The following is a 115,343-nucleotide window of genomic DNA, read 5'->3' as shown; positions in this document are numbered from 1 at the left end:
TAGTTCATCTCAACTTGCCAGTCATTCTTCCGTACCGCGACGGAAAGTTGATGCAAGAGCTCATGCAGATGGTACTTAACCTCAATTCTGCGATGCCAGACGACACGCGACTATTTTTAGTTTTACGCTCAACTGGTCAGATGGAGTATGAAGAGCAGCGGCATCAGTATTCAACGTTAGCAATGCAAGCAGGTATTCCAACATTTTTGGATTTATCCTCTGCCGCCCGCGCCTTGGGTGCATTAAAGAGATACGGTACATATCTGAGTAACAGGTCTATTTGAACCATGTGATAGATCTGATAAAGCAACTGCTATAAAAAGATATTTCTTTAAATCAAGTTTAATCGCCTTTGCATGATGAAAAAAACACTCAAGAAAGTATTGATTGCCAGCCGAGGAGAGATCGCCGTACGGATTATTCGCGCTTGTCGCGATGCTGGTATTGCCACCGTTCAGGCGTATTCCGAAGCCGATCGTGAAACCGCAGCGGTTTATATGGCGGACGAATCGGTTTGTATCGGCGGACCGAAACCATCAGAAAGTTACCTGAATGGACCCGCACTGATCAATGCTGCAAAACAAACGGGTGCCGACGCAGTTCATCCGGGCTATGGGTTCCTTTCAGAGAATGCTGAGTTCGCGCAGGCAGTCGAAGATGCAGGTCTGATTTACATTGGTCCTTCACCCGATACCATTCGCACGATGGGCGATAAAGTTCGAGCACGGCAGTGTGCCCAACAAGCTGGTGTTCCAGTCGGCTCCGGCTCATACAATACCGTTGATTCTAATCAACAGGCTATCGATATTGCAAATGAAGTAGGCTATCCCGTCTTGATAAAAGCCGTTGCAGGTGGTGGCGGTCGAGGCATGCGCGTCGTACGTAGCGAAAAAGAGCTTGAGGAAAGCATCAGTCGCGCGAGAAATGAGGCCGAGGTCGCGTTTGGTTCAGGCGAGGTATATATAGAAAAATACCTTGAGAAAATACGCCATATAGAAGTACAAATTTTTGGTGATGGTCAAAACGTTTTACATCTCGGCGACCGAGATTGTTCCATCCAACGTCGACATCAAAAACTACTCGAAGAAGGACCTGCATCGGTTCTTGATCAGGAATTACAAAACCGTATTCGTAGCGCTGCAAGACAGTTGGGACAGTCTATTGGTTATCGTAGTGCGGGGACTGTTGAGTTTATTGTCGATCCCCAATCGCGCGAGTTTTATTTCATTGAAATGAACACGCGTATTCAGGTTGAGCATCCTGTGACTGAAATATTGACGGGAGTTGACTTAGTAGGACTTCAGCTTTCCGTGGCAGCAGGTGAGCCGCTTTCTTTGTCACAAGAAGACATCCATTTGCATGGTCATGCAATAGAAGTCAGAATTAACGCAGAAGATCCAGCCAAGGCTTTTATACCCTGTGCTGGAAAGATTGTGGTCTTTCAAATGCCGGCTGGGCCAGGTGTGAGAGTCGATACGCATGTATATGCTGGTTACGATCTGCCACCGTATTACGACTCGTTATTAGCGAAAATAATTGTGTGGGGACAAAATCGTACACAAGCGATTGCTCGTCTCAAACGCGCTCTTCACGAAACGCGCATTGAAGGAATTGAGACAACATTAAGCTTTCATCAACGCTTGTTGTCTGAAGAGGCATTTGCAAACAATGACGTTTATACACAATTCGTGAAAGAGAAAATGTATGAGAAACATCCGATGCGGAAGCTTTTATAGTGTCATTCGCGGCTGAGCAAATTCATCTTTTACTAAACTATCTGCCTGAGGTTTCCGTTTCTAATCTGGAGAACAGCGTGAAAGCAACACTCAGTTTTGTTGCGGACACTTTCTTAAAGCAAGCCTTTTAATCCTGTGTAAATAGCAATAATCGTAGTGATGATCGCGCCTAAGGTTGCAGTGAATTCGTTAATTTTTTTAGCGATGATTTGTAAAGAAGCAGATGGTACCTGCTCCTCATTTTTATCTAAAAACCAGCCGCCTGCTGTGTGTGTAATGACCGTCGTTGAGGTGACTGGGCTGTTTGATTTTAAAAATGAGAGTCTGCCTAACAGCATGCCGGTTACGTAGCTAAAAGTTATGCTCATAGCAAACTCGATCAAGTCTCGCCATACATAGATTGTTTGGGGCCAGATCGGTGAGTCATCGACGTGGCTGGTGACAACGCTCATGCCTGCAACAGAAACCCACCCAAGTGTCACCACACAGATTAGCCATACAAGCGTATTACGTGATTGCTTATGGTACAAAAAATATCCAAAACACATTGGTAAAATAAGCGTGACGATACGGAGGTATACAATTTTTGTGTCGTAAATAATCGTGATGCAGACATGTGCCAATACTAATAAAAGTAACGGCAACATAAAAAACCTTGAGAAATCAAAAAAGAAATTACGATATTTTTCGAACGAGCTTGTTGTTGCTTCAAAGCTGTCTGTCTCGATCGATAGTGTGTCAGACTGCATCTGACTTAGCTGATTTTTTTCTAAAGTGTGTAGCTGATCTTCGAGCTCGTTGATTCGCAACATAAGTTTCTTGGGTAAAGCAATGTCGCGTCTGCAATGGTGACAAACAAGTGCATGACTATTTAAATCGCTCACACAGTATGGGCACATCATTATCATTTCACTTGAATGGTGATTTGCGAATTAGTCTCGCGACCCTCGACATCTTTGATTGTGAGGCGAATGGTGTGCGAGCCGGTAGGGACGATCGCCTGTTTTAATTCGATACCGTTTTGGGTGACTGCAGTTCGCAGGCGAGGCATGAGATCAATAAGTGGTGATTTGAGATAAGTGACCTTTAGGGACGAAGGATCAATTTCGACACCCTCGCGAGGCTGAAGTAATACGTTAAGCTCGAAAGGTGAGCTGACTGTGATTCCATTTTTAGGATTGACCCACTTAACCACAGGCCCGCGAATAATGCTGCGCGAGGCCGGTTTGGAGATATAGGCAGGCAGTGCAGCCTCTTGTTCGCTAATGAGAGTTTGGGCCCGAATAGGTACAAAGATGCTAGTCAATATAGTGAACAACAACAAATATATCTGGTGAGCTTTCATCTGTAGTCCTGATTTTAAGACTCGCAATGGCTATGCTTTTAACAAGTGTAATATATTCGCAAGAGCAGCAGTATGTAATGTTGGCAAGCCCTTCATTTGGCTTGATGAGATCTCTTAACCCAAGTGGAATAGACATGAGCACTCGCAGAACCTTCCTTAAAGGGATCGCCTCATTAGCCCCTGCGGTTTCATTTTCTGACTTGTTCGCTGCGCCAAGCTCTTCTGCACACCAAGCACTTGTGATTGGTAACAGTCAGTACGCTGACATGCCACTCGGCAATCCAGTCAACGATGCGACTGCTGTCTCGTCATTGCTCAAAACTGCTGGCTTTGTCACCGATACACAACTCAATACCACTCGCACCAACTTGATTGCTGCGATGGAGCGTTTTACTAGGGCGATTAAACAATCACAAACAAAGGTGGTTGTTTTTTATTACGCAGGACATGGTGCGCAACTGGATTGGCGCAACTATCTCGTTCCAGTTGATGCTGCCGTGACAAAGCGGTCGGATATGGAGTCGCGCTGTGTCGACTTGAACAATCTGCTTGGCCAGCTTAGTCAAATTAAAGATAAGACTTTTATTATTATTTTGGATGCTTGCCGAGACGATCCTTTTGGTAATCGGTACAAATTAGAAAGTAAAGGTCTGTCACAGTTTGATGCGCCGGTTGGTAGCTTACTTGCTTATTCAACTTCACCGGGCAAGGTCGCGTCTGACGGTAATGGTGCAAATGGTCTCTATACTGAAAATCTTGTGAGAGAGCTTTCGGTGCCAAACGTCAGGGTCGAAGATGCGCTTAAGAGAGTGCGTTTGAATGTTCGTATTGCGTCTAACGGAGATCAAATTCCGTGGGAGACCACCTCGCTTGAATCAGATATATATCTTTTTCCTTCCGCAAATAAAAAACAAAGCGCCGCTGATCTTGAGCGTTTGATTCAGGAAGAAATTACGGATTGGTCAAAAGTTAAAGACTCAAAAGCCCAAACGGACTGGGTGGCGTATTTACGCAAATATCCCAACGGACGCTTTTCCGAGGTCGCGCACCAGAGATTAAAAAAACTGATGTTGGAGCAAGCCTCTAAGCTAACGCTTTCAGCTGTTCCTTCAAGTGGGGTTGCTTCTGCAAAGAACAAGAAAGAACTTGCAGGAAACATGAAGCCTTTCGCACCTCCGGAGACGGGTGCTGCGGTGAGGTTAGGGCCAGGGTTGACTGTGCCCAAGCTATGGAAGCCCTCTCCGAATCCCTATTCAGTCGGACGCTACGAACTCGGGAGAATCTTTACTGTGGGAGATCAGTCGAAAAATCGGATCTCTGACATGTTGTCCGGCATCGAGACAGAGGTACGTGTTGCGACAATTACAAAAGTGGATGTTGATGCAGATTTTGTTGAAATTAATAATGGCCTGATTGTTCTGGATTTAATGGGCAACCCTATGTCCGTCCGTGGCCGTAAATTCGACACGCCTTTGGCAATGATCCCCGCCGAGCTTCAACTCGGTAAGAAATGGACGGCGTCTAATATCAGTACTGTCGAGGGCCAGAGATCATTGGTGACTTACGATATCAAAATTGCCGCAGTAGAAAAAATCCGGGTTCCCGCAGGAGAGTTTGATACATTCAGAATCGAAGCGCGTGGCTGGAATGTGACGAATGACGTTGAACTCATAGAAACGTACTGGCAAGTGCCTGGTTTGAATTTTTCGGTGAAGCGTGACACCTTGAGGCGAAAACGTAACGGACAAATCGTGCTCTCGGAAAGACTTGAGCTCATGGAACTTTACCAACAAAAAACAACGCTGAATTTGAGTGTTTAGCGAATTAAATTAGGTATGTTCCGAATTATTGGTGGTGCTGCGAGCAAGACTTATTTTGTAGCGATGAGAGTAATCGCCGATAATGACAAGATTCTGGTGCTCGATTACTCAAAGAAAACGCCATGACATTTAGTGAACACTACGATTTTGTGATTGTTGGTGCGGGCTCGGCAGGCTGTGTGCTGGCCAATAGGTTGTCTGCTAATGCCTCCAACCGGGTATTACTGCTTGAGGCGGGGCCTGAGGATACTAATCCTTGGCTCAAAATCCCTGCCGGTGTGCCAAGGGTGGTAAACAATCCGAATGTCTCCTGGTGTTATCAGACCGAGCCTGAGCCTGGCTTGAACGGTCGCAGGATCGGTTGGCCGCGCGGGAAAACGCTGGGTGGCTCGAGCAGCATCAACGGTCATGTTTATATGCGTGGCACCTCTGAGGACTACGATGCCTGGCGTGATGCCGGCAACCCGGGTTGGGGCTGGTCCGACGTGTTGCCCGCTTTTAAAAGTACAGAGTGTCACTTTGCGGGCGAGTCCACCTATCATGGTGCAAAGGGCGAGCTCAAAGTCTCTGCGCTCGAGGAACCTCATCTGGCCTCTCAGTCTTTTGTTGCTGCAGCAATCAATGCCGGTATCCGATCCAACGATGATTTCAACGGCATCACGCAGGAAGGGGTGGGCTACGTACAGCTGATGATTCACAAGGGTGTGCGCGCCTCAGCTGCACGTTCTTTTTTGCATCCCATCCGCAAGCGTGCAAACTTAACGGTCAAGGTCAACGCCTTGGTCGAGCGTATTTTGTTTGAAGGAAAAAAGGCAGTCGGTGTGCGTTGTCTCATCAACGGCCAGATGATGAACATCGGTGCGGGTGAGGTGATTTTGTCAGGCGGTGCGATTAATACACCTCAGATCTTGATGCTCTCGGGTATTGGGCCTGCCGATCATCTCCGTGAGCACGGCATTGAGGTGTTGCATCATGCGCCTGGTGTGGGGATGAACTTGCATGATCATGTCTACGTGCATAGTCTCGCGAGTGTGGCTCCTGCGTTTTCCATCAATCACAAAATATCTAGTAACGTGAGGATGATCCCGGAGGTCCTGCGTTATCTTGTGTCTAAAAAAGGTTTGCTCAACTCTGCTGCCGCGCAAGTTGGACTGTTTGCCCGCTCAGGTGTCAATAGTGATCGAGTCGATTTGCAGATGCAGATGCGTCCCTTTAGTATGTTGGGGGCAAGTGGGATGTATCGTGCAGACAAAGCGCCTGCGATCACGGCCTCGTGTGGCTTGCTGCATGTGTATTCAAAAGGAAAATTGACGCTGCAGTCTGCTGATTTCCGTCAGGCGCCACGCATGTTTGCAAACTATCTGGCGGATGAACGTGACGTTAAGCCGTTGATCGTCGGTCTCAAAATCATTCGCCAGATCTATCAGACTTCACCTTTCAAAGAGCATGTCAGTGCAGAGACTTTGCCGGGTCCAGGGTGCGTGACGGACCGTGATTTTGAACAATACATCCGTGCGCAGTCGCAGACCATGTACCACCCGGTTGGCACATGCCGGATGGGACCGGATGAGCATGGAGTGGTCGATCATCGTCTGCGTGTCAAAGGGCTTGACGGACTGAGGGTTGTGGATGCTTCTGTCATGCCTCAGGTGCCAAGCGGCAATACCAGTGCGCCTGTCATCATGATTGCGGAGCGGGCTTCACAGATGATTTTGGAAGATCGTTCCCTCGATAAACACTAAGTGCATTCACCGCGCTGTTTATTTTTTATATCTTGAATACATCCCGCAGGATCGGGGGCGCGGCGAGCAACAGGAGAAAAATGGCAATCGGAACGGTCGTGAAATATCCGACCTCTTTGAATGCCAGCGCGCCAAAAATTCCACCCATTAAAAATGCAGAAAAAATCGACAGATAGATTTTGAGTTTCTGTCTGTTCGCACGAACATTTTCATCGGGTGGGAGGTGTTTGCTTTTATTCCAATAGATGAGTCGACCGAGCTCAATGCCGATATCGGTCACGACGCCTGTCATGTGGGTCGTGCGTATCTCCGCCCGAGAGACTTTTGTCATGATGGCATTTTGCAGCCCCATGATGAAACAGAGCAGCAACACCGTGGTGGGAACAAAGACTTCGATCAGCACGTTGAGGTTTGCACCCAAGAGACCAAAGAGGAGCAATAACGCAGCCTCGAGTGCCAGAGATAACGCATATTCGCTATGTAATTTACGTCGTCGCGCCCAGTTGATAAAGATGGCTGTAGTCGCGGCGCCTGCGATAAAGCTCAATAGCGCGGCGATACCCGCCAACACGACAGTGAGGTCGCTGACGATCAGGTCATCAGCGATTCCGGAGATAATGCCGGTCATGTGAGAGGTGTATCGCTGGATCGCCAAAAATCCACCCGCATTCACCGCGCCGGCGATCAGCGCCATGATGCAGCCCAAAATCAGATTGGACCGAGGGTCCCGGTCTTTACCGGTGAGGTTTAGGATGAGATTGATTTGAGTGATTCTTAATGGGTGGGAAAGTATTAATAAGCATTTATATGATCTACATCATATAAGAATGTTTCATTCCAACGCATACTGTAAATCAGTTTTGGTTATAAGCGGTCATTCAGACTTGATCTTTCTAGATTAAGTGTGTTGAAGTTCCTTAATGGATAAGAATAAATGTTTAAGAACTTTCCGATACGAGGGAGAACGCTCGGCCTGCTTTTGGGTTTGATTCCCTTAGTGGCGTTATTCGTATTTGTTGTGTTTCGCGCCGGACCGCTTGCCTCTACGGCCGTCACGGTGGTTGGCGTCGAAAAAAAGACAATTTCTCCTGCAATATTTGGTGTTGGCACGGTCGAAGCACGCCGAACCTACAAAATCGGTCCGGTTGCAGCGGGACGACTCATGTCGCTTGATGTCGATGTTGGGGATCGCGTGCTTGCTGGGCAGGTAATTGCCGAGATGGATCCCGTCGATCTGGACGATAAGGTGCGCGCGCAGTCTGCTGTTCTAAAACAAGCTGAGGCTCAACGCCTAGAGACAAGCACACGACAACAGTATGCCAAGGCGCAGGCCAAACGCTACGAGATGTTATTGGCCGTGAAATCGACAAGCGAAGAGAATTACACAACAAAAAAACACGAGTATCAGTTGTCAGAGGCAAACTTAAGCGCCTCAGAACAAACCTATGCTCGCGCGCAGTCTGACTATGCGGCACTTGTTGCGCAACGCAATAATTTGAAGCTGCGTGCCCCAATCGATGGCATCGTTTCTCTCAGGAAAGCTGATCCTGGGACCACGATTGTGGCCGGTCAGGTGGCAGTAGAGATTATTGATCCGGCAAATCTATGGATCAATGCAAGATTCGATCAGTCCAATGCAAATGGTTTACGGATAGATCTGCCTGCTAGCGTGATGTTGCGCTCTGATCGCAGTCAGGCAATGGAGGGGCGGATTGCACGACTCGAACCCATGGCTGATCCAGTGACTGAGGAAATGAGTGTCAAGATTTCTTTTGATCGTCCGCTCAAGCAGATGCCACCCGTAGGAGAGCTAGCAGAAGTCACCGTGACATTGCCAACACTTGATTCAGTGTCCGTCTTGCCCAATGCCAGCATTAAACGCTTAAACGGAAAAGTGGGGGTTTGGCAGATAGAAAATGGAAACGTGAGCTTCGCGCCAGTCATATTAGGCGCATCCGATTTGGATGGTTTTATACATGTCTTAGATGGACTGAGTCCAAATGCGCAAGTCGTTGTTTATAGCGAACAAGCATTAACAACAAAAAGTAGGATCAATATTGTTAAAAACATTGCGGGTGCTACGAAATGATTAGCCTCGCAGGGCGAGATATTCTGCATGGTTGGGGAAAGTTTGTTTTTACAGGAATTGGTCTTGGCTTGCTGATTGGTGTGACGCTGACAATGGCGGGTGTCTATCGCGGCATGGTCGACGATGCCAAGGTATTGCTTGACAATAGCGGTGCAGATTTATGGGTTGTACAAAAAGATACTCTGGGTCCATATGCAGAATCGTCCAGTATTTATGATGACACTTGGCGATCCATTCGAGGCGTTCAGGGCGTTGCAGAGGCAACGAACGTGACCTACCTGACGATGCAGGTGAGACACGGTGATCGAGATGTCCGAGCCATGGTGACTGGCGTCGTGATGGGTGAGCCCGGCTCTTCCGGCTGGCCTCCTTATCTTGTCAGTGGCAGGCACATCACAAGAGGTCATTATGAGGCAGTCGCTGATCTTGCAACGGGGATACGAATTGGTGAGCAAATCAAAATCAGACGCAATACATATACTGTTGTGGGGCTAACCCGTCGGATGATTTCCTCAAGTGGTGATCCGATGATTTTCATTCCCATCAAAGACGCTCAGCAAGCCCAATTTTTGAAAGATAACGATGCCATTATCCAGCAGCGTCGTCGTACGGAGCAAAATCCCACAATCAATAGACCAGGATTTCCTGAATTGCTGGAAGCTGTGATCGCGTCACAGAGCGTTAATCAGTTTGTGAATGCTGTTTTAGTAAAAGTTAAGTCGGGTGATCACGCGAAGGATGTTGCGGAGTCTATCCGTCGTTGGCAGCGTTTACAAGTCTATGACCGAGCGCAAATGGAAGACATTCTGGTGAGTAAGCTGATTGCAACTTCAGCTAAGCAAATTGGGATGTTCCTGGTCATCCTTGCAGTTGTCAGTGCAGCCATCGTAGCTTTCATCATCTACACCTTGACGATGGGAAAGATTCGAGAGATTGCTGTATTGAAATTAATTGGTACACGCAACCGTACGATTGCGTCCATGATTGTTCAGCAGGCCTTAGGGTTGGGTGTGATCGGATTTGTCGTAGGGAAAATATCTGCCACATTTTGGGCACCGTTTTTTCCCAAGCATGTGTTGCTTGAGTCAGGCGATGCGCTGAGAGGTTTTCTCGCAATCGTGGTGATTTGTATTCTTGCTAGCGTTGTTGCGATATGGGCCGCACTCAAAGTCGATCCGGCTGAAGCGATTGGAGGTTGATATGGCGGTCGCAGGTATTCGTATCGAGGGTGTTCGTAAGCGTTTTGGAACCGGTGATACGGCCGTTGATGCGCTGAAAGACATCAATATGGTGATTGCTCCTGGCGAAGTTGTTGGTTTGATCGGTCCCTCGGGGTCTGGTAAGAGTACCTTGCTTAAATGTCTGGGCGCGGTGGTTGAGCCCACCGCAGGCCGTATGACGGTAGGTGAGACATTAATTTACGATAATGAGTGGAAAATTCGTGATCTCAGAGCGTTGCGCCGTGACAAAATTGGTTTCATTTTTCAAGCACCTTATTTGATCCCCTTTTTGGATGTAACGGATAACGTCGCGTTGTTACCAATGCTCGCGGGTCATTCCAACAGCGCAGCCCGAAAAATGGCACTCGAATTGCTGGAGGCCTTGGATGTCGTGCACAGGGCGCGGGCAATGCCAGCTCAGTTGTCGGGTGGAGAGCAGCAACGCGTATCAATCGCCCGTGCGCTTGTGAATCGCCCACCCGTTATTCTGGCAGATGAGCCGACTGCACCGCTTGATGGTGTGCGAGCGCTTGCGGTGATTCGGTTGCTAAATCAATTAGCGCTTCAGTACGAAACAGCCATTATTGTCGTCACGCATGATGAAAAAATTATTCCTACTTTTAAGTGTATCTATCATATCCGTGATGGTGTAACGCATGAAGAAGTCGGTGAGGGACGTCCCTTCTAATGAAAATGTATTGCACATTCTTGAGCATCCTCGTATTGACAGGATGTACCGTGGGCCCTGATTTTAAAAACTCAGCGGGATCTCTGCCGGAAACCTATACAACGAAAGAGTTTTTAGGAAAAACGGTGTCATCTGAGTTTACTTTTGGCGCAGCGCAAGTGTTTGAAAGTTCTGCCGAGGTGCCTAAAGATTGGTGGCGTGCGCTAGGTTCACCCAAGCTAGACGGATTGATCGCGCAAGCAATGCTTGCGAATCCCTCTCTGCAGTCCGCACGCTCCACACTCAAACAATCTCAAGAAATTTACAATGCGCGTGCGGGTTCAACCCTTTATCCGCAGCTCAATACGACGATTGGTGGTCAGCGTGTGCAACTGAATGGTGCGAATCAAGGGGTGACGACAAGCCCCGATGTGTTCAATTTGTATAACGCCTCTGTAGGTGTTTCGTATAACTTTGATATCTTTGGTGGTAATCGTCGTGTACTTGAGTCGCTTGCTTCACGCGCTGAATTTCAAAGGTTTCAGTTTGAGGGCGCGCAACTGACTCTTGCGGCGAATATCGCGACGACGGCGATTACTCAGGCAAAACTCCAAGGTCAGATTCGTGCCAACCAGACAAGTTTGAAGGCGCAAGACGATCAGATTATCGTGGCGCGTCATCGGCTTCGGTTAGGTCAGGCTTCCGAAGACGATGTGCTGGCCTTGACGTCAGAGGCTGAGCAAACGCGTGCGGGAATCCCTCTGTTGGAAACCCGCTACAAGCAGATGACGCATTTATTAGCGACGCTGTCCGGTCAGCCTCCGGGGCAATCCGTGATTCCGACTTTTTCAATGGATGATTTTTTTATTCCTACTAAGCTTCCGTTGACGGTACCTTCTATGCTCCTTCGCAAACGTCCAGATATTCAGGCCTCCGAGGCCCTGATGCGTGCCGCGAATGCCGAGTATGGCGCGGCGATCGCTAAAATGTATCCCCAACTTAATCTAAGTGCGAGTCTAGGGTCTCTTGCGCTGGGACCTGAAACGCTTTTTGGCGCGGGTTCACTTTTCTGGCAGGTCCTTGGTCAAATCACACAGCCTCTTTTTAATCCGGGACTTCCCGCGGAAAACCGGGCAGCATTAGCGGCCTTTGATGCCGCCGCATCAAATTATCAAACCGTGGTGCTGGACGCATTACGCAATGTGGCCGATGTGTTGCGTGCCCTTGAAAATGATGCGCGTACGTTGGATTCACAATCCAGGGCGAATGCAGCCGCGACTGCCTTGGCAAAATCTGTCGAGCGCCAATACTCACATGGGAGTGCAAGCTATCTACAATTGTTGATCGCTCAGTTACAAGCACAAAGAACCAAGTTTGAACTCGTCGCGTCGCAAGCGCAACGACTCATCGATACTGTAGCGTTGTATCAGGCGATGGGAGGAGGGCGATTAAGTAATGATCCCTCCGAGGAATAAGCGACTTTAGCCATCGATGCTCTTGTACACTGCCTTTTCCTGATTTCCAGGATCAAATATGCAGAGGTGACAAGTGATTTCAGCAAGATTACTGATCTGGGCAGGACTGGCAGGCGCACTGATTCCGGCGATGGTGATTCTCAATGCCCGACTGGGTCGGACCATAGGTGAACCACTGCACGCGCCAGTGATTTTGTTTGGAGTGGGCTTTATATTTTGTTTGGCCTGTGCGCTGCTGCTGACACAATCTATCCCTAATTTAGGTGCGCTGAAGGATGTCAAACTCATTGACTACCTGGGCGGGTTGATTGTTGGCTTTTATGTGATCAATGCTACCTTGTTGGCGCCAAGGATTGGTGTGGCCAATTTCATCATTTGCGCCGTCTCTTCGCAAATCCTGGTGTCTGTGGTGATTGATCACTATGGCTTGTTTGGCGCAGCGATTCGCCCGGTGAGTATGAAGAAACTGTTCGGGGTTGGTTTGCTAGTGCTTGGCCTGGTGATTACTCAATTGGCGGACAAGCAGCCGAATGCTTCGTGAGGTCTACTCACGAGATCATTTGTATACCGAGTGCAGTGAGTATGCCGAGCAACGCGCCGTAACATAACGCGCCTGCGACGAGAGAGAGGGCGGCAATCTTGAGTGCTTGGATTTCATTTTGCGGGTTCAGTCTGAGCAAAACGGGGCGACCGCCGATTGAGACCAGTGCGAGACTGTAGAGGATGCAGGCAACGTTTAGGATATCTGCATCCATCAGTGCAAAACCCAGCATAAACACAGCGGTACCGACAATAAAGCTCGGTAATCCCACGACATAACCAAGCGTGCGAAACAAGGTCACACCCGCGAGGTCCCACGTCTTGGAAGCCTCCTCGGGGTGGGTGTTGTGATGTGCGTTGTCGGGTTGCTTCACTGACTTAATCTACGCTCAGTACGTCCCCATGTAATCTTTCTTACCAATCTCAACGCCGTTATGACGCAGCAGGTTGTAGGCGGTTGTGACATGAAAGAAAAATTGTGGCATGCCGTATTTCAGCGCATAGTCTTCGACTGTTAGCTTTTTCTCTTTTGGCGTGCCGGGACGTAAAACGACTTCTTTGACGGTACTGCCATTGAGCTGCTCTGCGGTCATACCTTCGATGAGTGCCAGTGTTTTGGCGATGCGTTGCTGCAGTTCGGCAAAGCTTTGTTCGCTGTCTTCGTAGGCGGCCACTTCAACGCCTGCGATGCGCGCCGGAACGCTTTTGGCAAAATCACAAGCGATCTGAACTTGGCGTACGAGTGGCAGCATGTCGGGAAACAAACGCGACTGCAACAACACGGCGGGATCAAATTTACGATTTTGTGCGTGCTCTTCCCCTTTTTTGAGCACATCGCTCAGCGCCAAAAGCATTTGTTTGAACACGGGGACGGTTGTGCTGTAAAGAGAAGTAGACATGATTTTTCTATCCTGTTGGGGCTGAGTTGAGGTTGATTAAAGCATGATCTCACTCATCGGAAAGTTTCATTTAGTGTCACTAAGTGTCGAGTGATAGCCTGTCTCGTCGCTTCGTTTGGTTCTAAAAAATTCATTTGGTTGTATCCAAATGTTAGTCGTATACTGTGTTTATGTACAGTATATCTACGCTCAAATCTCCTGACCTCAAAGCGGAGCCAAACTTAACGCAAACGCCTGTTCATGCGGCGCTGGAGCCGGCTAACCACGATTTGCCACTTCTGGCGCATCGGATCAGCGCGGGCTTTCCTTCGCCCGCCGCCGATTACATCGAGGTTGGACTGGATCTTAATGATTATTTAGTCCGTAACAAGCCTGCGACTTTCCTGTTTACGGTCAAAGGGGACTCGATGTCGGGCGCTAGCATCGAGGAGGGTGACAAGGTCATTGTGGATCGGGCGATGACGCCCAAGCACCGCGACATTGTGGTGGCGGTAGTGGATGGTGATTACACACTCAAGCGTTTGTTCAAGCATCGGGGACGCGTGGAGTTGCGCGCTGAAAACCCTGCATACCAACCCATCGAGTTTAAAGACGGCAGCGAGTTGCTCGTGTGGGGTGTCGTGGTGGGAGTGGTGCGTCGTTATTCTGCGCGAGGCGGATGATGTTGGCTGTCTCTACGCTTTCGCCACAGTTCGCGCTCGTGGATGTCAATAATTTCTATGTGTCGTGTGAGCGTGTGTTTAGGCCCAAGCTTGAAGGCATCCCGATGGTGGTGTTGTCTAACAACGATGGCTGTGCGGTGGCCCGCAGTAATGAGGTCAAAGCACTAGGCGTCAAAATGGGGACGCCCTGGTTCAAGATGAAGGATCTGGCGCGCGAGCAAGGCATTTTGGCTTTTTCGTCAAACTACACGCTTTACGGAGATATGAGTAATCGTGTCGTGCAGATTTTGCGCGATTTTGCACCCGACACGGAGGTCTACAGTATTGATGAGTCGTTTTTGCGCATCGAAACGGTGGCGCATCTGCATGGAGGTGCGGTTCCCATGGGGCAACAGATGCGCGAACGCATCAAGCAATGGACGGGCTTACCTGTCTGTGTAGGTGTGGGGCCGACTAAAACACTCGCAAAATTCGCCAATCATCTTGCTAAGAAAAATCTCGAGTTTGAGGGCGTGTGCGACCTGCATGTGATCCCGCGTCCGGAGCGTGTGCGTTGGATGAGTCGCATTGAGGTGGGAGAGGTCTGGGGCGTGGGCGGGCGCATCGCGCGACGTTTGGAGGTGATGGGAATTCATACGGTGCTGGATTTGCGCAATGCCTCGCCCAAAGAAATGCGCAGGCACTTTGGTGTGGTGATGGAACGCACCTGCAATGAGTTGCGGGGGATTTCCTGTCTGGCACTCGACGATATCGCCCAGTCTAAACAACAGATTATGTCCTCGCGCAGTTTTGGCCGTCCGGTGGAAACGATTGAGGAGCTACGCGAGTCGCTTGCGAGTTATCTGTCGCGTGCCGCTGAAAAGCTGCGCAAGCAACAGTCAGTCTCAGCCGCGGTGTATGTGTTTGTGCAGACAAACCGCTTTAATAAGGATGAGCAATACAACGCAGGATTGACGGTGCCGCTGCCTGAGCCGACCGACGATACGCTTACGCTCACGGCGGCGGCACTCGCTGGGCTGGAGATGATTTATCGTTCGGGGTATCGCTATAAAAAAGCAGGCGTGATGTTGACGTTGTTGTCGGATAAACACGCGCGTCAGGCGAGTATTTTTGACAATCTGGTGGTCACCCAGCGCTCCACCAAGTTGATGACAGCACTTGATACGATCAATCGTGATTATGGACACGGCACGGTGCGGTCAGGCGTGAGCGGCTTTACCCAACACTGGGCGATGCGTAATGAAAACCGTTCGCCGAGATATACGACACGCTGGGACGAATTGCCCGTGGTGCGCTAAGGGTTTTTGGGGGACTTGTAGCGCTTTCTTGGTGGTACAGTCGCCTCATGTTGAGAGATCATTTAATTCACGCAGCACATGTCGTCTCATGAGCTTGCTTCAGACCGAAGGCCTGTCGAGACGGGTCTCACCACAACGCTGGCTATTTCGTGGCCTCAATGTGTCCGTCGCTCCTGGTGAACAGCTCGCGTTGCGTGGCGCTTCAGGCGTGGGCAAATCCAGCCTTTTGAACTTGATGGCGGGTTTGGATCAGCCAGACGAAGGACGCGTGTTGTTCAAGGACAAGAATCTTGCGCAAATGAGTCAGACCGAGCGACTGGTGCTACGGCGCACCGCGTTTGGTTTCGTTTTCCAAGCATTTCATTTAATGCCGCACCTCAACGCTCTTCAAAATGTCATGGTGCCTTGCTTGCTCGCTGGCGTGCCCTTCGCGCAGGCACGGGCGCGGGCTGAGCACTTGCTCGGAGCGCTTGGGCTCAGCGAGGTCTCGGAAGCCTTTCCTGCCGTGCTGTCTGGGGGCGAGCAACAGCGCGTGGCACTCGCACGCGCATTGGTACACCAGCCTGAGGTAGTGCTAGCCGACGAGCCAACAGGCAATCTGGATCCAGAGACCGCTCACCAAGCACTTGATCTTCTGTGTCGCACTTGTCGTGAGCAGGGGACAGCGTTGGTCATGGTGACACATTCGGTCGAAGCAGCCGCACGGCTGGATCGCACTTTTGTCTTGACCGGCTGATGTTGTTTTATTGGCTTCTGTCTTCTGCCTTTCGAGCGCAACCAGGTCGCTGGCTGATTGCGGGGGGTACGGTTGCGCTAGGCATCGCATTAGCGGTAGCAATTCACACGGTCAATCGCTCTGCGCTGGGAGAGTTTGGTCGAGCGCTTGATTTGGTCAATGGTCAGGCTTCTGCGCAGCTGGTGATGCCGGCGGGTGATTTTCCGGATAGTTTGTTTGATCAAGTTGTTGCACACCAAACAGAGTTAGGCATTCGGGCCGTGAGCCCTGTGCTTGAGCGCAGCACTCAACCCTTGCGTGTGTTGGGGCTGGATATTTTTCAGGCAGCACGTGTCACGCCTGCGTTGATACCTTCGGTATCTGAGGCACAGCGCATGCAGCTGTTCGATCAAGACGCGATTTTTCTTTCAGCGGCCGCGTTAAAAGACCTTGATGTGGCGGTAGGAGGTACGGTGACACTGACTGTTAGGGGTCAAAAAGAAACCTTCAAAGTGGCAGGCCTCGTACCCGGTGCAGCGGGGCAGAGTCTGGCGGTGATGGACCTAGGCGTGGCTCAGTGGCGCTTGGATGGCTTGGGTCGTTTGAGCCGACTGGATATCCAGTTAGTCGAGGGGCGCAGCCTAAAGGATCTAGAGGCCGCACTTGAACAGTCGAATTTGGGGCTCAAGCTAGTGACAGCCGATGACCGGGATCGTCGCATGTCCAATTTATCGCGCGCCTATCGTGTGAACTTAAGCGTGCTGGCATTGGTGGCCTTATTCACGGGTGCATTTCTAGTATTTACCACCATCAGTTTTTCCGTCTTGCGTCAGCAGTCCCAGTTGGCTTTGCTCAGCGTATTAGGGGCGAGTCGCCCATGGCTGTTTATCCTAGTGCTCACGCAGGCCCTATTAGTGGCTGCCTTCGGTGGTGCGCTTGGTATTGGCGTGGGTCTGGGTCTGGCAGCGCTTTTGTTGCGTCTAGTAGGCGGAGATCTTGGAGGCGGATATTTTTCAGCGACCATACCACCAATGGACCTTGACCCGATAGTGTTGTTGGGTTTCTGGCTCTTGTCTTTAGCCGTCGGTGTGCTGGCCGGGTATTTTCCGGCGCGTGCGGCGACCGCGGGCTCACCCGTGAGGCAATTGCGCGCGGGTGCGACGGAGCGAATGCTCAAACCTGTATTGCATTACCGCGTGGCGATTGTGCTGGGGTTGACGAGTTTGGTCTTGGCCTTTATGCCCGCATTAGGTGGTTTGCCGATTGCTGCATATTTATCCATTGCTTTTCTGTTGTTTGCCGGCTTGGCATTGACGCCCTCGTTGGTCAATCAGTGCTTTTCATTTCTTGCCCGGATGTTGCTGCGCGCAGGCAAACATATCCCCTCTCTGTCTGCGACTCCCTCCTTGACCTTGGCGACTTGGCGTCTTGCTCAGGCACCCGCCAGCGCTGCGGGGCTGATTGCAGGGGTGGTGGCCGCACTCGCACTCACGGTTGCAATGGTGGTGATGGTGGCAAGTTTTCGGGATTCCGTCACCCAATGGTTGGACCAAGTCTTGCCAGCGGATCTGTATGCGAGCTTGGGTCGATCGGATTTAAATCAGGCGCTCATGCGCGATCCGAGTCTACTTCAGGCGATTGCCGTAGTCCCCGGAGTCGCCCGCGTTGAATTCACTTTGCAACAGCAAATCTTATTTCGACCTGAGCGACCCGAGGTGGCATTGATCGCGCGCCCAGTGCCTGAGGGGCGCGCAGCGCAAGTTTTGCCATTGACGGGAAGTGTCACAACGCAAAAACCTGGCACACAGCCCGTATTGCCTGAGGTCTATGTCTCTGAAGCGATGACAGATTTGTACGACTGGAAGCCAGGTGAAATCCATCGTCTGCCTTTGACAGGCGTTGACGGCACGATAAGCGGAGGCTTGCCGGTTTGGGTGGCGGGGGTATTCCGTGATTATGGACGTCAGCACGGTTCGGTTGTGATGGATATTGCGACTTATCAGGGCTTGACTCAGGATTTGCGGCGCACGGATATTGCGCTATGGCTCGCGCCTCAAGCGCGTGCTGCAGAAGTTTTAGAGCGTTTGCGCACTCAGTTTCCTTCTTTCAAAAATCTTGAGTTTCGAAGCTCGGCTGATTTACGTGCGTTATCACTGACAATTTTTGACCGCAGCTTTGCGCTGACATATGCGCTTGAGATTGCGGCTTTGTTAGTAGCGATTTTTTCTGTTGCGGCTGGCTTCACAGGCCAGACTTTATTGCGTCAAAAGGAGTTTGCGCTGATGCAACATCTGGGTCAGTCCTCTCAACAGCTCACTCGATGGCTGACTGTTGAGTCAGGCATGCTGCTGGCGCTCGCAGCATGCTGGGGGACGGTATTGGGTTTGTTGATGAGTCAGGTGTTAATTCACCGGGTCAATCCGCAGTCATTTCATTGGACCATGCAGACGAGTATGCCAGTCGTGGCTGTCCTGGTGTTGATGTGCAGTATCGTGCTACTCGGGATTGTGGCGGCGGTTTGGGCCGCCAAGAGAAATCTAGACGCCGATCGCCTGGCTTTGTCTTTGCGGGAGGACTGGTGATGCAAAGCGCCAAGCGCCGAGCGTGGATGACACGTTTTCTATTACTGGTTACAACACCTCCTGTTTATGCCTGGGCTTCACCTGCGGCATTGAAATATCCCGAGGTTAAACCGCGACCGCTTATTTTTCCGCAGGATTTTGGGGCGCATCCTGAGTACCGTACCGAATGGTGGTACATGACCGGTTGGTTGGGGCAGGGCGCGGAGGCGATGGGTTTTCAAGTGACTTTTTTTCGCAGCCGCACGCTTCATCCTGACGATAATCCGAGTCGTTTCGCACCTCGCCAGCTGATGTTTGCGCATGCTGCGCTCGCGTTCCCTGCTGAGGGTCAGTTGCGGCATGCAGAGATCGCTGGGCGTGCCGGACCGGCTGGCGCTTCATTTGACACAGCAGATACAGCTTTGCATTTATCGGGCTGGAGTTTGCGACGGACAGCGGATGATCATTACAAGGTGTTCATCCCCGCGGACAACTTTACGCTTGAGTTAGAAGCCAGCACCGCCCAAGCTCCAGTTTTGCGCGGAGAAAACGGCTATTCCTTAAAAGGGCCATCTCCAGAGTTAGCCAGCTATTATTACAGCCGGCCACAGTTAAAAGTTTTGGCTCAGCTGGTTTTAAAAAGTCCTCAAGGAAAAACACGTCGCGCTGACCAACACCTGAGTCTTTCAGGATCAGCTTGGTTTGATCACGAGTGGTCGAGCAGTCTGTTGATGCCAGGCGCCGTAGGTTGGGATTGGATTGGAATCAATCTTTTAGACGGTTCGAGCCTGATGGCGTTTCGCATGCGCGATGCGGCCGGTCAGACATTGTTTAGCGAGTGGGATTGGCGTGATGCTCAGGGCAGGCTCTTGGAGCCTGATCAAAACGTTAGCTGGGAGCCTGTTGGTCAATGGCAGTCTTCGAAATCCATGGCGACTTATCCAGAGAGCTTTACGTTACGTGCTCCGGGACGAGCGTGGACTCTACAGCCATTGATGAAGGATCAAGAGGTCGATGCGCGCGCCAGTACCGGAGGTTTTTATTATGAGGGTGCTGTCGAGTTAAAAGAAAACGGCAAGACGATTGGCAGAGGATATTTAGAGCTCACGGGTTACGGTGCGCCCTTGGCACTGTAGAAACCGGTCTTGACTTACACTCATTCACTATGGCGACAAAACTCAGCAGTCTCACGCAGTGGTTACGCGAATACCGTGTTCTCTCCCGGTATAAAACACAATGGTGCCTGGCCGCGCTCTTTCTACTATTAGCTGCGGCAGCCACGCTCGCCGTACCCTTGGCCTTTCGAGATCTGGTGGATACGGGCCTGACCAGCGATGCGATTGACCTGAAATTCATCAACTTGCTGCTCTTGGCCATCGCCTTGGCATTGATGACAGCGAGTCGGTTTTATGTGATGTCATGGCTCGGTGAACGGGTCGTTGCCGACATTCGTCAGCGGGTCTTTGAAAACGTGCTGCGCCAGAGCCCTGCGTATTTTGAAACGCTGCAAACGGGTGAAGTGCTGTCACGAATGACAAGCGATACGACTTTAGTCCAGACCTTGGTGGGGTCAAGCATTTCGATTGCGCTGCGCAGCCTGGTGATGTTGCTTGGCGGTATGACGATGATGCTGGTCACCAGCGCTTGGTTGGCCGGTGTGATGATTGTTTTATTGTTATTAGTCGTACTGCCCTTATGGGCCTTAGGTCGACGCGTGCGCAAGATGTCACGTGCCAGCCAAGACAAGGTCGCAGACACTAGCGCGATGGCAGGCGAGGTGTTAAATGCGATGACGACTGTTCAGGCGTTTGTCCGCGAGCCGCATGAGCAAAAGCGTTTTAATTCTGCCGTGGAAATGGCTTTTTTCGAAGCTAAAAAGCGGATCACCATGCGGTCATTACTGACCGCCACTGCGATCATGATGGCTTTTGGCGTAATTGTGTTTGTGCTGTGGATTGGTGCGAGACAAGTGACCGCAGGCACGATCTCTCTGGGTGAGCTGACCCAGTTTGTGTTGTACGCGGTATTGATTGCGGGCTCAATCGGTGCGTTGTCCGAGACTTGGGGTGATTTGCAACGTGCAGCAGGTGCAACAGAAAGGCTGGTGGAGTTGATGCAGGCAGAACCTGCCTTGGCCAGTAGCGCCCGAGGCAATGATCGTACTGAAACGTCAACGACCGCAAATCTTTCTGCGCCTGAGGCGGTGGTCTTTAACGATGTCACCTTCGCCTATCCTTCTCGCCCAGATTTTCTGGCGATGAATCATCTCACGCTCTCAGTCCCTCGCGGTGCACGTGTTGCGCTGGTGGGACCTTCTGGTGCTGGTAAAAGCACGCTTTTTGCGATGTTGCTGCGCTTTTATCAACCGACGGCAGGGCAGATTGAAATTTTTGGTCGCGATATTACGCAATGGCCGGTGAGTGAACTAAGAGGCATGGTGGGTATTGTTCCCCAAGAGCCGGTTATTTTTGCATCGAGTGCCATGGAAAATATTCGCTATGGCAGACTTGATGCGACGGATGCAGAGGTCATCGCCGCGGCTAAGACTGCGCATGCGCATGGGTTTATCTCTGCTTTACCGCAGGGGTACGACAGCTTTTTAGGTGAACGCGGCGTGCGCTTGTCGGGTGGTCAAAAGCAACGCATCTCGATTGCACGCGCGATTTTGAAAAATCCGCCCCTCCTGTTGTTAGATGAGGCGACCAGTGCGCTGGATGCTGAGTCAGAACGTGAAGTTCAACTCGCCTTGGATAGTGTGCTCCCAGGGAGAACCTCGTTGACGATTGCGCATCGCTTGGCCACTGTGTTGCGCGCCGATCGCATCATCGTGATCGAAGACGGCATAGTCGTCGAGCAAGGCAAGCACGAAGCTCTGATCACTCAAGGTGGGCTGTATGCAAGGCTGGCAAAATTGCAGTTTGCTTGAAGTCAAAGGCACTCAAGCTTGACTCAATCTTTGATCGCTTCAGCAATCAGTCTAAAGTTCTTTTCCTCTCGGATGAGCGCTTGAATCAACAAGGGATCAAAGTGCTTGCCTGAGTTTGAAACGAGGGCGGCCAAAGCATCTTCGTGACGCCAGGGTTCTTTGTAGCTTCGTTTGCTGATTAACGCATCATAGACATCAGCGATTGCGATGATGCGACCCGCCAAAGGAATCGCATTGCCAGCGAGTCCGTGTGGATACCCATCCCCGTCCCACCTCTCGTGATGGCCGATGGCAATATCGATGGCGATATCTAAAAATTCTGTCAAGCTCTCGTTTTGTCGTTTGGCGTCTTCCAGAATTTCGGCACCACAGTTGGTGTGCGTTTTCATCACCAACCACTCTTCATCTGTAAGCTTTGCTTGCTTGTGCAAAATCGAATAAGGGATCTTGGTTTTACCAATATCGTGTAGTTGAGTGGCCTTAAAAATTCTGTCATTGATTTGGTGATTGAGCTCGCCAGGAAAGAGATTCATTTGCAGGGCGCGATTCGTCAAGGCTTTGACGTACTGCTGCATCCGTATGCCATGGTTGGCCGTTTCTATATCGTTTTCAGTGGCGAGTTCATAGAGCCTTTTTAACGTCTGCTCGGTGGATGCCATTGCATCATAAAAACGAACGGTTCTGCCTCCCTCGTTTTTAGCCCAGTACATCGCTTCATCCGCCCAATCAAGGATGTTTTTTTCCTTGCTTTCATCCCCATCAAACACCACAACGCCAAAGCTTGCCAGATTTTGATACTGGATGGTGGTGTGCGTGTGATGATCACGCCGCACATGCAGTTCATGGGTGGGCGTCAGTGCAGACAACAGTTTGTTTGCTATGCCTTCAGCCTCGGCGCGCGCATCTGAAAAGTTTCCGCTTAACTGATCCAATAACACGACAAACTCATCACCGCCAAAGCGAGCAACAGTATCGGTCTCACGCACAGAAAGTTTTAAGCGATTGGCGACTGCGATGAGCAATTCATCACCCACCTCATGCCCAAATTGATCATTCAGGGTTTTAAATTTATCAAGATCGAGAAAAACTGCGGCACTATGTGTATCCCAGCGCTTATTGTTGGCGATGCATTGTTGGAGACGGTCTTTGAGTAGTCGTCTGTTGGGTAAGCCGGTCAGCGGGTCGTTAAAAGCGAGTTCCTGAACCGCATTTAATGCGTAAGCAGAGGCTTTGAGGTTATCTGCGTTTTTCTCAATGACTTTATTGAGCTCGTCCAGTGCCATTTGCTTATGATGCGCATCCACATCGTTGGCTCTAATCGTTGCCTTCATGGCGACAATGGCGATATCGCTCGCTTTGATAATCTCATAGCTATTGGCTTGTAGGACCTTGAGGGCCTTGAGAGCGATATCACTTGCCTTGAGGGCTGCTTCCGCGTTTTCTGCGCGTAGCTGCATGAGCTCCAGGGGCGTCGCAATCCCGCTCAGGAACTCCTGGTCAGCCTTGATAGCGCTATTGAGTAAATGTATAGATTGGGCGATATCTTTTAGACGAATATTTGAACTCGTCTCAGTGCTTACTTGATTTGTCGGAGTGTGAGGCATGACCCAATGTACTCCCTTTGTTGTGTTGGATTATAAAAATTTAGTGAAAGAGGGTGTTTTAGGAGTACCCTGAGGCTACGGTTACCGGAGAAGTTTTATGACACAAAGCCTTGAACACGTTTATAAAAAGCTCGAGGCCATGCAAGTTGATCTAGAGGACTTGCGAAATACCTACAAGGGTGTCAGTAAGCGCTACATGGTGGCCTTGACCAGCTTAAATACTTTGACGATTCATTCTTCGGATGCGGCCAAGCGTGCCGCCAAATCAACTGAGCAATCAAGAGTCGCTGCCATGAATGCAATGATTGCTGCCCGCGAGGCATCAGGAAATCCTGCTTTATTAATGGTGGTTGAGTCGGCCGTCACGGCTTCTGTCGCAGCCGCTCTGGCTGCGGTTGAATCTGCTGCTGCGGCTGCCGCTGCCGCTGCCGCAGCCTCTGCAGCGGTCGCACACCAGGCTGAGGAGTCTTTGCTCAAAGCATCCAACGAGGCGGCTGTCGCCTCAAGAATGGCCGCAGAGGCTGCGGCGGAGGCCGTCAAACTCTCCAATCAGGCGAGAGAAATTGTTGACGGTATTCATAAAAAGTCTTGAACAACGGCGGTTTAAGTTAAACGACAACTCGCTTCCGAGCCCGAAAACGATCCATTGAGCGTCTTTTTACGTTCTACAATGCCAAAATGATAAGTTTTGACATCTTGCACGTTCAAGGACCGACGTGATTCAAGTTACCCCGGTCATTCTTTGTGGCTGTTCGGGAACGCGGCTTTGGCCACTCGCGCGCGGCGGCTTTCCAAAGCAGTTTTTATGCTTGACGGGTGATAACAGTCTGTTTCAGCAGACCGCAGAAAGACTACAGGGCTTGGATAGCACAACGATCCAAGCGATTGCCCCCTTGATCGTATGCAACGAAGAGCATCGTTTTCTTGCTCAAGAGCAACTCCGTGAAAGTGGCATCAAGGGTGCCAAGTTCCTGCTCGAACCCATCGCTCGCAACACAGCTCCCGCCCTCACGCTCGCTGCGCTTGCCGCACAAGATGGCGGCGCTGATCCCGTATTGGTGGTGACGCCGGCGGATCAGGCAGTGTCGCGTGTAGAAATATTTACTCAAGCCGTAAAAACAGCGATTACTGAGGCAGCAACCGGCAGCATTGTGATCCTGGGTATTCAACCCGACCGTCCAGAGACAGGTTATGGCTATATCAAAGCGGGTGCTTCTGCGAATACTCAGGGCACTGTGACGACTGTAGAGCGCTTTGTTGAAAAGCCCAATCTAGAAACCGCTCAGGCCTACGTGAACGAAGGCAGCTATTTCTGGAATGCCGGTATTTTTGTTTTAAAGGCTTCAGTCTGGTTGAAAGCCATGGAGACCTTCCAGCCTGAGATGCTGACCAAGATCAAGCACGCTTGGGAGTCCCGCCAGCCGGATAGCCAGTTTCTTCGTCCCGGCAAGGCCGAGTTTGAGCAGGTGCCGGGTGAGTCAATCGACTATGCCGTCATGGAACGCTGTCCAGGCAGTGCATTCGCCACCAAAATGGTGAGTCTGGATGCGGGTTGGAGTGATCTTGGTGCTTGGGATGCGGTCTGGAATATTCAAGAAAAAGACGCAGATGGTAATGCTCACAAAGGAGATGTGATTTCCAAAGACTGTCGCGACACTTTTGTGCATGCGTCCAGTCGCTTAGTGAGTTTGGTCGGTGTGCAAAATCTCGTGGTGATCGAAACAGCCGATGCGATTTTGGTGGCCGACAAGTCTCGTGGTCAGGACGTGAAACACATTGTCGAGGCGCTCAATAAGCAACGCCGTCAAGAGCAAAACTTGCACCGTAAGGTCTATCGTCCCTGGGGGTGGTATGACAGCATCGACGGTGGCGGACGCTTTAAGGTCAAACGGATTCTCGTCAATCCAAAGGCGAGTCTGAGTTTGCAGATGCATCACCATCGTGCTGAGCATTGGGTGGTTGTGTCCGGTACAGCTGAAATCACCAATGGTGACAAGGTCACAATTTTGTCTGAAAATCAGTCCACCTACATTCCTCTCGGTCAAACCCATCGCTTGTCCAATCCAGGTACGATCCCGCTTGAAATTATCGAAGTACAGTCGGGAAGCTATCTGGGTGAAGACGATATTGTGCGCTTTGAGGATCAGTACGGGCGGACGGTTTAATTCTGCGATTCTAGGCTTAATCGTTTCACTCAGGGAGCCTTTATTTAAATGAAAATCCGCCCAAAATGGGCGGATCGCTATTGTCATTCCATGAACTAGCTGTGATGCTGCGGAATGCGAGACTTTTCAGTCTATTAAGTCTCGACAATAGAGATCGCACGATGCAAATCAAAAAATCATTCCTGAAAAAAGTGCTATATCCATTTGTGTTGATCACTTTTTTTTTGACGGCATGTGACCATCCTACGCCTGTAGACACGGTGGATTCCTCTGCCAGGCCAGCCCTCATCTACGAAGTTCAGTCCCAAGGAGCAGGCGCCAAACTCCGATTTCCGGGTCGAGTCCGAGCAGTGGAGCGCGCCGAGCTTTCCTTTAGTGTCCCAGGTTATTTGGCTGATTTTGCCTTGAGAGAGGGATTTCCCGTCACGAAAGGTCAGGTTGTGGCAATGCTCGAGCAGAGAGTATTTAAAGCGCGCGTGAGCGCCGCCAAAGCAGAATTCAACCGTGCCAAGACTGATTATGAACGCTATAAAGGATTGTGGGAGACTGAAAAGGCCGTTGCACGCTCTGAGGTCGATGATCGTTTCAGTCGCTTGGAGGTTGCTAAGACAAATCTGGCGGCTGCTGAACAGGATCTGGCTGATACGGTCATTCGTGCCCCTTTCGATGGCGTCATCACACGAAGACGGGTGGAGACCTATGCAAGTGTTCAGTCAAAACAACCTGTCGCTGATTTGCAAAATTTAAAGAGTCTTGAGGTCGTGATTAATGTTCCTGAAAAAATATTCAGAACAGAACGTCCCCGTAAATACGCTCTAGCAATATTTGAGGGAAACCAAACAGCTCCAATCGATCTCACGTTGCGTTCATACACGACTGAAGCAGATCCACAGACGCAAACATATGAGGTGGTCTTGACGATTGATCACTTACCCAAAGGGATTTCCCTGTTGCCCGGTATGCCAGTGACTGTTTTGCCATTTGTTAAAGATCATGAGGAAAACAAACTCGGCGTGTGGATACTCTTGTCCGCACTCAGGTATCGCCTGATTTCAGCTTTGTCTCTCACTGGATTGCTGATCGCTGGAATTTTAGGATTCGGTTTTGTACCGCCAGGCTTCATGCCTGACTCGGCCAGACCTCAATTTGTGATAGATGTTTACCTTCCACAGGGCACAGATATCAGTCGAACATCCATCGTTCTGAAAGATATTGAAAAGCAAGTAAAAGCTCAACAGGCAGTCACTCAAATTACAAGTATTGCAGGTCAAGGTGCCCTCAGGTTTATGTTGACCTACAGTCCAGAGGATCCTAATCCTTCATATGGCCAGTTATTAGTTGATGTCGATCGTTACAAGGACATTCCCAAACTTGTAACAACACTACAAAATGAACTGACACGAAATTTTCCTGAGGCGGAGATCAAGGTCTGGAAATTCGTACTGGGACGCGGAGGCGGAAAGAAAATAGAAGCTACCTTCCGAGGGCCTGATCCAGAGGTCTTGAGAAAACTGGCAGATCAGGCCAAGTCTCTGATGAGCCAAGATCCTGAGGCCATTGCAGTGCAGGATGATTGGCGCCAGCAAGTGCCTGTTATCGTACCTCGCTACTTTGAGGACGCGGTCCAACGCGCAGGCCTCTTGCCTGCAGATATTTCCAGCGCACTTGAAAGAACCTTTAAAGGTCAAGCCATCGGAATATTCCGCGAAAATGATAAGTTGATTCCGATCATCGCCCGTGCTCCCGGTCAAGAACGTCAGGGCTTGGAGGACTTGAGAAATACTCAGGTCTACAGTCCCGCGGCTGGGCGTTACGTCCCGGTTGATCAGTTTTTACTTGGAGTCGACACGGTTTGGAAAAACTCTATTCTTCGCCGTGAAAACAGATTTCCTGTTATCAAGGCGCAATGCGATCCCCCAGCCGGGCAGCTGGCCGCTCCTCTTTTTGAAAGATTACGACCAAAAATTGAAGCGATTCCATTGCCACCGGGTTACTCACTTGAATGGCACGGGGAGTACAAAGCGTCACTTGAGGCAAATGAAGGTCTTGCCAAGTCTGCGCCATTTGGTTTCGCAGCAATGATCCTCGCCGTTATTTTGATGTTTAATTCCCTCAAACTGACAGCTGTGATCTGGTTGACGGTACCTTTGGCCATCGTGGGTGTGACTGTTGGGCTGCTTGTTTTTCAGGCACCTTTTGAATTTATGGCGATTCTCGGATTTTTAAGTTTGACGGGAATGTTGATTAAAAATGCGATTGTTTTAGTCGATCAAATCCAGCTGGAGATCAAAGCGGGGAAATTACCGCTTGTTGCGATACTTGACGCATCGGCCAGCCGCGTTAGGCCCGTTTTGCTTGGTGCGGGTACGACTGTTTTAGGCGTGGCGCCACTACTGATGGATCCGTTTTTCAAAAGTATGGCGATTACCATCATGTTTGGTTTGATATTTGCTACGGGTCTAACTCTTGTTGTCGTGCCTTTGCTTTATGCAATGATTTTTAGGATTCCAGTCTCAAAACCATTTACAACAATAGGGGAAAGTGCTTGATGAAGTGGCTCTCCTTGATTTGGATTGGCGTATTGACGTCCTGTTCGAGCCCTGATTATAAAAAGCCTGATATTGATGTGCCCAAAGCGTGGGAACAACAGGGCAGTCAAGGACCAAGTATTGCAGATCAGAAATGGATAGTTGTATTTCCCATTGATGAACTCAATACACTGATTATTGAGGCATTAAAAAACAATAGTGATTTATTGATTGCGGCACAACGCGTTGAAATCGTTCGCGCTCAATATGGAATTAGTCGTTCATCACTATTCCCGAGTCTGGATGCAAATGCTGCTTTTGTACGTCAACGTGCACCGGGCTTTAATCCTGAAGCCAATCAGGTTTCTGAGAGCGCCGGACTTGGGTTGGTCTCTGCGGCATGGGAAATTGACCTCTGGGGAAAATTACGCGATCAATCAGAAGCAGCGCGTAGAGACTATCTCGCCAATCTCGCCCTTTATCAGGGAGCTCAAGTCAGTCTGACCGCTCAAGTTGCTACCCTATATCTGGATGTACTGGATCTGGATAACCAGATTCGTATTTCTAAAAGAGCGATCGATTTTAGGAAAAAAGGGTTACGCGTCAATCAGTCGAGATTCGATGCGGGCATCGCTTCTATTCTGGATGTTCGTCAAGCCGAGTCGTTACTTGCTTCAGCCGAACAAGTATTTTATGAACAAGAGAGGCGATTGGTCCTCGCAGAGAACGCGCTTTCTATTCTTTTAGGTCGCAATCCAGGGCCAATCAAAAGAGTAGTTTCTCTCGATACCTTAAATTTACCCAAAGAAATGTATGCCGGCATTCCTTCCGAACTGATCGAGCGTCGTCCGGATATTCTTGCGGCGCAGGAGGCGCTGACCGGCGCTCAGGCAAATGTTTCCGCCGCAAAAAAGGAGTTTTTGCCGAGCATTTCACTGACCACATCTCTCGGCTTTGCCAGTCCTGCCCTTGGCGCCTTATTTCAAGGTGGTCGCTATGCATGGTCCTTGCAACCTTCGATATCGACGAGTATTTTCAATGCGGGTCGTATTCAGTTTGGAGTTGATATCGCAGAGTCAAAACAAGAAGCGTTAGTACAGGAATATAAAGCCAAGATTAGAAGCGCATTCAAAGAAGTCAACGATGCACTGAATAATATTCGTAACAATGAATTCGAGAGAGCTGCGGGTGAGCGAGTTGTTCAGGCCAATACCGCAAGAGTGAGAGCGAGTCGCGCACGTTATCTGAGCGGAATATCACCGTTTTTTGAAGTGCTGGATGCCGAAAGGCAACTCTTGGACAGTGAAATTATCTTATCGCAATTAAAACGCGCCACGTATCAATCTGGTGTCCAACTTTACACGGCGCTTGGGGGCGGTTGGAACCGGTCTGATTTTAGGGCTTCTCCATGATGACAGATCAATGCAGGGTTCTTTCAATGCCCGGTGGAGCAGACCACCAGGGGTAGCCTTTGGAGGCTTTGTCTTTAGCGTATTCAAATAGGGCTTTCATGTACTTTGTATCAAACTCTCGAGTGTGTGGAAAGTTGAATGTAGAATCAATAAAAGCAAGATTGAATTCAACGCCATCGGCTTGCGTGATAATGTACATGCGATACAAATCCCCAAGTCCTTGTGCGTAAATCAATTGCTCAATAGTACGAGAGGCGATACTCGTGGTGCGCCTTTCTATTTCCATACGTTTGAGATCAAGACGTGCGTTTCGAATGATATAAGCACGCCATTTTAATTTTGAAAATTGTGGGTCGTTATTTGTATTCCTGTGGAGTGTGGGCGGATAGAGGAATGCCTGTGTAGAGGCACCTCCGTCTACGTGCATTTCTTGATATTTCTGATGATTGATCTCAACATCAAACAGAACAGGAGGAAATGCACCCGGAATGGAAGCTGAAGCAAGCAGTATCTTCTTGAATAATTCGAGCGCTTCCGGTGTACCTTGGGAAGCGATTTTTCCCATATTCCAGGCTATGGGCATACCTGCATCAAGGTTTGTCGTTCCAACTATCAGCCAACGATGGTTGACGTTATATTCATGTGCAATTTTCCGCAAAACATCAGCTGTGATGTGCGTGGATATCAGCTTCATGAGGGGCGAGGAGTCTGCGTAACTGTCACGGAAAAGTGCTGATAATAGCCCGATAGGTTTGAAGATGTCCTTTTGTTGTACTTGGGTGTAAACCTGATTCAATACATGATCATAATCAGATCCTAAATACGCAAACGGTGCAATGAGCGCACCTGTACTCACCCCAGTGACCAGCTGAAATCGTGGTCGATCATTCCTTTCGCTCCATCCATTCAGGAGTCCCGCTGCAAACGCTCCATTATCACCACCTCCGGATATGGACAAAAGGTTCACTTCCTTGGTGTCGTTTCTGAAAGGAACTTTTCTGTGTTGCTCATCAATGTCCGCAACAATCGCATCAATGCCGCTTTGAGTGGTTAACGAGTATCGAATGTTCTCTAGTCCTTGGACGCTGGCATGATTGGAAGTGCTGAAGGGAGGTGCTGAACGTCGTTCCAAGGGAACGCAAGCAGTCAGCAGCCCCAAAGTGATGAATGCCAGTATGTATTTGATAGACGTAAAATACAGTAATTGTCGGTTCTTGGAATACGAACCAGACAATTCAGTGGGATATGATGCTGAGGTTGACGCGTTGCCCATCGTGCCAAAGATCTTTGACTTGTGCAGTGATTTTAAGGGCTTGCTCATGGGTAAAATCCATTTCTACGATCGCCCAACAGTCACTGGCGCTCTCGCTTTTGTTGGGGACAATCGATATCTTGCATTTTTAGCAAACCTGTCTGATTTCGTACATATGTATGAAAGATATTCCGCCCATTTTGGGCGAGACGCTCTCGTTTTCAGTATGTTAAAAAGTTAGTTCAATTAAAGTCAATTTAATAGATAAAAGAATTAATTGTTTTTCAGAAAACATCATTAGTCGGCTTGATCATGACAGATAAAAAATTACTGAAAAAACAAAATCTGCCGATTACTGAAATTGCCTTTGATGAGAAATATCAGAGGTCTTTCGGGTTGCTGGCATTCGTCGCGAATCGGTTCATTCTCAATCACATGAGACGTATTACTGTTGATTTGGATATGGACCTCGAAACCGTACTCATCTGGGGAACTCTGGCACATATGAACAGGTTGCCATACCTTGAAATGAATGCAAATCCGATGGACGCCTTGAATGAACTCGGGATGAAGGTCAATGACCACGTTGAACCGCTTAGATTGTCAGACCTTGTTCAGATACTGGGCTTACCAAGAGAAACGGTTAGGAGGAAACTTGAAAATTTGCAAGCATTAGGCAAAGTTCAAAGACTTGAAGATGGAAGATGGGTCCATTTGAGTCATATGGTGGGCGAGCTCGAGCGTCAATTCACGCGTGAGTCGGTTATTAATCTTTTACAGACTGCAGAGAGTTTGCGCAACATTTTGTCGCAAGTTGATTTGGTTCAGAAAAACACCAAATAACATAGATTTAAGTGCACCGTATTTCTGATTACCTAAAGGTGGTTTGTATCAGGTTTTAGTGATTGACAAGTCAGTTTGCTTGGCTGGCATCAGATTCAGGCAAGCTTTGAAAGAACGTTCTTCAGATAAGCCTGATACAAGCGCTCTGGATCTTCGGTCATTGGAAAATGTCCGAAGCCTTGCATCTCTTGAAAGACACTTCCTTTGATTTCGGCGGCGACGCGTTTGGTCTCGGTCGGACTAGCCGAATAATCATAGTCGCCAGTCAATAACCAGAGCGGCGTGACCGCAGTGTTGATACTAGCGGTATGTTCGTTTGCTCGAAACTCATCGCTGTAAAACGCAAGATCTCCGTCATACACGCTCGGCGCACCTTGTGAGTAAATCCACGTGGCAAGCTTACGTCGCCAGAGAGGACTATGAGGGCTGAGCAGCGAAGCGACCCAGGTGGCCGCCAATCGCGCTCCATGGACTTTCGGATGGTCGAGGTAGGGCGTACGTCGTCCAGGAGAATGGTAGGGTGTTTCTAGCAAAATTGCGGCACGAAACAGCTCGGGATGTTTGGCAAGCAAGGTCACACCGATCGCGGACCCCATGGAACATCCCATCAGTACAACAGGCTGACTAAATCGTTGCCGAATAAAGTCACGGACAGTCTGCCGATAATCATTTTGCGTCAGTTTCCACTGCCAATTGGCTGTCTGATCAGGGAGCGTGGAGCGACCATGCCCCGGCATATCAAACGCCAGCATGTGCCATTTTTCCAGTATCGCTGGCATACTCATCAACCCGTGCCACTGGCGGCTATCTGCGCCCGCAGTGTGTAGCATGCAAATGGAGGGATTGTTGGGATTGCCCGCGGACTCGACATAGACCCAGCCCTGCGGTGTTTTCAGATACTCGCCTTTAATCTGACTTAAATCATCGGTGTGGATCAAAGGCTCGACAACGTGATGCAGTTCATGTCTAGCCGCTTCGAGCAGCAGTTCAGCCGTCGGCAGTGACTGCATCAACTCAATGGTTTGTGCCTGAATGGAAAACTCAGGACACAGTCGATAGAGTGCACCGAGTGATTGATAACCAGGCTTGGGGTGCAGGCTGCAAGCCTCTTGCCACACGGAGAGCGGTGCATTCAAGACGACTTGGGGGGCTTGTGCCGTATTGGCAGCATGTTCAAACAATACCGCATCGTCTGCGACGATTTGAAGCCAGAGCTCCAGTCTTTCTAGTTGTGTGACAACAGAGGTCGCGCGACTGGCATCAGAAAGTGCGGCCCGGAGCTGGCTGGCATCAAACGTCATGATCGCGTCGTGACTGGATTTAAAGAGTTTGTACGCTGACGGCACCGCGATCGATTGAAACAATCGTCTCCACAAGATGCCGGGAATACTGAAGATCAGATTCTGAAAAAATCACAGACATTCCCTCAGACTTTAATTGACTAATGACATCTGCCAGGCGTTGCGCCAGCGCAGGCGCGACACCTTCAAAGGGTTCATCGAGAAGGAGTAATTTTTTACCCACCATCAGGGAGCGCCCCAGTGCCACGAGTTTTTGCTGCCCACCCGACAGCTGCAAACCACGGCGTGGTGCAAACTCTCTCAGCTCGGGAATGATGTTGTAGACATATTCGAGTCGCGCCGGACCATCAATATTTTTGTTGGCCCAGGCGGGGACCAGGATATTTTCCTCGACCGTCAGATCTGGAATTAGTCGACGGTCTTCGGGCATATAGCCTACGCCCAGTCTGTTGCGATGATTAACGGGTGTGGTCACAAAATTTTGACCATCAAACTCAATGGTGCCAGACTTTGGCTTGAGTAAGCCCATCAGACTTTTCATCAGAGTAGTTTTACCTGCACCGTTACGACCCACGAGACCGACCATCGCACTTGCGCCGACTTCGAGAGAGACATCTCTCAGAATATCGACAGCACCAATCGAGACATTGAGATTGCTAACCTTGAGCATGTCAGTGTGCCTCCTGCAGGCGCGCAGCGTGCGTTTCGCCAATAATGTATTTAATCACTTGCGGGTCCCTGAGAGCGAGTTCAGGTGATTCGTCTGCGATGATCTGACCGGCATAAAAGGCAAGCACGCGCTCGGCGTGTCGGTTGACAATGTCCATGTCGTGCTCGACAAACAACACCGTTGTATTGCCGTCTCGGACCGCCTTCATCACCATATCCATGATGTCAAACTTTTCTTCGGCTGAGACGCCGCTCGTCGGCTCATCAAGCAGCAAGATTTTTGGACGAACGGCCATCGCCATGGCGATGTCTAGCAGCTTGCGTATGCCACCAGGCAAGACGCGCGCTGTTTTGTCGCGATACTGTGTCAGTCCAAACTTTTCCAGAGACTCTTCTGCGAGTTGGCGAATGTTTTTCCCATAAGAGGGGATCTTGGCATCCATCTTGGTAAAAAGACTGCCGTGATGCGCCATCAGACTCACAATGCCATAGCTGACCTCGAGGTTTTCGAGCGCAGTCATGGAGTTATAGAGTTGGGGGATCTGAAATGAGCGACATACGCCGAGCCTTGTGATGTCACGTGGCGCGAGTTGTGTAATGTCTTGGCCGGAAAAAATGACTCTGCCAGTATCGGGTTTTAAATAGCCTGTGATCATGTTCACAAACGTCGTTTTGCCAGCACCATTTGTACCAATCAGTCCAATGACTGAGCCTTCTTGTACTTTGACGTTGATGTTGGCTGCAGCGGTGACTGCACCAAAACTTTTATTCAGACCCTCTGCATGAAGAATGACATTGCTCATGGTTTGTTCTTCCGAAATTTATCTCTCAGCGACCAGAGCCCATTGGGCAATACGAGGATCACAAGAATGAGCGTCAGGCCAATGACCATTTGCCAGGTGTTTGGTGAGTATGAAAATGCAACGGTGTGAACAATGCCAAACACCAGTGCACCCAGGAATGGAGCTACCACGCTTCCCACGCCGCCCAGGATGGTGATAAAGATGAACTCGCCCGAGGTGGTCCAAAACGACATGGCTGGATCAATGTGTCCAACCGCTACGGCTGCAATGGAGCCACCAAATCCTGCCAACGTCCCCGCGATGACGTAATAGAGGTGCACCGTGCGACGCGCCGAGGCGCCCATGTATTCGGCACGAATCTCATTGTCTCGAATGGCTGTGAGCAACAAGCCACGGGGTCCTTTCAGAATAGACTGCACAAAAGCCACTGACAGAATGATGATTAAAAATGTCATCCCCAGAACAGCGACACGAACCAAATCTTTGCCAGGTAACCAGCCAAAGATTGTGACGGCGGGAACATTAAATCCATCCGTGGAGCCTAAGGCTTCAGTTTTGACCAGCAAGCCATACAGAATCATTGAGAAGGCAAGTGACAGAAGACCAAAAAATATGCCTCGGTACTTTGCCATTAGAAAGCCAAGTAAGTACGCAATGATTCCGGATGCTGCACCACTCGCCAAAATCAAGATACTCATTTCACGAATATTGAGTGTGAGTGAAAGCAATCCTGTGGTGTAAGCACCCGCGCAGAAAAAAAGCGCCTGTCCAAAGGAAATCAGGCCGGCTCTCAGGAAAAGCATCAATCCCAACACCACCAGTCCATTTGCGCCCGTAATCGTGAGCATGAACAGCGCCCATTGCGGGATAAACGGCGACAAGGCCAGCACCAATATCAAGACCAGCAGGAAACGCTGGATGGTTTTATCGAAACTCATATTTTTCTTGCCTCAGCCAGGCTAAAAAGGCCTCGGGGCCGGAACGCCAGCACCAGTGCCATGACGCTGAAAATGACAAACAGTTCGAGCTGGGGGATGTAATGAATGCAAAAGGCCCGCACGATGCCCATGATGATGGCGGCCAGCGCGACGCCAGGCAAGCTACCCAGACCACCCGTGACCACGACGGCAAAAGACAACACGATCACTTCAACGCCCATGCCAGGTGTCACCGAAGTGGTGGGGGCGGTAAACGCACCCGCAATCCCTGCGAGCGCGCAGCCAACTCCGAAGGTCAGCACAAAGATTTTGCTGACATCGATGCCCATGGCCGCGCTTACTTCGCGGTCATGAATCACACTCACCAACAAACGACCAAAATTCGTTTTCTTCAGCACATACGTGAGGACAATGCCGACGGCAATGGCGAGTCCAAGCATCAGTAAATAATAGTTCGGGTAGCTCATGCCACCGATTTCAAAGTTGCCTAGGTAGGCGTAGGGCTCGACAATAAAATAGGGATCGACACCCCAGATCAACTTCAGGACATCTTCAAGAACCAAAAAGATGGCGTAAGTAATGAGCAGGATCACCACTTCATCTTTCTCATACTGATAGCGCAGGATCAGACGTTCGACGAGTGGTCCGACGATAAAGCCGGCTAACAATGCGGACACAAACAAAGCGACATACGAAAGTGCAGGTGGCAGATCATAGGCCACCCATGCACCCACGACGCTTGCTGCAACATAAGCACCCAGCGCATAAAAGCTGCCGTGCGCGACGTTGACAATTTTCATGACACCGTAGATGAGTGTCAGTCCAACGGCGGCGAGAAACAGCCACGCAGAATAGTTGATGCCGTCAACCAGCACCATCATAATTTGATCAATCATTTAGCTATGCGAGGCGGTTCGCAGAGGGAACCGCCTCTTCCCATTCTAGGGTTAAAAAGTCATCAACACTGACAGACTTACTTGGCTTTCATCCCGCCAGCAATCCAGTCGTTGCTTTTGACACCCTCTGGAGGCATGACTTGCTCAGCAGGGAAGCGCACAACATCCACCAGGGTCATTTTGCCATCTACTTTCTTGGCACGACCATAAGCGATTTCAGAAACAGCCTGGTGACCGTTACCAAGTTTGAACGAGTGCTTACCACCAAAGCCTTCGTATTCAATGCCGCGTGTTGCAGCAGCGACTTGATCCGAAGTTGGCTTTTTGCCACCGTTCGCAGCCATGGCTTTTTCGTAGCCCAGTTTTGCAGCCAGCAAGGAGTTAGCCATCTGGTAGGCGGTGTAGTTTGGTGCGACGTTATAACGCGCCATAAACTTTTCCTGGAACCAGCGGTTCAACGGTGTATCAGGAGCAAGTACGCCATATGGGCCGCGCGCGCCAATAATCGTGCCGTCAGGAATACGGTCGGCTAGGCGGAACATGGCCGTTTCGCCTGCGACCAGCACGACATCACTGTTTTTGTAGAGACCGCGCGGCACGGATTGCAGAATGAAGGCTTCCATGTCGCCACCCCAGAAACTGGTGTGAACCACTTCTGACTTGCTCGCCATCAAGGCTGAAATTTCAGCGCTGTACTGGCCAGCAAACAGCTTAGGCATTTGTGAAGTGGTGACTTGGATGTTGGGGTAGAGCACCTTCATGGCCGCATTGAAGTCGTTCCAGGAGTCTTGTCCCCAGGCGTAGTTTTGGTTGATACCACCAAAATTCTTGATCGATGGCTTTTGTGCTTTTAGATAGCGAGCGGCACCGACGCTGTCAGCGGTGGCGTGGTTGACTGCGCGAAAGACATAGTCTTTTTTGCCATCTTCAAAAATACGCGGTGTGCCGCAATCAAACAGAAAGGTGACGGTCTTCAGTTCTTCGGCCACAGGCGTGATCGCCAGGCAGTTACCCGAAGAAATATAACCAACGATCAAGTCAACCTTGTCGCGTTGGACAAGATTTCGAAATTCGGTCACAACTGCTGTGCTGGTACCCGCTTCGTCGATCAGCGTTGTTTTCAGGGGTGAGCCGCCGAAACCCTTTTTGTTATAGGGTGCAGGTGCGGTGCCGGCGTTAAATTCACTCAGCATCAGCTCTGCTGCATTACGGGCGGGCACACCAAAAGGTGAGGCGGCTGGTCCGGACAAAAAGGTCACGATACCGACGTTCACGCTGCTGTCAGCTTGCGCGTGCACTGCTGACATGGTCAATCCCGAAAGTAATCCTGCCGCGAGGGCTAATTTGAATTGCATAGTGTTTGTCTCCGAATTTTTCTTGGTGTGGGTAATATAAAAGATGTCTCAGCTTTGCAGGGGACGATCGATACTATCGAAAACCCTTGTACCCCTGTTACTCATCAAAAAATGCTAAGCAAACCTCCCGCCAAACCGCCTGCCATAACGACCAGCCAAGGGGGGAGTTTCCAGAACATCAAGGCGACTAGGGCGATCAATGCCAACGCAAAATCCTGCGTACTTAGGATTGCGCTAGTCCAGACCGGTTGATACAGCGCGGCAAGTAGCAGACCCACGACCGAGGCATTGATGCCGCTTAAGGCAGCTTGTGTGCGAAGATTTTGGCGCAGGCTCTCCCAAAAGGGCAGTGCACCCACGACCAATAAAAACGAAGGGACAAAGATCGCGACGAGTGCGATGAGCCCGCCTAGCCAACCGGTTGGCGGGGAGGACATGGAGGCACCTAAAAATGCAGCAAAGGTAAACAATGGTCCCGGCATCGCCTGCGTCGCGCCATACCCCGCAAGAAAGACCTCTTCGCCGACCCAGCCTGTTGGCACCACCTCGGTCTGTAGCAAGGGCAGCACGACGTGACCACCACCAAACACCAAAGATCCCGCGCGATAAAAGGCATCGACGATCGCCAATGTCTGATTTGGAAATGCTTCTGCTGCAAGCGGTAAGACGATCAATAAAATAAAGAATAGTGCGAGCCAGACCGCTCCTGAGCGTCTGGAAAGCTGAATGGGTAGCGGTTCGTGTGGTGAGAGCTGAGCAGGCTTAAACAGCATCATGCCAGCAATCCCCGCCAGGATAATGATGCCCACTTGTGACCAGACAGAGGGAATCAATAATGCACCACAGGTCGCCAGCATCATGAGAGTGATTCGTTTCGCTTCTGTGCATAAACCACGCGCCATACCCCAGACGGCTTGAGCAACAACGGCGACAGCAACAATTTTTAAGCCTTGCAGTGCGCCCTGTGACAAGCTATTGCCAAAGTTTGAGAGACCGATGGCAAAAAGAATCAGCGCGATGGCGGAAGGCAGGGTAAAGCCTGCCCAAGCCGCAAGTGCCCCTGTATAGCTTGCACGAGAAAATCCGAGTGCGATCCCGACTTGACTGCTCGCGGGACCCGGCAGAAATTGACAAAGCGCGACAAGGTCTGCGTAGCTGCGATCGCTGAGCCATTGCCGGCGAACCACGAACTCCTCGCGAAAATACCCCAAATGGGCCACGGGCCCACCAAAGGAGGTCAGTCCCAAGCGTAGGAAAATCAGAAAGACTCTCCATGGGTGGTGATCGGTGCTGTTGGTATGGGTGGATGTCATGGGGCTGAGTGCTTAAAGTGTGTGGGTGATTATGCCTCAGCCAAGGTGTTTTAGGCAGTGCTGAATGTGGACGTGTTAAGGTTTGAGCCGTTCATTGTGAGTTGTCCGGAGCACGTGCATGACCCAGCAAACCCCGAGTTTTTATCAAACGTTTGACCTTGATCCTCGTGTGGTGGCGGCTGAGTTAGAGAGAGGGTTGACCGCAGCGGATGCACATTGCTCTCCAAAATATTTTTACAATGCTCTAGGATCGACCTTGTTCGAGGCGATTACGCATTTGCCTGAGTACTATCCGACGCGCACTGAGGCCAGTATCTTTGCTCAGTATGAAGCAGAGATTCACCAACATATTCCGCAACAAGCCGTTTGGCTTGATTTAGGCGCCGGAAGTTGTCAAAAGGCGGCAAGTCTGTTTTCAGGAACTCCGCCTGGCGTTTATGTGGCTGTCGATATTTCACTCGATTATTTGACCGACACACTGATCAATCTCCAGCGTAGTCACCCAAGCGTCAAAATGGTGGGTGTGGGGATGGATTTTTCTTCCTCACTCAATTTTCCTGCAGCGCTCGCCTCTCAGCTTACGCAGCACCCCATTTTTGCTTTTTATCCTGGATCCAGTTTAGGTAATTTCACCCCTGCAGAGGCACTTGGCTTTTTGAGTCGTATTGCAAGTCTCTGTCAGCAGGGACAGACTGGTTCAGGTTTGTTGATTGGGATTGATCTCGTGAAGTCGAGCGAGGTGCTGGAGCGCGCCTATGACGATGATCTTGGGGTGACCGCTGCCTTTAATCTCAATGTGTTGAGACATATCAACACTTTGTTAGGGACGGATTTTGATGTCCGCGACTGGCAGCACAAGGCGCTTTTTAATGTGGCCGAATCTCGTATCGAGATGCACTTGTTGGCGCGTCATGACGTCACGGTGCGTTGGGGTGAGCGGTCGCGCGCATTTCAGGCGGGCGAGGCGATCCACACGGAAAACTCCTACAAATGGACGATCCCAAACTTCACAGCACTTTTGAAACAGGCTGGGTTTTCGCAGACGCAGTGCTGGACGGATTCGAAAGCACAATACGCCTTATGTTGGGCGAGTTAGGGGACCTTAGTTAAGGCACCTTAGTTAAGGCATCTCAAGTGTCAGCCTTTAGTTTTGCTGTCTTGATCAATACAAACCCTAAAGCCCGCATAGATATCGCGCCGCTCTGGGGTGAAAAAGTTGCGGTAATGCACGTCGCGTAGATACGGATGTGTCACCCATGCGGCCCCTCTTAATACTTTGCGCGTGCCAAACCATGGCGCGGAGTATTCGACATAAGGATGTGGCGTAAAGCCTTCGAACGGCTCAAAATTGTCCGCGGTCCATTCCCACACTTCGCCCCAAGCGAAATCATCCTGCGTGCGTGCGGCCATATCCCATTCGGCTTCAGTCGGGAGTCTGCAGTGTGCCCACTGGCAATAGGCCTGGGCATCCTCCCAGGAAAGGTGCGTGGCACAAGCCTCGGGATTGATCGGCTGCCAGGTCCCAAAAGTTTTAATCTCAAAGGGGAGTGTGGTGGGGGGCGATGAGGGTGGCTGAGCGATCGCTATTTCACGTACGTACAGAGGCAAGCGATGACCGGTCGCCCTGATAAAGTTGAAATACTCTGCCCAAGTGACGGGTCGAAGCGCAATCGAAAATGCCTCGAGTGCGGTTTGGCGATGCCCCACTTCGTTATCAAAACAAAAGGATTGTCCTGACAGTGTTTGCCAGTCCGTGCCCATTGACCATTGCGCCGCCTTGAGGTGTCGCAGGGTCGTGAGGGTCTGCTGACTGGCAGATCGCTGCGCTTGAGGGGCTTGAGTCCAGGTCGCCTCAAAAGGGATGTCTAGCGCTTGCGCCATATAGGCGCTTGCTTCGAGGTGCATGGCCTCGTGTTGCAGCGCAAGCCAGTAAAAATACAAGGCAGGCGAACCATTTATTTCTTTTTCAAGGTGCTCTAACGTGCTGTCCAGAGTCTTTTGTAAATAAGCCAGGCAGTCAGTCGTTTGCAGCAGAGGCAAGCTCCAGCGACTGTCATGTGCCACTTTTGCGCTGTCATACCAAGTATCGGCTGATGCAAGCATCGAGGGCAGGCGAGGATGGCTGAGATCTTGCGACACGCCCAGCTCTCGCTGCGGGTTGCGCGCCACCCAATATTCTTGAAACCAGGCCAGATGCCCCAGCTCCCACAGAGGCGGATTAAACTCATCGCCTAGCGGTACGTTGAGAGCCCCGGCGCGCTGATAGTGAGCAAAGGCCTCTAGCGTCTGAGACCTGAGGGTCTTAAGCCCTTGAGTCAATATGTTTACTTCTGCCTGTCTCATGATTCTTGGTAACCTTTTGTTATGCCTATTTTACCCACGCCCACTCGCTTAAATGTCGTCATCGTCAGCCCTGCGCTGGCCGCGGCAAACAACGGCAATTGGCAAACAGCACAGCGTTATGCAAGCATGCTCCGTTCATGTTGTCGGGTCAGAATTGTTCAGCGATGGGACGGCAGCGATCAAGATCATGTGATGATTGCCCTGCATGCGCGTCGCAGTTATGCCTCGATTGCCGACTGGCATGTCCGCCACGGTGCAAGAGGCTTGGTGGTGGTGCTCACGGGGACCGATTTGTACCGCGATATCCAAAGTGATCCTGAGGCCCAGCAGTCTCTGCGTTGGGCCCATACGCTGGTTGTTCTGCAAACCGAGGGTGTGCAAGCAGTGCCTGAGGCTTTTCAGCCCAAAACGGTGGTGGCATTTCAATCAACCACTACCCGACAGACGCTACCCAAAACGACGCGCCACCTCCGCGCGCTCATGGTAGGACACTTGCGCGCTGAAAAATCACCACAGACCTTTTTTAAGGCCGCAAAACTGTTGGCCGAACAGACGGATATTCACCTGCAACACGTCGGTGGCGAGCATGATCCTGAGCTCGCGCGTGAGGCGCACGAGACCGCCGCTGCCTGTCCCCGCTATGCTTTTTTAGGTGCGCGGCCGCATGAGGCCACGCGTCGATTGATTCAGCGTGCCCATGTACTGGTTCATCCGAGTGTGATGGAAGGGGGCGCGCATGTGGTCATGGAGTCAATTTGTAGCGGAGTGCCGGTGATCGCTTCTCGTATTTCAGGTAACGAAGGTATGTTGGGCCAGGAATACGCAGGATTTTTCCCGACTGGGGATGCCAATGCCTTGGCAGCCTTATTGTTACGGGTGCGACATGAGCCCTCTTTTTATGCGTTGCTGGCGAGTCAGTGTGCCTTGCGTGCCCCTTTATTTGCCCCTGCCCTGGAACAAGAGCGTTTGATTACAATCGTTCAACAGTCTATTTCGTCTTAACCCCCAAGGATTCTCATGAAAACAATCGAGCCACGCCTAACGTCCCTGTCCCATGGTGGCGGTTGTGGATGCAAAATCGCTCCGGCCGTCTTGCACGAGATTTTGAAGGGTACGCTTCAGATGCCGATCCCTAAAGAGCTGATGGTTGGCATCGCGACCGCCGATGATGCGGCGGTCTATCGTTTAAATGACGAGCAGGCCCTGATCGCCACGACGGATTTCTTTATGCCGATCGTGGACGATCCACACGAGTTTGGTCGTATTGCGGCAACCAACGCCATCAGTGATGTCTATGCCATGGGCGGACGTCCGATTTTGGCCTTGGCACTCGTGGGAATGCCAATCAATGTCTTGTCGACAGAAACAATTGGCAAAGTCCTCGAGGGCGGTGCCTCGGTATGCCGTGCAGCGGGTATTCCGATTGCAGGGGGGCACACGATTGATTCAGTCGAGGCCATTTACGGCTTGGTCGTGCTGGGGCTCGTCCATCCTGATCGCGTGAAACGCAACGATGGTGCCCGCAAGGGTGATGTGATGATTTTAGGCAAGCCTGTCGGTGTAGGGATCTTGTCCGCAGCACTCAAAAAAGAAGCGCTTGATGCGGCGGGTTATGCCTCCATGCTGCACAACACCACCAAGCTCAATACACCTGGACCTGAGCTCGCTGAGCTTGAGGGTGTGCATGCGTTGACGGATGTCACGGGCTTTGGCTTGGCCGGTCATGCACTGGAAATCGCACGCGGTGCGGATTTGACTGCGCAGATCAAATGGGCAGATGTGCCTTTGTTGCCAGGAGTTGTTGATTTGGTCAAGGCGGGTATGGTCACGGGCGCCTCAGGTCGCAACTGGGACGGTTATGGTCAGGACGTTAGTTTGGCAGCAGGCTTGCCCGCCGAATGTCAGACACTGATGACGGACCCACAGACCAGTGGTGGCTTGCTGGTGTGTTGTGCACCAGAAGCCGTTCAGGATGTGCTCGCCATTTTTAAGAAGCACGATTTTGGACACGCGAGCGTGATTGGTCAGGTCGTGGACAAGCAAGCCGCACGACTCGTGGTGCTCTAAGCACAATGTGGCGATCCCTGCACCTGAGGTTCATGCCAACGGTGATTGCAGCGATCTGTGTCTGTATGACACAGATCGTAAGCGCTGCACCTTTTGTGGTCGGGTCTAAACGGTTCACTGAGTCTTTTATTCTTGGTGAAATCATTGCCCAGACTGTCCGCGATGCGGGCGATACTTCCGTACAGCTCAAGTCTGGCATGGGCAATACCAGTATCTTGCTTGCCGCACTAAAAAGCGGCGAAATCGATGTGTACCCCGAATACACAGGTACGATTGCACGTGAAATCCTAAAAACCGAGCAAGCCTTGTCGCTTGAGGAAATCAATGCACGACTGGCACCGATGGGCTTGCGTGCGGGGGTGCCACTGGGTTTCAATAACTCCTATGTGTTGGCCATTCGTAGTAATCTGGCACGCTCGCTCAACATCAAAACAATTTCTGATCTCAGCCAACATCCGACCTTGATTCTAGGTTTGTCGCACGAGTTCATCGGCCGTGCGGATGGCTGGCGCGGATTGTCGAAAGCGTATGGATTAGAAGCCTTACGACCTCGGGGCCTTGATCATGGGCTTGCCTATGAAGCCATCGCTGCCAAGAAAATCGATCTGGTGGATGCGTATGGAACGGACTCAAAGCTTTCGCGCTATGCGTTGACTGCTCTCCAAGACGATCGTCATTTTTTTCCCAGCTATGAGGCGCTTTTACTGTTTCGCGCGGAGGTGCCTGAGCGTTTTCCGGTAGCGTGGCAAGCATTGCAAAAGCTCGAACATTCCCTCACACAGGACAGCATGCTTGCGCTCAACACGCGCGCTGAAATTGATCAGCAAAGTTTCTCTTCAGTAGCCAAGCAGTTTTTGCAAAACACCACGATGGGTACTTCAGCGACTACTGCGACGCGCAGTGGTTTTATGACGGTCCTTTTTGGTCCAGATTTTTGGCGCCTCACGGGCCAGCATTTGTTTCTGGTGCTGAGTGCACTTGCCTTGGCATCATTAGCGGGCATACCGCTTGGTCTGGTGTGTTTTTACGCGCCTCGGCTTGGCCAAGTGGTGTTGGCGGTGACAGGCGTGATGCAAACGATCCCTTCGCTGGCCGTTTTAGCCTTCTTAATTACTGTGCTTGGCACCATCGGCACGGTTCCAGCAATTGTGGCCTTGTTTTTGTACGCGTTGTTGCCGATCGTCCAAAATACACATGCCGGCCTCAAAGAAATCCCGTCATCCATGCGTCAGGCTGCAACAGCGCTTGGTATCACAACGGGTCAGCGGCTCTGGCTGATCGAGTTACCCTTAGCGCGTGGGATGATTTTGTCAGGGGTCAAAATCTCAGCTGTTCTATGTGTAGGCACGGCCACGATCGCAGCCTTTATTGGTGCGGGTGGTTTTGGCGAGCGCATTGTGCAAGGCCTTGCCCTGAACAATACGCAGCTTTTGCTAGCGGGTGCGATTCCAGCAGCCGGGATGGCGCTGTTGATGCAAGGCGGTTTTTTTCTTTTAGAAAAATACTTTACAACCAACGTGCCTGATCACGCTTAAGTGGACCTGCACTCACTGACCAGTGCATGTCAACGCCAGCGATATTGATGGGCCATTTCACGCGTTTGGCGGGGCCCCAGTGCGTGTGTTCAGTGGCCGCGCTCAAGTCCTCCGAGGTTTCAGGCGCGAGCATGGGTCTGCTCAACCCTGCAGGATCCAAGCTTGTCATCAACAGAGTTCCCGTGCGCGCGAGCGAGGCGCGTGCAATCGAACCCATACCCGTTTTGACACGATGTTCCAGACCTCTAAGTGCTGCGGTCGCTAACAAGTAGCCGGTTGCGTGATCAAGTGCCTGAACCGGCAAGGGCAGTGGTCGCGCACTCTGAGATAGCTGCTGCCCAGCATGGGCGATACCGATGCTCATTTGCACCAGACTATCAAAACCTCGGCGGTTAGCCCAGGGCCCGGTAAAACCATAAGCATCCAAAGACACATCGACGAGTCCTGGTCTGATGCGCTGACGGACGTGCGCGTCGAGTCCTAAGCTTGCCAAGGCGTCGCTGCGATAGCCATGAACAAGCACATCGGCTTGACTTAAAAGCTTGACCCATTGTGCACGCTGGTCAGCCTCTCGCAGATCAAGTTCGGCACAGTATTTACCGAGTGTCATCTCGGGCGCATTGGACTCATCCCACATGGGGGCGTCTATGCGCAGCACTTGTGCGCCCAGACCTGCCAGCATACGGGTGGCGGCCGGACCTGCCAAGACGCGCGTCATGTCGAGGACTTTCAAACCTTTTAGCGGCTGAGCCTCTTGAAATCCCCAAGATCCTTTTGTGCCTTGTTCGCCATCTGCCCAAGCAATCAATGGCTCCTGAAGAATTGCTTGTCCTTGAGGGTATTGGTGCCACTGCTCGGCAGAGCGCATCGTCGCAGCACAGCCTCCTGCCGCGAGAATACGTGCTTCGAGTGTCTCGCGCGCCCAAGAGGAAACAGCCTGCGCCATGGCCTCGGGTGTGGCATTGCACTGAAGCACACTGAGCGCGGCCTCCAGATGATGGGATGCATTGGTGTGCAAGCGTATCCAGCCGTCTTGAGCCAAATAGTCTGCAGCACCCACTTCGGCATGTGCTGGCAGGGACCATCCCTCGGGCCTGAGTGTTGAAGCAAACCAAAAGGAGGCGAGGCGTCGATCGACCTCCACGGAAGGTGTTGTTGTATGGCGTTGACCATCAGCAGCCTTGAGTGCCTCCACGAGGGATGCGGCAGCCAGACCGGCCGCGCCCATGGAGGCTGCAGCAAGTTCTGTCACACCAAAAAATGAGGGAAGGCTGCCTTGGCCCGAAAAGGAAACACGGGGTGTGTCATGTCTGGCACCCTTTGCTGCCACCCAAATTGTCTCCAGTAGCTGCCGTCCTGTGTCTGTTGTCAACGTTGGTAGAGGGATTTTTTGATTTGGCATGGTGCTGGAGTGGGGTGTCGAGAGTTGAAAACAATTATAGAAAAAAGCTGATATAATTTCTGTCTTTGCAGCGCCCGTAGCTCAGTTGGATAGAGTACTTGGCTACGAACCAAGGGGTCGTGGGTTCGAATCCTGCCGGGCGCACCATAAAATCAAGGGCTTACAGATTTACTTTTGTAAGCCCTTGTCCATTTTGTACGCCCAAGTCGGTATGTCCAGGTTGGTATGCCCAAGTTGGTATGTCCAAGTCGGTATGTCCAAGTTGCGCGCCAAAGTGGGCAACCACATCGAGCCTCGCCAAGCATGGCGCCGCATTGACTTAAACTAAATTCATACTCCGTTTGGCTTATTGGGTTTACCATTTTCTAAAAAATGGCGTTATTATTCAGATATGACTACTGAATCAAAATCATCTCTGACTTATCTGCGATTCTTGAATCTCGTTCACGCGATCAAGCAGATTCCTACATTCCCTTCGATGGATCCCGTCGAGGAACGTCTGCTGGCGATGTTGGGTGTCAATTGGCACAACGGGAAAAAAGTAAGCGTCCTCGAAGCCATGGGCTTGTCGACTGAGATTTCAGCGACAACCGCGCACCGCCGCCTCAAGACTCTGCGTAAAAAAGGAATGATCGATCTTGACACAGACAAGATCGATAGCCGTGTAAAGTATGTAGTGCCGACTCCACTCGCAGAACAATATTTCGTGACACTTGGACAAGCAATCGACAAGGCCCATCAATCAGGTTGAGCGAATGTTTTCCACGCCACCAGGCGCTACCCACCAGAAAGATTCTAACCATCGCCCCAGTATCGGGGCGATGGTTTTATTTGCTGTGGGAGTTGCGATAGCGTGGGTAGGACTGTTTCAGCTCAATATTTGGCTTTTTTCTGAAATACACCTCACCGGCTTCATTAGCTGGATTTTTTTGCCTGCAGCGATTCGTATGTTGGCAGTGATGATTGGTGGTTGGTCAGGTGCTTTAGGCTTGTTCGTTGGTGCGATTCTTACCAATCTTAGTTTGCTTGAGTTAGAACCCTTCAACGTGATGATCCTAGCAGCACTATCTGCCCTGGGTCCCGTTATTGCCGTGCATCTCTGTACGAGATGGTTACAGTTGCCGGGGGATCTTTCTGGTTTGCAACGGTCTCAGCTGCTTGTGTTCGCAGTGGCGGGCGCAGTCTTTAACGTATTTCCCCACAACCTCTTTTTTTACATGACCGGCTTGTCATACGATGCCTGGTCAGGGGTCTTGCCGATGTTTGTGGGAGATCTTGCGGGCACCTTGATCGTGCTGTACGTGGCGAGCGTTTCGATCCGCATGGTCACGAGATCTGTTCGAGCATAAATCAAACCCATACCATCACGTAACATCCCATTAGGATGATTACACCCAGCCACGCAACCAACACTGTTGATCTTTGAGCTCACGCCAAGCAAGCCTAAGCACGCGTCCGGTCATTGCAGCCTCAAGCTCTATCTCAATCACCGGTGCGCCCAATACTTCTGGCTCGATCACTTTAGTCACCCAAAAATGCTTTTCCTTGAGCGTGGGCCGCACTGCGGTCCACTTGCTCAGCAAAAGCTTTTTGGGGTGAACGTGATTTTGAGTAGGAGCCGGATCACTTTTCAATGGTGATATTGCCATCCGTGATCACTTTGTTCCAAACAGCACTCTCTTGAATCATTTTCTTGGCAAAATCAGCTGAGCTGCCACCGCCAGGATCAAAACCAAGCTTGGCAAGTTGGGCTAAGACTTTCGGGTCTTTCAAGGACTGGTTCAAGGCCGCATTGAGCTTATTTAAAACGGGCTCACTCATTCCAGCAGGACCAAACACGCCAAACCAAGTCAGTGACTCATATCCTGGTACAAACTTAGAAAGCGGTGGAATGTCGGGTGCAACAGACGACGCTGTCGGTGAGGTCACCGCAAGTGCGCGAATTTTGCCGTCACGGATATGGGGCAGGGAAACCGAAATAGAGTCAAACATGACATCCAGACGACCTGCCATGAGGTCAGGCATGGCCAAAGCAGTCCCCTTGTAAGGGACATGTGTCATTTTGGTGCCTGTCATCGCCAAGAAGCGCTCGGTGGACAAGTGAGGGATTCCGCCGGTTCCAGCCGAGCCAAAATTTAATTTGCCTGGGTTTTTCTTGATGTACTCAATGAGCTCAGGCATTGTCTTGACTGGCGAAGACATTGGGACCACAACCACCTGTGGTGAGGAGGCCAAAAACATGATTGGCGTAAAGTCTTTTGTGGGAGAGTAAGGAATTTTTGGGTTGAGAATTGGGCCGATCGTGTGTGTGCTGGAGGTTGCAATCAGGATGGTGTAGCCATCGGGGGCCGAGCGTGCGACGGCCTCTGAACCAATCACTCCCGCAGCGCCTGCGCGGTTTTCAACGACAACACTCTGTCCAAGCTCGATGCCGAGTTGCTGCGCGACCACGCGTGACACGAGATCTGTGGCACCACCTGCAGGAAAGGGCACCACAAGCTTAATGGTCTTGTTTGGGTAGGCTTGAGCAAAAGATGCAACGGGTGCGGTTAAACAGGCTAGTGCGGAGAGGCCGGCAATGAGCGCGATGCGTCTGGTTTTCATGAGAAGGACTCCAAGCAAATTGATGAATGTAAATATTACGGCACTCAGCTTCAAACAGTTTGAGAATACTCTCTAACAGTGAGCTTTTGAGCGAGGTCTTGGGAAACAGCAATCGGCATATCCATCATCCAAAAGGACAGGCCTTTGCCGTGCGTATCCAGGTTGAGAGCGTCGTTGACGCCACCATCGAGAATGCCTTCGAGAACAAAGTTCATCGCCTTGAGCTTTGGCAACACGTATCGCGTGACTTTGGTCGGATGACGATAGCCAAACCATTCTGCAACTTTTGCTTCGGTCGCTTGTGCCACCAGCACGTCGAAACACGCTTGATCCCAGGCAATCACGCTAATGTTGGAGGTGTTGCCCTTGTCACCGGCGCGGCCATGCGCGAGTTGATAGAGTGGGAGTTGAGTGGTGGGTGGAGTCATTGAAGTCATACGCGCTGCTCCTCGACAAAGCTGTAGCCACAAGGGACGGATTCACGGGGGATGGTGCACGACAAGGTGTCGAGCCGTGGTCTAAGAGAGGTGCGCACGCCACCGCCACCTGCTGGTCCGCAACAATAAAGTGAGGTCACTTCACGGAGGATTTTTTCTGCGATGGCTTTATCAATGTGCACGCCCGCAACACGCAGACGCACGTCACGCGCTTCAGGCAAGCCTTTGCCCATCAGTTCACCCGCATCATCACCAAAAATACTGATGGCACCGATTAAGTCCACGCGCAAGGGTAGCAAGTGACCGATGCGTTTGCGTACGGTTTCACCTGCAAGTGCAGCACGCTCTCTGGCGCGAAAGCCTGCGTAGGAGATTTCTGCTTCAGCCAAATAGCCATTGTCGTAACAGACATTGACTTTGAGCTCTGCCGGTCTGGGATGCCCCTGAATGCCCTCTACACGAATGCGATCAGGCCCCTCTTGGGTAATGCTGGCCTCGGTAATGTCAGCCGTCACATCGGGGGTGAGATAACGGGCAGGGTCATGTACTTCGTACAAAATTTGTTCACGACCGGTGCGATCATCGACGAGCCCGCCAGTGTGGTTGGCCTTGAAAACCGAGAACGTGCCGTCTGCACGAATTTCCGCAATTGGAAAGCCGATCTGATCCATGCCAGGGACTGATTTTTGTCCGGGCACGCTGTAATAACCACCTGACACTTGTGTGCCGCACTCCAGCATGTGACCGGCCATCGTGCCGCAGCCCATTTTGTGCCAGTCATCCATGGCCCAGCCGAAATGCGCGATGGCAGGGCCCAGAGTCAGAGAGGGGTCCGACACGCGTCCCGTCACCACCACATCTGCCCCTTCTTTAAGTGCTTGGGCAATCTCATAGGCGCCGATATAGGCGTTGGCGCTGACGACGCGCGCGGGATCAATATTGGAGCCGAGCTTTTTCAGTAAAAACTTCAGTTGCTCAGGCTCAGTCAGATCGTCACCGTAGACGACCGCAATGCGCGGGGTGCGCAGCTTTTGTTCGCGCGCAAGAGCGAAAATACGCTGTGCTGCTGCTTGAGGATTCGCTGCCCCAAAGTTGCTGACGATTTGAATCTTGTGATCCAGACAACGCTTGAGCACGGGTCCCACGAGGTCTGCGAGCAAGGGTTCATACCCCATCTTGGGGTCTTTGCGCTTTTCAATTTGCGCCAGCGCGAGTGTGCGTTCAGCGAGCGTTTCAAAATTGAGTACGCCACCGCCCAGAGCGATGAGTGTGTCAACAACAGGACCTGCACCATCGGTTCTGTCACCGGAAAAACCGGTTGCGCAACCGACATAAAGTGGTCGCTGTACTGAATCAGAGGAAGATAAAGTGCTCATTTTTTTGCCTGATTAGTGAGAGTAACGCCAGCAATAACAATCGCCCCGCCAATCACCATAGAGAGATAGACGGGTTCGTCGAGAATCAGATAGCTTAACAATAAGCCAAAAACAGGTACGAGGTTAGTAAAAACAACAGTTCGGGCAGGTCCGATCATTTTGACACCTTCGTTATACCAAATGAAGGCGATCGCAGAGCCAAAGGCTCCAAGATAAAAGATGGTGAAAAAGTTGCTCCAGTTGAGCATCTCTGGTCCAAGCATATCGATTTCAGTGATCGCGGCGAGACCCAGTACCAGTGCACCCCAAAGGGATGCATAGGTGGTAGCCGCAATAGGCGAGAGGCCCCGCAAGGCAAAGCGACTGATGACGGTGTAGCTCACCCAGCTGACGATGGCGCCCAACATCAGCAGTTCACCCCAGCCAAAGGACTGCAACAAACCTTGCGTGGCACCCAAAATGTCGCCTTTGGTGACGATCGTGAGCGTACCGATGAGCGCCAGAGCAATGCCGCCCCAGCGATAAGGTCCAAGCCTTTCTTTTAGGATCAAGGCCACTGTGACGGCTGTCATGATGGGGCTCAGGGCAACCAGTAACGCTGTTTTGCCTGCGGGCATACGCTCAAGCGCACCAAAGAAAAAAACGTTGTAGATGGCAACGCCAGTCAGACCTAAGAGCAATGTGACCCACAATTGTTTGTGACTGAGTTTTGGTAAACCGCCTTCGACGCGATAGGCAATCACCAGCAGTAGCAAGGACGCCACCACAAAGCGACCAGTCGCTACCGTCAAAGGGGGCATGACCTGAACCGCGATGCGTCCAGCAATAAACGTCGCGCCCCAAAAAAAGGCGCAGAGCACGAGTTTGATGTAGGCCGAGCGAAGGGACTGCGAGGTGGGGGACATGCTCAACGGGTTCTCAACTCACCACGTTGACAGCTTGGCCCTGAGCAAACGCATTGAGATTGCCCACAATCCCATCCATCAGGCTGCGCATGCCGTGTTCATTGGCCCACGTGATATGGGGCGTAATGATGAGGTTGGGCATATGCATTTGTAACAAAGGGTTTTCCGCGGGAGGGGGTTCGACCGACAGTACATCCAGTGCCACTCCACCCAGCTGACCGCTGAGTAAGCCATCTGCGACAGCCTGTTCGTTGATGAGTGGTCCACGTGCGGTATTGATGAGCATTGCACCGCGTTTCATTTGCGCGATCTCAGCTTGTCCAATCATGCTGCGGGTGGCTTCGGTGAGCGGGCAATGCAGCGTAATGATGTCGCTTTGCGCCAACAATGTTTCAAAACGAACATAGCCTGGCCGCACATCGGGCCGGTTGCGATGCTCGCCAAACAGGACGTTCATGCCAAGCGCTTGCGCGAGTGTTGCCACCTCTTGACCAATCGCACCACGACCAAAAATGCCAAGCGTGGCGCCTCGAACATTCAGTACAGGAGCGCCGTGCACGCAAAAATGGGGAGAGTCTGGCCAAGCCTGACGTGCTGTGGTCTGGTAGAAGGGCAATGCGCGCCTAAGAGAAAAAATAAAACCGATGACGCCTTCGCCTACGCTTTGACGTGAGTAGCCGGGGACGTTGGAGACGATCACACCATGTTCGCGGCATGCTTGCAAGTCTACACAGTCGTAACCGGTCGCCGCCACACAGACAAATTTCAGTTTGGGCAGTCGAGCCAAAATGCCTTGGGTGAGTTTGATCTTATTTGTAATACAGATGTCTGCATCCGCAAGAGCTTGGACGACTGCCTCTGGATCTTGTGCCGTGGCAGGAAGATTGACCCATTTGGTGACCCATTCTGGGACGGGCAAGGGTGTTGGAATGGTGTCGCTGTCAAGAAATACGATTTGCATGGTTACACTTCGCCCAAATGTGGTCTGATATCTATTGCCGTGATCTCGGAGATTGAGCATTAAATCATGTTGCTAGCTTGTTTGAACTTAGCGCAAATGGACTGCTCAAAGAAGGCGGACTGTATGCGCGCGAAACATTGCGGGAAGATCACGTGTTTCAAACGAGTTTTTGTCTAAATAATTTATATAAATCAATCATTTAAATGAAAAATTACCAATCAAAAAAAACGAGTGCTTATCTCTTGTTTGCTGGCTTGCTCACCCTGTTAGGTCTCTGGGCAACGGAGCAGATGCCTGAGAAAATCTTGACTTCTGCACAGGCTGCAAACGCTCCTTACAAATTAACAGGCAAGGTCGTTCGGGTTTCAGATGGCGATACGGTCAATTTGTTAGTTGACAACAAGCAGGAGCGTATTCGCTTAGCGAGTATTGATGCACCAGAAACTGCCCACGGTAGCAGTCAGCCAGGACAGCCTTTTGGCGAGGCATCGCGAAAAAATCTGGCCCAGTATGTGGCAGGTAAAACACTGACAGTGGTCTGTTTTGAAAAGGACCATTACGACCGACATATCTGTGACATCCCCGTTGATGGCACAACTGCCAATCGCTTGCAGGTCGAACAGGGATTTGCCTGGGCGAATCAGCAGGCCAAAGGCAAATTTCTGCGCGACAAGTCTTTGGTGGATTTAGAAAAATCTGCGCGTCAGAAAAAGCTTGGGTTATGGGCTGAGCCAGGTGCTGTTGCACCGTGGGACTGGCGTGTGCAATGCTGGAAAAATAAAAAATGCTCCTAAAGCGGCTGACTGGATTTTTTGTTCTGTTTGCATCCCTGTTTTTGGCGGGTTGCGAACAGCGCATGCCTTCAGGGCATGCCTCGGCTGACTCTCCAATCAACAGCCCTTATGTAGCGGGTGCTGAGCAACAAAATGTCCTATACACCGCGTTTACACAGCGTTCCCCCAAGTATCTCGACCCTGCACGTTCTTATTCGACGGATGAGACGCCTTATACCTACAACATTTATGAGCCTTTATACGGCTATCACTACCTCAAACGACCTTACGAACTAATTCCTCGCACGGCGACGCATGTGGCTGAACCGGTATTTCTGGATTGGCAAGGGAACACCTTGGATGCAGAATCGCCCGCGACAGACATTGTGGAAAGCGTCTATGACATCACGCTTCGGCCTGACGTGTTGTATCAGCCTCATCCAGCATTCGCGCGCAAGGACGATGGTCGCTTTCAGTATTGGCCAATGGAGGCAGAGGCGTTTGAGGGTAAATTTGCTATTCCTGATTTTCAGTACACCGGCACCCGAGCTTTGACGGCCCACGACTATGTGTATGCTTTGCGTCGGCTCGCGAGTCCACGGGTTGCCTCACCGATCTTCTCGACCCTGGCCCAGCATATCGTTGGCATGGAAGCGTATGGCAAACGTTTGCGTGAAATTGATGCAGAGCTTCGGCAGGGTGTGCCTGTCGGTGCGAGAGATTTGCCCTGGCTGGATTTGCGCAGTGTTGGTTTTGCTGGCATCGAGGCTGTGGATGAGCACACACTTCGTATTCGCGTGAAAGGCTTATATCCGCAGTTTAAGTATTGGCTCGCGATGACGTTTGTCGCACCCATTCCTTGGGAAGCGGATCGTTTTTATAGTCAAGCCGGCATGGCACAGCGCAATCTATCGTTGAATCACTGGCCAGTCGGGACGGGTCCCTACATGTTGACGGAGTCCCTGCAAAATAGGCGACACGTGCTTTCGCGTAATCCGAATTTTCGTGGCGAGCCTTATCCCTGCGAGGGAGAGCCGGGCGATCAGGCTGCAGGTCTGTTAGCCGATTGCGGAAAAATGACGCCTTTCATTGATCGCATTGTTTTTAATATTGAAAAAGAAAGTATTCCCCTGCAGGGAAAGTTCATGCAGGGTTATTACGATATTCCTCAAGTTGATCGTGGTGACACCGGTGTTGCCATGCTGGTGGCGGCGAGTGATTCGACAGAAAAAGCAGCGTTGTATGCAAAACACGGGATTCAACTTCCCACCACGGTCGAAGCGCAAATGCAGTACTTTGGTTTCAATTGGCGCGACCCGGTAGTGGGACAGGGAGACACTCCAGAACAACAGGCGCGCAATCGCAAATTGCGTCAGGCATTAAGCATCGCCTTTAACTGGGAGGAATTTGTCGCAATCTTTCAAAATGACCAGGCGCAGGTGGCCTACGGACCGATCCCGCCCGGTATTTTGGGTTACCAGGGTGGCGAGGCAGGGATCAATCGCGTGGTGTACGACGTCAAGGACGGCAAACCCCAACGCAAGTCGCTCGATGAGGCACGTCGACTATTGGCCGAAGCGGGTTATCCAAATGGTCGGCATGAGAAAACCGGTGAGCCGCTCGTGTTGCACTTTGACTCGGCAAGTGGTGCGGGTGGTTCAAGTCCCACGCTTGACTGGATGCGTCGTCAGTTTGCCAATATTGGTGTGCAGCTCGATGTGCGTTCGACCGACTACAACCGCTTTCAAGAAAAAATGGCACGGGGCGTTGCCCAAATGTATATGTGGGGTTGGGTGGCAGATTATCCCGATGCCGAAAACTTTTTGTTCCTGCTGTATGGGCCCAATGTGAAAGCAGGCAAGGGCGGTGAAAATGCCTCTAACTATGTCAATCCGGACTACGACGCGCTTTTTGAAAGAATGCGTGACTTGCCGGATGGTGATGAAAAAGCTCAAGTCATCGCGCAGATGACAAAAATCCTGCAAGTTGATGCGCCATGGATGTTTGGTGCTTTTCCGAAATCTGGCGGCGCGTTCCAACAATGGGTCGGTAATGCCAAGCCAACACAAATGGTGCGCAATACCCTGCAGTACATGAAGATTGATCCTGCGTTGCGTGCCAAGAAAATCGCTGAGTGGAATCCACCAGTCTGGTGGCCGTTGGGTGTGCTGATCGCTTTACTTGCCGCTGCCGTGTGGCCTGCGTGGCGAGTGTTGCGTCGGCAAGAGCGTCTCAATGCTTTTGGTGAAAATGTGCAGCATCGCCATGCACAGGCGCATCACACTCAGCCTAATCAACAGCAGGAGTTGCGCAAATGATCGCGTATGTTTTTCGGCGGTTGATGTACGGAGCGCTGATTTTGTTGGGCGTCAATGTCTTCACTTTTATTTTATTTTTTGCGGTGAATACTCCCGATGATATGGCGCGTCTTGCCATTGGTGGACAGCGCGTGAGCGCCGATGCCGTCGAAAAATGGAAGGCCGATCGTGGGTATGACAAACCCCTCTTTTTAAATGCCGAGGCTTCAGGACTCAACAAATATACCGACACCATTTTTTATCAGCGCTCAGTACCCTTGTTGAAGTTTGATTTTGGCGCCTCAGATGAAGGTCGGGATATTGGCCGTGAAATCGGTGTGCGGATGTGGCCAAGTCTGGCGTTAGCGATCCCGACTTTTATTCTCGGGTTGTTGGTCAGCATTGCATTTTCATTGTCTCTCGTCTTTTTTCGGACGACGCGCCTGGATTTTTGGGGTGTCGTCTTGTGCGTACTCATGCTGTCGATCTCGGGTCTTTTTTACATCATCGCCGGACAGTGGCTGTTTTCAAAACTCTTGCGGCTTGTCCCTTATTCGGGCTTTGCTTGGGGCTGGGATGCGGTCAAGTTTTTGGCTTTGCCGATCTTGGTGGCGATCATTTCCAGACTGGGCCCAGAGGCGCGTTTTTACCGCAGTCTCTTTCTTGAGGAAATTGGTAAGGACTATGTGCGGACTGCGCGGGCGCGCGGCTTGAGTGAGCGGGTCGTATTGTTTAAACATGTGCTGCGCAATGCGATGTTACCGATCTTGACGGGTACGGTATCCGCCTTGCCTTTGCTATTTATGGGCAGTCTGATCGCAGAGTCGTTTTTTGGTATCCCAGGTTTGGGGAGTTACACGATTGATGCGATCGGCGCACAAGACTTTTCAGTGGTGCGCGCCATGGTGTTTTTGGGCGCAAGCCTTTATATCGTCGGTTTGATTCTGGCGGACATTTCCTACACGCTCGCAGATCCGCGCGTCCGTTTTGAGTAGCCGCCATGCCTAAAATTGTTTTCCTCTGGACTGATATCGCGATCTTCGTACTGTTTGCTGCGACGCTCATCTATGCCTGGCATGTCTCACGTTCCCGCAATTTGCGTGCAACGTGGTCGAGAGTGGCGCGCAGCGCGCCTGCGATGTGTTCGGCCGTGGTGCTCTCGGTCTTTGTCGTGATCGGCTTGCTCGACTCCATGCATTTTCAGCCGCGCTTGCCGGCTGTGGCAGGTGCGTCTGCGAATGCCGCACCGGTTTACGCACCCAAGGTCGTTTCATTGCTGGATGTGTTGCTTGAAGACACCGCCTTTGTGCGTCCCGAAAAAACCTACTCTGCACCTTTGGCTTGGTTGCAGTTCACCAAAGAATCGATGCTGCAGGAGGGGGGCGCACCCACGCGAGATTTTCCGCGTCTGCGGTTTGGCGGAAGACACCTCGAGGATCCGGCTGCGGAGTGGGGCAGCGATGTGGGACGCAGAGCTGGGTTGGGATTGTTGGCGGGTGCCTTGGTGGCGCTGTTGCTCTCTGGTGTGACGGTGTTGTGTGTGGGTCAAGGTTCACGCGCTGAGGTTTTTAGACAGATCGCCCGCGGCGAGACCGAGCTACCTTGGCGCGCGATGTTGTTCACGGTTTTTGTGCTGTGTTTGTTACTGGGAATCGTGTTTGGTTTGGCCACGGGTTATCACGTGCTCGGTACGGATCGCACGGGCAATGATGTGTTGTGGCAGGCTTTAAAAAGTATTCGTACCGCCTGGGTGATCGGTAGCCTGACCACTGTCGCGATGCTGCCGCCCGCGCTGATTCTCGGTATTTCTGCTGGGTATTTCAAAGGCTGGATCGACGATGTGATTCAGTACGTCTACACCACGTTGACCTCTATTCCGGGCGTGCTGTTGATTGCGGCTTGCGTGTTGATGATGCAGGTCTATATCGATACCCATCCGGGTTTGTTTCCCACTGCGGCTCAGCGTGCGGATTTGCGTCTCTTTCTGTTGTGCATGATTTTGGGATTGACCGGCTGGGCAGGCTTGTGTCGGTTGTTGCGAGCCGAGGCTCTCAAATTACGTGAGCTCGAGTATGTGCAAGCTGCCCGTGCATTCGGGATTTCTAATTGGCGCATTATGGCGCGGCACCTGCTGCCAAACGTCATGCATATTGTTCTGATCACGGTGGTGCTGGAGTTTTCTGGTCTGGTCTTGTACGAGGCCGTGTTGTCCTACCTCGGGATTGGCGTCGATCCGAGTATGAATTCCTTTGGTTCCATGATCGAAAAGTCTCGTTTCGAAATGTCGCGTGACCCGATGATCTGGTGGAACCTACTCGCAGCCTTTGTTTTTATGCTGGCGCTGGTCTTGGCAGCGAATTTGTTTGCCGATGCGGTGCGAGATGCCTTTGATCCGCGTTCTCGCATGTTTCGCCCGAGACGCTTTAAGCTTTCAGGCGAAAAAGGGACAGCGCCAGCCGTCAGTACAAGGAATGCTGCTGTTGCATCTTTAGCGGCCTCTCCCGAGCGATTCGGTGCGGCAGCCTTGCCAATGAGAGGGGGAAATGATCGGGCGCAGGTGCTCGACGTCCATGGCCTAGATGTCGTGATTGATACGGGTGAGGCGTGGCGACATGCGGTACAAGCTTTGGCGTTGACTGTTCATCGTGGTGAGACTTTTGCGTTGGTGGGTGAGTCTGGTTCGGGCAAAAGCATGACCGCTCTCGCGCTGATGAGGCTATTGCCAGAGGCTTTGCGCGTCACACAAGGCCAAATCGTGGTGGGCGCAATCGATATCAACACCTTGTCTGAGTCTTCCATGCGGACGGTGCGCGGTGGACGTGCAGGCATGATTTTTCAGGAACCTGGGACGAGTCTCAACCCCGTACTGCGTGTGGGCGATCAGTTGTGCGAGGCGATTGTCACACATACCGATTTGCGTGGGACGGCCGCGCGCAGTCGAGCGATACAGTGGTTGCAGCGCGTGGGGATTCCCGCTCCTGAGCAGCGGATCGATGATTATCCCTTTCAGTTTTCCGGTGGACAAAAACAGCGCATCATGATCGCGATTGCCTTGGCTGCAGAGCCGGAGTTGTTGATTGCGGATGAGCCTACCACCGCGCTAGATGTGACAGTGCAGGCACAGGTTTTGAATTTGATTCGCGATATACAACAAGAGCTTGGCATGGCGGTTTTATTGATCACCCATGATCTGGCTGTGGTGCGTGACGTGGCGGATACCGTGGCGCTGATGCGTTTTGGTGAAATCGTCGAGACCGCGCCCGCTGAGCAGTTTTTCAGAGCACCGAAGCATCCGTATGCGCGCGAGTTGTTTGCGGCGATTCCAACATTTGCCAAACGTGGTCAGCGCTTGAGTGCAGCTTCATCGCTTGCTGTCGCGCCGCCTGCTCATGCATTGCGTTCGGTGGCACGTGCTGACGATCACTCGGCCTTTTCATCTTTGCCCGAGCCCACACAACACTTACTCTCTTTGCCTGCATTGGTAGTCGAGCAGTTGCAGATCGGTTACCCCATTCGCAAGGGTTTACTCCGCAGGCAAGTGGGCATCAATCAAGCCGTGCAAGGCGTGAGCTTTTCTCTGCAACGAGGTGAAACGCTCGCACTGGTTGGTGCCTCAGGCTGCGGCAAGACAACGGTTGCTAAAGCGCTGTTGAGATTGCTCGATTCTTCTGCCTTGATTTCGGGTGCTGCTCGACTGGGTGAGCAAAATGTATTGACGGCCTCGCGTACAGAACTGAAAGCACTGCGGCGTCGGATCCAGATTGTCTTTCAAGATCCTTTTGCTTCACTTGATCCACGCATGCGGGTGCGGGAGATTTTGCATGAGGGCATTGCGGCACTCCGGCCTGAGTGGACAGCCTTACAGCAATCCCAGCGTATTTCGTCACTTCTGGAACGTGTTGGCTTGCCTTCGGATGCTGGAGATCGTTATCCGCATGAGTTTTCGGGTGGACAGCGTCAACGCATTGCCATCGCCCGCGCGCTGGCGGTCGAACCAGAGGTCTTGATTCTAGATGAGCCGACCTCGGCACTTGATGTGTCGGTGCAAGCGCAAATCCTTGATTTATTGACTGATTTGCAAAAAGAGACTGGCATGGCCTACTTGTTCATTACCCACAACTTTGGTGTGGTGGAGTATTTGGCTGATAGCGTGGTGGTCATGGATGCGGGCAGGGTGGTCGAGTTTGGAGAAGCAACCCAAGTGCTTCAGGCCCCCAAGAGTGCGGTGACAAGAGAATTGTTAGCTGCCGTGCCCCGTTTAGGGTGATGTGCCTGTCTGCTGAGGGTCTCCGTTATACTTTGTCAGACTTGTTATTTACAACATTGCCCTCAGATTAGGTATATGGGACTTAAAGTTTTCGATTTGCAGTGTGAGCATGGCCACCTTTTTGAAGGTTGGTTCGGCTCGCATGAGGATTACGACTCGCAGCAAAGCCGCGGCATGCTGACATGCCCCATGTGTCACAGCGCCACCATCGAAAAGCGTTTATCTGCCCCCAGATTAAATGTCGGACATTTTGATGCCGAGCCACGTGCCTCTGAGGCCAGTGGAGCCGGCGCGAGCACCTCACGTGAAACCGTCGTCGCCTCTTCGCCTGAGGCGCTTCAGTTGGCTCAAATCCAAGCCGCCATCATGCAGCAGATGCGCGAGTTAGTGCGCAATACTGAAAACGTCGGATCGGGTTTCGCCGAAGAAGCCCGCCGGATTCACGAAGGTGAGTCCGAAGAACGTCCGATTCGTGGAACCGCGACCCCCGAGGAGCGTGAGGCCCTGGTCGAAGACGGGATTTCTGTTGTGGCCTTGCCAGACTTTCTTGATGCCGATCAGTTGCAGTGACCGCTGTCACAGCAAAAGAACCCCCTATGCTTTGTCGTCCTGATTGCGGGGCTTGTTGCATCGCACCCTCCATCACCAGTCCAATACCCGGGATGCCTCAAGGCAAGCCTGCTGGCGTGCCGTGTATCCATCTGCAACAAGACTTTCGCTGTGCGATTTTTGGTTTGCCTGAGCGACCCGCGTTTTGCGGAGGACTCCAGCCTTCAGTCGAAATGTGCGGTACCGATCGAACGTATGCCCTGCATTGGCTTGCTGAGCTAGAACGCGCAACGCGATAAAAAAATCCCGCCTGGCTTGATCAGCAGGGCGGGATTGTTTAAACAGCTTTTAAACTGTTAGCAATACATACATCATTTTTACATCACGCGGCTACGGTACTCGCCAGTGCGTGTGTCGATCTCAATCTTGTCGCCGATCGCGCAGAACAAGGGCACAGGCAACTCATGACCTGTGTTGATCTTTGCAGGCTTCATGACCTTGCCTGAGGTGTCGCCGCGCACAGCTGGCTCGGTGTAGACGATCTCGCGAACAAGCATCGTGGGCAATTCGATAGAAATTGCACGGCCGTCATAGAACACAACCTCAACTGGCATGCCTTCTTCGAGGTAGTGCATGGCATCACCCATGCTTTCAGCTTCGATTTCGTACTGGTTGAAATCAGCGTCCATGAACACGTACATTGGGTCGCCAAAGTACGAGTAGGAGCACTCTTTACGATCGAGGACGACTAATTCGAATTTTTCGTCTGCTTTGCAAACGTTTTCTGCGCCTGAACCGGTCAGCAGGTTTTTGAATTTGAATTTGACGACAGAGGCGTTACGGCCTGACTTGCTGTACTCGGCACGTTGAATGACCATTGGGTCTTTGCCGATCATGATCACGTTGCCGACGCGCAGCTCTTGTGCTGTTTTCATTCGAATAAACTCCGGTAGCTATTAGTCTCCGGGACTGTACAAGCCGGAGTTAGGGATAGAAAAGCCTTCTATTTTAGCCTTTCTGGGGTAAATTTGCTTTGCCCGCTTAACTTGCTCAGGCAGAACGTCGTCAGCGCGGTAGCCAAGTCAGTCTGAGCCGTTTGACTGGTGCAGAAGCGGTGTGCATGTTGCTGCCAGACGAGGAAGTTTTCTGGTTTGAGCTGTCGCTGCAGTGCGCTTGCAAACCCAGCGATTTGAGTCCGGTTTACTGGAGTATCGCTGTCGCAGTTGGTGTTTTTATAGCCGGATAGATTTATTTGACGGCCGAGTTCTGCCGCCGCCGCGCATTTTTCTGCGGCAGCAGAATCGCTCTGCGTACTCTCTGGATTCCAGCGCATCATGACATTGCAAATATCCTCAGGCAATCCCGTTAGCGCTAACCATGCCCGTAATTTCTCCAGATGGGTGTTCTCTGTCTGGGGGTAGATCTGCCAGATCAAGGGCTTGCCTGCCCATATTCCGCGGACAATAGAATCCTCACCACGGACAAAGTTCAGATCGGCGGTCCAGAGGATTTTGTCGTATTCAGTTTGAGGTAAAAACGGCACACGTTCAATGAATAGCTGTCCCTGGTGTCCAGACGCATATTGCGGGTGAATGCCTTCGGGGATGAGCAAGACTGTTGGTCGTGAGTCGTCGCGAAGTACTTCGATCAGTGAGGCGACAGGCGTGTTGTTGTAGCAAAATAAATTGACGAGCCTGGCTGCTGGCTGGTCCCGCGTGACAGGAAAAAGCGCAGCAACCGCAACTGGGCTTAAGCCCAGCTTTTCCAGGAAGGCGCGTTGCGCGGCACGATCTATTTGCCAGGCATTGCGTTGGGCGATTAGTGCGGTTTCACGCAGTAACCCACCTGTTTGCTCCGTGAAACCCGGGAAGAAAAAATACGAGGATAAGCCGTCAGTGCGTAGGGATGGAAGTCCATGGCAGCCTTCGACCCAGTCCTCGGCACTCAGGTATTCAAGATTGATCCACAGGCATTCGAGTCTTGCAGCAGCTTGATTGCGCTGCGCACGCATGTTTTCGACATACTGGTCTGGCAAATCACAAGAAAAAGTCGCAATCACGATTGGCGCGGGCGTGAAGTCGGTTGACTGTGGCCAATGGATGATTTCGATACCCTCGATGTGTTGAGTGGCAGCAAAGGATACGCGCGGCTCCAGTCGCTGAAAACTGTTCAGGTCATCGACCCAGAGTCTGACTCGCCAGTCATGCTCGCGCTGGAGTTGGCGCACTAAACGCCATGTCACACCGATATCGCCAAAGTTATCGACCACCCGGCAAAAAATATCTGCGTGCATGTTTAGTGAAAATGCGCGGGTGCTGTTTCTGCGTCTTCTGGAAGTTCGGCGTGCACCATTTCACCATTCGGGTTGGGAAAGTAGGGCGCGCCGCAGTCTTCGCAAAACTCAGGTGTCAGGATGCCTGGCAAGCGACGAATGTCGTTGACACCACACTCTTTGAGCAGTGCAACGATCTCATCAATTGTTTCAACAGGAGGGGGCTCATGATCCAACAGAGGCTGATCATCTTCGCGTCCATACATTGGCCACAGGCAGCCGTAAACCACCTCGTTTTGATTCTTTTGAGTAAAGCCAATCCGGTATTCGTCCACGCGACGCTCACCACAACCCGCCACTACGGCCCGAAGTTGTGCCGCTTCGATATTGAGCGCAGCCCCTAACCAGGAGACTGCCGCCTTGACTGAGAGAGGGCGCACACAGCGATCAGCATCTCTATTACTCACGTAATAGGCATCGGGAGTCAAAATCTCAAAGCCGCAACCTGGCAAAAGGCCTGAAAAAATGCTCTTTGTGTCTGCGGCCCATTTCTCCAGGCAGCCTTCTCGGGCTTGACCAAGTTCTCCTGGCTCTTCTTGCCAGCGAAATAAAGGCTGCCCTTCTGGCACAGCCACAGCAGCTACGAGATAACGTGTGTCGGCCAGCATGTTGAACGCTTCTGGCTCACTATTTAAAGTGGGTGCTGTGTAAGACGTTCCTAGCGCGGCCAGGCCAAGCTTTTGTAACCAGTCCCAGGTCTCGCAAAAGGTGCGGGGCATTTGGTCGAGGCTGGTCAGGTGAGGAAAAAGTGCAACCTGAGTGTTGCTTGCCAGCACGTGTGCTTGCAGGTGCTCACGTAAGGCTTGGGCTGAAGCGGTTGGCAGCTCAATGGCGGGAATGCTGTAGCGCGTCCATGCGACGAGTGGTGCGACCAAGAGCAAAACGTCATAGCGCTTGCTGTCCTGCGTCAGGACACAAGACTCCGACAGCGTTTCAGCTTGCTCGATTAGAACCTCATAGCCACCTAAATGCGTCTGTGACAGATGGTCGAGCGCAGCATCGATTGCAGAGTCGTTCTTTGTCCGCATCAACTTGAGCAGGATGGTGGCCAGTTCGGTTTCCCAATAGCGATCCTCGACCCGACTGCCAGAACTATGAAGCGCGAGTGCGAGTGCCACCAGACGCGAAGCATCTCGCGTCAAACGGGTGGAGCCAGGGGTCGAACGAAGACGAGCCATGAGTTTGCGTGCCTGCCGACAAAAGAAGTCTAGTGTAACGAACTATCTTCCCTTCGCTTCCAATCGCTTACATTTGTCGGCTATGGTCGGATCTTCCTCTTAAGCAGCAATCAATTGTCGCAATACAAAGGGCAAAATCCCCCCATGCTGGTAGTAATCCACTTCGATAGGAGTGTCGATGCGGAGTAACACCGCGATGCGTTGGCTAGAGCCATTGGGGTGATGAATGACCAAAGTCACGTCCTGTTGCGGCACAATTCCGCTTTCAAGGCCTTCGACGTCAAAGGTTTCCTCACCCGTCAAGCCCAGGGATTGGGCATTGTCGTGACCCTTGAATTGCAGAGGCAACACCCCCATCCCGACTAAATTGCTGCGGTGAATACGCTCAAAACTCCGGGCGACGACTGCCTTGACTCCCAGCAGTTGAGTGCCCTTTGCGGCCCAGTCTCGCGACGAACCTGTGCCATATTCTTCGCCACCAAACACAACAGTCGGGATGCCAGTGGCCACGTACTGCATCGCGGCATCATAAATCGATACTTGTTCACCGCTTGGTTGCATCAAGGTCTGGCCACCTTCAACGCGTGACCCATCAGGTCTGGCAGGAATCATGAGATTTTTGATGCGAACATTGGCGAAGGTACCCCGCATCATGATCTCGTGATTGCCCCGTCGGGAGCCATAACTATTGAAGTCGGCCTTTTGAACACCGTGCGCCAGCAACCACTGGCCAGCGGGAGAAGTTTCGTTAATAGAGCCGGCTGGTGAAATGTGGTCGGTCGTGACCGAGTCACCAAATATACCCAAGGTACGCGCACCTCTCACGGCAGGCATTGGCTTGGGCTCCATTGTAAAGTCATCAAAAAATGGCGGCTCGGCGATATAGGTGGAAAGTGGCCAGTCGTAGACATCTCCAGTCACACCCTCAATGTTTTGCCAGAGCTTGCCTGGTTTTTTCTCGACCTTGGCATAGTTGCTTCGGAACACTTTAGGATCCATCGCAAAGTGCATCAGTTTTTCAACTTCTTTCGCGGTCGGCCAAATATCACCAAGGTAGACTGGTCCATGTTTGCCTTCACCAACGGGTTCGGTCATCAAGTCACGCATCATATTGCCCGCCAGCGCGTAGGCGACCACCAAAGGAGGTGAGGCAAGAAAGTTTGCTTTCAAATTGGGATGAATGCGCGCTTCAAAGTTCCGGTTGCCTGACAGCACTGCTGCGCAGATGAGGTCGTTGTCGATAATGGCTTGATTAAAGTCCGCTGCCAGATCGCCAGCATTGCCAATGCAGGTCGTGCAACCATAGGCCGCCACATCAAAACCGAGCTGATCCAGATAGGGCAACAGGCCCGCGCGCTCAAGATATTCGGTGACGACGCGAGAGCCGGGTGCGAGTGATGTTTTCACATGAGCAGGCACTTTAAGACCCGCTTTGACTGCTTTTTTAGCCAGCAAACCTGCCGCTAACATCACGCTGGGGTTAGACGTATTGGTGCACGAGGTAATTCCTGCGATCAAAATGTCGCCGTTATGCAGAGTCTTGCCTGTGGCTGTTGTAAATGCTTTGCTGAGCTTGGCGGCTGGTTGATTAAAGCCATTATCCGCAATCGGTTTCGCATAAAGCTTTTTAAAGGTTTTCTTTACATCGCCGATTTCAATTCGATCTTGCGGACGTTTAGGGCCAGCAAGAGAGGGCACCACCGAACCGAGATCTAGTTTGACGACTTTGGTGAAGTTGATATCGGCAGCATTTGGCACGCCAAACATTTCCTGTGCCTTGAAATAAGCCTCGAGTGCATGGACCTCATCTTTGGTGCGACCGGTGCCTTTGAAATACTCGATGGTTCGGTGATCGACGGGAAAAAATCCCATCGTCGCGCCATACTCAGGCGCCATATTGCCGATAGTGGCACGGTCCGTCACGGACAGCTTGGCGGTTCCGGGGCCACAAAATTCGACAAACTTGCCCACTACTTTTTCTTTGCGCAACAGTTCTGTGATGGTCAGCACGAGGTCTGTCGCGGTAACACCGCCACGCAACTCACCCGTGAGCTCGACACCCACTACATCGGGGGTTAAAAAGTAAACAGGCTGGCCCAGCATACCGGCTTCGGCCTCAATGCCGCCTACGCCCCAGCCCACGACACCAATACCGTTAATCATGGTGGTGTGACTATCGGTACCGACGAGTGAGTCTGGGTAGTACACATCATGTTTTTTATCGTGATGTACACCGCGCGCGAGATACTCAAGGTTGATCTGATGGACAATCCCAAAGCCTGGGGGCACCACGCCAAACGTATCAAATGCTTGCATGCCCCATTTCAAAAATTGGTAACGTTCCTTATTGCGTGAAAACTCAACCTTCATGTTGAGATCAAGCGCATCTTTGGTTCCAAAATAATCAATCATCACAGAGTGATCGACGACCAAGTCAACGGGCACCAAAGGCTCGATGGCTTTGGCTTCTTTACCCATTTTCTTGGCAACTGCGCGCATCGCAGCGAGATCAGCAAGCAGAGGTACACCCGTAAAGTCCTGAAGGACGACACGCGCCACCACAAAGGGGATTTCAAGCTCGCGTTTACTATTGGGCTTCCACGCTGCAAGCTCGCGAATGTGACTCTCAGTGACTTTTTTACCGTCGCAGTTTCGCAGCACGGACTCCAACACAATCCGGATCGACATCGGCAGTCGAGAGATGTCGATGCCAAGAGACGCACCGAGTGCCGGTAGCGAATAAAAGTGTGCTTCTTTTTTGCCGATTTTGAATTTTTTAAGCGTGTTCAGGGTGTCGTGTTTCATGGCGTACGCTCCAAGGTGTTGATCTCTTTATCCTACACCAGCCACAGATCGCGCGCACAATAAAAAATCCTCCTGTGAATATATCCACAGGAGGATTTGAGGAGCTAAGCAGATCTAAAGGTGTATTCCAGTCAGATCGTTCGGATCTACCGGGAAAACAGACTTAGATGGCGTCAGCGACGTCTTTGTAGTCAGGAATCTGATCGAAATTGAGATACTTGTAGATTTCTGCGCTGCTGTCTTTGAGCACGCCCATGTCTACCATGTACTCTTCCTTGGTCGGAATGCGACCCAGTTTCGAACAAATCGCTGCCAATTCGGCCGAGCCCAAATACACATTGGTATTTTTACCCAGACGGTTGGGGAAGTTACGTGTGCTGGTGGACATGACAGTGGCACCTTCGCGCACTTGTGCTTGGTTACCCATACACAGCGAGCAGCCGGGGGACTCAGTGCGCGCACCTGCCGAGCCAAAGACACCGTAGTGACCTTCTTCAGTCAACTGTGTCGCATCCATCTTGGTCGGTGGTGCGATCCAGAGCTTGACGGGCATGTCGCGCTTGCCTTCGAGCAGCTTGGAGGCTGCACGGAAGTGACCGATGTTGGTCATGCAGCTACCGATGAACACTTCGTCAATCTTGGTGCCAGCGACTTCGGACAACATTTTGACGTCATCAGGATCGTTCGGGCAGGCCACGATTGGCTCGTGAATGTCGGCCAGGTCGATTTCAATGACGGCTGCGTATTCGGCATCTGCATCGGGCTCGAGCAACTGTGGGTTGGCCAACCAGGCTTCCATCGCCTGAATACGACGCATCAAGCTGCGCTCATCCTCATAACCATTCGCGATCATCCACTTCAACATCACAATGTTGCTGTTGATGTATTCGATGATGGGTTCTTTGTTCAGGCGAACAGTACATCCCGCAGCGGAGCGCTCAGCCGAAGCGTCCGACAATTCAAAGGCCTGCTCGGCTTTGAGGTCTGGCAAACCTTCGATTTCAAGAATGCGGCCAGAGAAAATGTTGATCTTGTTTGACTTGTCTACTGTCATCAAGCCAGCTTTGATCGCATACAAGGGAATCGCGCTCACCAGGTCACGCAAAGTGACGCCAGGTTGCATTTTTCCTTTAAATCGGACCAGTACTGACTCAGGCATATCCAGAGGCATCACGCCAGTCGCTGCAGCAAACGCCACCAAGCCAGAACCCGCTGGGAAGCTGATGCCGATTGGGAAACGTGTGTGTGAATCACCACCTGTGCCCACTGTGTCGGGCAACAACATACGGTTGAGCCAGGAGTGAATCACGCCATCACCTGGACGCAGTGAGATTCCACCACGGTTGCTCATGAACTCTGGCAGTGTGTGATGTGTTTTGACGTCAACAGGCTTTGGATAGGCCGAAGTGTGGCAAAACGATTGCATGACGAGATCGGCAGAAAAGCCCAAGCAGGCGAGGTCTTTCAATTCGTCACGTGTCATTGGGCCAGTAGTATCCTGGCTGCCAACGGAAGTCATCTTGGGCTCACAGTAGGCACCGGGGCGGACGCCCTGGCCTTCAGGCAAGCCACATGCACGACCCACCATTTTCTGCGCCAAGGTAAAGCCTTTGTTGGAGGCGGCAGGATTTTGTGGCAAGCGGAATAAGTTCGATGGTGGCAGACCGAGTGCCTCACGTGCTTTACCGGTCAGGCCGCGGCCGACGATCAGAGGAATACGTCCACCGGCACGGACTTCGTCAAACAATACATCCGATTTGACTTGGAACTTTGCGATGACTTTGCCATCTTTCAATGCTTCACCGTCATAAGGGCGCAACTCGATCTCGTCACCCATGTTCATGTTGGAGACATCGAGTTCGATTGGGAGCGCGCCGGCATCTTCCATCGTGTTGTAGAAAATCGGAGCAATTTTGTTACCCAGACAGACGCCACCAAAGCGCTTGTTCGGCACAAAAGGAATGTCTTCGCCCGTGAACCACAAAACGGAGTTCGTCGCGGACTTGCGCGAGGAGCCAGTTCCAACCACGTCACCCACGTAAGCAACGAGGTTGCCCTTTTTCTTGAGGTCATTGATGAACTTGACGGGGCCAGTCTTGCCTGGCTCCTGAGGCTCAATGCCTGGACGGGGATTCTTGAGCATCGCCAGTGCGTGCAAAGGAATATCAGGACGGCTCCACGCATCAGGAGCAGGAGACAGATCATCCGTATTGGATTCGCCCGTCACTTTCAACACAGTAATTTTGAGACTTTTTGGGACTTCGGGGCGGCTGGTAAACCACTCGCCATCCGCCCAGCTTTGCATCACAGCTTTAGCGTTGGCATTGCCTTTAGCGGCTTTTTCTTTGACATCGTGGAATGCGTCAAACATCAACAATGTTTTCTTGAGGCCGTCTGCAGCAATTGTGCCGACTTCTTTGTCATCCAGCAGCTCAACCAGCGGCCCAATGTTGTAGCCACCAAGCATCGTGCCCAGCAACTCTGTCGCCTTGGCACGCGAAATCAGTGCACATTTCTCTGAGCCTAACGCAACGGCAGCAAGGTATGACGCCTTGACTTTAGCAGCATCATCCACGCCTGCTGGCACGCGATACGTGATCAGCTCGACGAGTGCATCGCCTTCACCTGCTGGAGGTGCTTTGAGCAGTTCAATGAGATCAGCAGTTTGCTGAGCTGAAAGCGGAAGGGGAGGAATACCAAGGGCTGCGCGTTCGGCAACGTGTTGGCGATAGGCTTGTAGCATGTGAGCGCCTTTCTATGTGGTGAAGGATATTTTGATTGTAGAGGGAAGATCTTGGAGTCGCAAGTGTCTTATATCTTATATAAGACCATAATATAAGAAATACTTAATTAACGAGTGGTGCATATTCCGAGTGTTTTTTGATGTAAGCCGCGACGTAGCTGCACTGAGGCACCACCTTCCAGCCCTGTGCCTGCGCATAGTCGAGCGCAAACTTTGTGATTTCGGCCGCGAGACCGCGTCCACCAAGCTCGCTCGGGACTCCGGTATGCGTTACGGTCATCACTTGATTGTTCAGTGTGTAGTCCAGTACGCAACGATGTCCTTCGAGCTTGAGCTCAAAGCATTTGCCTGTGACGTTGTGTTCAATGGTGTTCATTAGTTAGATCCCATAATCAAAAGCGCCCAAAGTCCTAACATTGCAACGAGTCCCACCGCACAGCTGCCCCAAAGGCCGACAATGGGCCAGCGAACGCTCATGGGCAAGTTGACTGGATCCACGTGCGACAACAAACGATTGGCGTTGCTAGCGAACGAGGCGTTAGATTTGTGAAACAGGATACGCAAAAAATAGTCCAGCGTAATCGTCAATCTGATACTGATGGGCAAGTCTGCGAATCTACGTTCACGCAAATAGGGATGTTTAAAACGGTGATTGACCTCGTTGATCTTGTAAAACCACAAGTAAGCGCCTGAGATAAAAAACACAAAGGAGCATGTGATGAAAAACGTAAAGGTCAGAACGAGTGCGTGAGAAAAATATTGTTGCATACAGCCTGCTTGATCGTTGATATGTATTCGCGCGGATTAGCCCGGAACGCGAACCCAGCCTTCCATGAGCACACGCGCACTGCGACTCATCATGGCTTTTTTGACTTGCCATTCCCCATCTACTTTATCAGCCTGTGCACCCACTCGTAGCGTACCTGACGGATGACCAAAACGCACTGCGTCCAAGTTGCCGCCACCTGCAGCAAGATTGACCAGCGTACCGGGGATGGCCGCTGCAGTACCGATGGCGACAGCCGCCGTACCCATCATGGCGTGGTGGAGTTTGCCCATCGATAACGCGCGAACCAATACATTGATATCGGAGGCTGAGATTGCTTTGCCACTTGAGGCGATGTAATCGGTAGGTTGGGCGACAAATGCGACCTTGGGGGTATGTTGTCGCTTAGCCGCTTCGTCAAGATGACTAATGAGTCCCATACGTACAGCACCGTGGGCACGAATTTTTTCAAACATCTCAAGTGCTTTGGGGTCACTATTGATGTCGTCCTGAAGTTCGGTGCCTTTGTAGCCGACGGCCTCTGCATTGATAAAAATAGTAGGGATGCCGGCGTTAATCATGGTCGCTTTGAGCGTACCCACGCCAGGAACGACCAGATCGTCCACGAGGTTACCCGTCGGGAACATTGCGCCGCCGCCGCCTTCTTCTTCGGCTGCAGGATCCATAAACTCTAGCTGAACTTCAGCGGCGGGAAAGGTTACGCCATCGAGTTCAAAATCACCTGTTTCCTGCACGGCACCGTTGGTCATCTGCACGTGAGAGATGATGGTTTTGCCAATATTCGCTTGCCAGATTCTGACTGTGGCGATGCCGTTTTGTGGGATACGGCTAGGATCAACCAGACCATTGCTGATGCTAAAAGGGCCTACCGCCGCAGACAGGTTGCCGCAGTTACCGCTCCAGTCGATGAAAGGCTTGTCAATGGAGACTTGGCCAAACAAGTAATCGACGTCGTGATCTGGACGCGTGCTTTTAGCCAAAATGACAGTTTTACTCGTGCTGGATGTTGCCGCTCCCATGCCGTCTGTCTGTTTGCCGTAAGGGTCTGGGCTGCCAATGACGCGCATCAGCAGTGCGTCGCGGGCTGCACCAGGCACCTGTGTGGCGGGCGGCATATCCTGCAAGCGAAAGAAAACGCCTTTGCTCGTACCGCCACGCATATAGGTGGCGGGAACTTTAATTTGAGGTGCATGCGCCATTTGAAAGTTTCCTAAAGTAAATAGCTCTCAGTGGAGTTCGGTCGGGCCCTCAGTGAGGGCCCGCTTGGGTGGTTATGCCGCTGCAGTAGATTCGAGGAAGTCTTGGGCGAAACGCTGCAAGACACCGCCTGCTTCGTAGATCGAGACTTCTTCTGCAGTATCGAGACGACAAGTCATCGGAACCTCGAGCCTTTCACCGTTTTTGCGAGTAATGACGAGGGTCAAGGTCGCGAGCGGCGTGGGTTTACCCAGCACGTCATAGATTTCAGTGCCATCGAGCTGTAAGGTCTTGCGATCGACACCGGCTTTAAATTCAAGCGGAAGAACGCCCATGCCCACCAGATTGGTGCGGTGGATACGCTCGAAGCCCTCGGCCGCAATGGCTTCGACACCCGCAAGGCGAACCCCTTTTGCTGCCCAGTCGCGCGAGGAGCCTTGGCCATAGTCCGCACCTGCCACGATGATCAATGGCTGTTTACGTTCCATATAGGTCTCGATTGCTTCCCACATGCGTGTGACCTTGCCCTCTGGCTCAATACGCGCCAGTGAGCCCTGCTTGACCTTGCCGTTTTCCAACACCATCTCGTTAAGAAGCTTGGGGTTGGCAAACGTCGCGCGCTGCGCAGTCAAATGGTCGCCTCGATGGGTCGCGTAGGAGTTGAAGTCCTCTTCCGGCAAGCCCATTTTCTCAAGGTATTCGCCAGCTGCGCTATCGAGCATGATGGCATTCGAAGGAGACAAGTGATCCGTCGTGATGTTGTCACCCAGCACCGCTAGTGGGCGCATGCCTTTTAGTTCACGCGCACCCGCGAGAGCACCTTCCCAGTAAGGAGGGCGACGGATGTAGGTACTCTGTGGGCGCCAGTCATACAGTGGACTGAGTTTCTCACCAGTGTCCACCGACACGGCGAACATCGGCTCATACACCTTGCGGAACTGCTCGGGCTTGACGCTGGCTTTGACGATGGCATCAATCTCTTCGTCCGAGGGCCAGATGTCCTTGAGCATGACGGGTTTGCCATGCTGGTCGATACCCAGCACATCGCGCTCGATGTCAAAGCGGATCGTGCCCGCGATCGCGTAGGCCACTACTAGGGGAGGCGAGGCCAGAAACGCTTGCTTGGCATAGGGGTGAATGCGGCCGTCAAAATTACGGTTGCCGGACAAGACAGCTGTCGCGTACAGATCGCGATCAATGATCTCTTGTTGAATCACAGGGTCCAGCGCGCCGCTCATCCCGTTACAGGTCGTGCAAGCAAACGCCACAATGCCAAAGCCGAGTTTTTCCAACTCAGGCAATAGTTTCGCGTCGTCGAGATAAAGCTCAACAGTCTTCGAGCCAGGTGCCAATGAGCTTTTGACCCAAGGCTTGCGTGTCAGTCCGCGCGCGTTTGCATTGCGAGCCAACAGGCCCGCAGCAATCACATTACGCGGATTGCTTGTATTGGTACAGCTCGTAATCGCCGCAATAATGACAGCGCCATCAGGCATCAGACCTGGTTCGTTTTCTACCTTGCCGGAAATGCCTTTAGCGGCCAGATCTGTCGTGGCGACACGACGATGTGGATTAGAAGGGCCCGCGATGTTGCGTACAACAGTGGACAAGTCGAAATGTAAGACACGCTCATACTCAGCGGTCTTGAGGCTATCGGCCCAGAGTCCTGCATGCTTGGCATAAGTCTCAACAAGTTTGACTTGCTCAGCCTCGCGACCCGTCAAGGTCAGATAGTCGATAGTTTGCTGATCGATGTAAAACATCGCAGCCGTCGCACCATACTCTGGCGTCATGTTTGAAATCGTTGCACGGTCGCCGAGTGTGAGATGTGCTGCACCTTCGCCGAAAAACTCGAGGTAGGACGACACAACTTTTTGACTACGCAAATACTCTGTGAGCGCCAACACTAAATCAGTGGCGGTGATGCCAGGCTGCAATTTGCCAGTGAGCTCCACACCAATAATGTCAGGCAGTCTCATCCAAGAGGCACGACCAAGCATGACACTCTCTGCCTCTAAGCCGCCCACGCCAATGGCGATCACGCCAAGTGCGTCCACATGCGGCGTGTGACTATCTGTGCCAACCAAGGTATCAGGAAAGGCGACACCCTCTTGAGCATGAATCACGGGCGACATGCGCTCCAGATTGATCTGATGCATGATGCCGTTGCCGGGAGGAATCACGTCAACGTTTTTGAAGGTCTTTTTTGTCCAGTTAATAAAATGGAAACGATCTTCATTGCGTCTATCTTCGATGGCACGGTTTTTCTCAAACGCGTCCGGATCGAAACCGCCGCATTCGACTGCCAGAGAGTGATCGACAATCAATTGTGTCGGAACAACCGGATTGACGAGTGCGGGATCTCCGCCTTGCGCTGCGATCGCATCCCTCAAGCCTGCCAAATCCACGAGGGCGGTTTGCCCAAGAATGTCATGGCACACAACCCTGGCAGGAAACCAGGGAAAATCCAGATCGCGCTTGCGTTCGATGATTTGCGTCAAAGAAGCGACCAGCGTTGCAGGGTCGCAACGACGCACCAGATTTTCAGCCAGCACACGCGAGGTGTAGGGCAGCGTGTCATAAGCACCAGGCTTGATCGCATTGACAGCCGCACGGGTGTCAAAGTAGTCGAGGTTGGTGCCAGGAAGAGGTTTGCGATTCGCAGTATTCATATGGATTAACGACGCTTGGCAAGTGGAACGAATTTCTGATCATCAGGACCGGTGTAGTTGGCTGCCGGACGAATGATCTTGTTGTCGATACGTTGCTCGATGATGTGTGCCGACCAGCCAGCTGTCCGCGCAATCACGAACAGGGGTGTAAACATCGCTGTCGGTACGCCCATCATGTGATATGACACTGCCGAGAACCAGTCGAGGTTGGCGAACATTTTTTTCGCATCCCACATCACTGCTTCGAGACGATCGGCGATGTCATACATCTTGGTAGTGCCGGCTTTCTTTGACAAGCGCAAGGCAACATCTTTGATGACCTTGTTGCGCGGATCAGAGATCGTATAGACGGGGTGGCCAAAGCCAATGATGACTTCTTTGTTTTCAACGCGCGCGCGCACGTCGGCTTCAGCTTCGTCGGGTGTCTCATAGCGCTTTTGAACTTCAAAAGCGACTTCGTTTGCACCGCCATGCTTGGGGCCGCGCAGAGCGCCAATGCCGCCAGCAATCGCTGAGTACATGTCGGAGCCTGTGCCTGCGATCACGCGGCAGGTAAAGGTCGAGGCATTGAACTCGTGCTCTGCGTACAAAATAAGTGAGGTGTGCATGGCACGGACCCAATCCGCATTGGGTTTTTTGCCGTGCAAGAGGTGCAGGAAGTGTGCGCCGATCGAATCGTCATCGGTTTGAACATCAATGATGCGACCATTGTGGCTAAAGTGATACCAGTAGAGCAGGGCGGAGCCGAGGTTGGCCATCAGGCGGTCAGCGATGTCACGCGCATCAGGCGTGTTGTGATCTTCTTTTTCTGGCAGGATGCAGCCAAGGGCGGAGGCGGCAGTGCGCATCACGTCCATCGGGTGGCTAGCGGCAGGCAGAGACTCGAGCACAGTCTGCAACTGCGCTGGCAGACCGCGCATCGAACGTAGTTTTTCTTTGTAAGCAGCTAATTCAGCCTTGTTAGGCAGTTTGCCGTGGATCAGCAGGTGCGCGATTTCCTCAAATTCGCTGGTGTCAGCAAAATCAAGAATGTCATACCCGCGGTAATGCAAGTCGTTACCGCTGCGACCGACTGTACACAGGGCAGTGTTACCCGCTGTCACACCTGAGAGTGCAACAGATTTTTTAGGTTTGAAAACAGGTGCTGCAGTCTCGACAGCTTTCGCTGGAGCGGCGCGTTTTACAGGTTTTTTTGTCGTGGCCATGTTGGTTCTCTCAATGAATTATTTGGATTTGCCTTGGGCAAACAGTACGTCGAGTTTGCCTTCGAATTCGTGATAATTGATGCGGTCGTAGAGTTCGTCACGCGTTTGCATGATGTCGATGACATTGCGCTGATGACCGTCGCGGCGGATGGCGGTGTACACCGTCTCTGCAGCTTTGTTCATGGCACGGAACGCTGACAGCGGGTAGAGCACCATGCCCACGCCTGAGCTGCGCAACTCATCCACTGAAAAGAGTGGAGTTTTGCCAAATTCAGTGATGTTGGCGAGCAAGGGTACGCTGACTGCCTTTGAAAACTTTTCAAACGTAGCGAGGTCGTAGGCTGCTTCGGCAAAAATTGCATCGGCACCCGCCTCAACGCAGGCAATCGCACGCTCAATCGCTGCGTCCACGCCATGCGAGGCGATCGCATCGGTGCGGGCGATCAGGTAGAAACTGTCATCTGTGCGTGCATCGGCCGCAGCCTTGACGCGGTCGCGCATTTCTTCAGTCGACACGATTTCCTTACCTGGGCGATGACCACAGCGCTTGGCGCCGACTTGGTCTTCGATGTGGCAACCGGCAGCGCCGAATTTGCTCAAACTCTGAATGGTGCGCGCGATGTTAAAGGCCGAGGGACCGAAGCCTGTGTCGATGTCGACGATCAACGGTGTATCGCATACGTCTGTGATGCGGCGCACATCAGTGAGTACGTCATCAAGTGTATTGATGCCTAAGTCGGGCAGACCCAACGAACCTGCTGCAACGCCGCCACCGGAGAGGTAGATGGCCTTAAAGCCGGCGCGCTTGGCAAGCAGAGCGTGGTTGGCGTTGATAGCGCCGATAATTTGCAGAGGCTTTTCGGCTGCGAGTGCTTCGCGAAACCGTTGACCAGCGGGGGCTTGTTTGGACATCTTGATCTCCGTGACGAATATTGATCTTTTGAAAAATGATCTTATAAAAAAATGGGCCCTTGTGGGGCCCATTAACTCGGTGCTTACTTGAGCAAATGAGCGACTGCGTCGCGCTCTTCTGTCAGCTCTTTAAGCGTCAGGTCCATGCGCTCTCGAGAGAACGCGTCTACTTCGAGACCTGTCACGCGGTGATATTCACCACCTTCACAGGTGACGGGCACGCCGTACATGATGCCTTCGGGAATGCCGTAGGACCCATCGGAAGGAACGCCCATGGTGACCCACTTGCCGTTTGTGCCCAACACCCAATCACGCACGTGATCGATTGCGGCATTAGCGGCCGATGCGGCTGAAGACAGACCACGTGCTTCAATGATGGCAGCGCCGCGCTTACCGACTGTGGGCAAGAACACGTCGCGGTTCCAAGCTGCATCGTTGATCAGTTTTTCTACGCTCTGACCGCCAATGGTGGCAAAACGGTAGTCAGCATACATAGTAGGCGAGTGGTTGCCCCACACTGCGAGTTTTTGAATCTCTGCAACAGGCTTACCCATTTTTGAGGCCAACTGTGACAAGGCACGGTTGTGATCCAGGCGAAGCATGGCGGTAAAGTTTTTCGCCGGCAGGCTAGGTGCAGACTTCATTGCGATATAAGCATTGGTGTTGGCAGGGTTACCGACAACCAGCACTTTGACGTTGCGGTTTGCGACCGCGTCAAGCGCTTTGCCTTGTGCGGTGAAAATGGCTGCGTTCACAGCCAACAGGTCTGCGCGCTCCATGCCAGGACCGCGTGGACGTGAACCGACCAGTAAGGCGACTTCCACGTCTTTGAATGCTTCGAGTGGATCACTGTGCGCAGTCATGGATTGCAGCAAAGGAAACGCGCAATCATCAAGCTCCATCATGACGCCTTTGAGCGCTTTTTGGGCTTTTTCGTCCGGAATTTCCAGCAGTTGCAAAATAACAGGCTGGTCTTTGCCAAGCATTTCGCCTGAAGCGATACGGAACAAAAGGGCGTAACCGATCTGGCCTGCTGCACCAGTAACCGCAACACGCATGGCGGGTTTGGACATAACGATCTCCGATAGAACTGAGAGGATTGTGAAAAGGGTAATGATGGAGTTTAGCTTTTTTGTGGGCCTCTTATACGCTCGGCTCAGCACAAGAAAATTGACCCCCAAATGCTAATGCAAATACACGTAATTCGTCAACAATCTTATATCTTATATAAGACACAAGAGTAATGGACTTTCATTTCACCTTATGTCACAATGGCGAATGATTTTCCAGAGCCTTTCCGATGTCTGATAGTCCTCGCTCCCGCGCCGCTCCAGCCGATTCTGGCACGAGCTCGGCGGCTGCATTTAGCCCTCTTTATCAGCAGATTAAATCTTTGCTGGTCAAGTCGTTGGATGCGGGTGAGTGGAAACCTGGAGAGTCCATTCCGAGCGAAATCGAACTGGCTGCGCGCTTTCAGGTGAGCCAAGGCACGGTGAGAAAAGCGATTGATGAGCTGGCCTCACAAAATATCCTGTTGAGGCGCCAGGGCAAAGGCACTTTTGTTGCCACGCATCTCGAGCCGCGGGTTCGCTTCAGATTTTTGAGATTGGCGCCCACCGAAGGTGAGCCCGAGCCAGCCCAAAGCAGAGTGCTTGATTGTCGACGCATGCGTGCCAATGCAGACATTGCTCGCGCGCTTGAGATCAAGTCTGGTGATCCAGTGGTAGCAATTCGGCGCGTGCTGTCTTTCTCTGGCGTGCCAACGGTGATCGACGATATTTATTTGCCCGGCAACTTATTCAAGGGGTTGACCGCAGATTTGTTAAATGACTATTCGGGGCCGTTGTATGGGTTATTTGAGTCTGAGTTCGGTATCAACATGGTGCGAGCAGAGGAAAAACTGCGGGCTGTAGCCGCACCGGACGATATTGCGCAGGCTCTTGGTTTGGTTGCCTCAATACCCCTACTTTGTGTGGAGCGAATTTCCTTCACCTACGGAAACCGTCCTGTAGAATTACGTATCGGTCATTATGTGACTAATGAGTATTATTATCGTAATAGCTTGAATTAATTGGTTTTTTTTATCGTTTTACACGCAGTCTCTACATGAGCGAAAATAACGTGTTTTCTCTTATCCAACTGTTTTATGTTCGAGGTCGTTATGTCTGACACAGCTAACAAGCCGCGTCCTCAATTCCGTAACATCAACGTTACTGATTTGATGAAGTATCGCTTGCCGATGGCCGGAAAAGTTTCCATTCTTCACCGAGTGAGTGGCGCTTTACTCTTTTTGTGCTTGCCGTTCCTGATTGCACTGTTTGCGATGAGTTTCGCTAGCCAAGCCGGGTTTAATGCTCTGGCAATGGTGATTGGTCACCCAATCGTAAAGTTGATTCTCTTGGTCTTGATTTGGGGCTATTTGCATCACTTCTGTGCTGGTATTCGTTACTTGATCCTGGATTTGCACATTGGATTGGATAAAGAGTCTGCAGCTAAAAGCGCAAGTCTTGTCATGGGTGTGAGCTTGGCGCTCACTCTGGTTTTTGGCCTCAAATTATTCGGAGTGTGGTGATGGTTCCCGTCGAAAAAATCGGTCCTAAGCGCTTAGTAGTCGGCGCGCACTACGGCACGGGTGAGTTCATTGCTCAGCGTGTCACCGCCATCATTCTCGCGGTTTACACCCTGGTGTTGCTAGTCGGCATCCTGACGATGTCTGGCTTCAACTACGAGGGCTGGAAAAACCTCTTCACGTTCACCGTGCTCTTTATGCCTTTGGGACAGATCCTCGCTACGCTCGCGATGTTTTCGCTTGCTTGGCACGCCTGGATTGGCGTGCGCGATATCTGGATGGACTACATCAAGCCCGTAGGCCTTCGTATTTTTTTACTGGTTCTGACTCTTCTTTGGTTGGTCGGATCAGTCGTGTACTTTGTACACATCCTCTGGAGAAACTAAGCCGTGGCAGCTGTCAAATCAACTTTACCGCGCCGTCAATTTGACGTGGTCGTCGTGGGTGCCGGTGGAGCCGGCATGCGTTGCTCCCTTCAACTCGCAAATGCGGGCTTGTCCGTTGCAGTGCTTTCAAAAGTCTTTCCAACTCGCTCGCACACCGTGGCAGCGCAGGGTGGTATTGGTGCCTCTTTAGGCAACATGAGCGAAGACAATTGGTACTGGCACATGTACGATACCGTCAAGGGTTCGGATTGGCTGGGCGACCAAGATGCAATCGAATTCATGTGTCGTGAAGCCCCCAATGCCGTGTACGAGCTTGAGCACATGGGTATGCCTTTTGACCGCAACCCTGACGGTACGATCTATCAGCGTCCGTTCGGTGGTCATACTGCTAACTTTGGCGAAAAGCCTGTTCAGCGTGCTTGCGCTGCAGCTGACCGTACCGGTCACGCGTTGTTGCACACACTCTATCAGCGCAACGTCGCTTCACGTACCCAGTTTTTCGTTGAGTGGATGGCGCTTGACCTGATCCGCAACGACGCAGGTGACGTGTTAGGCGTGACCGCGCTCGAGATGGAAACTGGCGAGATCTATATTTTCGAAGCCAAAACAACCGTGATCGCGACAGGTGGTGCGGGTCGTATTTGGGCTGCGTCGACTAACGCCTTCATCAATACCGGCGACGGAATGGGCATGGCCGCTCGTGCTGGCATCCCCATGATGGACATGGAGTTTTGGCAATTTCACCCCACTGGCGTTGCCGGTGCGGGCGTGCTGATCACTGAAGGTGTTCGCGGCGAGGGCGGTATTTTGCTCAACAAGGACGGCGAGCGCTTCATGGAGCGTTATGCGCCTACATTGAAAGACTTGGCACCACGCGACTTTATTTCGCGTTGTATGGACCAGGAAATCAAGGAAGGCCGTGGTTGCGGACCGGACGGCGCTTACGTCCACCTCAAGCTCGACCACCTCGGTGCCGACGTGATCAACAAGCGTTTGCCTTCGATCCTCGAAATCGGACACAAATTCGCGAACGTTGACGCAACCAAAGAGCCCATCCCCGTTGTTCCAACCATCCACTATCAGATGGGCGGCATCCCCTGTAACTACAACGGTCAAGTCACAACATGGGACGGCCAGCAGACCAAGATCGTCAATGGTCTCTACGCAATTGGTGAGTGCTCGGCAACTTCTGTTCACGGCGCAAACCGACTGGGTACCAACTCCTTGTTGGATCTGATTGTGTTTGGTCGTGCAGCCGGTAACCATATCGTTGCCGCTCACCCAGAGCGTCAGCGTGCACATCAGCCATTGCCACAAGAGTCCGTGGACTTTTCACTCGAGCGTGTCAACAAGCTTGAACAGCGTAAAACGGGTGAAAAGACACAGTTTGTCGGTAACGAAATTCGTAACGCTATGCAACAGCATTGCGGCGTGTTCCGTACGATGGCCTCCCTCAAAGAAGGCGTGGCAAAGATTGATGCCCTGGCCGAGAAAGTCGATAACATCGCTTTCCAGGACAAGTCCAAGGTCTTTAATACTGCCCGTATTGAGGCGCTCGAATTGAGCAACATGATTGAAGTGGCGCGTTCGACGATTCACTCAGCTGCAGCACGTACGGAAAGCCGTGGTGCGCATGCACTGGATGATTTCCCAGCACGTGATGATGACAACTGGATCAAGCACACACTTTGGTACTCGAAAGGCAATCGCCTCGATTACAAGCCTGTGCAGATGCAGCCACTCACAGTCGAAAGCTTCCCGCCCAAGACCCGCACATTCTAAGTCAGGATACCTGGAATAAATCATGAGCAAAAAACGCATCGTGAAGTTTGAAATTTACCGCTACGATCCTGACAAGGATGAGCGTCCCTACATGCAAAAACTCGAAGTTGAGTTGCAGCCTACAGACAAGATGTTGCTGGATGCGCTGATTCGCATCAAGATGGACGTTGATGACAGTTTGGCACTGCGCCGCTCATGCCGCGAAGGCGTCTGCGGTTCGGATGCGATGAACATCAATGGCAAAAACGGACTGGCTTGCACAACCAACATGCTCGAACTTAAAGAGCCTGTCGTGTTGCGTCCACTCCCAGGCTTGCCTGTGATTCGCGATCTGATCGTCGATATGACGCACTTCTTTAATCAATATCATTCGATTCGCCCATACTTGATCAACGACACGCCACCGCCTGAAAAGGAGCGTTTGCAGACGCCCGAGGCACGCGAAGAGCTTGATGGTTTGTATGAGTGTATTTTGTGCGCCTGTTGCTCGACCTCCTGCCCATCGTTCTGGTGGAATCCAGACAAGTTTGTCGGTCCAGCTGGACTGTTGCAAGCTTATCGTTTCATTGCCGACACTCGCGACCATGAAACAGCTGAGCGTCTCGACAATCTTGAGGATCCATACCGCTTGTTCCGCTGCCACACCATTATGAATTGTGTGGACGTGTGTCCAAAAGGTCTGAATCCAACACGCGCAATTGGTAAGATCAAAGAAATGCTTGTGCGTCGTACTGTCTAGCATAGAGAACTCATGGGAACATTATCAGATCAGGATCGAATAAGGTTACGTTGGCGTGCCAGACGGGGTCTGCTCGAAAATGATCTGATTCTCACGCGTTATCTCGATGTTTATCAAGCAGAGCTGACAGACGTCGAAGTCGGCGCGCTGACCCAACTGTTTGAACTCTCAGACAACGAGCTGTTAGACTTATTATTAGGTCGTGTTGAGCCCGAGGGGGCGCTTGACCGACCCGCAGTCAAGATGGTGCTTGCGCAGATACGCGCGGCATAGACAGCATCCTGCCTCGCTAACCAAATATAAACGAAGGAATTACGTATGAACCTGTCCGACAAAAAAGCCACGTTATCGTTTTCAGACGGTAGCCCTTCGGTTGATTTTCCTATGTACAACGGCAGCGTCGGTCCACAGGTTATCGACATCCGTAAGCTATATGGTCAGACCGGTCTGTTTACTTACGATCCAGGTTTTTTGTCGACCGCTTCATGTACGTCCAACATCACCTACATCGACGGTGACAAGGGTGAGTTGCTGTATCGCGGCTACCCGATCGAAGAGCTCGCCGTCAATTGCGACTTCATGGATATCAGCTATCTGATCCTCAATGGTGAGCTGCCTGATCCCAAGCAAAAAACTGAATTTGACACGCTCGTGTCCAAGCACACGATGGTCAACGAGCAAATGCACTTTTTCTTGCGTGGTTTCCGTCGTGACGCGCATCCAATGGCTGTCTTGACAGGTTTGGTTGGGGCGTTGTCTGCGTTCTATCATGACTCGACAGACATCACCAATCCGCATCACCGTCATGTCTCTGCGATTCGCTTGATCGCCAAGATGCCGACTCTCGTCGCCATGGCATACAAGTATTCTCAGGGTCAGCCTTACATTTATCCACAAAATAATCTTTCGTACACAGGCAACTTCCTGCGCATGATGTTCGCCACGCCTTGCGAAGAGTATGTGGTCAATCCTGTTGTCGAGCGCGCGCTTGATCGTATCTTTATTTTGCATGCTGACCACGAGCAAAACGCTTCGACTTCTACCGTGCGTTTGTGTGGCTCGTCAGGCACCAATCCTTTTGCCGCGATTGCTTCTGGTGTTGCTTGTTTGTGGGGTCCCGCTCACGGTGGCGCCAACGAAGCATGTTTGCAGATGCTCGAGGAGTTGCAGGCCAAGGGCGGAATGTCCAAAGTCGGCGAGTTCATGGAGCAGGTCAAAGACAAAAACTCTGGCGTACGTTTGATGGGCTTTGGTCACCGCGTTTACAAAAACTACGATCCTCGCGCCAAGCTCATGCAGCAAACATGCAAGGAAGTATTGGCGGCACTTGGTCTGGAAAATGATCCACTGTTTAAACTCGCCATGGAAGTTGAGCGTATTGCGCTTGAGGATCCTTACTTCGTTGAGCGTAAGCTTTATCCAAACGTTGATTTCTACTCCGGTATCGTTCAGCGTGCGATCGGTGTTCCGACTGCCTTGTTCACTGCGATTTTCGCGTTGGCTCGGACCGTTGGTTGGATTGCGCAGTGGAATGAAATGATTTCTGATCCAGAGTACAAAATTGGCCGTCCACGCCAGCTGTATCAGGGTTCAGTATCACGCTCGGTTCCCAAGCGTTAATCACAAAAAGTGTTTGGTGTAAAAAAAGCCTGATCGCTCGATCAGGCTTTTTTTTATGTGAAGGAGCCTCTCAAGGCTGCCCTCCGGGCAGCCCTTCAGGCCAACTAGCGCTGCTCAGCTTCCATCTGTGCATCAATGACGGCTAGAGCCGTCATGTTGATCACTCGACGCACCGTGGCGCTGTTCGTCAAAATATGCACTGGACGTGCAGCACCCAGCAAAACAGGACCCATTGCGATGCCGTTACTGCCTGTCATTTTCAACAGGTTGTACGTGACATTGCCTGTGTCCAAGTTTGGCATGACCAGCAGGTTGGCGCTGCCTTTCAACGTGCTGTCTGGGTAGTTTGCTGTTCTGATTGACTCAGAAAGTGCTGAGTCCGCATGCATTTCACCATCCACCTCAAGTGAAGGAGCGCGCTCGCTGATGAGCTGTCGTGCCTGCGCCATTTTGCGTGAAGAGGCAGTTGGGCGACTACCAAAATTGGAGTGTGAGAGTAGGGCGATTTTTGGAACGATGCCAAAGTTGCGCATTTTGTGTGCGGCCTGAACGGTCATGTCCGCGACTTGTTCCGCGGAGGGATCTTCGTTCACGTGCGTGTCACAAATGAACAGTGTCTGGTCGGAAAGCATCAGTACATTCATTGCGGCAAAGGTAGACGCGCCTTTTTGCAGACCGATCACATCTTCAACATATTTGAGTTGATTATCGAAACGGCTGCCGATGCCGCAGAGCACTGCATCGGCATCACCACGCTTGAGGAGCAGCACGGCAATGAGCGTGTTGTGCTTGCGGACCATCGCCTTGGCGATAGTGGGTGTTACACCCTCGCGACCTTTGATGCGGTAATACTCTTGCCATGACTCGTTAAAGCGTGCGTCATCCTCGGGATCCACAATCTCAATATTTTTACCAACTTCCAGACGCAAGCCCATTTTCTGGATGCGCATATTGATCACTGACGGACGACCAATCAAAATCGGGAAAGCGATTTTTTCGTCGGACACAGTTTGGGCGGCACGCAAGACACGCTCGTCTTCGCCATCCGCGTAAATCACGCGCTTAGGCGCGCGTTTAGCTTGCGTGAAAAGCGGGCTCATCAGCTGGCCGGAGTGGTAAATCATGGCCTGGAGTTTCGCTTTATAAGCCTCCATGTCTTGGATGGGGCGGCGCGCAACACCAGACTCGGCTGCGGCTTGCGCCACGGCGGGCGCGATTTGAACAATGAGACGAGGATCGAAAGGCTTGGGAATGATGTAATCCGGCCCAAAGGTCAGGTCTTGGCCGGCATAGGCTTGTGCGACCTCGTCGCTTTGCTCGGCCTCTGCGAGCTCGGCAATTGCCTTGACGCAAGCAAGTTTCATGGCCTCTGTAATGCTGCTGGCGCCTGCATCCAACGCTCCGCGGAAAATAAACGGGAAGCAAAGGACGTTGTTGACTTGGTTCGGATAGTCGGAGCGTCCCGTCGCGATAATGCAATCTGGACGTGCAGCTTTTGCGATTTCGGGGCGAATTTCAGGCTCTGGGTTTGCCAAGGCCAAAATCAGGGGCTTTGTGCCCATGCTCTTGACCATTTCCCCATTGACGACTCCGGGGGCTGAGCAACCCAAGAATACGTCCGCGCCCACCATTGCCTCAGCAAGGGTACGAAGCTCAGTCTTTTGGGCATAGCGTTTTTTATTTTCTTCCATTTGCGCATCGCGACCTTCATAGATGACGCCGCGCGAGTCACAAACAAAAATGTGTTCTTTTTTGATGCCGAGGTGGACAAGTAAATCCAAGCAAGCAATTGATGCCGCACCGGCGCCAGATACAACCAGTTTGACCTGATCCATCTTCTTACCCACGACCTTCAGACCATTCATGATCGCCGCGGAGGAAATGATGGCTGTTCCGTGCTGGTCATCATGAAAAACAGGGATCTTCATGCGCTCACGCAGCTTTTTCTCGATGTAAAAGCACTCTGGCGCTTTGATGTCTTCGAGGTTAATGCCGCCAAGGGTGGGCTCGAGTGCAGCGATGATGTCCACGAGCTTGTCTGGATCGGTCTCCGCGAGTTCGATATCAAACACATCAATCCCGGCAAACTTCTTGAACAGGCAGCCTTTACCCTCCATAACAGGTTTTGCTGCCAGGGGGCCGATATTGCCAAGCCCCAGCACCGCAGTACCATTCGTGATGACGGCGACCAAATTGGAGCGCGAGGTGTACTTTGCCGCCGCCTCATCACCCTGCGCATGAATTGCCATGCAGGCTGCTGCAACCCCTGGCGAGTACGCTAGCGATAAATCGTCTTGATTGGCGAGGGGCTTTGTCGGGGTAACAGAGATTTTCCCGGGGGTGGGGTATGCGTGGTAATCAAGCGCTAACTTGGCAAGGTTCTCGTCCATGGATCTCATCAATGCGAAAGGTGAAAAAAGTAACGCCAAGCTTACAGGCATGCGCAGGCTTAAGCATCAAATTCACAATTTTTTCGATTTTGCGGTGCAGCATCAGCCAAAACAATTAAAAGCTTGGGGTTATACTTATGTGCCGGCTCTTAAGGCTATTAAATAACCGCCTTCTGCCCCGCTATCCGCAAATCGGTTTGGCCGAGAAAACGGAAGGTATTCCTGCATCGTAACGGGTGAAACATCCGAATAGGTGAAGCGCTAAAATGTCATCAGAACTCGAATCTCTACAGAACTCTTATCTCTTTGGGGGCAATGCGCCCTACGTAGAAGAACTCTACGAAGCCTATCTGGATAATCCAGGTTCGGTTCCGGATAATTGGCGTAATTACTTTGACCAGTTGCAGCATATGCCCGCAACGGATGGTCAAGAAGCCACGCGCGACCAAGCGCACGCACCCATCATCGAATCCTTTGCGCAACGCGCAAAAGCGAATGCTTTTGTTCAACGTGGTCAAGAACCCGATCTTGCTGTTGCGATGAAACAAGTTCACGTCCAGTCATTGATTGCTGCTTATCGCACTCTCGGCTCGCGTTGGGCGGAGCTCGATCCACTCAAGCGTCAAGACCGCCCCAGTATTCCTGAGCTTGACCCCGCATTTTATGGTCTGACCGAAGCCGATCTGGATCAGGTTTTCTCTGCAACCAACACCTATTTCACCAAAGCGACAACGATGACGTTGCGCGAGATTCTGAAAGCCTTGCGTGATACGTACTGCCGTTCAATCGGCGTCGAGTTCATGCACGCGTCAGATCCAGCCGTCAAGCGCTGGGTGCAGGAGCGCCTCGAGTCCACGCTCAGCGCCCCCACTTTTGCGGCCGATCGCAAGCGCCACATTTTGCAGCAGCTAACCGAGGCCGAAGGTCTTGAGCGCTTTCTGCACACAAAATATGTGGGTCAAAAGCGTTTCTCCCTCGAAGGTGGTGACAGTTTCATCGCGTCAATGGACGAGGTGGTCAACCACGCAGGTGAGTCAGGCGTTCAGGAAATCGTGGTGGGCATGGCTCACCGTGGCCGTCTCAACATGCTTGTCAACATCATGGGCAAGATGCCTGGTGATTTGTTCGCAGAGTTCGAAGGTCATCATGCCGAAGGCCTGACCGATGGTGATGTGAAATATCACAACGGATTCTCGAGCGATTTGTCTACACGTGGTGGTCCAGTGCATCTGTCATTGGCCTTTAATCCCTCGCACCTTGAGATCGTCAACCCTGTCGTCGAAGGCAGCGTGCGTGCACGCCAAGAGCGTCGGGGTGCTGACGGTTACAAACAGGTCTTGCCTGTACTCGTTCACGGCGATGCTGCTTTTGCAGGCCAGGGCGTTGTCATGGAAACACTCAACCTCGCTGAAACGCGCGGTTACGGCACAGGCGGCACTTTACATCTGGTCATCAACAACCAGATCGGTTTCACGACCTCTGATCCACGCGACACACGTTCGACGATCTACTGTACCGATGTCTCCAAAATGATCGAAGCCCCCGTGTTTCATGTGAACGGCGACGATCCTGAGGCAGTTGTCTTTGCAACCCGCATGGCGCTGGATTTCCGCATGCAGTTTGGTAAAGATGTCGTGGTGGATATTGTTTGTTTCCGCAAACTCGGTCACAACGAACAAGACACACCATCCTTGACGCAGCCTTTGATGTACAAGACGATTGGCGCGCATCCTGGCACACGCAAGCTCTATGCAGACAAGCTGACGGCGCAGGGTGTTCTGAAAGATGGCGACGGAGACCAGCTCGTCAAAGACTATCGTCAATACATGGAAGATGGTCGCCGCACGATTGAGCCCGTCTTGACGGACTACAAGAGCAAGTATGCGATTGACTGGACGTCTTACCTCAATGCCAAGTGGACGGATCAGGCTGATACTGCTGTGCCGATCTCTGAGCTCAAGCGAATCGGTGAAAAACTCACCATGGTGCCTGAGGGCTTTGCGCCTCACTCGCTCGTGACCAAGTTGCTGAACGATCGTCGCACGATGGCGCGTGGTGAGATGAATCTCGATTGGGGAATGGGCGAGCATCTGGCTTTTGCAACATTGGTTGCATCAGGTTATGCCGTTCGCATCACAGGTCAAGACTCCGGTCGCGGCACGTTTACTCACCGTCATGCTGTCTTGCATGACCAAAACCGTGAGCGTTGGGACGATGGCACTTACATCCCTCTCCAGCATGTCGTAGATGGTCAGGCACCCTTTACGGTGATCGACTCTGTGCTGTCCGAAGAAGCTGTTCTAGGTTTTGAATACGGCTACTCTTGCGCAGATCCCAAGACCCTCACCATCTGGGAAGCCCAGTTTGGTGACTTCGTCAACGGTGCGCAGGTTGTGATTGACCAGTTCATCGTCTCCGGCGAGGCCAAATGGGGTCGTCAGTCCGGTTTGACTATGATGTTGCCTCACGGTTACGAAGGTCAGGGCCCAGAGCACTCGTCGGCGCGTATTGAACGGTTCTTGCAGCTTTGTGCAGACAACAACATCCAAGTGGTACAGCCCACGACCGCCGCACAGATTTTCCATCTGTTGCGTCGTCAGATGATTCGCCAGTTCCGCAAGCCTTTGGTCATTTTGACGCCAAAGTCCTTGCTGCGTAACAAAGATGCAGGCTCACCTTTGTCTGATCTGGCAACGGGCCGCTTCCGTCCAATCATTGCAGAGGTGGATGAGTCTATCAACCCCGCTGCTGTTAAGCGTGTGCTGGTGTGTTCAGGCAAGGTTTATTACGATTTGGTCAATGGTCGTCGCGAGCGTAAAGACAACACGGTTGCGATCATTCGTGCCGAACAGTTGTATCCCTTTGCGCACAAGACGTTTGAAACTGAATTGCGCAAATACCCCAAAGCAACTGAAGTGGTCTGGGTTCAGGATGAGCCACAGAATCAGGGCTCTTGGTTCTATGTTCAGCATCACTTGTATCAGAACATGACCAGTGGTCAAAAGCTTGGTTATGCAGGCCGTGCAGCCTCCGCCTCGCCAGCCGTTGGCTATCTGGCCAAACACCTTGAGCAGCAAAAAGCGCTGGTCGAGCAAGCGTTTGGCAAGTTCAAGACCTTCATGCTGACTAAATAAACCCAGATCAACGCATTTATCCAATTACGGAAAAAACATAATGGCTCTCACCGACGTTGTTGTTCCACAGTTATCCGAATCAGTGTCCGAAGCGACTCTCTTGACTTGGAAAAAGAAACCTGGCGAAGCAGTTCAGGCTGATGAAATCCTGATCGAAGTCGAAACCGACAAAGTGGTCCTCGAAGTCCCAGCTCCGGCCTCCGGTGTCCTGTCTGAAATCGTCAAAGGCGATGGCAGTTTAGTCACTTCTGGCGAAGTCCTGGCTCGCATCGATACAGACGGCAAAGCTGCCGCAGCACCTGCAGCCGCTGCTTCTGCTCCAGCCGCAGCGCCTGCTGCAGTCTCGGCACCCGCGCCAGCTGCTTCCGCAGCCTCCGCAGGTATCGCTTCTCCTGCTGCTTCCAAAATTCTGGCTGACAAAGGCGTCTCAGCCGCTTCTGTTGCAGGGACAGGCCGTAATGGTCGTATCACCAAAGGTGATGCATTGGGAGCCTCAGCAGCGCCTGCTGCTGCCCCAGCCGCTCCAAAGGTTGCGTTGGCAAACCCCTCCGTACCCATGACGCAGTCGCTGGATGGTCGTCCTGAGCAGCGTGTGCCCATGAGCCGTTTGCGTGCACGTGTGGCTGAGCGTTTGTTGCAATCGCAACAGGACAATGCCATCTTGACAACGTTCAACGAAGTCAACATGCAAGGTGTGATTGACCTGCGTAATCTTTACAAAGACAAGTTCGAAAAAGAGCATGGCGTCAAGCTCGGTTTCATGTCTTTCTTTGTTAAAGCTGCTGTGGCCGCTCTCAAGCGCTACCCGATTTTGAATGCTTCGGTGGATGGCAAAGACATCATTTATCACGGCTATTTTGATATCGGTATCGCTGTCGGCAGCCCACGCGGTTTGGTGGTGCCAATCTTGCGTAACGCAGACCAGCTCACGATCGCTGAAATTGAAAAGACAATTGCTGATTTCGGTAAGCGTGCTTCTGAAGGCAAGCTCGGCATCGAAGAAATGACAGGCGGTACTTTCTCGATCTCGAACGGTGGTGTGTTTGGTTCGATGCTGTCGACACCGATTATTAATCCTCCTCAGGCCGCGATCTTGGGTGTGCACGCAACGAAAGAGCGTGCCGTGGTTGAAAAGGGTCAGATCGTGATTCGCCCAATTAATTATCTTGCGATGTCTTACGATCACCGCATTATTGATGGTCGCGAAGCTGTTCTGGGCTTGGTTGCCATGAAAGAGGCGCTCGAAGATCCGCAGCGCATGCTGCTCGAAATCTAAGCTGGAAAATTTATGTCCTCAAATCAATTTGATGTAGTGGTGATCGGTGCGGGCCCAGGCGGTTATATCGCTGCGATTCGCGCGGCCCAGTTGGGCAAGACTGTCGCGTGTATCGACGCCTGGCAAAATGGCCAGGGCGGTCCTGCGCCAGGCGGTACTTGTACCAACGTTGGTTGCATCCCCTCCAAAGCGCTGTTGCAGTCTTCTGAGCATTACGACCAAGTCAATCATCATCTGGTTGATCACGGTATCGAGGTCAAGGGTGTTTCGCTCAAGCTCGACAAAATGATCGGTCGCAAAAATAGCGTCGTGAAACAAAACAACGACGGTATTTTGTATCTGTTCAAAAAGAACAAGATCACTTTCTTTCACGGCAAAGGCGCTTTTGCGGGTCAAGTCGATGGCGGTTGGGCGATCAAGGTTTCAGGCACGACAGAGGCCGATATTGTTGGTAAACACGTTGTGATCGCCACAGGCTCCTCGGCACGCGAATTGCCGGGCCTGCCTTTTGACGAACAGCAGGTGTTGTCGAACGATGGCGCCTTGAATATCGCTGCGGTCCCAAAAAAGCTGGGTGTCATCGGCGCTGGCGTGATTGGTCTTGAAATGGGTAGCGTCTGGCGTCGTCTGGGTGCCGAAGTGACTATTCTCGAAGCCATGCCAGAGTTTCTGGCAGCTGTCGACACACAGGTGGCCAAAGAAGCACAAAAGATTTTCACCAAGCAGGGCTTAAATATCCAGATGGGTGTCAAGCTCGGCGAGATCAAGTCGACTCCCAAGCAAGTGACTGTGCCCTACACGGACGCAACTGGCGCGGAGCAGAAACTGGTAGTGGATAAACTGATTGTTTCAATTGGTCGAGTCCCTTACACCGGTGGCTTGAATGCTGATACGGTCGGCCTCAAACTCGATGAGCGCGGCTTTATCGTGGTGGATGCGGATTGCAAAACGAACTTGCCTAATGTGTGGGCGGTTGGTGATGTGGTGCGCGGCCCAATGCTGGCACACAAAGCCGAAGAAGAAGGCGTTGCGGTTGCCGAACGTATCGGCGGACAGCATGGTCACGTTAACTTTGACACGATTCCTTGGGTCATCTATACCTCACCTGAGATTTCATGGGTGGGTCAGACCGAGCAGCAGCTCAAGGCCTCCGGTCGTGCTTACAAAGCCGGCAGTTTCCCCTTCTTGGCCAATGGTCGTGCACGTGCCTTAGGTGACACCACTGGTTTCGTCAAGATTTTGGCGGATGCAGTGACCGATGAAGTCTTGGGTGTCCATATCATTGGTCCGATGGCTTCCGAGCTGATCGCAGAAGCGGTCACCATCATGGAATTCCGTGGTGCCGCCGAAGATATCGCCCGCATCTGTCATGCACACCCGACCTTGTCGGAGTCCATGAAAGAAGCAGCCTTGGCGGTTGACAAGCGCACACTCAATTTCTGAGGCACTTGCGTGCAACTTTCTTGAACGTCCTTCAACACTATGAAAGCAGTCTGGCTGAGCGCGGTTATCAGCCAGACCCCGCTCAGCGCACCGCCATCGAGCGTTTGCAAAAGTATTTTGACGACTGGATCGCTTTTAAAAGCGATCGCTCCAGTGCCGTCAAACGCCTGTTCAAACGTCCTGATGTGCCCAGAGGGGTTTACCTCTGGGGTGGAGTAGGGCGTGGCAAGAGCTTTTTGATGGATGCGTTTTACGCGACAGTTCCTGTCAAGCGTAAAACCCGTCTGCATTTCCATGAATTCATGCGTAGCGTGCATCGCCAGCTTGACGAAGTCAAAGGCATGCAAGACCCGCTAGACGAGGTTGCCAAGCGCATCTCCAAACGCTACCGCCTCATCTGTTTCGACGAGTTTCATGTCTCGGATGTGGCTGACGCCATGATTTTGTATCGGCTGTTACTCAAATTTTTCGAACATGGCACTTCTTTTGTCATGACGTCCAATTACGAGCCTTCACTGCTTTATCCTGATGGCCTGCATCGCGATCGTATTTTGCCCGCAATCGCCTTGATCAAAGACCGGATGGATATTTTGAATGTGGATGCCGGGATTGATTACCGTCGTCGAACACTCGAGCAGGTCAAGTGCTATCACACACCCCTCGGCGCACAAGCGGACCAAGCCTTGCATGAGGCCTTTGCCCAACTGTCTGATACGCCCCCGCAGGATCCAGTGCTCTTAATCGAACATCGAGAGATCACGGCTAAAAAACGTGCGGGTAGTGTGGTCTGGTTTGATTTCGCGACCTTGTGCGGTGGGCCACGTTCTCAAAACGATTATCTTGAAATCGCCAGCCGATTTCACGCAGTGATTCTCTCGGACGTGCCAAAAATGGGGCCGAAACACGCCTCTGAGGCTAGGAGATTCACATGGCTGATCGATGTTTTCTACGACCACAAGGTCAAGTTGATCATGTCTGCTGAGTGTGAGCCAGAGGAAATCTATACTTCTGGTCCCATGTCTAACGAGTTTCATCGCACTGTTTCCCGCATCCTTGAGATGCAGTCCAAGGAGTATTTGGATTCCGAGCAGCGCGATACCGTCAGTCTCTAAGGTCAACATCATGAATACGCGCGTTCTCACCGGCATCACGACGTCGGGTACCCCTCATCTGGGCAACTATGTTGGCGCGATTCGTCCCGCCATTCAAGCGAGCCTCGAAAAAAATGTCGATGCATTTTTCTTTTTGGCGGACTATCACGCGTTGATTAAGTGCGAGGATGCTGACCGTATTGCGCGTTCTCGCTTGGAGATCGCGGCGACTTGGTTGGCCTCGGGACTTGACCCAGAGCGTGTGACTTTTTATCGTCAGTCTGATGTGCCTGAAATCCCAGAGTTATGTTGGATGCTGACGTGCGTTACGGCAAAGGGTTTGATGAATCGCGCCCATGCCTACAAGGCCTCGGTTGATCAAAATGTCGCAAAGAGTGTTGAGCCTGATGACGGTATCACGATGGGTTTGTTTTCCTATCCCATTTTGATGGCGGCAGATATTTTGATGTTCAATGCTCACAAGGTACCTGTGGGTCGTGATCAGACACAGCATCTTGAAATGGCCCGTGACATTGCTCAGAGATTCAATCATTTATTCGGGCAGGGTAAAGACTTTTTCGTGCTTCCCGAGGCAGTCATTGCCGAAGATGTGGCGACTCTGCCAGGTCTCGATGGACGCAAGATGTCCAAGAGCTACAACAATACTGTCCCTCTCTTTGAGGGTGGCGCGCGCGCACTGAAATCAGCGGTCGCCAAAATCGTCACCGACTCACGCGGTCCGGGTGAGCCCAAGGATGCAGAGGCTTCGCATCTCTATCTCATTTACAAAGCCTTTGCTCAGCAGTCAGAGACTGCCGCTTTTCGTCAGGCACTTGCAACGGGAATGGGCTGGGGTGAGGCTAAACAGAATTTGTGCGAACGTATCGAGCAAGAGCTTGGACCGATGCGCGACAATTACGAAGATTTGATGGCACATCCCAATCGAATTGAAGACATCTTGCAAGAAGGTGCGCGTAAAGCACGTGCCATCGCGACACCTTTTATTCATGAGTTGCGTCAAGCGGTTGGCTTACGTACGCTTGCGACCCAAGAAAAATCTGGTGCTGCCAAGCAGGCCAAGGGTGGCGGCAAAGGCGCTCGTTTTGTGAGTTTCCGTGACGACGCGGGGCAGTTTCGTTTCCGCTTCCTTGGCTTGGATGGGGCAGAGCTTTTTTCCTCAGTTGCTTTTGCAGATCCCAAGTTGGCGGGGGCTGCCATGCGTGCCTTGCAAAGCGGTGACCTTGAGGTCATGCTGACCCTCGCTGGCGAGCTGGACTTTACTCTCACGCTTGATGGGGCTGTGGTCGCGACGGGTGTGACGAGTGTCTCCAGCGTTCAGCGAGCTGAGCGCGTTGAAGCCTTGCGTGCGAGTTTGCGTCCGACAGAGTGAGTGTCCTCGCTGAGTGCTTCCAACCGCTAGGGAAGACACTCAGCGCAGACTGGCACTTGAAGCGCATACAAGGGTTTAAACCTTTAGCGCTTGAACCTTTAGCGCTTGAGCTTTCAGCGCTTGAGTTTTGCGAATGCGGCTGCCATCGCACCTTGGCCTGTAGGCTCGGGAGCACCATTGCGGCTTGGCTTAGCGCCTCCCGAGCTGCCTGAACCACCTGAGCGATTCTTGCCTGAAGTTTGACCACCGCCAGCCGCACCAGTATTCATGGAGCGAGCAGGTGGCGCCTCATCATTCAAGCGCATCGTCAAGGCGATGCGCTTGCGAGGAATATCGACCTCTTGCACTCGGACGCTGACGGTTTGTCCCACACGCACAACATCACGCGGATCGGAGACAAATTTTTCCGCAAGCGCAGAGATGTGGACCAAACCATCTTGATGGACGCCGATATCAACAAAGGCGCCAAAGTTGGCGACGTTAGTGACTACGCCTTCGAGAATCATCCCTGGCAGCAAATCATTAAGTGTCTCGACACCCTCTTTAAATGTCGCCGTCTTGAACTCTGGACGCGGGTCGCGGCCGGGTTTTTCAAGTTCGAGCAAAATATCCCGTACAGTCGGCACGCCAAAGCGGTCATCTGTAAACTCAGAGGGTGAGAGGCCTTTGAGTTTTTCCCGGTTACCGATGACTTCTTTCATGTCGGCCGCGATTTTTTTCAAAATACGTTCAACGACAGGATAGGCTTCGGGATGGACCGAAGAAGCATCAAGAGGGTTGTTGCCGTTGGGGATACGCAAGAAACCTGCAGCTTGTTCGAACGCTTTTTCGCCAAAGCGAGAAACTTCTTTGAGAGCAGCTCTGTTGGGGAACACACCCTTGTCGTCGCGATAGGCCACGATGTTTTTAGCCAAGGTGCTGTTCAGACCCGAGACGCGTGCCAGCAGCGCTGCAGAGGCCGTGTTGACATCGACACCGACGGCATTCACGCAGTCTTCGACAACGGCATCCAGAGAGCGCGCCAGCTCGCGTTGATTAAGGTCGTGTTGATACTGACCGACACCAATGGCTTTAGGCTCGATCTTGACGAGTTCCGCCAAGGGGTCTTGCAAGCGTCGAGCAATCGAGGCCGCACCACGCAAACTCACGTCCAGGTCAGGAAACTCAAGGGCAGCCAGCTCCGAGGCGGAATAGACCGAAGCACCCGCCTCAGAAACGACCACGCGTGTGAGCTTGAGATCAGGCTGTTCAGCCATCAAGTCAGCCACCAGTTTTTCAGTTTCGCGCGAAGCAGTGCCATTGCCGATGGCAACCAGTTCAATGTTGTGACGGCGTGCAATCGCAGCCAGTGTCGCCAAAGATCCAGCACGGTCGCGTCTTGGCTCAAAGGGGTAGACCGTTGCGGTCTCAACCAGTTTGCCGGTGTGATCAATCGCCGCCACCTTGACGCCCGTCCGAATGCCAGGGTCTAAGCCCAACACTGCTTTAGGGCCCGCAGGTGCGGCGAGCAACAGGTCTTTGAGGTTTGCGGCAAACACTCGAATAGCCTCGGTTTCGGCGCTTTCGCGCAGTCGCGTGATCATTTCTGTTTCAAACATGGTGAGCAGTTTGACCCGCCATGTCCAGCGAGCCACATCAGCTAGCCATTTGGCACGGGGCGAGGGGGTCGCGTCGAAGAGATCTCTGCCTAGCTTGAGGAATTGCGCCACGCGCTCAATACAGGGATGCGGAACCAAGATATCTTGGCTTGCCTCAAGACCAATTCGTAGCTCCAGCACGCCTTGTTGGCGGCCGCGCAGCATAGCAAGCACACGATGCGAGGGTAGGGTGCGGAGTGGTTCGTTAAACTCGAACCAGTCACGGAAATTGGCGCCTTCGGCTTCTTTGCCCTCGGCAACTTTTGAATAGAGGTAGCCGTGTGACCACAAATGGGTGCGTAGATCGGCCAGTAAATCAGCATTTTCAGCATAGCGTTCAGCTAGAATATCTCGCGCACCATCAAGAGCTGCCTTGGCTTCTGTAATATTTGCATCCGGATTTAAATATTGTGCGGCCAGTGTGATGGGGTCGCAACTCAAGTCCGCCAAAATCGCATCTGCCAGAGGCTCAAGACCCGCTTCTCTGGCGATTTGGGCACGTGTTCTCCTTTTCACCTTAAAGGGGGCGTACAAGTCCTCGAGCCGCTGCTTGGTGTCAGCTTGTTGGATGGATTTTTCCAGTTCGGGCGTCAGTTTTTGCTGTTCGGAAATAGAGGCCAAAATCGCCGCGCGCCGCTCTTCTAGATCGCGCAGGTAAAGCAGGCGCGTATCCAGATTTCGCAAGACGGTGTCGTCGAGACCTCCAGTGGCTTCCTTGCGATAACGGGCGATAAACGGAATCGTTGCGCCATCTTTTAATAATTCGATGACCGCGGCAACCTGCTGGGGCCTGATGCTGAGCTCTTCGGCAAGTTGGGCCGTAATGCGAAGTTCTGCCTGGGCGGCCGTGACAGGGGCAGCAAAGGTCGCAGTGGCCGCAGACGAGATCGCAGCAGTTTGGGCAGACGACTCTGCAGGTTTTGCTGACGGGGCGGACTGCGGTGCGGACTGCGGGGTCATTGAATCGCTCATGATTTCCAGAACTTTATAGATTGCGGCAAACGGATGATTTTGCCACAACAGTGAAATCCGCTCTGTTTCAACGGGGTATGATCCGGCTTGCCCTTTGGTGTCCTTTATGCAAGAACCTACAATTTCCGAGCTTTTTTCTCTTGATGGCCCGTTGGCCAGCATGTCTCCTGGCTTTCGTGTCCGATCTTCCCAGATCGAACTTGCGCAAGCGGTCGAGCGTACGATTGCTGAGCGATCAACACTTGTCGCGGAGGCGGGCACTGGGACCGGTAAAACGTGGGCGTACTTAGTGCCTGCTTTGCTGGGCGGCGGCAAGGTTCTTGTGTCGACCGGCACCCGCACGTTGCAAGATCAATTGTTCGCACGTGATCTGCCTAAGGTTCGCGAGGCCTTGAGTCTACCCGCCTCAATTGCGCTGCTCAAGGGACGCGGCAATTATGTCTGCCACTATCACTTAGAGCGTCTCCAAGGCGAGGATCGCGCCTTGCATTCGCGCGGCGAGGTGCAACAGCTCAGGCATATTCAAACTTTTTCTCAGCAAAGCAGCACGGGTGATCGCGCCGATCTACCCTCAGTGCCCGAAGACGCTGAAATCTGGCAGCGTGTCACCTCTACGCGTGAAAATTGTTTGGGACAAGACTGTCCAAACGTTCGAGATTGCTTTGTTCTCAAAGCGCGCCGTCAAGCGCAAGAGGCCGATGTGGTGGTGATTAATCACGCCTTGTTTATGGCGGATTTGATGTTACGTGATGAAGGCATCACAGATCTGCTGCCTGCGGCAGATACCGTCATTTTTGACGAGGCACATCAGCTTCCCGACACGGCGACACGATTTCTTGGCACCAGCGTGTCGACCCATCAGTTACTGGACTTGTCCAAGCTCGTTGAAACAGCCGGACTTGCGCATGCGCGTGAATTGACCAATTGGTCCGAGCAGGCGCGCCGGCTTGAGCATGCCACCAAAGAGCTCAGATTAAATTGTGCCGGCCTTGAAAAAATGCCCTCCCGCCGAGTGACCTTTGAGGCGTTTCCCTCTCCTGAGGGTTTCGATGCGGCGCGTGAGGTGTTGCAGACGGCACTGGATGAAATCGCGAGTATGCTTTCAAGCGTGGAGGAAAAGCATCCAGATTTGGCAGCGGCGGCCCGTAGTGGCCACGAGCTTGCTGAACGCTTGTCCACGTGGGGCAAGCCCGGCCGCAGCAGTCAGGGGCCTATTGAGGACATCCAGCAGGTCGTACGATGGGTGGAGTTAGGCTTGCATCATGTTCGTCTGCACGCAGCACCACTTTCTGTTGCAGAGGCGTTTTCACGCTACCGGCAAGGTGGTCAAGCTTGGGTCTTTACCTCCGCGACGCTCTCTGTTCATGGAGACTTCTCTCATTTCACCTCTCGTCTGGGACTCGAAAAAGCAGAGACCATGCGGCTAGAGTCGCCTTTTGACTACGCCAATCAAGCCTTATTATTTGTGCCCAGGACGCTTCCCGCACCACAATCCCCCGAATTTTTGCCCGCCTTTGTTGAGACCTTGATGCCTCTCATTCAGGCCAGTCAGGGAGGGGCCTTGGTGTTATGTACGACCTTGCGCGCAGTTGAGCGGGTCGCGAGCTTGCTCGCCGATGCCTACGATCAGCTTGGATTGACGTGGCCCATTATGCGGCAGGGCAATGGCACACGCAGAGATTTGCTCGAACGTTTCCGCACACTGGATCATGCTGTGTTGGTGGGGAGCGCTAGCTTTTGGGAGGGGATTGATGTGGCGGGAGATCGACTCACGCTCGTGGCGATCGACAAGCTTCCTTTTGCGCCGCCCGATGATCCGGTGCTCGAGGCCCGGATCAGAGCTTGCCGGAGTCGCGGCGGGAATCCATTTATGGAGTATCAGTTACCTGAGGCTGCGATTGCCCTCAAACAAGGGGCGGGGCGCCTCATTCGCACAGAAACTGATTGGGGTGTGTTGATGGTCGGGGATACTCGACTCGTCGATAAGCCCTATGGCAAACAGCTTTGGCGGGGCTTACCGCCTTTTGCCAGAACGCGTGACGTTGAAGAAGCCGTTGCTTTCTATCAACGCCACAGCGAGGCGCCGGCTGATTGAAGCTTCATCAGAACAAGCGCAAAGGATTCCAGGCGCTGTATTTGTTGGGAAAGCCGTTACTGATCAGTGTTGTCTTTGGGAAGTTTTGCAAGAGCACCCGTTCAGTGTCGTTGCGCAACTCTGTCATGCCCAGCTTTTCATACGACATCATCATAATGTAGAGCGCGGGCTCAGCGGCGGGTACACCCTGATAGTCAGTAATGACGCTTTGCGCGCGATTGATGGCCGCGACATAGGCGAAGCGGTCATAGTAAAAACGCGCGATGGTCATTTCGTTTTCGGCCATTGTGTTAACCAACCAGCTCAGGCGTTTGCGTGCATCAGGTGTGTAACGACTCTCTGGATATTGCTGAACCAACTCAGTAAAGGCGGCAAAGGACTGGCGCAGGGCACGCACATCGCGTTCGCCTGGATTTTGGCGAGTAATACTCGAAAAAACGGCGCTAGGTGGTGTGAAATTAACCAAACCCTTGAGGTACAAGACGTAATCCATTGAAGGATTGCCGGGATACTGTTGCTGAAAGCGTGTCAATGTTCCAATAGCCAGCTCGGGTTCTTTGTCTTTCCATTGGCAATAAGCCAAGTTGATCTGGGCTTGCTGAGCGTAGACGCCAAAAGGAAAGCGTGCCTCCACTGCGGCAAACCGCTCCTTGGCTACACGCCAATTAGCAGAGTTCATCTCTGTTTTACCGTCTTGGAACAGTCGCTCAGCGTTCCAGTTGGCCGTCGGGTCGTATTCTGGGGCCTTGGTTCCGCAGCCAGAAATCAGCGCCAGAGCGGCAAACATCAATAAAACCCGGCTGATTACTTGGCTCAGCGAGAGGGTGGGAAGAAAAGAAATGGCGGTACGACTCATCACGAGATGATCCTTGGTGTTAGCATTCTCAACTGATTATAAGACGAGTCGAAATGCCTGATAACCCTATTTCTGAAGATACCCTTCCTGACGACGAGCCGCAGATTTTTCGGGTCACCGATGAAATGCCTCTGGAACGTCTGGATAAAGTGCTGGCGCAATTAGTTCCCCAGCACTCCCGTAGCCGGATACAGACCTGGATTGAGCGTGGCCACGTGCTGATTAATGGCAAGGTTGCCCGTGTGCGCCAGAACCTGCGAGAAGACGACATTATCACCGTCTATGAACAGCCTTCCCCTGAGGAGGGGGCGTTCAGGCCAGAGCCCATTGAGTTTGAGGTGATGGGTGAGAGCCCTGACTGGATTGTCGTCAACAAACCGGTCGGCTTAGTCACACACCCCGGTGCGGGCAACTGGAGTGGCACGCTATTAAATGGCTTGCTTTATCGCTATCCTGAGCTGGCGCAGGTGGCACGCGCAGGTATTGTTCACCGTCTGGACAAGGACACCTCCGGTTTGTTGGTCGTGGCCAGGAATGAGGTCGCTCAAACACATTTGGTGCGTCAACTCCAGGCACGCACGATGGGACGCGAGTATCTCGCCCTTGCCCATGGGCGCATGCTGGGTGTGGGGACCGTTGATCGTCCTATTGGTCGCGATCCACGCGTGCCCGTGCGCATGGCTGTCGAGCGCCCCAGCGCGCCCAAAGCCGCGATCACCCATTATTCGCTGATGCGTGTGGGTGAGTATCACGACTCTAATATTTCTCAGGTCAGTTGTCGCCTGGAAACGGGACGCACCCATCAGATTCGTGTCCATTTGGCCAGCCTTGGCCATCCCCTGCTGGGTGACACGCAGTATGGAGGGCGGATCATTGGAGACGCCAATCGCCAGATGCTGCACGCCTTTCAACTCCGTTTCGAAGATCCGGGTACAGGCGACGAGGTGGCGTTTACCGCTTCGCCCGCTGAAGATATGCTGCGCGTCCAAGAGCAGATTCAATGGAAATAAATACCCAAGGCTCTCTTGCTGTTGTGCGGCCCGCGCGCGCCTGGTCTGGCGTTAGGGCTTTTTGCACAACTAGGCAGGGGGGGCTGGGTACCGCACCTTTTGACACCTTTAACTTAGGCCTAGGTGCTGGTGATGTTCCAGAGGTCGTGTTAGCGAATAGACAACTGCTCAATCAACAGCTTCCTTCGGAGCCAGCTTGGCTCAAGCAAGTGCATGGTGTGCGTGTCGTCGATGCCGATGATGTGAGCATTTTTGCACCCAATTTGCCTCTTCTTGAGGCCGATGCGTCTGTGACGACCTGCCCAGAGCGAGTACTGGCAGTGCTGACTGCAGACTGTCTCTCTGTTGTGCTGTCGGATGATCGTGGTTCTGTGCTGGGAGCCGCCCACGCTGGCTGGAAGGGCCTTGCCGCAGGCGTTCTTGAGGAAACTCTTGCACTCATGCTGCGCAAACAGCCAAAAGGCTCAGGATGGCGAGCTTGGATCGGCCCAGGTATTGGCGCCGCAGCCTTTCAAGTGGGGGCTGACGTTCGGGATGCCTTTGCGGCTGAACTCGCGTTGCAGCCAGACCTCTGTTTTGCCGATCCCGAGATGGCTGAGCGCTGGAGGCTCGATCTGGCAGGGCTTGCCCAGTTACGTCTTCACCGTATGGGTGTCAGGGATGTTGAGCAGAGTCATTGCTGCACGGCTGCCAACCCTAAGCAATTCTTTTCTTATCGGCGAGATCGTCAAACCGGACGGATGGCAACGGTCGCGTGGATGGTCTCACATCAGTCATAAGCATTGTTAAAAATCACAAATCGATCAACAGTCCCGATTTGCGTCCGTTTCCCCTGATTGACAATCTTTCTAATGCAGCGCAGGATTGGGTCGCTACGTGCTGATAAAGGTCACGATTTGAATTTCCCATTTCCTGAAGGCTGGGTGCCTCCAGCTAGCCTCTCTCCCGAAGCGCTCGCCAAGATTCAACATGATTTTTTGGAGGGGTGGCAACGTATCTCTAAAGACGCTGCTGATGGTCATTTGACCCCTCTCAAGGACAGACGCTTTGCGGCGCCGGCATGGGCGAGCAGCCCACCGCACTTAATGATGGCGCATTTGTATTTGCTGTCTGCAGAGGCCATGAGCCGCATGGTGTCTGCCTCTGCGGCAGAGCCAGACGTTAAAAACCGTCTAGAGTTTTCGATTAGCCAGTGGCTGGATGCCTTGTCGCCCGCTAATTTTTTAGCCACGAATCCAGAAGCACAGGCCGCCTTGGTGGACTCTGGGGGGGAGACGCTTGTGGCAGGCATGCAAAACCTGCTGTCAGATCTGCAAAAAGGTCGTATTACCCAAACAGATGAGACTAAATTTAAGCTTGGTGAAAATGTCGCAACCACGCCAGGTTCGGTGGTGTTTCAAAACGCCTATTTTCAGTTGCTTCAATACGCCCCAAGCACGCCCACGGTGTTTCAACGACCGATCTTGCTAGTGCCTCCTTGTATCAACAAATTTTACATTCTTGACTTGCAGCCAGAAAATTCCTTGGTCCGCTATTTGGTCGAGCAGGGCTTGACGGTTTTTTTGATGTCTTGGCGCAATCCTTTGCCAGAAGAGTCCGATGAGATGGCTCAGGCGACTTGGGATGATTATTTAGAGCACGGCATTCTCAAGGCCATTGAGGTCACGCAAACGATTTCTAAGCAGCCTCAAATCAACGCGCTCGGTTTTTGTGTTGGCGGAACAATGCTCGCAACGGCGCTTGCCGTTGCTGCAGCCCGGGGAGAGGAGCCAGTCGCGGCGGTTACGATGTTGACTGCCATGGTGGATTTTCATGATACGGGTTCGCTCGGCGTGTTTGTCGATGAACAACATGCAAAATTACGCGAGGGACAAATCGGCCAGGGTGGCTTCATGTCCGCCCGAGAATTGGGATCGACCTTTTCATTTCTGCGTCCAAATGAGCTCGTGTGGAATTATGTCGTTTCCAATTATTTAAAAGGCGAAACGCCGGTCGCATTTGATTTGTTATTTTGGAACAGCGACGGAACGAATTTACCGGGCCCATTTTTTACTTGGTATTTCCGTCATACCTATTTAGAAAATAAACTCTGTCAGCCCAACTTCTTGACCTGCTGCGGCGTGCCGATCGATATGCACAAAGTGAAGATCCCTGCGTTTATTTATGCTTCGCGTGAGGATCACATCGTGCCTTGGCGTTCGGCCTTTGCGACCTTGTCTTTATTTTCGGGTGACAAGACGTTTGTGTTGGGCGCATCTGGTCATATTGCAGGTGTGATTAATCCGCCTGCTAAAAATAAACGAAGTTATTGGGTGGGCACTTCAAAGGCTGATCTCAAGGATCCGGATAAGTGGGACCAGCAGTCCGTCGAAAAGCCCGGTAGTTGGTGGCCAACTTGGGTCGAGTGGCTGAGCACACACAGTGGTAAGCGTGTGCGTGCACCCAAGCAAGCTGGTCGAGCGCCGTATCACGTACTTGAGGAAGCACCAGGTTCCTACGTTAAGGTCAGGGCAGTCTAAGTTCAGTTCAATGCATGTTGTGCAGGATAACTTCGGAGATTCAATATGAGTGCAAAGATTGCGTATGTTACGGGTGGAATGGGTGGAATTGGTACCGCGATTTGTCAGCGATTGGCCAAAGAAGGCATGACAGTGATTGCGGGCTGTGGTCCGAGTCGCGACCACCAGCAGTGGATCGACGAACAAGCTGCGTTGGGCTATACCTTTTATGCTTCTGTAGGAAACGTCTCCGACTGGAACTCTTGCGAAGCCGCGTTTAAAAAAGTAGTGGCTGAACACGGTCCAGTCGATATTTTGGTGAATAACGCTGGCATCACACGAGATGGTGTTTTTCGTAAAATGACCTCTGATGATTGGCGTGCTGTGATGGACACCAACCTCAACAGCCTATTTAACGTGACTAAGCAAGTCATCGACGGCATGGCTGATCGTGGTTTTGGGCGTATTATTAATATCAGTTCTGTGAATGGTCAAAAGGGACAGTTTGGTCAGTGCAACTATGCAACAGCCAAGGCCGCGATTCATGGCTTTACGATGTCGCTTGCGCTCGAGGTCGCCAGCAAGGGCGTTACGGTCAATACTGTTTCACCGGGCTATATCGGGACTGACATGGTGCGGGCGATTCGCCCGGATGTGCTTGAAAAGATTGTTTCGACTATTCCTGTCAAGCGCTTGGGACGACCAGAGGAAATTGCTTCGATTATCAATTGGATCGCCTCTGAAGAATCTGGCTTTTCGACCGGCGCAGACTTTTCTCTAAATGGCGGTTTACACATGGGTTAAGCTGTTTGACAGTCTGAGTGTTGAGTAACGAATGAACAAAGCAGTTAAATAGACAATAGATCTGGGGACAGTAATGACTGAAGCAGCAGCAGGCGCATCCGCACGCCTGATTAAAAAATATCCAAATCGACGCTTGTACGACACGCAGACCAGCACCTACATCACGCTTGCGGATGTCAAGCAGTTGGTGTTGGAAAATGAGTTGTTCAAAGTGGTGGATGCGAAGTCATCCGAAGATTTGACGCGTAGCATTCTTCTCCAGATCATTCTCGAAGAGGAAAGTGGCGGTATGCCAATGTTCTCTTCAACGATGTTGGCACAAGTGATTCGCTTTTATGGCCACGCCATGCAAGGCATGATGGGAACGTATCTTGAGAAAAACATCCAGGGGTTTATGGAGATTCAGGAGCGCATGGCCGATCAGTCAAAAGGCCTGTACGGCACTAATCAGTTTGCACCGGAAGCATGGTCGCAATTTATGACCGCCCAGACTCCCATGGTACAAAACATGATGAATAGCTATGTGGAACAGAGCAAAAGCCTGTTTTCTCAGATGCAGGACAAAATGCAAGATCAGACACGTGCCATGTTCTCGACCTTTCCTTTCCCGCCCGGAACCTCGGGCGAGAAAGGAAAAAACTAAAGGTCTTAGCCCTGCTTGACGCGCAGGGCAATATGATCCAAAGCCTCTTGCACCTGGTCGATCAAAATCAAACAGAGATCACCAGGTTCTAATTTGGCAAGTGCAGTATCGATTGCTAAAAACTCGCCTCTGATCTCGACGATGTCTTTTGTGCGTGAGACATTGACCAGCCCCTGCTGCAAAAGCGCGAGCACCTCACCATCCTCTCGGCCACGCTGGCATTGATCCTGATACAAAATTGCCTGATCAAACGCTTCGCCAAGAATTTCAGTTTGACGCACGATATCTTCATCGCGACGATCGCCTGCACCACTAATCACGACCATTCTGCGCTTGGCCGGCATCGTTTCAATCGCTTGAATCAGTGCCTGAATCGCATCTGGATTATGTCCGTAGTCAGCAATGACCGTGGCGCCCCGATAATCAAACACGTTAAAGCGCCCTGGTGCCGTTTGAGCGTCATTCACAAAGGTTGAGAGACCGGTGGCAATTGTTTGCCAGTCGATGCCCAGTGCCCATGCTGCAGCGATTGAGGCCATCGCATTTTCATTTTGGAAGGTGATGCTACCGTTGCGCGTCAGTGGAATCGCCTTTAGCGCGAGTCGGTGCTCAGTACTACCTTCAGCCGCGACAATATTGTCTCCATCGAGATACACCACCCGCTTGCCTTGGGCGCGATGCGTGTTGAGGGCGGGGTGTTGGCGGTCACTTGAGAAAAGCGTCACGGAGCCCGGACAAACTTCGGCCATTTTGATGACCATGGGATCCATGGCGTTGAGCACGGCTGTGCCATGAGGCGCTACGTTTTGAACGATGACGCGTTTGACTAACGCAAGTGTATCGACCGTCGTGATGAAATTCATACCGAGGTGATCGCCCATGCCAATGTTGGTCACGATGGCCACGTCGCACTTGTCAAATGCTAATCCCTCTCGCAAAATCCCGCCACGCGCCGTTTCAAATACTGCGGCATCGACATCAGGGTGCATGAGTACATTGCGTGCACTACGCGGTCCGCTACAGTCTCCAGTGTCGATGCAGCGATGCTCGATATAGACACCGTCAGAGTTGGTCATGCCAACGCGTTTGCCGCTTGCACCGAGTAAATGTGCGGTCAGTCTGACGGTAGTGGTTTTCCCATTGGTGCCGGCGACAGCGACCACTGGTATGCGGGCGTTATCTCCATCGGCGAACATGGTCGATACGATCGCTTCACCCACGGGCCGCGCTTTACCAAACGAGGGGCTGAGGTGCATACGCAGGCCGGGAGCGGCATTGATCTCGACAATTCCGGCGCGCTGCTCTTCCATGGGCTTGACGACAGTTTCTGCTACGAGGTCGACACCCGCAATATCGAGTCCGACCATTTGCGCAGCGGTCACCATGCGGGCGGCTAGTTCAGGGTGCACCTCATCCGTGACATCCGTTGCGCTGCCACCTGTGCTCAGGTTGGCATTGTTGCGCAACAAAATACGCTGACCATTCTCTGGAACGGATTGGGCGTTTAAGCCTTGATTGGCCAGCGTGGCTAAAGCAATATCATCCAAGCGAATTTTAGTTAGTGCTGTGGCATGACCATCGCCGCGCAAGGGGTCTAAGTTAACCGTCTCAACGAGCTGGGCAATCGTATGTTGACCATCACCGATGACGCTTGGTGGATCACGTCTGGCGGCTGCGATGAGTTGGTTGCCGATCACCAGCATTCTAAAGTCGTGACCGGGAATGTATTGCTCAATGATGACATCGCGACTGATTGTGCAGGCAACGTCAAAGGCTTTGTTGAGCTGTTCGCGCGTTTCGATGTTGACTGCAACGCCTTTGCCTTGATTACCATCGCGAGGCTTGACGACAACCGGCAAACCGATTTGGTTGGCGATTTCCCAAGCATCATCTGAATTGGTCACGACATGTCCCTGGGGAACTGGCACGCCAGCGGCTTGCAGCAACATTTTGGTCAGGTCTTTGTCCTGGGCAATGGCTTCTGCGATTGCGCTGGTGCTGCTGGTTTCAGCGGCTTGGATGCGTTTTTGTTTGCTACCCCAACCAAACTGGACCAAGCTACCCTCAGTCAGACGACGATAAGGCACACCCCGAGCAACCGCGGCATCCACAATGGATCCAGTACTTGGGCCGAGGCGAACGTCTTCGTCGAGTTCGCGCAGCTCAGCGAGCGCTTGTTTGATATCAAAGGCAGTGTCGTCTAGCGCGGCCTGACACAAACTCTCTGCGAGTTCGAGGGCGCGTCGACCGACAGGCTCTTCGGTATATTGAAAGACAATTTGAAAGACATTTTGCTCAGGCGTTGAGGTTGTTTGACCAAAGGCAACCGGGCAGCCCGCTGCGGCTTGCAAACCAAGTGCAATCGCTTCAATCGCGTGCGCCACTGTAATCGGATCTTTATGTCCAAAAGGACGCAGGGGCTTGATTTCTGGAAATCGTGCTCGCAGTCGTGTGACGAAACCGGGCATCTGATCCAGGTCAGCTTCGTCGCCTGAACACGTCACAACTGCTTCGATGGCAGTGTGGCGACTCCATAAATTAGGACCACGTAGCGCGCGAATTCTAGAAACTTCCATTTAGATTCCTGAGGATGAGGAGGTTGGACGAGTGTAGTGGATGAATCAGATTAGTTCAGTTCAAAAGCAATCAAACCTGCTTCGATCAGCTCAGGACTTAATCCGAGCGACCAGGCTGCAGCAGCAGCAGCGAGCACACTACTGATGTGCTCATGGCGAGTACCTTGTTGCGTGACCGGAATGGAGGCCATCGTACAGAGATTTCGGCGAACCGAGCCCTCGGCCAAAATCAGTTGGCCGTGATCGATAAAGACTGCGCGCTGACCATTGGCAATATGGGTGACAAGAGCGGGCAGATTGGCCTGACTGCCAAAGAGTGTGACGCGACCGTCACAAAATTGAGACAAGGCCATGACGCGTTGGTCATCGGCATTCAGGATAGCCATGCCATGTGGAAGCACCACGTCCATCTGAGTGCGGTAAATGTTAATCAGATCAAGCTCGTCGCGGATCTCATATGCGGCAAGATCTTCGGTCCAATCTACGTTGGTAATGACGCCAACCTCGCAACGCTCGTAGGCAAGGCCTTCAGTCAAAATTTGTTTGCAGCCATTTTCGATAATGACCGCTTCAACTTCACGGTTTAACAGTATGCGTCGACCGTTTGCATGATCTGCGCAGTTGCCGGCGTGTAATCTGCGCTGGTTGACGAACAAGCCATCACTGCAGGCCAGCCCAGTTCTCCAGCCATGCAAAGAAAGAAGCTTGAAAAGAAGTTTGCTTGTCAGTGTTTTGCCGCGTGTGCCAGTAATGCCAACGACAGGGACCCTCGCCATATCACCGGGTGGAAAGGTGTAACCCACGATGTCGCGGCCGACTTGACGTGCTTTGCCCTGCGCGGGCTTGAGGTGCATCAACAAGCCAGGACCTGCATTGACTTCAACGATGGCGCCCTGTTGCGCACCGAGAGGTTTGGAGATATCAACGGCGACCAAGTCGATGCCCGCGATGTCGAGACCCACAATTCGGGCTGCAGTGCAAGCAACGGCTGCCACCTCTGGATGAACCTCTTCGGTGCAGTCAAAGGCAACGTTGCCGTTACGTTGAATCGTAATCTCTTGGCCTGCTAGAGGCACGTCATCAGGTGTAAAGCCTTGTCGCTCAATTTCAAGTGTGGCAGCGGCATCTAGTTTGACAAAATTAAGGGGCTGATCTTCTTCGTGTCCACGGCGTTGATCTGCATTGAGTTGAGTATCAATCAGTGTTCGGATGCTTTGTTTGCCATCACCCGTGACGCAGGCGTGCTGTCCTTTGGCGGCTGCGATGAGTTTGCCACCCACCACGAGAAGCCGGTGCTCATTGCCACGAATGAATTGCTCAACCAGAACCCCTGAGCCTTCCTCAATCGCGACACAATAAGCTCGCTTGATTTCCTCGAGAGTGGACAAGTTTGTAAAAACGCCTCGACCATGATTGCCATCACTGGGTTTGACTACGACAGGCAGCCCTAAATCTTGTGCTGCGTCCCAGGCGTCTTCGGCGCTGGAGACCTCTCGGCCGATCGGTACAGGCACACCACAGGACTGAAGCAAGCTTTTAGTCAGATCTTTGTCGCGAGAGATGGTCTCAGCGATGGCGCCCGTGTTGTCTGTTTCTGCAGTCCAGATGCGGCGCTGATTGACACCGTAGCCCAGCTGTAAAAGATTGCCAGCACTTAACCTGATGGCAGGGATATCACGGTCATCCGCAGCATCGACAATGCAAGCGGTGCTGGGGCCCAAGCAATGAAGCAGACGAAGCTCATGTAACGCATCGATCATGTGGCGGACGTCAAGCGGTTGATCACTGAGAGAATCGAGGATCAGGGCGCGCGCGAATTTCAGCGCTTGCTGCGTCACGATTTCGTGCCACGCGCGCACGACGACTTTGAAGAGGCCGGGTTTGGAGGTGGGGCGCGTTTGGCCAAAACCTCCTGGCATGCCTGCGCGTTGCTGCAAGACGAGTGTGAGGTGCTCGAGCAAGTGAGGAGACCACATTCCCGAGGCTAGCAAAGAAGGTGTGTCCCTGGACGCTTCGATGCCGGGACCTGGATGTGTGAGCGAGGGGAGGGCTTGGCACAAGCGCTCATAGGCAGCACGCATCGTTGCGGCGGGCAGTGCCTGAAAGCCGTCAAACTGTATCCAAGCCTCGATCACTGGGCGGTAGGTCCAGATATTCGGCCCGCGCAAATGGATAATGCGCTGAGTCGAGATGTCACATGTGCTCATAAGAAACAGTTTAGGCTGCAGAAGTAATGGTTTGTTGCGCTGCACAACGCCGTGCATGTGTCATTATCGCAGCAAAAAGGGGGGGTTGGCAGCGCCTAAGTCGCGGATGGTTCAATGCAAGACGCATATGCTAGTTATACTTGCAATGTGAACACATTTTTGAGCCAAGCCAAATTTCCCCAATGAACAGCTTTCTGTTGCAGTCGGCGTTTCAGACTGACGAGCCCCTTCTGTCGCAGCAATGACACCTCTCTCATCCTCTGAGCACTCACTCAGCCCATCCATGCCAAGCAGCTGGTCAGACACACTGACGGCGATGCTAGAGCCGGGTGAGCACGTGATCGCTTGGTTAGAGCCTGATTTAGACGAACGTCTTTACTTTGCCTCTGGCGCGCTCGTGTTGTCGTCGCGACGTTTGTTTGCACGAGCCCCGGGTGCCTCGGATTGGCTGGTTTGGACAGTGTCCATTGCCCAGTCGTTTCAGCATCGTGATCATGCCGGTGTGGGTTCGATAGAATTATTTGACGGCTCGACTCGGCTGGGTATTTGGCGTCATACGCTTGGTATGGTTCCCGCCGTCGCACGAATGGTCGAATTGTTTAGCAACTTACAAACCAAGCTGCGCGACCCCCAAGCTGAAATTGTCGTTGACGCAGCCGCCTGTCCTGCCTGCGGAACGCCTTTTGCTCCAGATCAAGACGAGTGCGCAGTGTGTGAGGCTAAGCCAACGGGTCCAAGTGATACTTGGGCTTTGCTTCGTCTTGCCAGGTTTGCCAAGCCCTACCGAGTGCCATTGTTGGTGGGTTTGCTGTTGACGCTCATGTCGACTGCCGCTTCGCTCGTCCCGCCTTATCTCACGATGCCGCTGATGGACGACATTCTGATTCCTTTTCAGAATGGCAAGCCAATTGACTACGATTTAGTGACCCTTTATCTGACAGGTTTGGTGGTGGCAGCTTTGCTGGCATGGTTGCTGGGTTGGGCGCGAACGTATTTGTTATCTTGGGTCAGCGAGCGAATGGGTGCCGATCTGCGCACCACAACCTTCAATCATCTGCAGACTTTATCCCTACAGTTTTTTGGCGGGAAACGTACCGGCGATTTGATGGCCCGAATCGGCAGCGAAACCGATCGCATCAACCTGTTTTTATCCTTGCACTTTTTGGATTTCGTCAACGATGTGTTGATGATTCTGATGACGGCTGCGATTCTTTTATCGATTGACCCCTGGCTTGCCGTGACGACTCTGGTGCCCTTGCCAGTCATCATCTGGATGATTCATCTTGTTAGAGATCGTTTGCGCTTTGGTTTTGAAAAAGTCGATCGTTCTTGGAGCGAGCTGACTAACGTATTGGCCGACACCATTCCCGGCATTCGCGTGGTCAAGGCGTTTGCGCAGGAAAAGCGTGAAGTCGCCCGCTTTCGCGAAGCGAACGATCGCTATTTAGCCGTGAACGATCGCATCAACAAAGTCTGGGCGTTGTTTGCGCCAACCGTGACGTTTTTGACTGAGATTGGTTTGCTGGTGGTATGGATTTTCGGTATTACTCAGGTTGCCTCCAGCGCAATCAGCGTAGGCGTCTTAGCGGCTTTTCTTGCTTACATTGGCCGTTTCTATACCCGTCTGGACTCCATGAGCCGGATCGTGACTTACACCCAGCAGGCTGCGGCTGGCGCCAAGCGAATCTTTGATATTTTGGATCATGTTTCAAGCGTACCGGATGCGCAGCGCCCGGTTCCGCTCACACGCATGGAAGGTCGTATCGAAATCCGTAACGTGGGATTTCGCTACGGTAGCCGGACTGTGTTGCGCAATGTCAATTTGAGCATTGGCGCAGGCGAGATGATTGGTTTGGTGGGTCATAGCGGCTCCGGCAAGAGCTCTCTGGTCAATCTGATTTGCCGTTTTTATGATGTGACCGAAGGTGGCATCCGTGTAGACGGTGTGGATATTCGTTCTTATTCGCTCAACTCTTTCCGAAGCAATATTGGTTTGGTGCTTCAGGAGCCTTTTTTGTTTTTCGGCACGATTGCCGAAAACATCGCTTACGGTAAGCCGAGTGCCACGCGCGAAGAAGTGATCGCAGCTGCCAGAGCCGCCCGCGCGCACGAATTTATTCTAAGACTGCCACAAGGCTACGATTCTTTAGTGGGCGAACGCGGTCAGGCCTTGTCGGGTGGTGAGCGGCAACGGATCTCCATCGCCCGCGCGCTCCTGATCGACCCTCGCATTCTGATCCTCGATGAAGCGACCTCGTCGGTTGACACCACCACTGAAATGGAAATTCAGGAAGCGCTGGACAACTTGATCCAGGGTCGCACAACGATTGCGATTGCACATAGACTCAGTACGTTGCGTAAAGCCGACCGTCTGGTGGTGCTTGATCGCGGACAAGTGGTTGAGATTGGCAATCACGAGGATCTGCTCGCCCGCGGTGGTGCCTATCATGCACTGTATGAAGCACAGACGCGACAGGTGGATGCGGAGCCTCCTCTGCCCGTTGCAAGCGAGGCCAGCAATGGATGATTTTCAACTGACGCGTAACTTAGCCGGAAGACTTGTGTTGAGCCTCTCCGATGGCACGATGCATGAGGGCGTCATTCCCGTGCGTGCGTATCCTGTTCAATCGCCACAAGAGTTTGTCGCGTTGATGAGCACCGAGGGTAAGGAAGTACTCTGGATCGAACGCCTTGCTGAGGTGCCCGAAGATATCCGCGCGCTGGTCAACGAAGAAATCGCTTCGCGCGAAGTCATGCCGGTGATCCAGCAATTGACCAAGGTTTCCACGTATTCGACACCCAGCACTTGGGAAGTCGTCACGGATCGAGGTCCGACTAAATTTATCCTAAAAGGCGAGGAAGATATCCGTCGCCTCAATGGTGGCACACTCATCATTACGGATAGTCACGGCCTGCGCTTTTACGTGGCGGACATGCAGCAACTCGACAAACACAGTCGCCGCATTTTGGATCGTTTCCTCTAAAGCACTGTTTCCTTTTAAGCACTGCTCAAGTCAGCTTGATGAGCTGTTTACCAAAATTTTCACCTTTCAGAAGACCGACAAAAGCCTCTGGTGCCTTGGCGAGTCCTTCTGTAATAGATTCTCGAAACTTGAGTTTTCCCGCGACGACTAACTGGTAAAGGTTTTCTCTGATAGCCGGCCATGTCTCGAGCTTGTCTGACACGATAAAGCCTTGGATACGGATGCGGTTGATCAAGATGGAGCGAAGGGTTCGGTACGCATGCGGTTCGCGGTTGAACTCTGACACCATGCCGCAGAGCGCAATGCGCGAGGCAACGTTCATGTGCGTCAGCAGTGTTTCAAAAATCGCTCCGCCTACATTTTCAAACAAGCAGTCGATCCCTGAGGGCAGGGCCGCCGCGAGTTCAGCAGCAAAGTGAGCGGAGCGGTGGTCGACGCAGACATCAAAGCCGAGTTCCTGGGTCACATAGCGACATTTTTCCGGTCCGCCTGCGATGCCGACGACGCGACAGCCGTTCAGTTTGGCGAGCTGTCCCACCACGCTACCCACCGCTCCGGATGCGGCATCCACCACCACGGTTTCACCTGTTTTGGGCTGGCAAATATCGATGAGTCCCGTCCAGGCTGTGATGCCAGGCATTCCGAGCACACCCAGATAAGCGGAGGGGCTGACATGATCCGTGCGAATCAAGGTGACGGCGCTTGCATCCATGGTTGCAAATAATTGCCAGCCAGTCGCCGCGAGCACAGTGTCACCGACTGCGAAAGCAGGTGTATTGGAGGCGATGACTTGGCCAACAGTGGCTCCCACCATGAGTTCGCCTACGTTGACGCCGCGCGCATAGGATTTAGCTTCTGAGATTCGGCCACGCATATAGGGGTCAAGTGATAACCAGTGGTTTTGAATCAGGACCTGACCAGGTCCGGGAGAGGGGATTTCCGTCTCTCTCAAAGAGAAGTTCGCAGGTGTGACCCATCCATCGGGTCGGCTAGCAAGAATGATCTGTTGGTTGCGCATAGGGGCGATATGTCCGGTGGAATATAGGGTATGCACCAAGCGGTGTTTAGGGGCGCGGAGTAGTAACTTTATACATGGAGAATAAAGTATTCGCTGCAACTCGTTTCGAGACAATTAAACACCACACTGGGAGTTCCCAAATGGCTATAAAACTGACCGTCAATGGCAAATCGCACAGCATTGATGTGGATCCAAGCACCCCTTTGTTATGGGCGATTCGCGAGCAAGTCGGATTGACTGGTACGAAATATGGCTGTGGTGTGGCGCAGTGTGGTGCCTGTACCGTCATGCTCGATGGTCAAGCCATTCGCTCGTGCGTCATCCCTGTGAGCGCAGCAGAGGGCAAAAGCGTGCAGACCATCGAAGGTCTTGCAACGGATGGCAAGCTCACCAAATTGCAACAGGCCTGGATCGATCATCAGGTTCCTCAGTGCGGTTTCTGTCAGGCAGGCATGTTGATGGCTGCGACAGATTTGCTCGCTAAAAATCCAAAGCCTACTGATGCGGACATCGATATGGCGATTACAAATATTTGTCGTTGCGGAAGTTTCCAGGAAGTTCGCGCCGCGATTCACTCAGTTGCTAAAGCTTAAGGGGTCTCACATGAATGCTCGCGTCCCGAATCCTTCCCGCAGACATTTTATTGTCGGCACGACTGCCGTCAGTACTGGTCTGGCCTTGGGCTTGCAGTTTCCTTTTAGCAGCCTGGCACAAGCTGCTGGCGCCACACCTGAAATCGGTGTGTGGGTTGTCATCAAACCAGATGAAAAAGTGATCGTGCGCGTGGTGCGCTCCGAAATGGGTCAGGGCACCATCACCGGTCTGGCACAAATGGTGGCCGAAGAACTCGAATGTGACTGGAAAAATGTCACGACCGAATACCCGACTCCTGGTGAAAGTCTCAAGCGTAAAAACCCTTGGGGCTCATTTTCCACGGGCGGTAGTCGCGGCATTCGCACCTCCGAACAGTATGTGCGTCAGGGCGGTGCAGCTGCACGCATGATGCTGGTTCAGGCCGCTGCGGATGGCTGGAAAGTGCCGATCGCAGAGTGCCAAGTGTCCGAGGGTGTGATTACACACAAGGCGACGGGTCGTAAAACAACGTATGGCAAAGTGGCTGAGGCCGCCTCCAAGTTGTCCGTGCCCAAAGACATTCCCCTCAAGGACCCAAAAGACTGGAAAATTATCGGTAAGTCGGTGCAGCGGATTGATACGTTTGCTGACAAAGTCACTGGCAAGCAAATCTACGGTATGGACTTGACCTTGCCAGGTATGGTGGTGGCGACGATTAAAGAGTCCCCCGTCTTTGGTGGCAAGATCAAGAGCTTTGATGCCAGCAAAGTGTCAGGCATGAAAGGCGTGAAAAAAGTGGTGCAAGTCGGTGACTCCGCTGTTGCGGTTGTGGCTGAAACATTTTGGGTCGCCAAGACTGCGATGGATGCGTTGCCCATCGTTTGGGATGAGGGTCCAAATGCAAAAGTCTCCAGCGCATCGATTGCTGCGATGCTCAAAGAGGGACTGACCGCTGAGCAGGCCTTTGTGGGCAACCAGCGTGGCGACACCAAAGCTGCCTTGTCAGGCGCAGCCAAAAAGATTGAGTCGACCTATTTTTATCCCTTCCTCAATCACGCACCGATGGAAGTCATGAACGCCACGGCCAAGTGGACGCCAGAGCGTTGCGAAGCGTGGGTCCCGACCCAGGATGGCGAGGCCTCATTGGCTGCGGTGATCGCGGCCTCTGGTTTGCCAGCGGATAAGTGCGATGTCTACAAAATCAACTTAGGTGGTGGCTTCGGTCGTCGTGGCGCTTTTCAGGACTACACCACACAGGCTGTCAATATTGCCAAGCAAATGCCTGGTGTGCCTGTCAAACTGATCTGGACACGCGAAGAAGACATGACGCAGGGACGCTACCATCCCGTCATGATGTGCAAAATGACCGGCTCGTTTGATGCCAACAAAAAGCTGACCGGTGTGCATATGCGTTTGTCTGGCCAGTCAATTTTGGCGGCTGTTCGTCCAGCGATTGTGGAAAAAGACAAAGGCCGTGACATTTTGGTGTTCCAGGGTGTCATGGAAGGTGGCGAGCACGCCATTGGATATGA

General features: G+C 52.2%; 96 protein-coding genes, 1 tRNA gene and 1 pseudogene (2 of these 98 only partly in view). 58 read left to right on the top strand and 40 right to left on the bottom strand.

What is annotated here, in order from left to right:
- Together WBJ47_RS01040 and accC are read left to right on the top strand one after the other, a co-directional pair.
- Window positions 1–284, top strand: the 3' portion of a protein-coding gene (locus tag WBJ47_RS01040; RefSeq protein WP_422243878.1) for a CoA-binding protein. It extends 1,192 nt beyond the left edge of the window; 284 of the gene's 1,476 nt are visible here — the last part of the coding sequence; its start codon lies off the left edge, out of view; it ends in the stop codon at window positions 282–284.
- Window positions 285–356: 72 nt separating this feature from the next.
- A complete protein-coding gene (gene accC, locus WBJ47_RS01035; protein ID WP_422243879.1) occupies window positions 357–1,736 on the top strand; it encodes an acetyl-CoA carboxylase biotin carboxylase subunit in 1,380 nt (459 codons plus the stop codon).
- Window positions 1,737–1,849: 113 nt separating this feature from the next.
- On the opposite strand, the gene WBJ47_RS01030 is transcribed toward accC, so the two are convergent.
- Together WBJ47_RS01030 and WBJ47_RS01025 are read right to left on the bottom strand one after the other, a co-directional pair.
- Window positions 1,850–2,548, bottom strand: coding sequence for a hypothetical protein (locus WBJ47_RS01030; RefSeq protein ID WP_422243880.1), 699 nt, complete (start codon window positions 2,546–2,548; stop codon window positions 1,850–1,852).
- Between the two features lie 92 nt (window positions 2,549–2,640).
- A complete protein-coding gene (locus tag WBJ47_RS01025) occupies window positions 2,641–3,081 on the bottom strand; it encodes a hypothetical protein (RefSeq protein ID WP_422243881.1) in 441 nt (146 codons plus the stop codon).
- 134 nt (window positions 3,082–3,215) lie between these two features.
- On the opposite strand from WBJ47_RS01025, the gene WBJ47_RS01020 reads away from it, so the two are divergent.
- Together WBJ47_RS01020 and WBJ47_RS01015 are read left to right on the top strand one after the other, a co-directional pair.
- Window positions 3,216–4,901 carry a caspase family protein gene (locus WBJ47_RS01020; RefSeq protein ID WP_422243882.1) on the top strand — a complete coding sequence of 562 codons (1,686 nt, stop codon included), beginning with the start codon at window positions 3,216–3,218 and terminating at the stop codon, window positions 4,899–4,901.
- A 122-nt stretch (window positions 4,902–5,023) separates the two neighbouring features.
- A complete protein-coding gene (locus WBJ47_RS01015) occupies window positions 5,024–6,643 on the top strand; it encodes a GMC family oxidoreductase (protein WP_422243883.1) in 1,620 nt (539 codons plus the stop codon).
- Between the two features lie 25 nt (window positions 6,644–6,668).
- On the opposite strand, the gene WBJ47_RS01010 is transcribed toward WBJ47_RS01015, so the two are convergent.
- On the bottom strand, window positions 6,669–7,337 hold the full coding sequence (locus WBJ47_RS01010; protein WP_422243884.1) for a YoaK family protein: 669 nt from the start codon (window positions 7,335–7,337) through the stop codon (window positions 6,669–6,671).
- 240 nt (window positions 7,338–7,577) lie between these two features.
- Here WBJ47_RS01010 and WBJ47_RS01005 point away from each other — a divergent pair, with 240 nt between their 5' ends.
- From WBJ47_RS01005 to WBJ47_RS00985, 5 genes are all read left to right on the top strand, one after another.
- Entirely contained in the window at window positions 7,578–8,732 is a 1,155-nt protein-coding gene (locus WBJ47_RS01005; protein WP_422243885.1) for an efflux RND transporter periplasmic adaptor subunit, read from the top strand.
- A complete protein-coding gene (locus tag WBJ47_RS01000) occupies window positions 8,729–9,931 on the top strand; it encodes an ABC transporter permease (RefSeq protein ID WP_422243886.1) in 1,203 nt (400 codons plus the stop codon). The genes WBJ47_RS01005 and WBJ47_RS01000 overlap by 4 nt, the downstream gene beginning before the upstream one ends.
- 1 nt (window position 9,932) lies before the next feature.
- Window positions 9,933–10,640 (top strand): ABC transporter ATP-binding protein, encoded by a 708-nt coding sequence (locus tag WBJ47_RS00995; RefSeq protein ID WP_422243887.1) that lies wholly within the window; start codon window positions 9,933–9,935, stop codon window positions 10,638–10,640.
- A complete protein-coding gene (locus tag WBJ47_RS00990; RefSeq protein ID WP_424585274.1) occupies window positions 10,640–12,094 on the top strand; it encodes an efflux transporter outer membrane subunit in 1,455 nt (484 codons plus the stop codon). The genes WBJ47_RS00995 and WBJ47_RS00990 overlap by 1 nt, the downstream gene beginning before the upstream one ends.
- Window positions 12,095–12,167: 73 nt before the next feature.
- Window positions 12,168–12,635 (top strand): DMT family transporter, encoded by a 468-nt coding sequence (locus WBJ47_RS00985; protein WP_422243888.1) that lies wholly within the window; start codon window positions 12,168–12,170, stop codon window positions 12,633–12,635.
- 7 nt (window positions 12,636–12,642) lie between these two features.
- Here WBJ47_RS00985 and WBJ47_RS00980 read toward each other — a convergent pair whose 3' ends face one another.
- Both WBJ47_RS00980 and WBJ47_RS00975 read right to left on the bottom strand, forming a co-directional pair.
- On the bottom strand, window positions 12,643–13,008 hold the full coding sequence (locus WBJ47_RS00980; protein ID WP_422243889.1) for a hypothetical protein: 366 nt from the start codon (window positions 13,006–13,008) through the stop codon (window positions 12,643–12,645).
- Window positions 13,009–13,023: 15 nt separating this feature from the next.
- On the bottom strand, window positions 13,024–13,533 hold the full coding sequence (locus WBJ47_RS00975) for a DUF1993 domain-containing protein (protein WP_422243890.1): 510 nt from the start codon (window positions 13,531–13,533) through the stop codon (window positions 13,024–13,026).
- Between the two features lie 170 nt (window positions 13,534–13,703).
- Between WBJ47_RS00975 and WBJ47_RS00970 the strand changes: the two genes are divergently transcribed.
- The 6 genes from WBJ47_RS00970 (at window position 13,704) to WBJ47_RS00945 (ending at window position 21,695) form a co-directional block, all read left to right on the top strand.
- Window positions 13,704–14,195 (top strand): LexA family protein, encoded by a 492-nt coding sequence (locus WBJ47_RS00970; RefSeq protein WP_422243891.1) that lies wholly within the window; start codon window positions 13,704–13,706, stop codon window positions 14,193–14,195.
- Window positions 14,192–15,493 (top strand): Y-family DNA polymerase, encoded by a 1,302-nt coding sequence (locus tag WBJ47_RS00965; protein ID WP_422243892.1) that lies wholly within the window; start codon window positions 14,192–14,194, stop codon window positions 15,491–15,493. Before WBJ47_RS00970 ends, WBJ47_RS00965 begins: the two co-directional genes overlap by 4 nt.
- Window positions 15,494–15,581: 88 nt before the next feature.
- Window positions 15,582–16,229 carry an ABC transporter ATP-binding protein gene (locus WBJ47_RS00960; RefSeq protein ID WP_422243893.1) on the top strand — a complete coding sequence of 216 codons (648 nt, stop codon included), beginning with the start codon at window positions 15,582–15,584 and terminating at the stop codon, window positions 16,227–16,229.
- Entirely contained in the window at window positions 16,229–18,790 is a 2,562-nt protein-coding gene (locus WBJ47_RS00955) for an FtsX-like permease family protein (RefSeq protein WP_422243894.1), read from the top strand. The genes WBJ47_RS00960 and WBJ47_RS00955 overlap by 1 nt, the downstream gene beginning before the upstream one ends.
- Window positions 18,790–19,905: a lipocalin-like domain-containing protein gene (locus WBJ47_RS00950; protein ID WP_422243895.1), complete on the top strand. Its 1,116-nt coding sequence runs from the start codon at window positions 18,790–18,792 to the stop codon at window positions 19,903–19,905. Before WBJ47_RS00955 ends, WBJ47_RS00950 begins: the two co-directional genes overlap by 1 nt.
- Before the next feature lie 29 nt (window positions 19,906–19,934).
- On the top strand, window positions 19,935–21,695 hold the full coding sequence (locus WBJ47_RS00945) for an ABC transporter transmembrane domain-containing protein (protein WP_422243896.1): 1,761 nt from the start codon (window positions 19,935–19,937) through the stop codon (window positions 21,693–21,695).
- Window positions 21,696–21,718: 23 nt separating this feature from the next.
- On the opposite strand, the gene WBJ47_RS00940 is transcribed toward WBJ47_RS00945, so the two are convergent.
- Window positions 21,719–23,299: a diguanylate cyclase domain-containing protein gene (locus tag WBJ47_RS00940; RefSeq protein WP_422243897.1), complete on the bottom strand. Its 1,581-nt coding sequence runs from the start codon at window positions 23,297–23,299 to the stop codon at window positions 21,719–21,721.
- 97 nt (window positions 23,300–23,396) lie between these two features.
- Between WBJ47_RS00940 and WBJ47_RS00935 the strand changes: the two genes are divergently transcribed.
- From WBJ47_RS00935 to WBJ47_RS00920, 4 genes are all read left to right on the top strand, one after another.
- Window positions 23,397–23,891, top strand: coding sequence for a hypothetical protein (locus WBJ47_RS00935; RefSeq protein WP_422243898.1), 495 nt, complete (start codon window positions 23,397–23,399; stop codon window positions 23,889–23,891).
- A gap of 124 nt (window positions 23,892–24,015) precedes the next feature.
- Window positions 24,016–25,464 carry a mannose-1-phosphate guanylyltransferase/mannose-6-phosphate isomerase gene (locus WBJ47_RS00930; RefSeq protein ID WP_422243899.1) on the top strand — a complete coding sequence of 483 codons (1,449 nt, stop codon included), beginning with the start codon at window positions 24,016–24,018 and terminating at the stop codon, window positions 25,462–25,464.
- Between the two features lie 161 nt (window positions 25,465–25,625).
- Window positions 25,626–28,013: an efflux RND transporter permease subunit gene (locus tag WBJ47_RS00925; protein WP_422243900.1), complete on the top strand. Its 2,388-nt coding sequence runs from the start codon at window positions 25,626–25,628 to the stop codon at window positions 28,011–28,013.
- Window positions 28,013–29,404, top strand: coding sequence for an efflux transporter outer membrane subunit (locus tag WBJ47_RS00920; protein WP_422243901.1), 1,392 nt, complete (start codon window positions 28,013–28,015; stop codon window positions 29,402–29,404). Before WBJ47_RS00925 ends, WBJ47_RS00920 begins: the two co-directional genes overlap by 1 nt.
- A 7-nt stretch (window positions 29,405–29,411) precedes the next feature.
- Here the strand turns inward: WBJ47_RS00920 and WBJ47_RS00915 are convergent, their stop codons facing one another.
- Window positions 29,412–30,725, bottom strand: a complete 1,314-nt coding sequence (locus tag WBJ47_RS00915) for a patatin-like phospholipase family protein (protein ID WP_422243902.1) — start codon at window positions 30,723–30,725, stop codon at window positions 29,412–29,414.
- Window positions 30,726–30,968: 243 nt separating this feature from the next.
- Between WBJ47_RS00915 and WBJ47_RS00910 the strand changes: the two genes are divergently transcribed.
- Window positions 30,969–31,499 carry a helix-turn-helix domain-containing protein gene (locus WBJ47_RS00910; RefSeq protein WP_422243903.1) on the top strand — a complete coding sequence of 177 codons (531 nt, stop codon included), beginning with the start codon at window positions 30,969–30,971 and terminating at the stop codon, window positions 31,497–31,499.
- Window positions 31,500–31,594: 95 nt separating this feature from the next.
- On the opposite strand, the gene WBJ47_RS00905 is transcribed toward WBJ47_RS00910, so the two are convergent.
- From WBJ47_RS00905 to chrA, 7 genes are all read right to left on the bottom strand, one after another.
- Window positions 31,595–32,863 (bottom strand): alpha/beta fold hydrolase, encoded by a 1,269-nt coding sequence (locus WBJ47_RS00905; RefSeq protein WP_422243904.1) that lies wholly within the window; start codon window positions 32,861–32,863, stop codon window positions 31,595–31,597.
- Window positions 32,820–33,470: an ABC transporter ATP-binding protein gene (locus tag WBJ47_RS00900; RefSeq protein WP_422243905.1), complete on the bottom strand. Its 651-nt coding sequence runs from the start codon at window positions 33,468–33,470 to the stop codon at window positions 32,820–32,822. Before WBJ47_RS00900 ends, WBJ47_RS00905 begins: the two co-directional genes overlap by 44 nt.
- 1 nt (window position 33,471) lies before the next feature.
- The gene (locus WBJ47_RS00895) at window positions 33,472–34,272 is read right to left on the bottom strand and encodes an ABC transporter ATP-binding protein (protein WP_422243906.1); all 801 of its coding nucleotides are present in this window, start codon (window positions 34,270–34,272) and stop codon (window positions 33,472–33,474) included.
- Entirely contained in the window at window positions 34,269–35,210 is a 942-nt protein-coding gene (locus tag WBJ47_RS00890; RefSeq protein ID WP_422243907.1) for a branched-chain amino acid ABC transporter permease, read from the bottom strand. Before WBJ47_RS00890 ends, WBJ47_RS00895 begins: the two co-directional genes overlap by 4 nt.
- Window positions 35,207–36,106: a branched-chain amino acid ABC transporter permease gene (locus WBJ47_RS00885; RefSeq protein WP_422243908.1), complete on the bottom strand. Its 900-nt coding sequence runs from the start codon at window positions 36,104–36,106 to the stop codon at window positions 35,207–35,209. The genes WBJ47_RS00890 and WBJ47_RS00885 overlap by 4 nt, the downstream gene beginning before the upstream one ends.
- 77 nt (window positions 36,107–36,183) lie before the next feature.
- Window positions 36,184–37,461, bottom strand: coding sequence for an ABC transporter substrate-binding protein (locus WBJ47_RS00880; protein WP_422243909.1), 1,278 nt, complete (start codon window positions 37,459–37,461; stop codon window positions 36,184–36,186).
- Window positions 37,462–37,565: 104 nt separating this feature from the next.
- Window positions 37,566–38,774 (bottom strand): chromate efflux transporter, encoded by a 1,209-nt coding sequence (chrA, locus tag WBJ47_RS00875; protein ID WP_424585273.1) that lies wholly within the window; start codon window positions 38,772–38,774, stop codon window positions 37,566–37,568.
- 118 nt (window positions 38,775–38,892) lie between these two features.
- Between chrA and egtD the strand changes: the two genes are divergently transcribed.
- Window positions 38,893–39,870, top strand: coding sequence for an L-histidine N(alpha)-methyltransferase (egtD, locus tag WBJ47_RS00870; protein WP_422243636.1), 978 nt, complete (start codon window positions 38,893–38,895; stop codon window positions 39,868–39,870).
- Between the two features lie 41 nt (window positions 39,871–39,911).
- Here the strand turns inward: egtD and WBJ47_RS00865 are convergent, their stop codons facing one another.
- A complete protein-coding gene (locus WBJ47_RS00865; protein WP_422243635.1) occupies window positions 39,912–41,117 on the bottom strand; it encodes an SUMF1/EgtB/PvdO family nonheme iron enzyme in 1,206 nt (401 codons plus the stop codon).
- A 21-nt stretch (window positions 41,118–41,138) separates the two neighbouring features.
- Between WBJ47_RS00865 and senB the strand changes: the two genes are divergently transcribed.
- The 3 genes from senB to WBJ47_RS00850 are packed head-to-tail and all read left to right on the top strand — an operon-like array spanning window position 41,139 to window position 44,719.
- Window positions 41,139–42,119, top strand: a complete 981-nt coding sequence (gene senB / locus WBJ47_RS00860) for a selenoneine biosynthesis selenosugar synthase SenB (RefSeq protein WP_422243634.1) — start codon at window positions 41,139–41,141, stop codon at window positions 42,117–42,119.
- A 15-nt stretch (window positions 42,120–42,134) separates the two neighbouring features.
- The gene (selD, locus tag WBJ47_RS00855; RefSeq protein WP_422243633.1) at window positions 42,135–43,184 is read left to right on the top strand and encodes a selenide, water dikinase SelD; all 1,050 of its coding nucleotides are present in this window, start codon (window positions 42,135–42,137) and stop codon (window positions 43,182–43,184) included.
- Window positions 43,185–43,216: 32 nt separating this feature from the next.
- On the top strand, window positions 43,217–44,719 hold the full coding sequence (locus tag WBJ47_RS00850; RefSeq protein ID WP_422243632.1) for a glycine betaine ABC transporter substrate-binding protein: 1,503 nt from the start codon (window positions 43,217–43,219) through the stop codon (window positions 44,717–44,719).
- Here the strand turns inward: WBJ47_RS00850 and WBJ47_RS00845 are convergent.
- A complete protein-coding gene (locus WBJ47_RS00845; RefSeq protein ID WP_422243631.1) occupies window positions 44,691–46,049 on the bottom strand; it encodes a CoA transferase in 1,359 nt (452 codons plus the stop codon). The two genes, WBJ47_RS00850 and WBJ47_RS00845, sit on opposite strands and share 29 nt — an antisense overlap.
- A gap of 142 nt (window positions 46,050–46,191) precedes the next feature.
- On the opposite strand from WBJ47_RS00845, the gene WBJ47_RS00840 reads away from it, so the two are divergent.
- The 4 genes from WBJ47_RS00840 (at window position 46,192) to WBJ47_RS00825 (ending at window position 47,470) form a co-directional block, all read left to right on the top strand.
- Window positions 46,192–46,268, top strand: a tRNA-Arg gene (locus WBJ47_RS00840).
- Window positions 46,269–46,305: 37 nt separating this feature from the next.
- Complete coding sequence (locus WBJ47_RS00835; protein WP_422243630.1) at window positions 46,306–46,449, top strand: hypothetical protein; 144 nt, start codon at window positions 46,306–46,308, stop codon at window positions 46,447–46,449.
- Between the two features lie 105 nt (window positions 46,450–46,554).
- Window positions 46,555–46,872 carry a hypothetical protein gene (locus tag WBJ47_RS00830; RefSeq protein ID WP_422243629.1) on the top strand — a complete coding sequence of 106 codons (318 nt, stop codon included), beginning with the start codon at window positions 46,555–46,557 and terminating at the stop codon, window positions 46,870–46,872.
- 4 nt (window positions 46,873–46,876) lie between these two features.
- Window positions 46,877–47,470, top strand: a complete 594-nt coding sequence (locus WBJ47_RS00825) for a hypothetical protein (RefSeq protein WP_422243628.1) — start codon at window positions 46,877–46,879, stop codon at window positions 47,468–47,470.
- Between the two features lie 39 nt (window positions 47,471–47,509).
- Here WBJ47_RS00825 and WBJ47_RS00820 read toward each other — a convergent pair whose 3' ends face one another.
- The 6 genes from WBJ47_RS00820 to WBJ47_RS00795 are packed head-to-tail and all read right to left on the bottom strand — an operon-like array spanning window position 47,510 to window position 52,404.
- Window positions 47,510–47,770: a TIGR02450 family Trp-rich protein gene (locus WBJ47_RS00820; RefSeq protein WP_422243627.1), complete on the bottom strand. Its 261-nt coding sequence runs from the start codon at window positions 47,768–47,770 to the stop codon at window positions 47,510–47,512.
- Window positions 47,745–48,725 (bottom strand): Bug family tripartite tricarboxylate transporter substrate binding protein, encoded by a 981-nt coding sequence (locus tag WBJ47_RS00815; protein ID WP_422243626.1) that lies wholly within the window; start codon window positions 48,723–48,725, stop codon window positions 47,745–47,747. The genes WBJ47_RS00820 and WBJ47_RS00815 overlap by 26 nt, the downstream gene beginning before the upstream one ends.
- A gap of 50 nt (window positions 48,726–48,775) precedes the next feature.
- Window positions 48,776–49,153, bottom strand: coding sequence for an AtuA-related protein (locus WBJ47_RS00810; RefSeq protein ID WP_422243638.1), 378 nt, complete (start codon window positions 49,151–49,153; stop codon window positions 48,776–48,778).
- Window positions 49,154–49,158: 5 nt separating this feature from the next.
- A complete protein-coding gene (locus tag WBJ47_RS00805; RefSeq protein ID WP_422243625.1) occupies window positions 49,159–50,538 on the bottom strand; it encodes an acyclic terpene utilization AtuA family protein in 1,380 nt (459 codons plus the stop codon).
- Window positions 50,535–51,443 (bottom strand): DMT family transporter, encoded by a 909-nt coding sequence (locus tag WBJ47_RS00800; protein WP_422243624.1) that lies wholly within the window; start codon window positions 51,441–51,443, stop codon window positions 50,535–50,537. Before WBJ47_RS00800 ends, WBJ47_RS00805 begins: the two co-directional genes overlap by 4 nt.
- 13 nt (window positions 51,444–51,456) lie before the next feature.
- Window positions 51,457–52,404 (bottom strand): D-2-hydroxyacid dehydrogenase, encoded by a 948-nt coding sequence (locus WBJ47_RS00795; protein ID WP_422243623.1) that lies wholly within the window; start codon window positions 52,402–52,404, stop codon window positions 51,457–51,459.
- A 203-nt stretch (window positions 52,405–52,607) separates the two neighbouring features.
- Here WBJ47_RS00795 and WBJ47_RS00790 point away from each other — a divergent pair, with 203 nt between their 5' ends.
- The 7 genes and pseudogenes from WBJ47_RS00790 to WBJ47_RS00760 all read left to right on the top strand — a co-directional run bounded on the left by WBJ47_RS00790 (window position 52,608) and on the right by WBJ47_RS00760 (window position 60,589).
- Entirely contained in the window at window positions 52,608–53,198 is a 591-nt protein-coding gene (locus WBJ47_RS00790; RefSeq protein WP_422243622.1) for a thermonuclease family protein, read from the top strand.
- Window positions 53,189–55,495 (top strand): ABC transporter substrate-binding protein, encoded by a 2,307-nt coding sequence (locus tag WBJ47_RS00785; protein WP_422243621.1) that lies wholly within the window; start codon window positions 53,189–53,191, stop codon window positions 55,493–55,495. The genes WBJ47_RS00790 and WBJ47_RS00785 overlap by 10 nt, the downstream gene beginning before the upstream one ends.
- The gene (locus WBJ47_RS00780) at window positions 55,492–56,469 is read left to right on the top strand and encodes an ABC transporter permease (RefSeq protein WP_424585272.1); all 978 of its coding nucleotides are present in this window, start codon (window positions 55,492–55,494) and stop codon (window positions 56,467–56,469) included. Before WBJ47_RS00785 ends, WBJ47_RS00780 begins: the two co-directional genes overlap by 4 nt.
- Before the next feature lie 5 nt (window positions 56,470–56,474).
- Window positions 56,475–57,911, top strand: a pseudogene (locus tag WBJ47_RS00775) (ABC transporter permease); the annotation flags it as partial.
- Between the two features lie 93 nt (window positions 57,912–58,004).
- Window positions 58,005–59,741, top strand: coding sequence for an ABC transporter ATP-binding protein (locus tag WBJ47_RS00770; RefSeq protein ID WP_422242833.1), 1,737 nt, complete (start codon window positions 58,005–58,007; stop codon window positions 59,739–59,741).
- Between the two features lie 75 nt (window positions 59,742–59,816).
- The gene (locus tag WBJ47_RS00765) at window positions 59,817–60,311 is read left to right on the top strand and encodes a DUF1178 family protein (protein WP_424585271.1); all 495 of its coding nucleotides are present in this window, start codon (window positions 59,817–59,819) and stop codon (window positions 60,309–60,311) included.
- Window positions 60,312–60,337: 26 nt separating this feature from the next.
- The gene (locus WBJ47_RS00760; RefSeq protein WP_422242831.1) at window positions 60,338–60,589 is read left to right on the top strand and encodes a YkgJ family cysteine cluster protein; all 252 of its coding nucleotides are present in this window, start codon (window positions 60,338–60,340) and stop codon (window positions 60,587–60,589) included.
- Window positions 60,590–60,667: 78 nt separating this feature from the next.
- Here the strand turns inward: WBJ47_RS00760 and efp are convergent, their stop codons facing one another.
- From efp to WBJ47_RS00700, 12 genes are all read right to left on the bottom strand, one after another.
- Window positions 60,668–61,225 (bottom strand): elongation factor P, encoded by a 558-nt coding sequence (efp, locus tag WBJ47_RS00755; RefSeq protein WP_422242830.1) that lies wholly within the window; start codon window positions 61,223–61,225, stop codon window positions 60,668–60,670.
- A 68-nt stretch (window positions 61,226–61,293) separates the two neighbouring features.
- Entirely contained in the window at window positions 61,294–62,583 is a 1,290-nt protein-coding gene (gene earP, locus WBJ47_RS00750; protein WP_422242829.1) for an elongation factor P maturation arginine rhamnosyltransferase EarP, read from the bottom strand.
- A gap of 2 nt (window positions 62,584–62,585) precedes the next feature.
- Entirely contained in the window at window positions 62,586–63,800 is a 1,215-nt protein-coding gene (locus WBJ47_RS00745; protein WP_422242828.1) for a DUF2863 family protein, read from the bottom strand.
- Between the two features lie 99 nt (window positions 63,801–63,899).
- Complete coding sequence (gene acnA, locus WBJ47_RS00740) at window positions 63,900–66,605, bottom strand: aconitate hydratase AcnA (RefSeq protein WP_422242827.1); 2,706 nt, start codon at window positions 66,603–66,605, stop codon at window positions 63,900–63,902.
- A gap of 163 nt (window positions 66,606–66,768) precedes the next feature.
- Window positions 66,769–69,348 (bottom strand): bifunctional aconitate hydratase 2/2-methylisocitrate dehydratase, encoded by a 2,580-nt coding sequence (acnB, locus tag WBJ47_RS00735; RefSeq protein ID WP_422242826.1) that lies wholly within the window; start codon window positions 69,346–69,348, stop codon window positions 66,769–66,771.
- A gap of 103 nt (window positions 69,349–69,451) precedes the next feature.
- Window positions 69,452–69,724, bottom strand: a complete 273-nt coding sequence (locus WBJ47_RS00730) for a GNAT family N-acetyltransferase (protein WP_422242825.1) — start codon at window positions 69,722–69,724, stop codon at window positions 69,452–69,454.
- Complete coding sequence (locus tag WBJ47_RS00725) at window positions 69,724–70,116, bottom strand: hypothetical protein (protein WP_422242824.1); 393 nt, start codon at window positions 70,114–70,116, stop codon at window positions 69,724–69,726. The genes WBJ47_RS00730 and WBJ47_RS00725 overlap by 1 nt, the downstream gene beginning before the upstream one ends.
- A 36-nt stretch (window positions 70,117–70,152) precedes the next feature.
- Entirely contained in the window at window positions 70,153–71,334 is a 1,182-nt protein-coding gene (gene prpF, locus WBJ47_RS00720) for a 2-methylaconitate cis-trans isomerase PrpF (protein ID WP_424585270.1), read from the bottom strand.
- Between the two features lie 72 nt (window positions 71,335–71,406).
- Complete coding sequence (acnD, locus tag WBJ47_RS00715) at window positions 71,407–74,001, bottom strand: Fe/S-dependent 2-methylisocitrate dehydratase AcnD (RefSeq protein ID WP_422244628.1); 2,595 nt, start codon at window positions 73,999–74,001, stop codon at window positions 71,407–71,409.
- Between the two features lie 5 nt (window positions 74,002–74,006).
- Window positions 74,007–75,206 (bottom strand): bifunctional 2-methylcitrate synthase/citrate synthase, encoded by a 1,200-nt coding sequence (gene prpC / locus WBJ47_RS00710; protein WP_422244626.1) that lies wholly within the window; start codon window positions 75,204–75,206, stop codon window positions 74,007–74,009.
- An 18-nt stretch (window positions 75,207–75,224) separates the two neighbouring features.
- On the bottom strand, window positions 75,225–76,118 hold the full coding sequence (prpB, locus tag WBJ47_RS00705) for a methylisocitrate lyase (protein ID WP_422244624.1): 894 nt from the start codon (window positions 76,116–76,118) through the stop codon (window positions 75,225–75,227).
- 83 nt (window positions 76,119–76,201) lie between these two features.
- Window positions 76,202–77,191 carry a malate dehydrogenase gene (locus WBJ47_RS00700; RefSeq protein WP_422244622.1) on the bottom strand — a complete coding sequence of 330 codons (990 nt, stop codon included), beginning with the start codon at window positions 77,189–77,191 and terminating at the stop codon, window positions 76,202–76,204.
- A 227-nt stretch (window positions 77,192–77,418) separates the two neighbouring features.
- Here WBJ47_RS00700 and WBJ47_RS00695 point away from each other — a divergent pair, with 227 nt between their 5' ends.
- From WBJ47_RS00695 to WBJ47_RS00665, 7 genes are all read left to right on the top strand, one after another.
- Window positions 77,419–78,189, top strand: a complete 771-nt coding sequence (locus WBJ47_RS00695; RefSeq protein WP_422244620.1) for a GntR family transcriptional regulator — start codon at window positions 77,419–77,421, stop codon at window positions 78,187–78,189.
- A gap of 90 nt (window positions 78,190–78,279) precedes the next feature.
- The gene (gene sdhC, locus WBJ47_RS00690) at window positions 78,280–78,690 is read left to right on the top strand and encodes a succinate dehydrogenase, cytochrome b556 subunit (RefSeq protein ID WP_422244618.1); all 411 of its coding nucleotides are present in this window, start codon (window positions 78,280–78,282) and stop codon (window positions 78,688–78,690) included.
- The gene (gene sdhD, locus WBJ47_RS00685) at window positions 78,690–79,073 is read left to right on the top strand and encodes a succinate dehydrogenase, hydrophobic membrane anchor protein (RefSeq protein WP_422244631.1); all 384 of its coding nucleotides are present in this window, start codon (window positions 78,690–78,692) and stop codon (window positions 79,071–79,073) included. Before sdhC ends, sdhD begins: the two co-directional genes overlap by 1 nt.
- A gap of 3 nt (window positions 79,074–79,076) precedes the next feature.
- On the top strand, window positions 79,077–80,855 hold the full coding sequence (sdhA, locus tag WBJ47_RS00680; protein WP_424585269.1) for a succinate dehydrogenase flavoprotein subunit: 1,779 nt from the start codon (window positions 79,077–79,079) through the stop codon (window positions 80,853–80,855).
- Window positions 80,856–80,877: 22 nt separating this feature from the next.
- Window positions 80,878–81,594: a succinate dehydrogenase iron-sulfur subunit gene (locus WBJ47_RS00675; RefSeq protein WP_422243363.1), complete on the top strand. Its 717-nt coding sequence runs from the start codon at window positions 80,878–80,880 to the stop codon at window positions 81,592–81,594.
- Between the two features lie 12 nt (window positions 81,595–81,606).
- Complete coding sequence (locus WBJ47_RS00670; RefSeq protein ID WP_422243362.1) at window positions 81,607–81,867, top strand: succinate dehydrogenase assembly factor 2; 261 nt, start codon at window positions 81,607–81,609, stop codon at window positions 81,865–81,867.
- A gap of 45 nt (window positions 81,868–81,912) precedes the next feature.
- Window positions 81,913–83,214 (top strand): citrate synthase, encoded by a 1,302-nt coding sequence (locus tag WBJ47_RS00665; protein ID WP_422243361.1) that lies wholly within the window; start codon window positions 81,913–81,915, stop codon window positions 83,212–83,214.
- 104 nt (window positions 83,215–83,318) lie between these two features.
- On the opposite strand, the gene WBJ47_RS00660 is transcribed toward WBJ47_RS00665, so the two are convergent.
- Complete coding sequence (locus tag WBJ47_RS00660; RefSeq protein ID WP_422243360.1) at window positions 83,319–85,604, bottom strand: NADP-dependent malic enzyme; 2,286 nt, start codon at window positions 85,602–85,604, stop codon at window positions 83,319–83,321.
- Between WBJ47_RS00660 and WBJ47_RS00655 the strand changes: the two genes are divergently transcribed.
- The 6 genes from WBJ47_RS00655 to WBJ47_RS00630 all read left to right on the top strand — a co-directional run bounded on the left by WBJ47_RS00655 (window position 85,603) and on the right by WBJ47_RS00630 (window position 93,938).
- Window positions 85,603–85,770, top strand: a complete 168-nt coding sequence (locus tag WBJ47_RS00655; RefSeq protein ID WP_422243359.1) for a hypothetical protein — start codon at window positions 85,603–85,605, stop codon at window positions 85,768–85,770. The two genes, WBJ47_RS00660 and WBJ47_RS00655, sit on opposite strands and share 2 nt — an antisense overlap.
- Window positions 85,771–85,870: 100 nt before the next feature.
- Window positions 85,871–88,738, top strand: a complete 2,868-nt coding sequence (locus WBJ47_RS00650; RefSeq protein WP_422243358.1) for a 2-oxoglutarate dehydrogenase E1 component — start codon at window positions 85,871–85,873, stop codon at window positions 88,736–88,738.
- 40 nt (window positions 88,739–88,778) lie between these two features.
- Entirely contained in the window at window positions 88,779–90,014 is a 1,236-nt protein-coding gene (gene odhB / locus WBJ47_RS00645; protein ID WP_422243357.1) for a 2-oxoglutarate dehydrogenase complex dihydrolipoyllysine-residue succinyltransferase, read from the top strand.
- 12 nt (window positions 90,015–90,026) lie between these two features.
- The gene (lpdA, locus tag WBJ47_RS00640; RefSeq protein WP_422243356.1) at window positions 90,027–91,457 is read left to right on the top strand and encodes a dihydrolipoyl dehydrogenase; all 1,431 of its coding nucleotides are present in this window, start codon (window positions 90,027–90,029) and stop codon (window positions 91,455–91,457) included.
- Window positions 91,458–91,477: 20 nt separating this feature from the next.
- A complete protein-coding gene (zapE, locus tag WBJ47_RS00635; RefSeq protein WP_422243365.1) occupies window positions 91,478–92,569 on the top strand; it encodes a cell division protein ZapE in 1,092 nt (363 codons plus the stop codon).
- Window positions 92,570–92,579: 10 nt separating this feature from the next.
- Entirely contained in the window at window positions 92,580–93,938 is a 1,359-nt protein-coding gene (locus tag WBJ47_RS00630) for a tryptophan--tRNA ligase (protein ID WP_422243355.1), read from the top strand.
- A gap of 113 nt (window positions 93,939–94,051) precedes the next feature.
- Here WBJ47_RS00630 and WBJ47_RS00625 read toward each other — a convergent pair whose 3' ends face one another.
- Entirely contained in the window at window positions 94,052–96,547 is a 2,496-nt protein-coding gene (locus tag WBJ47_RS00625; protein WP_424585268.1) for a Tex family protein, read from the bottom strand.
- 106 nt (window positions 96,548–96,653) lie between these two features.
- Here WBJ47_RS00625 and WBJ47_RS00620 point away from each other — a divergent pair, with 106 nt between their 5' ends.
- Window positions 96,654–98,642, top strand: coding sequence for an ATP-dependent DNA helicase (locus WBJ47_RS00620; protein WP_422244071.1), 1,989 nt, complete (start codon window positions 96,654–96,656; stop codon window positions 98,640–98,642).
- Window positions 98,643–98,649: 7 nt separating this feature from the next.
- Here the strand turns inward: WBJ47_RS00620 and WBJ47_RS00615 are convergent, their stop codons facing one another.
- Window positions 98,650–99,498, bottom strand: a complete 849-nt coding sequence (locus WBJ47_RS00615) for an outer membrane protein assembly factor BamD (RefSeq protein ID WP_422244072.1) — start codon at window positions 99,496–99,498, stop codon at window positions 98,650–98,652.
- A gap of 53 nt (window positions 99,499–99,551) precedes the next feature.
- Between WBJ47_RS00615 and WBJ47_RS00610 the strand changes: the two genes are divergently transcribed.
- The 5 genes from WBJ47_RS00610 to phaR all read left to right on the top strand — a co-directional run bounded on the left by WBJ47_RS00610 (window position 99,552) and on the right by phaR (window position 104,453).
- Window positions 99,552–100,508 carry an RluA family pseudouridine synthase gene (locus WBJ47_RS00610; protein ID WP_422244073.1) on the top strand — a complete coding sequence of 319 codons (957 nt, stop codon included), beginning with the start codon at window positions 99,552–99,554 and terminating at the stop codon, window positions 100,506–100,508.
- The gene (pgeF, locus tag WBJ47_RS00605; RefSeq protein ID WP_422244074.1) at window positions 100,499–101,287 is read left to right on the top strand and encodes a peptidoglycan editing factor PgeF; all 789 of its coding nucleotides are present in this window, start codon (window positions 100,499–100,501) and stop codon (window positions 101,285–101,287) included. The genes WBJ47_RS00610 and pgeF overlap by 10 nt, the downstream gene beginning before the upstream one ends.
- Before the next feature lie 117 nt (window positions 101,288–101,404).
- The gene (phaC, locus tag WBJ47_RS00600) at window positions 101,405–103,027 is read left to right on the top strand and encodes a class I poly(R)-hydroxyalkanoic acid synthase (protein WP_424585267.1); all 1,623 of its coding nucleotides are present in this window, start codon (window positions 101,405–101,407) and stop codon (window positions 103,025–103,027) included.
- 45 nt (window positions 103,028–103,072) lie between these two features.
- Complete coding sequence (gene phbB / locus WBJ47_RS00595) at window positions 103,073–103,810, top strand: acetoacetyl-CoA reductase (RefSeq protein ID WP_422242814.1); 738 nt, start codon at window positions 103,073–103,075, stop codon at window positions 103,808–103,810.
- Window positions 103,811–103,883: 73 nt separating this feature from the next.
- Window positions 103,884–104,453: a polyhydroxyalkanoate synthesis repressor PhaR gene (gene phaR, locus WBJ47_RS00590; protein ID WP_424585266.1), complete on the top strand. Its 570-nt coding sequence runs from the start codon at window positions 103,884–103,886 to the stop codon at window positions 104,451–104,453.
- Window positions 104,454–104,458: 5 nt separating this feature from the next.
- Here the strand turns inward: phaR and cphA (WBJ47_RS00585) are convergent, their stop codons facing one another.
- The gene (gene cphA, locus WBJ47_RS00585; protein ID WP_422244563.1) at window positions 104,459–107,029 is read right to left on the bottom strand and encodes a cyanophycin synthetase; all 2,571 of its coding nucleotides are present in this window, start codon (window positions 107,027–107,029) and stop codon (window positions 104,459–104,461) included.
- A 50-nt stretch (window positions 107,030–107,079) separates the two neighbouring features.
- On the bottom strand, window positions 107,080–109,236 hold the full coding sequence (gene cphA / locus WBJ47_RS00580; protein WP_422244562.1) for a cyanophycin synthetase: 2,157 nt from the start codon (window positions 109,234–109,236) through the stop codon (window positions 107,080–107,082).
- A gap of 241 nt (window positions 109,237–109,477) precedes the next feature.
- Between cphA (WBJ47_RS00580) and WBJ47_RS00575 the strand changes: the two genes are divergently transcribed.
- On the top strand, window positions 109,478–111,763 hold the full coding sequence (locus tag WBJ47_RS00575; protein WP_422244560.1) for an ABC transporter ATP-binding protein: 2,286 nt from the start codon (window positions 109,478–109,480) through the stop codon (window positions 111,761–111,763).
- Window positions 111,756–112,220, top strand: a complete 465-nt coding sequence (locus tag WBJ47_RS00570; protein WP_422244558.1) for a DUF1854 domain-containing protein — start codon at window positions 111,756–111,758, stop codon at window positions 112,218–112,220. Before WBJ47_RS00575 ends, WBJ47_RS00570 begins: the two co-directional genes overlap by 8 nt.
- Window positions 112,221–112,245: 25 nt before the next feature.
- Here the strand turns inward: WBJ47_RS00570 and WBJ47_RS00565 are convergent, their stop codons facing one another.
- The gene (locus tag WBJ47_RS00565; RefSeq protein ID WP_422244556.1) at window positions 112,246–113,238 is read right to left on the bottom strand and encodes an NADP-dependent oxidoreductase; all 993 of its coding nucleotides are present in this window, start codon (window positions 113,236–113,238) and stop codon (window positions 112,246–112,248) included.
- 146 nt (window positions 113,239–113,384) lie between these two features.
- Here WBJ47_RS00565 and WBJ47_RS00560 point away from each other — a divergent pair, with 146 nt between their 5' ends.
- On the top strand, window positions 113,385–113,831 hold the full coding sequence (locus WBJ47_RS00560; protein ID WP_422244570.1) for a (2Fe-2S)-binding protein: 447 nt from the start codon (window positions 113,385–113,387) through the stop codon (window positions 113,829–113,831).
- A gap of 10 nt (window positions 113,832–113,841) precedes the next feature.
- Window positions 113,842–115,343, top strand: the 5' portion of a protein-coding gene (locus WBJ47_RS00555) for a molybdopterin cofactor-binding domain-containing protein (protein ID WP_422244554.1). Its footprint extends 688 nt past the window's final position; 1,502 of the gene's 2,190 nt are visible here — the first part of the coding sequence; the start codon lies at window positions 113,842–113,844; the stop codon falls past the right edge of the window.

This window comes from Zwartia sp. (assembly GCF_049655405.1).
In the GTDB taxonomy this organism is placed as follows: domain Bacteria; phylum Pseudomonadota; class Gammaproteobacteria; order Burkholderiales; family Burkholderiaceae_B; genus Zwartia.
The sequence above is the reverse complement of the archived record's forward strand: the minus strand, read 5'-3'. Positions and strand labels throughout refer to the sequence as shown.

Excerpts from the sequence above, each read along its gene's own strand:
- WBJ47_RS00925 (WP_422243900.1), top strand. The coding sequence starts at position 25,626 with ATGCAAATCAAAAAATCATTCCTGAAAAAAGTGCTATATCCATTTGTG.
- WBJ47_RS00880 (WP_422243909.1), bottom strand. The coding sequence starts at position 37,461 with ATGCAATTCAAATTAGCCCTCGCGGCAGGATTACTTTCGGGATTGACC.
- cphA (WP_422244562.1), bottom strand. The coding sequence starts at position 109,236 with ATGAGCACATGTGACATCTCGACTCAGCGCATTATCCATTTGCGCGGG.
- WBJ47_RS00910 (WP_422243903.1), top strand. The coding sequence starts at position 30,969 with ATGACAGATAAAAAATTACTGAAAAAACAAAATCTGCCGATTACTGAA.
- WBJ47_RS00885 (WP_422243908.1), bottom strand. The coding sequence starts at position 36,106 with ATGATTGATCAAATTATGATGGTGCTGGTTGACGGCATCAACTATTCT.
- earP (WP_422242829.1), bottom strand. The coding sequence starts at position 62,583 with ATGCACGCAGATATTTTTTGCCGGGTGGTCGATAACTTTGGCGATATC.
- efp (WP_422242830.1), bottom strand. The coding sequence starts at position 61,225 with ATGAAAACAGCACAAGAGCTGCGCGTCGGCAACGTGATCATGATCGGC.
- WBJ47_RS00610 (WP_422244073.1), top strand. The coding sequence starts at position 99,552 with ATGCCTGATAACCCTATTTCTGAAGATACCCTTCCTGACGACGAGCCG.
- WBJ47_RS00990 (WP_424585274.1), top strand. The coding sequence starts at position 10,640 with ATGAAAATGTATTGCACATTCTTGAGCATCCTCGTATTGACAGGATGT.
- WBJ47_RS00785 (WP_422243621.1), top strand. The coding sequence starts at position 53,189 with ATGCTCCTAAAGCGGCTGACTGGATTTTTTGTTCTGTTTGCATCCCTG.
- WBJ47_RS00575 (WP_422244560.1), top strand. The coding sequence starts at position 109,478 with ATGACACCTCTCTCATCCTCTGAGCACTCACTCAGCCCATCCATGCCA.
- WBJ47_RS00665 (WP_422243361.1), top strand. The coding sequence starts at position 81,913 with ATGAACCTGTCCGACAAAAAAGCCACGTTATCGTTTTCAGACGGTAGC.
- senB (WP_422243634.1), top strand. The coding sequence starts at position 41,139 with ATGCCTATTTTACCCACGCCCACTCGCTTAAATGTCGTCATCGTCAGC.
- WBJ47_RS00960 (WP_422243893.1), top strand. The coding sequence starts at position 15,582 with ATGAGCTTGCTTCAGACCGAAGGCCTGTCGAGACGGGTCTCACCACAA.
- WBJ47_RS01025 (WP_422243881.1), bottom strand. The coding sequence starts at position 3,081 with ATGAAAGCTCACCAGATATATTTGTTGTTGTTCACTATATTGACTAGC.
- prpB (WP_422244624.1), bottom strand. The coding sequence starts at position 76,118 with ATGTCCAAACAAGCCCCCGCTGGTCAACGGTTTCGCGAAGCACTCGCA.
- phaR (WP_424585266.1), top strand. The coding sequence starts at position 103,884 with ATGACTGAAGCAGCAGCAGGCGCATCCGCACGCCTGATTAAAAAATAT.
- acnA (WP_422242827.1), bottom strand. The coding sequence starts at position 66,605 with ATGAAACACGACACCCTGAACACGCTTAAAAAATTCAAAATCGGCAAA.
- WBJ47_RS00965 (WP_422243892.1), top strand. The coding sequence starts at position 14,192 with ATGATGTTGGCTGTCTCTACGCTTTCGCCACAGTTCGCGCTCGTGGAT.
- WBJ47_RS00780 (WP_424585272.1), top strand. The coding sequence starts at position 55,492 with ATGATCGCGTATGTTTTTCGGCGGTTGATGTACGGAGCGCTGATTTTG.
- WBJ47_RS00675 (WP_422243363.1), top strand. The coding sequence starts at position 80,878 with ATGAGCAAAAAACGCATCGTGAAGTTTGAAATTTACCGCTACGATCCT.
- WBJ47_RS00650 (WP_422243358.1), top strand. The coding sequence starts at position 85,871 with ATGTCATCAGAACTCGAATCTCTACAGAACTCTTATCTCTTTGGGGGC.
- WBJ47_RS00920 (WP_422243901.1), top strand. The coding sequence starts at position 28,013 with ATGAAGTGGCTCTCCTTGATTTGGATTGGCGTATTGACGTCCTGTTCG.
- odhB (WP_422243357.1), top strand. The coding sequence starts at position 88,779 with ATGGCTCTCACCGACGTTGTTGTTCCACAGTTATCCGAATCAGTGTCC.
- WBJ47_RS00975 (WP_422243890.1), bottom strand. The coding sequence starts at position 13,533 with ATGTCTACTTCTCTTTACAGCACAACCGTCCCCGTGTTCAAACAAATG.
- accC (WP_422243879.1), top strand. The coding sequence starts at position 357 with ATGATGAAAAAAACACTCAAGAAAGTATTGATTGCCAGCCGAGGAGAG.
- acnD (WP_422244628.1), bottom strand. The coding sequence starts at position 74,001 with ATGAATACTGCGAATCGCAAACCTCTTCCTGGCACCAACCTCGACTAC.
- WBJ47_RS00760 (WP_422242831.1), top strand. The coding sequence starts at position 60,338 with ATGCTTTGTCGTCCTGATTGCGGGGCTTGTTGCATCGCACCCTCCATC.
- WBJ47_RS00815 (WP_422243626.1), bottom strand. The coding sequence starts at position 48,725 with ATGAAAACCAGACGCATCGCGCTCATTGCCGGCCTCTCCGCACTAGCC.
- WBJ47_RS00800 (WP_422243624.1), bottom strand. The coding sequence starts at position 51,443 with ATGTCCCCCACCTCGCAGTCCCTTCGCTCGGCCTACATCAAACTCGTG.
- pgeF (WP_422244074.1), top strand. The coding sequence starts at position 100,499 with ATGGAAATAAATACCCAAGGCTCTCTTGCTGTTGTGCGGCCCGCGCGC.
- WBJ47_RS00620 (WP_422244071.1), top strand. The coding sequence starts at position 96,654 with ATGCAAGAACCTACAATTTCCGAGCTTTTTTCTCTTGATGGCCCGTTG.
- WBJ47_RS00850 (WP_422243632.1), top strand. The coding sequence starts at position 43,217 with ATGCCAACGGTGATTGCAGCGATCTGTGTCTGTATGACACAGATCGTA.
- WBJ47_RS01000 (WP_422243886.1), top strand. The coding sequence starts at position 8,729 with ATGATTAGCCTCGCAGGGCGAGATATTCTGCATGGTTGGGGAAAGTTT.
- sdhC (WP_422244618.1), top strand. The coding sequence starts at position 78,280 with ATGTCTGACACAGCTAACAAGCCGCGTCCTCAATTCCGTAACATCAAC.
- WBJ47_RS00805 (WP_422243625.1), bottom strand. The coding sequence starts at position 50,538 with ATGAGCACTTTATCTTCCTCTGATTCAGTACAGCGACCACTTTATGTC.
- WBJ47_RS00655 (WP_422243359.1), top strand. The coding sequence starts at position 85,603 with ATGGATCTCATCAATGCGAAAGGTGAAAAAAGTAACGCCAAGCTTACA.
- acnB (WP_422242826.1), bottom strand. The coding sequence starts at position 69,348 with ATGCTACAAGCCTATCGCCAACACGTTGCCGAACGCGCAGCCCTTGGT.
- WBJ47_RS00700 (WP_422244622.1), bottom strand. The coding sequence starts at position 77,191 with ATGTCCAAACCCGCCATGCGTGTTGCGGTTACTGGTGCAGCAGGCCAG.
- WBJ47_RS00995 (WP_422243887.1), top strand. The coding sequence starts at position 9,933 with ATGGCGGTCGCAGGTATTCGTATCGAGGGTGTTCGTAAGCGTTTTGGA.
- WBJ47_RS00935 (WP_422243898.1), top strand. The coding sequence starts at position 23,397 with ATGACACAAAGCCTTGAACACGTTTATAAAAAGCTCGAGGCCATGCAA.
- selD (WP_422243633.1), top strand. The coding sequence starts at position 42,135 with ATGAAAACAATCGAGCCACGCCTAACGTCCCTGTCCCATGGTGGCGGT.
- prpC (WP_422244626.1), bottom strand. The coding sequence starts at position 75,206 with ATGGCCACGACAAAAAAACCTGTAAAACGCGCCGCTCCAGCGAAAGCT.
- WBJ47_RS00795 (WP_422243623.1), bottom strand. The coding sequence starts at position 52,404 with ATGCAAATCGTATTTCTTGACAGCGACACCATTCCAACACCCTTGCCC.
- WBJ47_RS00865 (WP_422243635.1), bottom strand. The coding sequence starts at position 41,117 with ATGAGACAGGCAGAAGTAAACATATTGACTCAAGGGCTTAAGACCCTC.
- WBJ47_RS00725 (WP_422242824.1), bottom strand. The coding sequence starts at position 70,116 with ATGCAACAATATTTTTCTCACGCACTCGTTCTGACCTTTACGTTTTTC.
- WBJ47_RS00570 (WP_422244558.1), top strand. The coding sequence starts at position 111,756 with ATGGATGATTTTCAACTGACGCGTAACTTAGCCGGAAGACTTGTGTTG.
- egtD (WP_422243636.1), top strand. The coding sequence starts at position 38,893 with ATGACCCAGCAAACCCCGAGTTTTTATCAAACGTTTGACCTTGATCCT.
- WBJ47_RS00940 (WP_422243897.1), bottom strand. The coding sequence starts at position 23,299 with ATGCCTCACACTCCGACAAATCAAGTAAGCACTGAGACGAGTTCAAAT.
- WBJ47_RS00625 (WP_424585268.1), bottom strand. The coding sequence starts at position 96,547 with ATGAGCGATTCAATGACCCCGCAGTCCGCACCGCAGTCCGCCCCGTCA.
- WBJ47_RS00765 (WP_424585271.1), top strand. The coding sequence starts at position 59,817 with ATGGGACTTAAAGTTTTCGATTTGCAGTGTGAGCATGGCCACCTTTTT.
- WBJ47_RS00630 (WP_422243355.1), top strand. The coding sequence starts at position 92,580 with ATGAATACGCGCGTTCTCACCGGCATCACGACGTCGGGTACCCCTCAT.
- WBJ47_RS00895 (WP_422243906.1), bottom strand. The coding sequence starts at position 34,272 with ATGAGCAATGTCATTCTTCATGCAGAGGGTCTGAATAAAAGTTTTGGT.
- prpF (WP_424585270.1), bottom strand. The coding sequence starts at position 71,334 with ATGGCGCATGCACCTCAAATTAAAGTTCCCGCCACCTATATGCGTGGC.
- WBJ47_RS00565 (WP_422244556.1), bottom strand. The coding sequence starts at position 113,238 with ATGCGCAACCAACAGATCATTCTTGCTAGCCGACCCGATGGATGGGTC.
- WBJ47_RS01005 (WP_422243885.1), top strand. The coding sequence starts at position 7,578 with ATGTTTAAGAACTTTCCGATACGAGGGAGAACGCTCGGCCTGCTTTTG.
- WBJ47_RS00660 (WP_422243360.1), bottom strand. The coding sequence starts at position 85,604 with ATGGACGAGAACCTTGCCAAGTTAGCGCTTGATTACCACGCATACCCC.
- WBJ47_RS00890 (WP_422243907.1), bottom strand. The coding sequence starts at position 35,210 with ATGAGTTTCGATAAAACCATCCAGCGTTTCCTGCTGGTCTTGATATTG.
- WBJ47_RS00945 (WP_422243896.1), top strand. The coding sequence starts at position 19,935 with ATGGCGACAAAACTCAGCAGTCTCACGCAGTGGTTACGCGAATACCGT.
- WBJ47_RS01015 (WP_422243883.1), top strand. The coding sequence starts at position 5,024 with ATGACATTTAGTGAACACTACGATTTTGTGATTGTTGGTGCGGGCTCG.
- WBJ47_RS00970 (WP_422243891.1), top strand. The coding sequence starts at position 13,704 with ATGTACAGTATATCTACGCTCAAATCTCCTGACCTCAAAGCGGAGCCA.
- cphA (WP_422244563.1), bottom strand. The coding sequence starts at position 107,029 with ATGGAAGTTTCTAGAATTCGCGCGCTACGTGGTCCTAATTTATGGAGT.
- WBJ47_RS00810 (WP_422243638.1), bottom strand. The coding sequence starts at position 49,153 with ATGACTCCACCCACCACTCAACTCCCACTCTATCAACTCGCGCATGGC.
- WBJ47_RS00615 (WP_422244072.1), bottom strand. The coding sequence starts at position 99,498 with ATGAGTCGTACCGCCATTTCTTTTCTTCCCACCCTCTCGCTGAGCCAA.
- WBJ47_RS00915 (WP_422243902.1), bottom strand. The coding sequence starts at position 30,725 with ATGAGCAAGCCCTTAAAATCACTGCACAAGTCAAAGATCTTTGGCACG.
- WBJ47_RS00950 (WP_422243895.1), top strand. The coding sequence starts at position 18,790 with ATGCAAAGCGCCAAGCGCCGAGCGTGGATGACACGTTTTCTATTACTG.
- sdhD (WP_422244631.1), top strand. The coding sequence starts at position 78,690 with ATGGTTCCCGTCGAAAAAATCGGTCCTAAGCGCTTAGTAGTCGGCGCG.
- WBJ47_RS00955 (WP_422243894.1), top strand. The coding sequence starts at position 16,229 with ATGTTGTTTTATTGGCTTCTGTCTTCTGCCTTTCGAGCGCAACCAGGT.
- WBJ47_RS01020 (WP_422243882.1), top strand. The coding sequence starts at position 3,216 with ATGAGCACTCGCAGAACCTTCCTTAAAGGGATCGCCTCATTAGCCCCT.
- WBJ47_RS00745 (WP_422242828.1), bottom strand. The coding sequence starts at position 63,800 with ATGGCTCGTCTTCGTTCGACCCCTGGCTCCACCCGTTTGACGCGAGAT.
- WBJ47_RS00825 (WP_422243628.1), top strand. The coding sequence starts at position 46,877 with ATGTTTTCCACGCCACCAGGCGCTACCCACCAGAAAGATTCTAACCAT.
- phbB (WP_422242814.1), top strand. The coding sequence starts at position 103,073 with ATGAGTGCAAAGATTGCGTATGTTACGGGTGGAATGGGTGGAATTGGT.
- WBJ47_RS00670 (WP_422243362.1), top strand. The coding sequence starts at position 81,607 with ATGGGAACATTATCAGATCAGGATCGAATAAGGTTACGTTGGCGTGCC.
- WBJ47_RS00900 (WP_422243905.1), bottom strand. The coding sequence starts at position 33,470 with ATGCTCAAGGTTAGCAATCTCAATGTCTCGATTGGTGCTGTCGATATT.
- WBJ47_RS00770 (WP_422242833.1), top strand. The coding sequence starts at position 58,005 with ATGAGAGGGGGAAATGATCGGGCGCAGGTGCTCGACGTCCATGGCCTA.
- lpdA (WP_422243356.1), top strand. The coding sequence starts at position 90,027 with ATGTCCTCAAATCAATTTGATGTAGTGGTGATCGGTGCGGGCCCAGGC.
- WBJ47_RS00730 (WP_422242825.1), bottom strand. The coding sequence starts at position 69,724 with ATGAACACCATTGAACACAACGTCACAGGCAAATGCTTTGAGCTCAAG.
- WBJ47_RS01030 (WP_422243880.1), bottom strand. The coding sequence starts at position 2,548 with ATGTTGCGAATCAACGAGCTCGAAGATCAGCTACACACTTTAGAAAAA.
- WBJ47_RS00695 (WP_422244620.1), top strand. The coding sequence starts at position 77,419 with ATGTCTGATAGTCCTCGCTCCCGCGCCGCTCCAGCCGATTCTGGCACG.
- chrA (WP_424585273.1), bottom strand. The coding sequence starts at position 38,774 with ATGACATCCACCCATACCAACAGCACCGATCACCACCCATGGAGAGTC.
- WBJ47_RS00790 (WP_422243622.1), top strand. The coding sequence starts at position 52,608 with ATGAAAAATTACCAATCAAAAAAAACGAGTGCTTATCTCTTGTTTGCT.
- WBJ47_RS01010 (WP_422243884.1), bottom strand. The coding sequence starts at position 7,337 with ATGGCGCTGATCGCCGGCGCGGTGAATGCGGGTGGATTTTTGGCGATC.
- WBJ47_RS00820 (WP_422243627.1), bottom strand. The coding sequence starts at position 47,770 with ATGGCAATATCACCATTGAAAAGTGATCCGGCTCCTACTCAAAATCAC.